At 27.9% G+C, this 115343-nt stretch carries 117 protein-coding genes and 1 riboswitch (2 of these 118 cut by a window edge); of the genes, 17 read left to right on the top strand and 100 right to left on the bottom strand.

Annotated elements, in window-relative coordinates; translation table 11 throughout:
• A protein-coding gene (locus tag INR60_RS03985; protein ID WP_194190179.1) for a DNA-3-methyladenine glycosylase crosses the window boundary here: on the top strand, positions 1-47 show its 3' end. 577 nt of this gene lie to the left of the window's left edge; 47 of the gene's 624 nt are visible here — the last part of the coding sequence; its start codon lies beyond the left edge, outside the window; it ends in the stop codon at positions 45-47.
• Between the two features lie 128 nt (positions 48-175).
• Here INR60_RS03985 and INR60_RS03980 read toward each other — a convergent pair whose 3' ends face one another.
• The 15 genes from INR60_RS03980 to INR60_RS03910 are packed head-to-tail and all read right to left on the bottom strand — an operon-like array spanning position 176 to position 11223.
• Positions 176-607: a hypothetical protein gene (locus INR60_RS03980; protein ID WP_194190178.1), complete on the bottom strand. Its 432-nt coding sequence runs from the start codon at positions 605-607 to the stop codon at positions 176-178.
• A gap of 47 nt (positions 608-654) precedes the next feature.
• On the bottom strand, positions 655-1347 hold the full coding sequence (locus INR60_RS03975; protein WP_194190177.1) for a CbiQ family ECF transporter T component: 693 nt from the start codon (positions 1345-1347) through the stop codon (positions 655-657).
• Complete coding sequence (locus INR60_RS03970; RefSeq protein ID WP_194190176.1) at positions 1319-1609, bottom strand: energy-coupling factor ABC transporter substrate-binding protein; 291 nt, start codon at positions 1607-1609, stop codon at positions 1319-1321. Before INR60_RS03970 ends, INR60_RS03975 begins: the two co-directional genes overlap by 29 nt.
• Positions 1610-2332, bottom strand: a complete 723-nt coding sequence (locus tag INR60_RS03965; RefSeq protein ID WP_194190175.1) for an energy-coupling factor ABC transporter permease — start codon at positions 2330-2332, stop codon at positions 1610-1612.
• A gap of 10 nt (positions 2333-2342) precedes the next feature.
• The gene (locus INR60_RS03960; RefSeq protein WP_194190174.1) at positions 2343-3098 is read right to left on the bottom strand and encodes a cobalt-precorrin-6A reductase; all 756 of its coding nucleotides are present in this window, start codon (positions 3096-3098) and stop codon (positions 2343-2345) included.
• A complete protein-coding gene (gene cobJ / locus INR60_RS03955; RefSeq protein WP_194190173.1) occupies positions 3095-3811 on the bottom strand; it encodes a precorrin-3B C(17)-methyltransferase in 717 nt (238 codons plus the stop codon). Before cobJ ends, INR60_RS03960 begins: the two co-directional genes overlap by 4 nt.
• The gene (cbiG, locus tag INR60_RS03950) at positions 3808-4788 is read right to left on the bottom strand and encodes a cobalt-precorrin 5A hydrolase (protein WP_194190172.1); all 981 of its coding nucleotides are present in this window, start codon (positions 4786-4788) and stop codon (positions 3808-3810) included. The genes cobJ and cbiG overlap by 4 nt, the downstream gene beginning before the upstream one ends.
• 2 nt (positions 4789-4790) lie before the next feature.
• Positions 4791-5534 carry a precorrin-4 C(11)-methyltransferase gene (gene cobM / locus INR60_RS03945; protein WP_194190171.1) on the bottom strand — a complete coding sequence of 248 codons (744 nt, stop codon included), beginning with the start codon at positions 5532-5534 and terminating at the stop codon, positions 4791-4793.
• 4 nt (positions 5535-5538) lie between these two features.
• On the bottom strand, positions 5539-6207 hold the full coding sequence (locus INR60_RS03940; RefSeq protein ID WP_194190170.1) for a cobalt-factor II C(20)-methyltransferase: 669 nt from the start codon (positions 6205-6207) through the stop codon (positions 5539-5541).
• Positions 6208-6209: 2 nt separating this feature from the next.
• Positions 6210-6788, bottom strand: coding sequence for a precorrin-6Y C5,15-methyltransferase (decarboxylating) subunit CbiT (gene cbiT, locus INR60_RS03935; protein ID WP_194190169.1), 579 nt, complete (start codon positions 6786-6788; stop codon positions 6210-6212).
• Between the two features lie 7 nt (positions 6789-6795).
• Positions 6796-7395, bottom strand: coding sequence for a precorrin-6y C5,15-methyltransferase (decarboxylating) subunit CbiE (gene cbiE, locus INR60_RS03930; protein ID WP_194190168.1), 600 nt, complete (start codon positions 7393-7395; stop codon positions 6796-6798).
• Complete coding sequence (gene cbiD, locus INR60_RS03925) at positions 7392-8477, bottom strand: cobalt-precorrin-5B (C(1))-methyltransferase CbiD (protein ID WP_194190966.1); 1086 nt, start codon at positions 8475-8477, stop codon at positions 7392-7394. The genes cbiE and cbiD overlap by 4 nt, the downstream gene beginning before the upstream one ends.
• Before the next feature lie 4 nt (positions 8478-8481).
• Entirely contained in the window at positions 8482-9105 is a 624-nt protein-coding gene (locus INR60_RS03920; RefSeq protein WP_194190167.1) for a precorrin-8X methylmutase, read from the bottom strand.
• Positions 9105-10403 (bottom strand): cobyrinic acid a,c-diamide synthase CobB, encoded by a 1299-nt coding sequence (locus INR60_RS03915; RefSeq protein WP_194190166.1) that lies wholly within the window; start codon positions 10401-10403, stop codon positions 9105-9107. The genes INR60_RS03920 and INR60_RS03915 overlap by 1 nt, the downstream gene beginning before the upstream one ends.
• A complete protein-coding gene (locus INR60_RS03910; protein WP_194190165.1) occupies positions 10372-11223 on the bottom strand; it encodes a sirohydrochlorin cobaltochelatase in 852 nt (283 codons plus the stop codon). Before INR60_RS03910 ends, INR60_RS03915 begins: the two co-directional genes overlap by 32 nt.
• A 228-nt stretch (positions 11224-11451) precedes the next feature.
• Positions 11452-11642, bottom strand: a riboswitch (cobalamin riboswitch).
• A gap of 122 nt (positions 11643-11764) precedes the next feature.
• Here INR60_RS03910 and INR60_RS03905 point away from each other — a divergent pair.
• Positions 11765-12397, top strand: a complete 633-nt coding sequence (locus INR60_RS03905) for a hypothetical protein (protein ID WP_194190164.1) — start codon at positions 11765-11767, stop codon at positions 12395-12397.
• A 98-nt stretch (positions 12398-12495) separates the two neighbouring features.
• Positions 12496-12987, top strand: coding sequence for a CarD family transcriptional regulator (locus INR60_RS03900; protein WP_194190163.1), 492 nt, complete (start codon positions 12496-12498; stop codon positions 12985-12987).
• Between the two features lie 48 nt (positions 12988-13035).
• On the opposite strand, the gene INR60_RS03895 is transcribed toward INR60_RS03900, so the two are convergent.
• The 11 genes from INR60_RS03895 to INR60_RS03845 all read right to left on the bottom strand — a co-directional run bounded on the left by INR60_RS03895 (position 13036) and on the right by INR60_RS03845 (position 23895).
• Positions 13036-13611, bottom strand: a complete 576-nt coding sequence (locus tag INR60_RS03895; RefSeq protein WP_194190162.1) for a hypothetical protein — start codon at positions 13609-13611, stop codon at positions 13036-13038.
• A 58-nt stretch (positions 13612-13669) separates the two neighbouring features.
• Positions 13670-14005 (bottom strand): hypothetical protein, encoded by a 336-nt coding sequence (locus INR60_RS03890; RefSeq protein WP_194190161.1) that lies wholly within the window; start codon positions 14003-14005, stop codon positions 13670-13672.
• Between the two features lie 11 nt (positions 14006-14016).
• Complete coding sequence (gene msrB / locus INR60_RS03885; protein WP_194190160.1) at positions 14017-14460, bottom strand: peptide-methionine (R)-S-oxide reductase MsrB; 444 nt, start codon at positions 14458-14460, stop codon at positions 14017-14019.
• A 91-nt stretch (positions 14461-14551) separates the two neighbouring features.
• Positions 14552-16564 carry a penicillin-binding transpeptidase domain-containing protein gene (locus INR60_RS03880; protein ID WP_194190159.1) on the bottom strand — a complete coding sequence of 671 codons (2013 nt, stop codon included), beginning with the start codon at positions 16562-16564 and terminating at the stop codon, positions 14552-14554.
• Positions 16565-16652: 88 nt separating this feature from the next.
• Positions 16653-18719, bottom strand: coding sequence for a YgiQ family radical SAM protein (locus tag INR60_RS03875; protein ID WP_194190158.1), 2067 nt, complete (start codon positions 18717-18719; stop codon positions 16653-16655).
• A 112-nt stretch (positions 18720-18831) separates the two neighbouring features.
• Positions 18832-20046, bottom strand: a complete 1215-nt coding sequence (locus tag INR60_RS03870; RefSeq protein WP_194190157.1) for a BaiN/RdsA family NAD(P)/FAD-dependent oxidoreductase — start codon at positions 20044-20046, stop codon at positions 18832-18834.
• Between the two features lie 112 nt (positions 20047-20158).
• Complete coding sequence (locus INR60_RS03865) at positions 20159-21049, bottom strand: patatin-like phospholipase family protein (RefSeq protein ID WP_194190156.1); 891 nt, start codon at positions 21047-21049, stop codon at positions 20159-20161.
• 112 nt (positions 21050-21161) lie between these two features.
• Positions 21162-21923, bottom strand: a complete 762-nt coding sequence (locus INR60_RS03860) for a nitroreductase family protein (protein ID WP_194190155.1) — start codon at positions 21921-21923, stop codon at positions 21162-21164.
• A gap of 18 nt (positions 21924-21941) precedes the next feature.
• Complete coding sequence (locus INR60_RS03855) at positions 21942-22745, bottom strand: RelA/SpoT domain-containing protein (protein ID WP_194190154.1); 804 nt, start codon at positions 22743-22745, stop codon at positions 21942-21944.
• A 76-nt stretch (positions 22746-22821) separates the two neighbouring features.
• Complete coding sequence (locus INR60_RS03850; protein WP_194190153.1) at positions 22822-23328, bottom strand: CpsB/CapC family capsule biosynthesis tyrosine phosphatase; 507 nt, start codon at positions 23326-23328, stop codon at positions 22822-22824.
• A 66-nt stretch (positions 23329-23394) separates the two neighbouring features.
• A complete protein-coding gene (locus INR60_RS03845) occupies positions 23395-23895 on the bottom strand; it encodes a CpsB/CapC family capsule biosynthesis tyrosine phosphatase (RefSeq protein ID WP_194190152.1) in 501 nt (166 codons plus the stop codon).
• A gap of 251 nt (positions 23896-24146) precedes the next feature.
• Here INR60_RS03845 and INR60_RS03840 point away from each other — a divergent pair, with 251 nt between their 5' ends.
• Positions 24147-24353, top strand: a complete 207-nt coding sequence (locus INR60_RS03840) for a ferredoxin (RefSeq protein ID WP_194190151.1) — start codon at positions 24147-24149, stop codon at positions 24351-24353.
• Between the two features lie 28 nt (positions 24354-24381).
• Here the strand turns inward: INR60_RS03840 and INR60_RS03835 are convergent, their stop codons facing one another.
• The 3 genes from INR60_RS03835 to INR60_RS03825 form a co-directional block, all read right to left on the bottom strand.
• Complete coding sequence (locus INR60_RS03835) at positions 24382-25326, bottom strand: TRM11 family SAM-dependent methyltransferase (RefSeq protein ID WP_194190150.1); 945 nt, start codon at positions 25324-25326, stop codon at positions 24382-24384.
• A gap of 110 nt (positions 25327-25436) precedes the next feature.
• Positions 25437-26663 carry a peptidase T gene (pepT, locus tag INR60_RS03830; RefSeq protein WP_194190149.1) on the bottom strand — a complete coding sequence of 409 codons (1227 nt, stop codon included), beginning with the start codon at positions 26661-26663 and terminating at the stop codon, positions 25437-25439.
• A 93-nt stretch (positions 26664-26756) separates the two neighbouring features.
• Positions 26757-27239, bottom strand: coding sequence for a CD3072 family TudS-related putative desulfidase (locus INR60_RS03825; RefSeq protein ID WP_194190148.1), 483 nt, complete (start codon positions 27237-27239; stop codon positions 26757-26759).
• Between the two features lie 92 nt (positions 27240-27331).
• Between INR60_RS03825 and INR60_RS03820 the strand changes: the two genes are divergently transcribed.
• Positions 27332-27886: a CD3073 family putative ECF transporter S component gene (locus INR60_RS03820; RefSeq protein ID WP_194190147.1), complete on the top strand. Its 555-nt coding sequence runs from the start codon at positions 27332-27334 to the stop codon at positions 27884-27886.
• A 103-nt stretch (positions 27887-27989) separates the two neighbouring features.
• Here INR60_RS03820 and bioB read toward each other — a convergent pair whose 3' ends face one another.
• The 14 genes from bioB to INR60_RS03750 form a co-directional block, all read right to left on the bottom strand.
• Positions 27990-28955: a biotin synthase BioB gene (bioB, locus tag INR60_RS03815; RefSeq protein WP_194190146.1), complete on the bottom strand. Its 966-nt coding sequence runs from the start codon at positions 28953-28955 to the stop codon at positions 27990-27992.
• Positions 28956-28964: 9 nt separating this feature from the next.
• Entirely contained in the window at positions 28965-29519 is a 555-nt protein-coding gene (locus INR60_RS03810; protein WP_194190145.1) for a biotin transporter BioY, read from the bottom strand.
• A 138-nt stretch (positions 29520-29657) separates the two neighbouring features.
• Positions 29658-29885 (bottom strand): TIGR04540 family protein, encoded by a 228-nt coding sequence (locus tag INR60_RS03805; protein ID WP_194190144.1) that lies wholly within the window; start codon positions 29883-29885, stop codon positions 29658-29660.
• A gap of 119 nt (positions 29886-30004) precedes the next feature.
• Positions 30005-30484 (bottom strand): QueT transporter family protein, encoded by a 480-nt coding sequence (locus INR60_RS03800; protein ID WP_194190143.1) that lies wholly within the window; start codon positions 30482-30484, stop codon positions 30005-30007.
• Positions 30477-31178, bottom strand: coding sequence for a radical SAM protein (locus INR60_RS03795; RefSeq protein ID WP_194190965.1), 702 nt, complete (start codon positions 31176-31178; stop codon positions 30477-30479). Before INR60_RS03795 ends, INR60_RS03800 begins: the two co-directional genes overlap by 8 nt.
• A gap of 165 nt (positions 31179-31343) precedes the next feature.
• A complete protein-coding gene (locus INR60_RS03790; protein WP_194190142.1) occupies positions 31344-33620 on the bottom strand; it encodes a xanthine dehydrogenase family protein molybdopterin-binding subunit in 2277 nt (758 codons plus the stop codon).
• Position 33621: 1 nt separating this feature from the next.
• Positions 33622-34080 carry a (2Fe-2S)-binding protein gene (locus INR60_RS03785; protein WP_194190141.1) on the bottom strand — a complete coding sequence of 153 codons (459 nt, stop codon included), beginning with the start codon at positions 34078-34080 and terminating at the stop codon, positions 33622-33624.
• Positions 34055-34876: an FAD binding domain-containing protein gene (locus INR60_RS03780; RefSeq protein ID WP_194190140.1), complete on the bottom strand. Its 822-nt coding sequence runs from the start codon at positions 34874-34876 to the stop codon at positions 34055-34057. Before INR60_RS03780 ends, INR60_RS03785 begins: the two co-directional genes overlap by 26 nt.
• A gap of 111 nt (positions 34877-34987) precedes the next feature.
• Positions 34988-36685: a bifunctional diguanylate cyclase/phosphohydrolase gene (locus INR60_RS03775; protein ID WP_194190139.1), complete on the bottom strand. Its 1698-nt coding sequence runs from the start codon at positions 36683-36685 to the stop codon at positions 34988-34990.
• Positions 36686-36736: 51 nt separating this feature from the next.
• The gene (locus INR60_RS03770) at positions 36737-36844 is read right to left on the bottom strand and encodes a cyclic lactone autoinducer peptide (protein ID WP_420797482.1); all 108 of its coding nucleotides are present in this window, start codon (positions 36842-36844) and stop codon (positions 36737-36739) included.
• A 7-nt stretch (positions 36845-36851) separates the two neighbouring features.
• A complete protein-coding gene (locus INR60_RS03765; protein ID WP_194190137.1) occupies positions 36852-37511 on the bottom strand; it encodes an accessory gene regulator ArgB-like protein in 660 nt (219 codons plus the stop codon).
• A complete protein-coding gene (locus INR60_RS03760) occupies positions 37483-37968 on the bottom strand; it encodes a hypothetical protein (protein WP_194190136.1) in 486 nt (161 codons plus the stop codon). Before INR60_RS03760 ends, INR60_RS03765 begins: the two co-directional genes overlap by 29 nt.
• Positions 37962-38525: a DUF5317 family protein gene (locus tag INR60_RS03755; RefSeq protein ID WP_194190135.1), complete on the bottom strand. Its 564-nt coding sequence runs from the start codon at positions 38523-38525 to the stop codon at positions 37962-37964. Before INR60_RS03755 ends, INR60_RS03760 begins: the two co-directional genes overlap by 7 nt.
• Positions 38526-38687: 162 nt before the next feature.
• Complete coding sequence (locus INR60_RS03750; RefSeq protein ID WP_194190134.1) at positions 38688-39116, bottom strand: UDP-N-acetylglucosamine pyrophosphorylase; 429 nt, start codon at positions 39114-39116, stop codon at positions 38688-38690.
• A gap of 325 nt (positions 39117-39441) precedes the next feature.
• Here INR60_RS03750 and pflB point away from each other — a divergent pair, with 325 nt between their 5' ends.
• Together pflB and INR60_RS03740 are read left to right on the top strand one after the other, a co-directional pair.
• Positions 39442-41673 (top strand): formate C-acetyltransferase, encoded by a 2232-nt coding sequence (pflB, locus tag INR60_RS03745; RefSeq protein WP_194190133.1) that lies wholly within the window; start codon positions 39442-39444, stop codon positions 41671-41673.
• A 128-nt stretch (positions 41674-41801) separates the two neighbouring features.
• A complete protein-coding gene (locus INR60_RS03740; RefSeq protein WP_194190132.1) occupies positions 41802-42536 on the top strand; it encodes a hypothetical protein in 735 nt (244 codons plus the stop codon).
• A 25-nt stretch (positions 42537-42561) separates the two neighbouring features.
• On the opposite strand, the gene INR60_RS03735 is transcribed toward INR60_RS03740, so the two are convergent.
• Positions 42562-43281: an SDR family oxidoreductase gene (locus tag INR60_RS03735; RefSeq protein ID WP_194190131.1), complete on the bottom strand. Its 720-nt coding sequence runs from the start codon at positions 43279-43281 to the stop codon at positions 42562-42564.
• Between the two features lie 125 nt (positions 43282-43406).
• On the opposite strand from INR60_RS03735, the gene INR60_RS03730 reads away from it, so the two are divergent.
• Positions 43407-43748, top strand: a complete 342-nt coding sequence (locus tag INR60_RS03730; RefSeq protein ID WP_194190130.1) for a winged helix-turn-helix transcriptional regulator — start codon at positions 43407-43409, stop codon at positions 43746-43748.
• 49 nt (positions 43749-43797) lie between these two features.
• On the opposite strand, the gene INR60_RS03725 is transcribed toward INR60_RS03730, so the two are convergent.
• The 4 genes from INR60_RS03725 to INR60_RS03710 all read right to left on the bottom strand — a co-directional run bounded on the left by INR60_RS03725 (position 43798) and on the right by INR60_RS03710 (position 48632).
• On the bottom strand, positions 43798-44631 hold the full coding sequence (locus tag INR60_RS03725; RefSeq protein ID WP_194190129.1) for a deoxyribonuclease IV: 834 nt from the start codon (positions 44629-44631) through the stop codon (positions 43798-43800).
• Between the two features lie 83 nt (positions 44632-44714).
• Positions 44715-45878 carry a class I SAM-dependent methyltransferase gene (locus INR60_RS03720; protein WP_194190128.1) on the bottom strand — a complete coding sequence of 388 codons (1164 nt, stop codon included), beginning with the start codon at positions 45876-45878 and terminating at the stop codon, positions 44715-44717.
• Between the two features lie 72 nt (positions 45879-45950).
• Complete coding sequence (locus tag INR60_RS03715; protein WP_194190127.1) at positions 45951-47327, bottom strand: L,D-transpeptidase family protein; 1377 nt, start codon at positions 47325-47327, stop codon at positions 45951-45953.
• Positions 47328-47462: 135 nt separating this feature from the next.
• Positions 47463-48632, bottom strand: a complete 1170-nt coding sequence (locus INR60_RS03710) for an AI-2E family transporter (RefSeq protein ID WP_194190126.1) — start codon at positions 48630-48632, stop codon at positions 47463-47465.
• A 190-nt stretch (positions 48633-48822) separates the two neighbouring features.
• On the opposite strand from INR60_RS03710, the gene INR60_RS03705 reads away from it, so the two are divergent.
• Positions 48823-50544 carry an FUSC family protein gene (locus INR60_RS03705; protein ID WP_194190125.1) on the top strand — a complete coding sequence of 574 codons (1722 nt, stop codon included), beginning with the start codon at positions 48823-48825 and terminating at the stop codon, positions 50542-50544.
• 26 nt (positions 50545-50570) lie between these two features.
• On the opposite strand, the gene INR60_RS03700 is transcribed toward INR60_RS03705, so the two are convergent.
• The 5 genes from INR60_RS03700 to dltD form a co-directional block, all read right to left on the bottom strand.
• The gene (locus tag INR60_RS03700) at positions 50571-51059 is read right to left on the bottom strand and encodes a thioredoxin family protein (RefSeq protein WP_194190124.1); all 489 of its coding nucleotides are present in this window, start codon (positions 51057-51059) and stop codon (positions 50571-50573) included.
• Positions 51060-51178: 119 nt separating this feature from the next.
• Positions 51179-51406 carry a D-alanine--poly(phosphoribitol) ligase subunit DltC gene (dltC, locus tag INR60_RS03695; RefSeq protein ID WP_194190123.1) on the bottom strand — a complete coding sequence of 76 codons (228 nt, stop codon included), beginning with the start codon at positions 51404-51406 and terminating at the stop codon, positions 51179-51181.
• Positions 51407-51434: 28 nt separating this feature from the next.
• The gene (dltB, locus tag INR60_RS03690; RefSeq protein ID WP_194190122.1) at positions 51435-52616 is read right to left on the bottom strand and encodes a D-alanyl-lipoteichoic acid biosynthesis protein DltB; all 1182 of its coding nucleotides are present in this window, start codon (positions 52614-52616) and stop codon (positions 51435-51437) included.
• Positions 52616-54127 carry a D-alanine--poly(phosphoribitol) ligase subunit DltA gene (gene dltA, locus INR60_RS03685; RefSeq protein WP_194190121.1) on the bottom strand — a complete coding sequence of 504 codons (1512 nt, stop codon included), beginning with the start codon at positions 54125-54127 and terminating at the stop codon, positions 52616-52618. Before dltA ends, dltB begins: the two co-directional genes overlap by 1 nt.
• Before the next feature lie 108 nt (positions 54128-54235).
• On the bottom strand, positions 54236-55447 hold the full coding sequence (dltD, locus tag INR60_RS03680) for a D-alanyl-lipoteichoic acid biosynthesis protein DltD (RefSeq protein WP_194190120.1): 1212 nt from the start codon (positions 55445-55447) through the stop codon (positions 54236-54238).
• Between the two features lie 658 nt (positions 55448-56105).
• Here dltD and INR60_RS03675 point away from each other — a divergent pair.
• Positions 56106-56909: an IS1/IS1595 family N-terminal zinc-binding domain-containing protein gene (locus tag INR60_RS03675; RefSeq protein WP_194190119.1), complete on the top strand. Its 804-nt coding sequence runs from the start codon at positions 56106-56108 to the stop codon at positions 56907-56909.
• A 287-nt stretch (positions 56910-57196) separates the two neighbouring features.
• Here the strand turns inward: INR60_RS03675 and deoD are convergent, their stop codons facing one another.
• The 18 genes from deoD to INR60_RS03585 form a co-directional block, all read right to left on the bottom strand.
• Positions 57197-57913: a purine-nucleoside phosphorylase gene (gene deoD / locus INR60_RS03670; RefSeq protein ID WP_194190118.1), complete on the bottom strand. Its 717-nt coding sequence runs from the start codon at positions 57911-57913 to the stop codon at positions 57197-57199.
• Positions 57914-58127: 214 nt separating this feature from the next.
• The gene (gene trmB / locus INR60_RS03665) at positions 58128-58787 is read right to left on the bottom strand and encodes a tRNA (guanosine(46)-N7)-methyltransferase TrmB (protein ID WP_194190117.1); all 660 of its coding nucleotides are present in this window, start codon (positions 58785-58787) and stop codon (positions 58128-58130) included.
• Between the two features lie 71 nt (positions 58788-58858).
• Positions 58859-59635, bottom strand: coding sequence for a putative ABC transporter permease (locus tag INR60_RS03660; protein ID WP_194190116.1), 777 nt, complete (start codon positions 59633-59635; stop codon positions 58859-58861).
• A gap of 72 nt (positions 59636-59707) precedes the next feature.
• A complete protein-coding gene (locus tag INR60_RS03655; RefSeq protein ID WP_194190115.1) occupies positions 59708-60508 on the bottom strand; it encodes a putative ABC transporter permease in 801 nt (266 codons plus the stop codon).
• Positions 60509-60675: 167 nt separating this feature from the next.
• Positions 60676-61524 (bottom strand): DegV family protein, encoded by an 849-nt coding sequence (locus tag INR60_RS03650; RefSeq protein WP_194190114.1) that lies wholly within the window; start codon positions 61522-61524, stop codon positions 60676-60678.
• Between the two features lie 155 nt (positions 61525-61679).
• The gene (locus INR60_RS03645) at positions 61680-62732 is read right to left on the bottom strand and encodes a hypothetical protein (RefSeq protein ID WP_194190113.1); all 1053 of its coding nucleotides are present in this window, start codon (positions 62730-62732) and stop codon (positions 61680-61682) included.
• A gap of 11 nt (positions 62733-62743) precedes the next feature.
• Positions 62744-64030, bottom strand: a complete 1287-nt coding sequence (locus tag INR60_RS03640) for a PulJ/GspJ family protein (RefSeq protein ID WP_194190112.1) — start codon at positions 64028-64030, stop codon at positions 62744-62746.
• A 10-nt stretch (positions 64031-64040) separates the two neighbouring features.
• Positions 64041-64610, bottom strand: a complete 570-nt coding sequence (locus INR60_RS03635) for a type II secretion system protein (protein WP_194190111.1) — start codon at positions 64608-64610, stop codon at positions 64041-64043.
• Complete coding sequence (locus INR60_RS03630; RefSeq protein ID WP_194190110.1) at positions 64585-65322, bottom strand: hypothetical protein; 738 nt, start codon at positions 65320-65322, stop codon at positions 64585-64587. Before INR60_RS03630 ends, INR60_RS03635 begins: the two co-directional genes overlap by 26 nt.
• A gap of 3 nt (positions 65323-65325) precedes the next feature.
• On the bottom strand, positions 65326-67047 hold the full coding sequence (gene pilM / locus INR60_RS03625; RefSeq protein ID WP_194190109.1) for a pilus assembly protein PilM: 1722 nt from the start codon (positions 67045-67047) through the stop codon (positions 65326-65328).
• Positions 67048-67059: 12 nt separating this feature from the next.
• On the bottom strand, positions 67060-67818 hold the full coding sequence (locus INR60_RS03620) for a prepilin peptidase (protein ID WP_194190108.1): 759 nt from the start codon (positions 67816-67818) through the stop codon (positions 67060-67062).
• A 12-nt stretch (positions 67819-67830) separates the two neighbouring features.
• A complete protein-coding gene (locus tag INR60_RS17495; protein ID WP_194190107.1) occupies positions 67831-68316 on the bottom strand; it encodes a prepilin-type N-terminal cleavage/methylation domain-containing protein in 486 nt (161 codons plus the stop codon).
• A gap of 60 nt (positions 68317-68376) precedes the next feature.
• Positions 68377-68850, bottom strand: a complete 474-nt coding sequence (locus INR60_RS03610; RefSeq protein WP_194190106.1) for a prepilin-type N-terminal cleavage/methylation domain-containing protein — start codon at positions 68848-68850, stop codon at positions 68377-68379.
• A gap of 53 nt (positions 68851-68903) precedes the next feature.
• Positions 68904-70109 carry a type II secretion system F family protein gene (locus INR60_RS03605; protein ID WP_194190105.1) on the bottom strand — a complete coding sequence of 402 codons (1206 nt, stop codon included), beginning with the start codon at positions 70107-70109 and terminating at the stop codon, positions 68904-68906.
• Positions 70110-70125: 16 nt separating this feature from the next.
• On the bottom strand, positions 70126-71802 hold the full coding sequence (locus INR60_RS03600) for a GspE/PulE family protein (protein ID WP_194190104.1): 1677 nt from the start codon (positions 71800-71802) through the stop codon (positions 70126-70128).
• 265 nt (positions 71803-72067) lie between these two features.
• A complete protein-coding gene (locus INR60_RS03595) occupies positions 72068-72937 on the bottom strand; it encodes a methionyl aminopeptidase (protein WP_194190103.1) in 870 nt (289 codons plus the stop codon).
• Positions 72938-73049: 112 nt separating this feature from the next.
• Entirely contained in the window at positions 73050-73196 is a 147-nt protein-coding gene (locus INR60_RS03590; RefSeq protein ID WP_194190102.1) for a hypothetical protein, read from the bottom strand.
• A gap of 263 nt (positions 73197-73459) precedes the next feature.
• Entirely contained in the window at positions 73460-73843 is a 384-nt protein-coding gene (locus tag INR60_RS03585) for a hypothetical protein (RefSeq protein WP_194190101.1), read from the bottom strand.
• A gap of 310 nt (positions 73844-74153) precedes the next feature.
• On the opposite strand from INR60_RS03585, the gene INR60_RS03580 reads away from it, so the two are divergent.
• On the top strand, positions 74154-74969 hold the full coding sequence (locus INR60_RS03580; protein WP_194190100.1) for an IS1/IS1595 family N-terminal zinc-binding domain-containing protein: 816 nt from the start codon (positions 74154-74156) through the stop codon (positions 74967-74969).
• Between the two features lie 381 nt (positions 74970-75350).
• Here the strand turns inward: INR60_RS03580 and purD are convergent, their stop codons facing one another.
• From purD to INR60_RS03540, 8 genes are read right to left on the bottom strand one after another with little or no spacing between them, the layout of a single operon-like run.
• Entirely contained in the window at positions 75351-76601 is a 1251-nt protein-coding gene (gene purD / locus INR60_RS03575; protein WP_194190099.1) for a phosphoribosylamine--glycine ligase, read from the bottom strand.
• Between the two features lie 17 nt (positions 76602-76618).
• On the bottom strand, positions 76619-78121 hold the full coding sequence (gene purH, locus INR60_RS03570) for a bifunctional phosphoribosylaminoimidazolecarboxamide formyltransferase/IMP cyclohydrolase (protein ID WP_194190098.1): 1503 nt from the start codon (positions 78119-78121) through the stop codon (positions 76619-76621).
• A 14-nt stretch (positions 78122-78135) separates the two neighbouring features.
• Positions 78136-78729, bottom strand: a complete 594-nt coding sequence (gene purN, locus INR60_RS03565) for a phosphoribosylglycinamide formyltransferase (protein WP_194190097.1) — start codon at positions 78727-78729, stop codon at positions 78136-78138.
• Positions 78717-79718 carry a phosphoribosylformylglycinamidine cyclo-ligase gene (purM, locus tag INR60_RS03560; protein ID WP_194190964.1) on the bottom strand — a complete coding sequence of 334 codons (1002 nt, stop codon included), beginning with the start codon at positions 79716-79718 and terminating at the stop codon, positions 78717-78719. Before purM ends, purN begins: the two co-directional genes overlap by 13 nt.
• Positions 79719-79728: 10 nt before the next feature.
• Positions 79729-81165 (bottom strand): amidophosphoribosyltransferase, encoded by a 1437-nt coding sequence (gene purF / locus INR60_RS03555; RefSeq protein ID WP_194190096.1) that lies wholly within the window; start codon positions 81163-81165, stop codon positions 79729-79731.
• A gap of 23 nt (positions 81166-81188) precedes the next feature.
• Complete coding sequence (purC, locus tag INR60_RS03550; protein WP_194190095.1) at positions 81189-81899, bottom strand: phosphoribosylaminoimidazolesuccinocarboxamide synthase; 711 nt, start codon at positions 81897-81899, stop codon at positions 81189-81191.
• On the bottom strand, positions 81899-82378 hold the full coding sequence (purE, locus tag INR60_RS03545) for a 5-(carboxyamino)imidazole ribonucleotide mutase (protein WP_194190094.1): 480 nt from the start codon (positions 82376-82378) through the stop codon (positions 81899-81901). The genes purC and purE overlap by 1 nt, the downstream gene beginning before the upstream one ends.
• Before the next feature lie 18 nt (positions 82379-82396).
• Entirely contained in the window at positions 82397-86155 is a 3759-nt protein-coding gene (locus tag INR60_RS03540; protein WP_194190093.1) for a phosphoribosylformylglycinamidine synthase, read from the bottom strand.
• Between the two features lie 381 nt (positions 86156-86536).
• On the opposite strand from INR60_RS03540, the gene INR60_RS03535 reads away from it, so the two are divergent.
• The 4 genes from INR60_RS03535 (at position 86537) to INR60_RS03520 (ending at position 89994) form a co-directional block, all read left to right on the top strand.
• Positions 86537-87352, top strand: coding sequence for an IS1/IS1595 family N-terminal zinc-binding domain-containing protein (locus tag INR60_RS03535; protein WP_194190092.1), 816 nt, complete (start codon positions 86537-86539; stop codon positions 87350-87352).
• A gap of 611 nt (positions 87353-87963) precedes the next feature.
• A complete protein-coding gene (locus INR60_RS03530) occupies positions 87964-88869 on the top strand; it encodes a DUF5685 family protein (protein ID WP_194190091.1) in 906 nt (301 codons plus the stop codon).
• 4 nt (positions 88870-88873) lie between these two features.
• Positions 88874-89479, top strand: coding sequence for a J domain-containing protein (locus tag INR60_RS03525; protein ID WP_194190963.1), 606 nt, complete (start codon positions 88874-88876; stop codon positions 89477-89479).
• Between the two features lie 14 nt (positions 89480-89493).
• Positions 89494-89994, top strand: a complete 501-nt coding sequence (locus INR60_RS03520) for a hypothetical protein (RefSeq protein ID WP_194190090.1) — start codon at positions 89494-89496, stop codon at positions 89992-89994.
• 118 nt (positions 89995-90112) lie between these two features.
• On the opposite strand, the gene INR60_RS03515 is transcribed toward INR60_RS03520, so the two are convergent.
• Positions 90113-90682 carry a hypothetical protein gene (locus INR60_RS03515; RefSeq protein WP_194190089.1) on the bottom strand — a complete coding sequence of 190 codons (570 nt, stop codon included), beginning with the start codon at positions 90680-90682 and terminating at the stop codon, positions 90113-90115.
• A 222-nt stretch (positions 90683-90904) separates the two neighbouring features.
• Here INR60_RS03515 and INR60_RS03510 point away from each other — a divergent pair, with 222 nt between their 5' ends.
• On the top strand, positions 90905-91999 hold the full coding sequence (locus tag INR60_RS03510; RefSeq protein WP_194190088.1) for a putative manganese transporter: 1095 nt from the start codon (positions 90905-90907) through the stop codon (positions 91997-91999).
• A 121-nt stretch (positions 92000-92120) separates the two neighbouring features.
• Here the strand turns inward: INR60_RS03510 and INR60_RS03505 are convergent, their stop codons facing one another.
• The 20 genes from INR60_RS03505 to INR60_RS03410 form a co-directional block, all read right to left on the bottom strand.
• Positions 92121-92642, bottom strand: coding sequence for an A24 family peptidase (locus INR60_RS03505; RefSeq protein ID WP_194190087.1), 522 nt, complete (start codon positions 92640-92642; stop codon positions 92121-92123).
• Positions 92639-93307, bottom strand: a complete 669-nt coding sequence (locus INR60_RS03500) for a hypothetical protein (protein WP_194190086.1) — start codon at positions 93305-93307, stop codon at positions 92639-92641. Before INR60_RS03500 ends, INR60_RS03505 begins: the two co-directional genes overlap by 4 nt.
• Before the next feature lie 11 nt (positions 93308-93318).
• Positions 93319-93930 (bottom strand): prepilin peptidase, encoded by a 612-nt coding sequence (locus tag INR60_RS03495; RefSeq protein ID WP_194190085.1) that lies wholly within the window; start codon positions 93928-93930, stop codon positions 93319-93321.
• 28 nt (positions 93931-93958) lie between these two features.
• Positions 93959-94702: a TadE/TadG family type IV pilus assembly protein gene (locus INR60_RS03490; RefSeq protein ID WP_194190084.1), complete on the bottom strand. Its 744-nt coding sequence runs from the start codon at positions 94700-94702 to the stop codon at positions 93959-93961.
• A 101-nt stretch (positions 94703-94803) separates the two neighbouring features.
• Positions 94804-95508: a hypothetical protein gene (locus INR60_RS03485; protein ID WP_194190083.1), complete on the bottom strand. Its 705-nt coding sequence runs from the start codon at positions 95506-95508 to the stop codon at positions 94804-94806.
• A gap of 217 nt (positions 95509-95725) precedes the next feature.
• Positions 95726-96430, bottom strand: a complete 705-nt coding sequence (locus INR60_RS03480; protein WP_194190082.1) for a hypothetical protein — start codon at positions 96428-96430, stop codon at positions 95726-95728.
• A gap of 275 nt (positions 96431-96705) precedes the next feature.
• Complete coding sequence (locus INR60_RS03475; protein WP_194190081.1) at positions 96706-97410, bottom strand: hypothetical protein; 705 nt, start codon at positions 97408-97410, stop codon at positions 96706-96708.
• Between the two features lie 12 nt (positions 97411-97422).
• Positions 97423-97626 (bottom strand): hypothetical protein, encoded by a 204-nt coding sequence (locus INR60_RS03470; RefSeq protein WP_194190080.1) that lies wholly within the window; start codon positions 97624-97626, stop codon positions 97423-97425.
• A 150-nt stretch (positions 97627-97776) separates the two neighbouring features.
• On the bottom strand, positions 97777-98484 hold the full coding sequence (locus INR60_RS03465; RefSeq protein ID WP_194190079.1) for a hypothetical protein: 708 nt from the start codon (positions 98482-98484) through the stop codon (positions 97777-97779).
• A 12-nt stretch (positions 98485-98496) separates the two neighbouring features.
• Complete coding sequence (locus INR60_RS03460; protein ID WP_194190078.1) at positions 98497-101508, bottom strand: DUF5702 domain-containing protein; 3012 nt, start codon at positions 101506-101508, stop codon at positions 98497-98499.
• Positions 101486-102145 carry a pilus assembly protein gene (locus tag INR60_RS03455; RefSeq protein WP_194190077.1) on the bottom strand — a complete coding sequence of 220 codons (660 nt, stop codon included), beginning with the start codon at positions 102143-102145 and terminating at the stop codon, positions 101486-101488. Before INR60_RS03455 ends, INR60_RS03460 begins: the two co-directional genes overlap by 23 nt.
• A gap of 90 nt (positions 102146-102235) precedes the next feature.
• Positions 102236-102421 carry a Flp1 family type IVb pilin gene (locus INR60_RS03450; RefSeq protein WP_194190076.1) on the bottom strand — a complete coding sequence of 62 codons (186 nt, stop codon included), beginning with the start codon at positions 102419-102421 and terminating at the stop codon, positions 102236-102238.
• Between the two features lie 45 nt (positions 102422-102466).
• A complete protein-coding gene (locus INR60_RS03445; protein WP_194190075.1) occupies positions 102467-103333 on the bottom strand; it encodes a type II secretion system F family protein in 867 nt (288 codons plus the stop codon).
• A 3-nt stretch (positions 103334-103336) separates the two neighbouring features.
• Positions 103337-104311: a type II secretion system F family protein gene (locus tag INR60_RS03440; protein ID WP_194190074.1), complete on the bottom strand. Its 975-nt coding sequence runs from the start codon at positions 104309-104311 to the stop codon at positions 103337-103339.
• 10 nt (positions 104312-104321) lie between these two features.
• Positions 104322-105557, bottom strand: coding sequence for a TadA family conjugal transfer-associated ATPase (locus INR60_RS03435; protein ID WP_207729524.1), 1236 nt, complete (start codon positions 105555-105557; stop codon positions 104322-104324).
• 15 nt (positions 105558-105572) lie between these two features.
• A complete protein-coding gene (locus INR60_RS03430) occupies positions 105573-106661 on the bottom strand; it encodes an AAA family ATPase (protein ID WP_194190073.1) in 1089 nt (362 codons plus the stop codon).
• A 10-nt stretch (positions 106662-106671) separates the two neighbouring features.
• The gene (locus tag INR60_RS03425; protein WP_194190072.1) at positions 106672-106914 is read right to left on the bottom strand and encodes a hypothetical protein; all 243 of its coding nucleotides are present in this window, start codon (positions 106912-106914) and stop codon (positions 106672-106674) included.
• A 14-nt stretch (positions 106915-106928) separates the two neighbouring features.
• Complete coding sequence (locus INR60_RS03420; RefSeq protein WP_194190071.1) at positions 106929-108806, bottom strand: serine/threonine-protein kinase; 1878 nt, start codon at positions 108804-108806, stop codon at positions 106929-106931.
• Positions 108807-108817: 11 nt separating this feature from the next.
• The gene (locus INR60_RS03415; protein ID WP_194190070.1) at positions 108818-109636 is read right to left on the bottom strand and encodes a PP2C family protein-serine/threonine phosphatase; all 819 of its coding nucleotides are present in this window, start codon (positions 109634-109636) and stop codon (positions 108818-108820) included.
• 10 nt (positions 109637-109646) lie between these two features.
• Entirely contained in the window at positions 109647-111221 is a 1575-nt protein-coding gene (locus INR60_RS03410; protein WP_194190069.1) for a DUF6382 domain-containing protein, read from the bottom strand.
• Between the two features lie 137 nt (positions 111222-111358).
• Here INR60_RS03410 and INR60_RS03405 point away from each other — a divergent pair, with 137 nt between their 5' ends.
• A protein-coding gene (locus INR60_RS03405) for a hypothetical protein (protein WP_194190068.1) crosses the window boundary here: on the top strand, positions 111359-115343 show its 5' end (the start). Its footprint extends 5078 nt past the window's final position; the window shows 3985 of its 9063 coding nt (coding positions 1-3985); its start codon is at positions 111359-111361; the stop codon falls past the right edge of the window.

The following is a 115343-nucleotide window of genomic DNA, read 5'->3' as shown; positions in this document are numbered from 1 at the left end:
TATGGCGATATTATATTAAAAACAATCCATATATATCAAAAAAATAAGCTATTATTATAGCTTATTTTTTTGATATATATGAACCTAATTCAACTTATACCTTAAAACTCTACATAATATATGTTATATAAAGTAATACTTTCATTTTTAAAGAAAATTAATAATGTAAAGGCGATTATTCGCGCTTCATATTATTTAAAATATTAGTTTTCACCTTTTCTAAATCCTCTATAAATTCTTTACCTATTTCTTTATTTACGTAGATTAGTACGGATGATTCTTTAAACTTTTCACTTAATTTAGTCCCTATTCTAAAGTGATCTTCAAGTTCTTGTACTTCAAATTTATAATTTAAATCTAAATGAATTAAATCTCCGTTTAATAAAAGGTCTATTTTTTCCGAGTCTATAGTTAAAATCGCATCTTTTATAGTTTCACCTTTTGATATATTATTAAACTTAGTATATTTGTAAGAATACCCCTTATAATCAAACCTTGAACTTTTTTCAATATTTTCTATAATAAATTCACCAGATTCTTCTCTTTTAAAATCATCTATTTCATAAAAATAGTATTTTGAAAAATAGTCTATTTTATAATCTTTCATAGTAACTACCTCCATAAACCTAGTATCTCCTACACGCGAAATATTAATCATATTATCTTTAATATAAATAATATTACATATATAAAAATAAATAAGAACATACTTTTACTTAGTTTGTTTTCGCACCTATAATAAAACCTTCCTCTATAGCACCTGTTTTGAGAAGATACCTTTATTTCTTTTAATCTATTAAACATATTTTTAAATAATGAACCTAAACATTTACCAATATCTTTAATGCTACTTTTAAAATCTCTAAAGCCATATCTTGATTTTATAGATATAAAAATTTTCCTATAATCTTCTTCTATTATTATTAAAAACCTCTCGGTTAATATTAATAAGTCAGAAATATCTCTTAAAATATCAAATCTGCTTAAAATCTTTGCAATACTTGTAATTGGAGTAGTTAGTGCTAAAAACCCTATACTTAATGCACCACTTAAACTCCTAAGATTAATTAAAATAATTTCACTTATACTTATTTTATTTATAAATAATCCTAAAGATGAAAAAACACTAAAAGTTAAACTTATTAAAACAATTTTCAATATAACTTTTAAAGGATTTTTATAAATATAATTTATTAAAATAAATATAATACAATTTAAAAGAATCATATTGATATCTTTGCTCATCCCTGCATATATCAAAGATAAAAAAACTAAAATAATTTTTTGAAGTGCAGATATATCTTTAAATTTACTTAAATTACTGTATAGATTTATTTCTTGGAACATTTTTGCCTTTTTTATAACCTACAAAGTAACCAATAAATCCTGCACCTATTGCAGCTTGTGCTGCAAATAAAAAACTTTCGACTTCTGCTGATGGTGGTTCCCACAAAGATTTAGCCCAAGGCGTATATGATGGGTCTAATTCTTGAATTGTATTATTAGCCTCATCATCTGACCCTTCAAATGCACCGTTTGAATTAATTACAAAGGGAACTATTAAAAATAAAGCTACTAGTATTATTATTAAGATATTTTTCTTTTTCATTTATAATCCTCCATTTATTTCTTTTAATTCACCTTTGCAGTGTTTTATAACATAATCATATATAACTACAGAAACTAACCCTTCAACTATAGCTAAAGGAACCTGAGAAACTGCAAAGATTCCAGCAAACTTTATAAAAGAGCTTAAGAAACCATTTACTGAATCTGGGTAAGCTAAAGCTAGTTGTATAGATGTTACAACATATGTTGCAAGATCTCCTAAAGCACACCCTAAAAATACTGCAAGAGTTCTATTTTTATTTTTTAATAATTTAAAAATTCCATAAGATACTATAGGCCCTACTATCCCCATAGATAATGTATTAGCACCTAGTGTAGTTAATCCACCATGTGCTAAAAGTAGCGCTTGGAAGAGTAAGACTATTACTGATAATAATGGTATTTTAAAAGGCCCAAATAAAATAGCACCTAAGCCTGTACCTGTTGGATGTGAAGAACTTCCTGTAACAGATGGTAATTTCAAAGCTGACATTAAGAAAATAAACGCAGCCATAAGCGCAAGTAGCATTTTTACATCAATATTATTTTTTAAAACTTCTCTAACTTCTTTAAAGCTTATAACTACAAATGGCAATGATACTGCATAATAAAAAAGACACCAATTTAAAGAAATTGCCCCTTCTGAAATATGCATAGCGTAAGCATTCATTGGAATAGTTAAAGCAATTATAATTCCATAAAATAAAACAAATAATTTTTTCATTTTTTCACCTCTATAACCTTAATTTTTCTATTAATTCTTCTATTTCATATATTTTATTTACATAACTTATATTAGGTTTATTAATTACAATAACTTTTACGTTACTTTGAAGTGCAGCTTCAATTTTTTCTTTAGTTCCCCCGATTAAACCGCTATCTTTTGTAATTAATGCCTTAATATCATATTCTTTTATAATTCCGTCATTTATAAAAAATCCAAAAGGACCTTTCATCCCTATAATATTTTCATATTTAATTCCATTTTCTAATAAATTATTTATTATCTTTGGGCTTGGAAGTATTCTATGAATTATCCTATTTTCTAAATTTAAACTTTCAATTTTTGATATATTATTGCTTCCAGTTGTATTTAAAACATTTCCTTTTATTTCATTTAAAGCCCATTTAAGTTCATCATAACTATCGATAAACATAATATTTTCATCATTATAATTTTCTAAAATCCCTTTTCTCTCAAACCTAAAATACTTTAAATTCATATCTTTTGCTACTTCCATAAGGGTTATAGAAACATCCTTAGCATAGGGGTGAGTCGCATCTATTATAGTGTCACAATCTTTTTCTTTAATTAAATCTTTAAACCCATCTTTATCTAAAGGGCTCGTATTTAATTTTTGAAACTTAGTATCTTTTAAAAGCTCTCCTCCATATTTTGTAGAAGTAGAAATAACAATATCTTCTCTAAATTCATTTATCTTCTTTACTATTTCTTTTCCTTCTTTCGTCCCAAGAACTAATAAAATCATACTGTGTAACCTCTTTTAGTAATCATCTTATCTTTTTCAATATAAGTGCTATTATTACCAACTATTACAATAGACATCATATCAACTATACTAGGGTCGAAATCTTTAAGGGTTGTTATAGTAACTTTTTCACCTTCTCTAAGGGCGTTTTTTACAATCCCTACAGGAGTGTTTTCATTTTTATGCTTTTTCATAATATCTATACATTCTTTTAAGTAATGAGGTCTACCATTACTTCTTGGATTATATAAAGATATTATAAAGTCAGCTTCTGAAGCTTTTTCTACTCTCTTTTTTATTAATTCATATGGAGTCATTAAATCACTTAAACTTATATTGCAATTATCATGCATTAAAGGTGCCCCTAGAACTGATGCAGCTGCGCTAGATGCTGTAATTCCTGGTATTATCTCTACATTTTCATCTTTTTTAAGTTGAAGTATAAGTCCAGCCATACCATAAATACCAGAATCCCCAGTACTAACTATAGAAACATTTTTTTCTCTTGAAAGTTCTAAGGCTTTAATGCATCTTTCCTCTTCCCCTCTCATTCCAGTTTTAAATACTTCTTTATCTTTTATTAAAGCTTCTATCATTTGTAAGTATTTCGTATATCCTACCACTATATCAGAGTCTTCTATTGCTTTAAGCGCCTTTACTGATAAATGATCAATCCCCCCTGGACCTATTCCAACTACATAAAGTTTTTTCATAAACTTTCACTCCTTAATCTTCCTATACTTAAAGTTATGCCTTCAAATATTAATTTTTCTTCAAGTATTTCTCCATTTAATAGTTTTACTGAAGGTCCGCTTACAGCTTTTACCCCTGTAATTTTTCTAACAAATTCACTTCCTATAAACTCATCTTGGACCTTTTCAATTTCTTCTTTTTTAAAGAAATATAAATCTACCTTTAATTCATTTGCAAGTAATTTTATACACTCTTCATCTTTTTTTATATCAATACTTCCTATACTTTTAATACTTCTTAAATCGATATTTCTTAGATTTAATTCCCTATAAACAAATTCTTTTATTTTTTTAAAGCTTGTCCCTTTTTTGCACCCTATTCCAAGGATTATATCTCTTCTTAAAAGAATTAAAACACCTTTATCCTTTAAAACTTTATTAGTTATAACTACTGTATTTTCTTTTATTTTAGTTGTGTTTAAGTAGCCTTTTGGAGCTTTTATAATATTTCTATCATCAAAAAAATATACCTTTTTGTTATTTACAAGTCTACTTGCAATTCTTTTAGCCATATTAAAATCATCAATTATTAAATCATTTTCTTTTGCTAAAATATCTGGTGCTTTTATTTTAAGGTTATCAGTAGCTGTTGTTATAACAGGAGTATTATTTAAAATTTTAGATATTTTTTCTGTCATATAATTTGCACCACCAAGGTGTCCTGAAATAAGGCTTATAGTAAAGTTATTACAAACATCAACAACAATAACTCCAGGGTCTACCTTTTTATCTTTTATAAACTTTGAAATAGCGCGAACTGCTATTCCAGTTGAACTTATAAATATAATAAATTTACTTTCTTTAAAGCATTTTTCTGTTATATTTTCTAAATTAGACTCTTTAAAAATACTAGAATTTATAACTTTACACTCTATATTTTCTTTAATTAAATAGGCTAAGAAATCGCCTTTTTTAGTGACACTTATTACAGAAATCAAAGCTATATTCCTTTTCTATACATATGGGTAAAGGTTTTATCGTATAATTTACTTTTTTCATAATCGCAATTTATAAAATCACCTACAAGTATTTGAGCACATTTTTCTATGCCTTCTTCTTTAACCTTTTCTGCTATTGTATCTAATGTCCCGTATACTATTTTTTGATCTTCCCAAGATGCTCTATAAACTACAGCTACTTTTACATCTCTTCCATACCCTTTTTTTAGTTTTTTACAAACTTTATCTATCATACCTACTGATAAGAAGATAGCCATAGATGCTCCTATTTTTGCTAAATTTTCTAAATCCTCTGACTCTGGAACTTTAGTTCTTCCTTCAACTCTTGTTAATATAACTGTTTGAGTTATACTAGGCAAAGTGAATTCTTTTTTTATAGCTGCTGCTGATGCAACAAAAGAACTTACTCCAGGAATTACTTCAAAGTCTATATTTAACTTTTCAAGTTCATCCATTTGTTCTTTTATAGCTCCATATATTGAAGGGTCCCCTGTATGAAGCCTTACAATTTCTTTAGATTTATTTTCCTTAAATACTTCTACAACTTGGTCTAATGTCATATTTGCAGAATTATATATCTTAGTACCTTCTTTTAAACACATTAAATGTTCTTTAGATACTAAAGATCCTGCATAAATTACAACATCACAACTTTCTAATATTCTTCTTCCTTTAACAGTAATTAAATCTGGATCTCCAGGACCTGCTCCTATAAAATAAATCATATTCTTACTCCTTACTTGCTAAAATTAATGACATATACTCATTAGAATTTATTATTTCTTCTCTAGTTTTTAATATTTTTTCACCATCTCTACCGCATTTACTAACTAAAACGTAATCAGTAAATCCTTTATCTTCTAGAGTTTCTATTACTTCTTTTTCTTTTTTATAAACCTTCATTATAACTACAAACTTTTCATCCTTTATAGTGTTAACTTTATTAGATGGAACTATAAGAAGGCTTTCATCTCCTATTACTAATGGTCTTTCAACTAAACTTGCTGAAGCGCAAAAAGATGGAACTCCAGGTATAGTCTTAACTTTAAAGTTTTGTTCTTTTATGTGTCTTAATAGGTATATGTATGTACTGTAAATATACGGGTCTCCAATTGTTAAAAATCCTACATTCTTTCCTTCGTTTAACTTTTCTAGAATAAAGTCATATGCTGTTTTAGATTTTATCTCTCTATCTTTTTTACCCATAGGAAAATGCATAACTTTAACTATAGTTTTATCTTCTATATAGTCACTTACTGTATTTAAAGCTATACTTTCTCCTCCTTCTTTAGCTGAAGGTGCAACTAAAATATCACAGTTTTTGATTGCATTTAATCCTTTTATAGTTAATAATTCCTTATCTCCAGGGCCTACACCAATTCCATAAAATATTGCCATTTTTAATTTTCTCCTTTATTGCATTCAATTATAAATATAGGATTTTCAGAAATCATCATCATAGATTCCCCCTTGCACCTACTTATATTTACTGATATTATTTCAGGTTTTATATTTAAACCTTTTAGCTTTTCTAAACATATATTTAAATTTTTTAATGTTATAAAATTTAATACTAGTTTTCCATTATCTTTTAAAAGATCAAAAGATAAATCTATTATTTCTTCTAATTCTCCAAGAGAACCTCCAACAAATATTGAATCAACCTTTATTTTTTTAAGGTTCATTTCTTTTAAAGCACTTAAAGCATTACCTTTAATTTGTTTAACATTTTCTAAGTTAAATTTATTTATATTTATCTTTGTTGTATTAAAAGCATCTTCATCCTTTTCTATTGAATATACAATTCCATCTTTAGCTATTATGGAAGCTTGTACTGTTATTGTCCCTGTGCCACTTCCAACATCAATAACTTTAGAAGATTTACTTAATCCCATCTTAGAAATAGATAAAGCCCTCACTTCTTCTTTTGTCATAGGACAGTTACCGCGTATAAATTCTTCGTCTTTTAAATATCTCATAATTTTTTTACCTCTCTATAACTAAAATAGATAATGAAGAAAATCTATTATTTCTTATTTCTTCTAAAGATCCAGAAATAATTCTTTCATTTTCATAACTTAAATTTTCACCAACGTAAACTCTGCATTTAATATTATTTTGTAGTAATTTAAAGCATAATTTATCTGGAGTATTTTCCTTATCACAAAGCCATATACTTATTTCATTTTCCTTAACTAATTTTATAAATTCCTCTTTTCTTCCATGCATAGACCCGCTATAAGCTTTTGACCAAGATTTGTTTATTTTACTCATTAAATACTGAAAAGAAGTAATGCCAGGAATTATTATAAGATTTTCTTTTATTTTTAAATTTAGATAATTAGATATCCCATAAAAGTTTGGATCTCCAGAAGCTATAATTCCTATATCTTTGTTTTTATTTTCTAATATTATGCTTTCAATACTCGTTAGCTTTTCTATTATTATTTTTTCTTTTTCTATAAAATCTATTGATTCTATTGCTCTTTTAAACCCTAAAATAACATCACACTTTTTTAAGGTATCTATAGCTTTTTTTAACATATAGTCCTTGTTACCTGGACCTATTCCAATTAAATAAATCATAATTTTTTCTCCAAAGAATTATATAAAATTTTAAAATCACTATATCCAAAATACATTACTATATCGCTTTTTAATTCCTTATAGCAATATGCATTTATTTGGTCTAAGATTTTAAATCCTATGTTTTCATAAAGGTCATAATGACCATCCCCTAAAAGTTTTACAGCACCTTCTGTAGTCTTTTCTTCTAAAACTTTTTTAACTAAATCAATTGGATAATTTAAAAGTGCGAGTTCTAAAGCTAAAACTTCAAGTCTTACTCCACTTACCCTACTGTGCGTATTAAAGCACCCATAAGCGATTTTACTCATCTTTCCGATATGCCCTACTAAAACTACTTCTTCAACACATTCTAAAACACAAGTTTCTAAAGAAAATCCAACATAGTTTGAAATAATAACTATCTCATCTTCCTTAAATCCTAAAGATTTACAAACATTTTCACCAATATTACCAAATGTTAATACTAGCCTTTTCCTTCTTTTTTGCTTTATTTCAACTTCTATAGTCTCTTTTAAAGCTTCTTCTGACATTGGATAAACTATTCCGCTTGTCCCTATAATTGAAATTCCACCTACTATTCCAAGCCTACTATTAAAGGTCTTTTTTGAAATTTCTTCTCCCTTTGGTACCCTAAGAGTTATTTTTACCCCTACTCCCTTTGGAAGAATCTTATTAATTTCTTTTTTAATCATCTTTAAAGGAGTAGGATTTATAGCAGGTTTTAAAACTTCTACACTTAATCCACCTTTTGTAACTTTTCCGATTCCCTCTTTAGCTTCTATTACTATTCCTTCTTTAATAAACTCTGCTTTAGCAAAAATTTCTATTCCATCAGTTACATCAAAATCATCACCTGCGTCTTTAAGTGCACTAACTTCAACAAAATTTTCCTCTATATTTATACTATTTAGTTCTATTTCTAAATCTATCCCTTTTGGGGTTTCTATATTAATTTTGTCTATCTTTTTTTTATCTAATAATATTTTAGTTGCAGCTTTGGAAACTGCTGTTGCCGTTGACCCTGTAGTATACCCGCACCTTAAAATTTTACTTCCACTTCTAACAAACATGTCCATCATAGTTTTATCTTGCATTGCACATATACATAAGCGCATTTACGATTGATGCAGCTACTGTGCTTCCACCTTTTCTTCCTCTTACAGTTATATAAGGTATATTTAACTCTTCTAGTCCCTCTTTACTTTCCTTTGCTCCAACAAACCCTACAGGAACTGCAATTATTAAATCAGGTTTAACTAGGTCTTTTAAAATCATCTCTCTTAACTTAAATAGTGCTGTAGGTGCGTTTCCAAAAACATAAATATTTACTCCATCTTTTGATGCTTTTTCTACAGCTGCCATTGACCTTGTAATCTCTTTTTCCTTTGCGATTTTATATACCTCTTCTAAGCTAACAAAACACTCAACAGAACCATTTAGCTTTTCTAAAGCTTTTTTATTAATTCCCTGTTTTGCCATGTTAGTATCTGTATATAAAAGAGGTGAATTTTTTAATACCTCTTTTGCTTTATCTATAAAGTCTTCACTCATCTCTAAAAGATTTGCGTATTCAAAGTCAGCAGTAGTATGAATAACTCTTTTTACTATTTTTAATTCTTCTTCGTTAAATGAATGATCTCCCATTTCAATTTCTATTATTTCAAAGCTTTTTTCTTCTATCATTCCTGGATTTTTTATATAAGTCATTATTTTTCACCTTCTAAATCTAAAATATTATTTAAAAAATCTAAATTTTTATAAAAATGTATATGAGGATATTGAGCTATAGTATTATTCTTTTTATATCCGCACTTCCAATTAATTTTGTTTCCTAAAACATCTGTTTTTTCTATATCAAAAATATTTTCTCTATTTCCTATACATTTTGATTTATGAAATTCATGTATATTTATATCATTTTTAAATCCTTTTAAAACTGCATAACCAAAGTTTTGAAGAGAGTTTGTCATAACAACTTCTGAGTTAAAAAAGTTTACCATATCAAACCCTTCTATGCTTTTATTTAAATACATAAATCCACCACACTCAGCATAGCATTTAAGCCCATTATTTAAACCCTCTCTAATGCTTTTAAGCATAGATTTATTATTTGATAATTCATTTTTAAAGACTTCAGGGTAGCCTCCACCTATATATAAAAAATCTATATCTTTAGGTAGTTCTTTATCATTTAAAGGACTAAAGTAAACTACTTCCCCTATACTTTCTAAAATCTCTAAATTTTCTTTATAATAGAAGTTAAATGCTTTATCATAAGCAACAGCTATCTTTATATCTCTTTTCTTTATCTCTAATTTTTTATTTTCTATACTTATATCCTTTGCATAATCTATAATTTTTTCTAAGTTTATATATTTATTTACTAAATCACTACATTTATCTAAAACGTCTGAAATTTTTTCTGTCTCTATACTTTGGACTAATCCTAAGTGTCTTGATTTAAGGCTAATAGATTCATCTTTAGGAATATAACCTAAAACATCAACATCACAATTTTTATTAACTAATTCTTTTAAAAGGTTATAATATTTTTCTGATACTTTATTAAAAATTACCCCTTTAATGTTTGCACCCTTAAAGTTTTTAAGGCCATTTATCTCAGCGCAAATAGTTAAGCTTTGCGCCTTTGGAGTCATAACTAAAATAATTGGAATATTGTTAAATTCTTTAGAAAGATGGTATGTTGAAAATTCTTCATCTAATCCTTTTCCATCATAAAGCCCCATAACCCCTTCTATAATGCTTATATCGCCGCATCCCTTACTTAAAGAATAGGAAACTCCTGATTTTCCCATAAGGAACATATCTAAATTTCTTGAATCTATCCCAGTTGCAATTTTGTGAAATTCTTTATCAATATAATCTGGACCTACTTTGTATCCCTGTATCTTTAAGCCTTTTTTTGTTAATGCTTTCATTATCCCTAAAGTAACAGTAGTTTTTCCACCACCACTACAGTTTGATGAGATTATTATTCTTTTCATTTTTCATACCTTTCTTTGTTTTTCCAACATTTAAATATCTATCATTAATACAATCTTTAATTCTATCAATATATAATTTTCTAAAGCCTTCTATTTCCCCAAGTCCTTTTAAAAATAAACTGACATTAAATCCTTCATTTTCCAATATAGTCTTCCATGAATCTTCTTCATCAGATGCCATATCGTTTAAAACGTGATCTCCGCAAACAACCATAAGAGGGAGTAACATTACATCTTTAACATTATCCTTTTTTACTCTGTTTATTACATTTTCTAAACTAGGATATCCTTCCACTGTACCAACGTATACGTTATCTAAGCCTTCGTCTTGTAATACAGCTTGTATACATCCGTAAGCAGCTGTAGCATAATGGGATGTTCCATGTCCAAATAGAATCGTATTTTTATCCTTTATTATGCCTTTTATAGAATTTATAAATAATGAATAATCATCAGGTGCTTCTTTCGTTCCTTGAAAATATAAAATTGGTCTTCCAACCTTTATATCTGAAAATTTATCTTTAAATCTATCTTTTACATTAACTATGTAGTCATACTCTTCTCCTGGTATTATATGAAGTGGTTGCATAATCACCTCTTTATAGCCCATTTTATGTATTTCTGCTAACGCTTCTTCTGGAGTTAAAACCTCTTCTCCTCTTCCTCTTAACTTCTTAATAATCATATGTGATGTAAAGGCTCTAAAAACATCATATTCTTTAAAAGAATCTTTTATATCTTCTTCTATTCTTTCTATTGAATTTTCTAATGCATTCTTATAACTTGTCCCAAAACTTACAACTAATATTGCTTTTTTCATTAAAATCTCCCTTATAAACTTTTAATTTACTTTTTATAATAAAGTGGCTTCAGCTATGCTATCTAATAAGCTGTACTTTTAAATTTTATTTTTAATATATAGTTTAATTTATAATTTCTATACGTAAAAAAAGCACCCTTACTCTGTAAGGATGCTATAAGTACAACAAAAAAACTTTAAAAGAAAACTTCTTTTAAAGACACTTTTCGTTTAGCTTCCCACCGAAACTTATGAAAATTAATATAGGCAGGTCTCCTGACTTAAGCTTCATTCTCCTCTTACACCTTCCCAAAGTAAAACTTCAGTGGCATATTATAAGACTTGTCTGCTATTACAGTAGCGGGGGCTGTAGTGGATTCAAACCACTTTCCCTTTTAATCTAAAATAAGATTTTAGAACCGTATATTAAAAATATTCGTTTTTTCTAAGTGATTATATATTAAAAATTTATTAAAGTCAACATTACTTTTTTAATAAGTTATAGTCTTATTTTAATTTTTAATATAAAATATATTAATACGAGTAATTAAGGAGGAAAAAAATGAAAACGAAAAAAATACTTATAGGTATTACTATAGTTATATTAGCTTTAATAATACTTGGAGTTTATAATTTTTCTTTTAAACCAAAGGAACCTGTAGACTCTATTGATAAAACTGTAACAATTGACCCTATTAAATTATCACAGAAATTTTTACCTAAGGATATAAACTTAAACCTAGAAGAGTTAACAGCAGAATCTAATACAAAATTTAACTCAAATGAACTTACTGACTTGTTTATAGAAGCTATAAATGAGATGAATGATTTAAAAAATTCTTTAAGTGGCATAAAAGTATCTTTAGATAATAATTTAATAAACGTATACGCTAATATAAACTACTATAATATTCCATTTCAACTTAAATTAGTTTTTTCAGCAAAGGCAGTAGACGGAAAAGGTATATTACATTACCAAAGCGGAAAGTTAGGATTTATAAGCATTTCCAAAGATACAATATTTAACAATTTAGAAAATAATTCATTAATAAGTTTTGATAAAAATTCAGGAGATATAATACTATCTTTAGAAGGTTTAGACAACATAGACATAAAAGATATGAAGATAGAAGATGGTGATTTAGTAATCAATTTCAGAGGAACAATAAAATTTTGGGATTGGCTTAAAAAATAATATTGACACTGTTAAAATCCTGTGATAAAATAAAACTTTTGTATTTTTAATAGATATGTGTTATAATAAAAAAAGAACTTAATAAGGAGGCGTTTACTTTGTTCAATATTGGTGATAAAGTTGTCTACCCTAGTCAGGGAGTTGGCACTATAGAAAACATAGAACAAAAAGATTTTCTTGGAAATAAACAAGATTATTATTATATTACTTTAACTAATAATCTTAAAGTAATGTTACCTACTTCAAGATCTGAAATAGTTAATTTAAGAAGCATTACTTCAGAACAAGAATTAAATCAAAAACTTACAAACCTTAATTTTTTAAACGACACAGTTGATATTATTTCTAGTAAAAACAGCAAAGAGAGATTTGATATAAATTCTACAAAAATCAAATCTGGTTCTTTTTCTGATTATTTAGAAGTTGTTTCTTCTTTACACAAAACTAAAGAAGGTCACAACCTAAATTCTAGCGAAAAGCAAATGCTACATAATACAAAAAAGATTTTAATTGCTGAGATCAGTGCAGCAAAAAATGTTAGCGTTACAGAAGCCACATCATTTTTAGAAAATTCACTTAATACAATTTAATAAAAAAAAGGCAAACAAATTTCTTTTAATAAATCTGTTTGCCTTTTTTTATCCTTTTAAAACCCTTAAAACATAATCTTTATACTGATTAAATGTCATTTTTTCGATTGTAGCTCCTTTATTTACCTTTAAAGAAGCAAAATCATATAGACAAGATCCATAATTAAATCCAACACTAGTTACTACTATCTTTTCATCAATAACTCTGTAGTTTCCTTTACTTTTTAAAATATCTAAACAAAACTCTAGCATTTCTACTTCATCTTTAATTTTATCTTCTTTAATTAAATGAACTATAAAATTAAATAAATCAAACCTTCCAACTAAAGGAATCATATTTCCATCTTTTAAGTAGAAAGTTTTATCTGTTCTATAAAAATATTTCATATTACCATATTCTAAAGTAAAATAATCATTATTTATAATTAATTTTGAATCACTTATGTCCTTAAGGTCTTCTATTATATCTTCGAATGATTTAGAGTTTAGTATATCTTGATTTTTTATAGTATTTCTAAATCCGTTTATTGCATCATCTATATTATTTTCTTTTTTTATTTCATTACCATTTATTTTTAAAGTATATTCATTATCTTGAAAGATTAATTCAATTCTGTTATTCATAATTTTCTCCTTAATAACTAATAATAATTATTATATCATACATAATATCTTTTATCAATTATCTTAAACCCTTTTTAAATTCTAAAACTAACTTTTTATCAACCTTTACATCCTCTAAATCTATAGTCTTAGGATTAGTAGTTAATGAATAATCTTTAATCCAAAGGTTACCTTCATATATGTGAGGCTCTACCTTAACGCTTGGGTCCTCATCATTTACTTCTTCTAAATCTTTATATGGAGTTAAAACTACAATTCTTCTACAGTACTCATCTTCTTCACCATAAATATTATAAAAAGCATTATAATTTTCAAATGATTTAGTTGACGTTACAACCTTTAAATAAACTCCTAGTTCCTTTGCTACTTCTTTTGCATTAATATATTCTGACATAGTATCTACTCCTATCTTACGTACTTTTTAAAATCTTCATAACCTTCTTTATCCATATCTTCATAGGGAATAAATTTAAGAGATGCTGAATTTATGCAGTATCTAAGTCCTCCTTTTTCTGTAGGTCCATCATTAAATACATGACCTAAGTGAGAATCTGAATTTTTTGATCTTACTTCAATTCTTTCCATACCAAAACTTGAATCTCTCTTTTCATTTATTAAAACTCTATCTAAAGGCTTAGAAAAGGCTGGCCAACCGCAACCTGAATTAAATTTATCGCTTGAAGAAAATAGTGGTTCTAAAGTTGTTATATCAACATAAATTCCTTTTTTATAATTTTCATTATATTCGTTTATAAAAGGTCTTTCTGTTGCATTTTCTTGAGTCACTTCATATTGCTCTTTTGTTAAAGTTTTTTTAAGTTCCTCTTTTGATTTTTTCTTCCATCTCATAATTATCACCTCACTAAAATAAAAACCTTACAGTAATATTTTATCATTAACTGTAAGGTTTTTTCATTAATTTAAACTTAATTATAAAATTTTATTTTAAATAAGCTTCCATTACATTTTTAACTTTAGGAACTACGTAGTGTGAGCCACCTTTATTTTTTACATCCTCAACCATCATTGAAATTGCAATTTTTGAATCGTCTGTATTAACTGCAACAAACCATCCATTTTCAGTTCCATTTTTATCGTCTTGAGTTTTCTTAATTTCTGCTGTTCCTGTTTTACCTGCTATTTTATGACCAGCGATTTTAGCTGCATGTCCAGTTCCATCTGGTGAATCAACAACAGCTTCAAAGGCTTCTGTTAGAGGCTTAACATATTCTTTTTTAATAGCATCAGTTTTCCAAACTTCTGGCTTTTTATCATCCATAATTAATCTTGGATGCATTATAGAACCATTATTTCCAAGTGAGCTATAAGCTAGTGCTATATTTAAAGGAGTTACCATTACTTGACCTTGTCCATATCCTGTATCACCAAGTAATATATCATTATCAATTTTACCTGAATTTGATATTTTTGACTCTTCTATAGGATACCCAAAATCTAAGTTTTCACCTATTCCAAAGTTTTTAGCTCCTTCAATGTATTTATCCGCTCCAACTCCTATAGCAACTTTTGCCATATAGATATTATCAGAGTATTTAATCGCATCTAGAAGGTCTACAGGCTTTCCAGGGTCTTTAACTCTAGTTACGCTATATCCACCCCAAGATGAATCTTTTTGCCAGTTTAACCCTTTAATATCCATCTTTTCGCTAGGTGTTATTACTCCGTTATTAAGTCCTATAGCACCTGTAATTAGTTTCATTGTAGAACCTGGTGAATATAGTTTATTAAATCTATTTTCTTGCATTGCGTAATTAGTTTTTTCAAGTTCTTCTTTTTGAGACTTTGTAGTATATGTTGTAAACATATTAGAGTTATATGATGGTGCACTAACTAAAGCTAAAACTTCTCCAGTTTTAGGATTTACAGCAGTAGCTGCCCCCTTATCACCTTTTAACTCCTTATATGAGTTCTTTTGAACATTACTATCTATAGTAAGCTTTACATTCTTTCCTTGAACTGCATCTGTTTTTAATAAGGTTTTATTTGAATCACCGCTTGCTATTAAGATTTCATAACCGTCTTTTGCTTTTAAAGTATCTTCATATACTTGCTCTATCCCAGCTTTACCTATTATACTTGTTTCTGTATAACCTTTGTCCTTATTTTTATCTAATTCTTCTTTTGTTATAGGTCCAACATAACCTATAAGTCTTCCGAAAGCTTCATCGTTTATATAAGTTCTTCCAACCTTTTCATTTAACATTATTCCAGGATTTTTCATATCTATAATCTTGTCCACTTTAGGATCTTTAACCAAAATATCAACTATAGGTACAAAATAGTCTGGTTCTTTATTTGCTTCTAATTTTTTAGTTATAGTATCTTCACTAATAACTAAGATACTAGCTAACTGTTTCATATCAGAATCAATAGTTTTAGGGTTTAATTTTGCAGGATGTAACCCTACTGTGTAAAGTTTACCATCTTTAGCTAGAGCATTATTTTCTCTATCTAAGATTCCCCCTCTATTTCCTCTTAATTTATTAACTTTAATTTTATCTCCATCTTTCATTTGTGGGAAAATTAAATTTTCATACCAGCGTATTTTGTATGAATCCTTATCTTTTACCACAGTTAGTTTATAGTCGTTAACATCTAACTTTCCGGATACCGTATCCATACTACCTTTAAAAGGTATAGTAAATTCATCATTATTTTCTGTTATATCACCGCTAGTTTCAAATGACATATTTTTAGCATCAATACCATTAAATATGTTAGTATATCTTTTTATAAATTCCTCTTCAGAGATTCTCCCTTTAGATTCCTCGCTTAAAAGTTCATACATACCTTTGTAGTCGTTTGCTATCCATTTATCTTTGTAGCTTTCAAATACATCTTTTGCTTTTCCTTTAGCCGAGCAGCCTACAAAAACAAAGGAAATAATAGCTATTGTGATAATAAGTCCTAGTATTTTCTTTTTGTTTTTCATCTAAAACCCTCCTTAATATTTTTATTTTACCATAAAATTACTAGAATTAATAATAAAGGGATAGTATTTTTGATACTATCCCTTTAATCTATCTTCTTTTTTTGCCTTTTCCTTTGGCTTTCATTCTTTCTTTTACGCTACCTCTACTCTTTTTACCTTTGTACATTCTAACATTTTCTTCATTTTTAGAGTTTTTACCGTTTCTGTCATCACCATGTCTACTTTTTTTAGTTTTTCCGTATCCTTTTTTTGATGACTTCTCTTCAGTAGCACCTGATTTTGGCTTTTTGTTTTTACCTTGATATCCCTTTTTGCTTCCTTGTGATTTTCCTCTAAGGCTAGCTAAATATCTAGTTTCAGGAGTTTGAATTAAGCACTTTGGTCCGTTACCAATTAAATCTTCTCTTCCAGATTTAATTAAAGCATCATAAACTATGTTATAGTTTTTAGGATTTTTGTATTGAAGTAGAGCTCTTTGCATTGCTTTTTCTTCTTTTGTTCTTGGAATATAAACATCTTCCATAGTTAAAGGATCTTTACCTGTATAGAACATTGTTGTAGATAATGTTCCTGGAGTTGGGTAAAAGTCTTGAACTTGTTCTGGTTGATATTTAGTATCTCTTAAATATTCAGCAAGTTCTATAGCCTCTTTAAGTCCACTACCTGGATGACTTGACATAAGGTATGGAATTAAGTATTGCTCTTTACCTAGTTGTCTATTTATTTTAAAGTACTTTTCTCTAAACTTATTATAAGTATCACCAGCTGGTTTACCCATATATTTTAGTGCATTTTTAGCTACGTGTTCTGGTGCTACTTTTAATTGTCCACTTACGTGATGTTCAACTAATTCTCTAAAGAATGTATCGTTTTTATCTGCCATAATATAATCATATCTAAGTCCAGATCTTATAAACGCCTTTTTAACTTTAGGAATTTTTCTAATTTCTCTTAAAAGATGTAAATATTCTGAGTGATCAACTATCATATTTTTACAAGGTTTTGGAGTTAAACATTGCTTATGTTTACAAGCCCCTATAGTAAGTTGAGTTTTACACGCCGGTTTTCTAAAGTTTGCAGTTGGCCCTCCAACGTCATGAATATATCCTTTAAAATCAGGCATTTCTGTCATTTCTCTAGCTTCTTTTAAGATAGATTCTTCACTTCTACTTTGAACTGCTCTTCCTTGGTGGAAAGTTATAGCGCAAAATGAACAGTTACCAAAACATCCTCTTGAACTTACTATAGAGAATTTAACTTCGTTTATAGCAGGAATTCCACCTTTTTCTTCGTACATTGGGTGGTAATTTTTAGTATAAGGCAACCCGTAAACTCTATCTAATTCTTCCCTATTTAGAGGCATCTCTGGTTTATTAATAACAACGTATTTTTTTCCATGTTTTTGAATTATTTGTTTACCACGAACAGGGTCTTGTTCTTGATATTGAACTTTAAATGCTTTAAGGTACGCACTCTTATCTTCTTTTACCTCTTCTGAAGATGGTATTACTATATAATCTCCATAAACTTCATCTAAAGAATCAATAGTATAGCAAGTTCCATTTACGTGTCTTACATATTTAGCATCAAACCCATCATTTAAAGCATTAGCTACTTCAACTATTTGTTTTTCACTCATACCATAAACTAAAAGGTCAGCACCACTATCTATAAGGATAGAGTTTCTTACGTTATTTCCCCAATAATCGTAGTGGGCAAATCTTCTTAAACTTGCTTCAACTCCCCCTATTACTATATCAACGTCTCTATATGCTTCTCTTATTTTATTACAGTAAACTATAGTCGCTCTATCTGGTCTTTTTCCCATTTCTCCACCTGGAGTATAAAGGTCTTTTTCTCTTCTTCTCTTACTTACTGTATAGTGGTTTACCATAGAATCCATGTTACCACCGTTTACTAAGAATCCTAATCTAGGTTTTCCAAGTTTTTTAAATTCCTCTACATTATGCCAGTCAGGTTGTGCTATAATTCCAACTTTGTAACCTGCATCTTCTAATACTCTAGAAATTACCGCTGTACCAAAGCTATGGTGGTCAACGTATGCATCACCTGTAACTATTATAAAGTCACATTGTTCCCAGCCTCTTTCTTCCATATCCTTTTTAGAAACTGGTAAAAATTTATTTTCTAACATCATTAGTATCACCTACTTAAATTAATCATTTTTCTTAAAATTTTCGTTCTTCTTAAAAAGCCACATTTTCTTATTATAATACCTTATAATATTTAAAGCTATATTTTTTTTATTAAAAATCACTTCCAGCTAGGTATCCTGTAGAAAATGCTAATTGAAGATTGTATCCGCCAGTTTCTGCATCTATATCTAAAACCTCTCCTGAAAAATATAAATTTTTAATAATTTTAGATTCCATAGTAGACGCATCTACTTCTTTAATATTAACTCCACCTGATGTAACCATTGCAGCTTTAATAGTTAAAGTATCACAAATAGTTAGTTCCATCTCTTTTATTAAATTAATAAGTTTAGATGCATCTTCTTTTTTAAGGTCTGATGCTTTAGTCTCTTCAAGGGCTACTAAACTTATTAAAGCTTTAGTAAAATTTTGAGGTAATATCCCTTTTAAATTATTTAAAATAGTTTTATTTGGATTACTTCTTATTATATTAGTTAATTCTTCTTTTGAAGTATTTTTTAAAAAGTCTAATTTTAAAGTAATATCACCATTTTCTAGTTCCTTATTAATATAAGAAGAAATTTTTAAAACAGCTGGTCCTGAAATTCCAAAATGCGTAAATATCATATCACCAATTTGTTCTATCTTCTTCTTTTTTATCTTAGTACTTATTACTACATCTTTCATAGAAACACCTTGAAGACCTTTTACAAAATCCTCTTTAGTAACTAATGGTATAAGTGCTGGATAAAAAGGTTTTATGCTGTGACCATATTTTTTTAATATATCGAACATAAATCCGTCTGAACCGGTATTTGGGTGACTCTTCCCCCCTGTAGATATAATGACTTTATCACCATATATCTTTTTAGAGTTTTCATCTATTACACCTTTGATTTCACCATTTTCTACTATTAAATCAGATACTTTTGTGTTATATAATATTTTTACAGAGCTATCTTTTAAGTCATTTAAAAACAACTCTATAACATCATCTGATTTATCACTTTTAGTATATACTTTATCATCATTTTCATATTCAACCTTATATTCTAACCCTTTTTGGTCAAAGTAATCTAAAAGACTATAATTTGAAAATGTATATAATGCACTATATAAAAACTTTTTGTTTGTAACTATTTTATCAAAAAACTCATCTATACTTCTGTTATTTGTAATATTACATCTTCCCCCACCAGTAAGCTTAAGTTTTTTACCTATCTCATTATTTCTCTCAAGAAGTATAACTTCATTACCATTTTTAGCACTTGTCAAAGCTGCCATTATACCACTTGGCCCTGCTCCAACAACTATAACCTTTGCCATAACTTGTCTCCTTTAATAATTTTATATCTGTAGCTTAAATAATATCAATTATTTATATATATAGCAAATACATTAATATTTCAGTATTTTAATAAAAAATGAAAGCTACCAATCACGATAGCTTTTTTAAAATATTATATACTTTAAATAATTTAGGATGTTTTCTCTTTTCTTCTTCAATAACTTTTGCTTTAGCCATAAGCATTATAGGCTCTAATTCTGCCATTGTATCATTATAACCTTCTGCAATCCTCATCTTCTTAGATTCAGAATCTAAATTTAAAGTACCTTTTATAGTACTTTCATCAAGATTCTTAGGAGATAATTCTATTATTCTAGTGTTTGGATACAAATCCCGATCAACTCTAGAGTCTTTTGAAAGTAGGACAACTATTATTAAATCACAACCTTCTCCATAAACCGGTTGAATAGGTGTATTATCTACTACTCCACCATCTATATATTTACTTCCTAAAACTTCATGACTATCATAAATTAAAGGAAGTGTAGAAGAAGCTAAAATCATATTTTTTGCTAATTCTTCTTCGTAGTCATTGATTTTAAAATAAGTCGCTGTAAAGTCTGGTAATTTAGTACAAGCTACATAGCATGTCTTATTATTTTCTTTGACTTTATTTACGTCTAAGTATTTATCTATAAAACTTTTAGCACCGTCTTTTGGATATCCTCCACTTTCAAGCTTTTGAGTCATATATTTTTTTGCTATATTTAAATATCTTGAGCCAATAGCAAGTTCTACTCCCTTTTTAATTAAATCAAGTTTACTCATAGTAACTAATTTTTCCATAGTTACTTCTTTCCACAATTCTTCTGCAGCTCTCATATCATCTTGTGCAAATAATATTGCGTTAAATGCCCCAATAGAAGTACCAGAAAATACGTCTATATATTTATCTACTTCTAATTCTTTTAAAGCTTTCCAAACACCAAGTTCGTATGCACCTTTTCCTCCGCCACCTGATAAAACTAAACCTATCTTCATTTTTTCCATCCCCAATTCTTTTTAATACATAACATTATACGTATTTTAAATAAAGATATCTATTTATACATAGTATATTTAATTTATTTTTAAAGATTTATTAAATTAATCTTCAACTATTCCATTCTTTAATCATACTTCTTACAGAACGTCCCATTTCTTTGGAAAAATTTACACCCGTTTTCCTAGCATAGTTAAACTGTCCGAAATTTTTAGCACCATAAATATTATTTTCACTTATATTTTTATCTTTGAACATATCTTTTAACTCTTTATCATCTAATCTTTTATATTCTTCATTAAAAACTATATATTCTTTTTTAAATCTCGGTTTAATTATCCTTTTATCATTTTCATATTTTCCAATGCAAAGCATACAAACTGGTGCAGTCCACTTTGGAAGATTAAAAAGTTCTTTATGAGTCTCATAGTTTTCAATAATATCCCCTATATAACAGGAACCTATATTTAAGCTTTCACAAACTATAGCTAATGTTTGAGCGGATATTATTGCATCTTGGGTTGAAAGTAAAAAATCTCCTTCATCTGGAGTTTTATATTCTATTTCTTTTTCCCTGCAAAACTCTTCTACATTAGAAAACTTATAAAAATCATACCATCTTCTAAGATCTGCTAAAAATATCAATATAGTATCTGCATGTTTTATAAATGGTTGATTATCGCAGGTTTTACTTAGAACTTCTTTCTTTTTTTCATCTCTTACTACAATAATTGAATATAACATCATATTTCCTGCAGTTGGTGCTCTTAATGTGCTCTCTAAAATTAACTCTAATTCTTCTTCAGTAATTTTTTCATCACTATATTTTCTAAGTGACATTCTATTTTTTAATAACTTAATAACCTCATTCATTTTTATAGCCCCCTAAACTTATTTATTTAATAATTTTCTTAAATTCATTATCTCCTCATCCTTTTCTCTTAAAAGATTTTTATAACCAATTTCTTTATCTGACCATTCTTTACTTAAATCATTAATAAGTGATGCCATTTCATCTGCACTTCCTACTATCCTATTAAAAAGTAATAAATTAGATTTTAATATCTCTGGTATTTCTCTATGCGAATATCTAAGCCTATGATCAATCTCCCCATATCCTTCTTCAAATATTGTTCTAACTTGTATTTCTGCTATGACTTTTCTATTAGTTGGATAAAACTCTACTAAATAATGAACTGATCTATAGCCAGATTGCCTGCTTCTAACTTCAATTCCAAGTTCATTAAAGACTTCTGTGTTATCTCCATCACGGACATTTGCAGTTATCTCTATAACTTTCCACGTTTTAATAATTTCATCATGAATTTCTTTCCATTGATCTTTGAAAATATGTATAACTCTAATTCCAATTAAATCATTTATTTCTTCTTTGTAATTATCCTTTGTGAATTTAAAATCTTCACCATACTTTTCTTTTCTATCTCTTGTTTTTCTAATTATCTTTTCAATTAATCTATCTTCATCTTTAATTCTTGATTTCACCGAATGAACATTATCGCTTGATCTAAAAATATTTGCTATAAAATCTGCTTGATTTTGATAAGTCTCTTTTACTTCTATGTAATCGTCAAAAATTTCTTTTAAATCCTTTATATCTATATTTTCGTTTTTTATTATTTCTTTAGTATACTGAAAATCTAAATAAAAACTGTCTATATTAAAGTTCTTTTTCATAAATTTATCTCCTTTTATTTTTGTAATTATTATACACTTACCTTAATAAAAAAACACCCTAAAAAGGGTGCTTAATTTATAAAAATCTCCATAATCTTTTATAACTCGTTTTAACTCCTAAAAAATCTATATTCTCATTTTTTATAAGTTTTTCAAAACTTTCTTTAAAAATATCTTTAGAATTATTATAATTTTCAAAGATATTTTTATATGAAGAGTCATCTTCTTCATAACTTATAAAATTATAAAGGTTATGCTTTAAAAATCCATTTGCAATTCTTTTAGTTGTTGCACCAAGCCTTCCGTTTATGCTTTTAACATCAAGAAGAAATAAACAATTAGAATCAATGAAATGATTAATAATATTAGGATTATTTTTGATTTCTTTAATTTTTTCAGGATATTTTATTATTGGTATAAACCCATTTAATTGAATATCATATAACTTCTTAAATATACTTCTATCCCATAATGTTATTTCAACTATTTTATAACTAGATGAAGTTATTACCTCTTCATATTTATTTATGTTCTCACCTTCATAATAAATCTTTTCTTCTAATATATCGTGAATATCTAACACTTTTAAAAAACAGCCTCCTAACTTATAATTTATAGGCTATTTATATGCTTAAGTGTTTACAAATATCTATAATCCAAAGAAACTTTTTTTAATTTTCCTACCATGAAAGTCAACTTGCTCACCATTATAAAGCGAATTTGCACTATTTATTGATATCTCTTCAAGTTCACTACATTTATCAATAATGCTTTTTACATTTCTATTTGAAGTATTATTTGTATAAACAAAATTATATATATTATTTTTTATTAGTTTTTTAGCTACTTTTTTTGCCTCAGTCCCGTTTTTACCCTTTAAACTATCTATATTTAAAATAAATAAACAATTATAATCTATTAAATCATTTACAAACTCAATATCCTTAGAGATCCCCTTAATTCTCTCAGGACTATCAATAATAATACTTATTCCTTCAAGCCCAAGTCCATATATTTTTTTTAAAATGCTTCTGTCTGTATTATTAAGCTCTAACACTTTATAACTTATTAGCTTTTCATCTATTGTGTTTTCTATATTTTTTTCATCTGTACCATATAAATTGCAATCAAATACACTTTTAACTATCATATTTTACCCTCCCCATATAATTTAATCCCCTTATAGTAATAAATTATATCACCAGAAAATACATTAAAAATTTCTTTTTTATGTATTTTAATTAATATTAAATAGCTTTATAAAAATATAATAGTGAATTAAATTGTAATATAATTTATAGATAAAATTCTTCCAATTTTACATTTTTTTTATTTTGCACTTGAAAATTCCGACTATTTCGCTCATAATTAAATTAAAGATTTTTATAGGAGGTTTTATTAATGAGAGTTACAGTTGACCACGAATCATGCATAGGTTGTGAGTTTTGTCACAGTGCATGTAAAAAGGTTTTTAAAATAGTAGAAATTGCGCCAGATGTAGAAAAATCTGTTCCTATGGAAGGTGAAATACCAGCTCAATATGAAGAGGCAGTAAGATACGCTGAAGAAAACTGTCCTACTTCATCTATATATATAGAAGAAGACTAAAAAAGTAGAACATTTCGTTCTACTTTTTTTATATACATACACTTATATATCTTATAAAGTTCCCTTTAGAAAAAGATGCGCTATCCTCTACTTTAAACCCTGCCTGATGCAGCATCTCATCCATATTTTCAAAAGATATTAATATTAATTTTTTAGATATTTTTCTTGCACTATTTATAATTAGTTCTTGTTCTTCTTTTGTTGTAGGTGTAAATACTCCATAAGGTATATCTATAATTGAAACATCATAGACTTTTTCAATATCTTTTATATTTCCTTTTGTAATAACATCTTTATAATTAAAAAATTCTAAATTTCTTTTGCAATCACTTGCTATTTGAGGTTTGATCTCAACCCCTTCGATATCTACCCCCATAAAAAGACCTTCAAGTATAACAGTTCCAACTCCGCAGCAAGGGTCAATAACTTTTAAACTCCTATCTCTTCCAATTCCAATATTAATAAGTGATTTTGCTACTCTAAAGCTTAAAGAATTTGAATAAGACTTTGGCTTTTTATCGTGAATATGCCAAAGGCAATTGTTTTTATCAAATTCTCCAAAGATCCAATAGTTTTGAACCTTTACAAGTCCTAAAGTAATACTTGGGTTTTTAATATTTGCTATGCCATTTACAGCAGTACCTACTTTATAAACACTATCTAGTCTTTCTTTATACGATATATCACAGTCTTCAAGTCTTAGATAAATAACTTTAAAATTTTCATAAGATATATTTTTTTCTTTTATTTCTTCTATAACTTCTTCTAAAGAATTTTTAAATACTTTAATTCTTAAAGCACTTTTAATAAAAGGGCTATTTGAAGCATCGAAATTATAATTTGAAAATAGGTATTTCCCCTTTGCTTCTTTATTAAATAAAACTCTACACTCTAAAGCACAAAGTTCTTCTTCATTTTCAGGATAATTTAATATATATAAATTTTCCTCTTTATTGTATTTATTAAATATCATTTATTTTTCTCCTAGATTTATTATATAAACAAGTATACTACATATTTAATTAAAATGATTTTTAATTTTGTATATAAAAAAAGAGTAAGCTTATCGCTTACTCTATAAAACTATTTATCTGCATAAATTTTTATTATATTAAGTATTGTTTCTACAGCTTTTTCCATAGATTCTATTACAACATATTCGTATCTACCGTGGAAGTTTTCCCCACCTGTAAAAATATTTGGAGTAGGTAAGCCCATAAATGAAAGCCTTGCACCATCAGTACCACCTCTTATAGGTTTAATAGTAGCATTTACCCCTGCCATTTCCATAGCTTTTTCTGCTGTTTTAACTATATGAATTACAGGTTCAACCATTTCTTTCATATTTCTGTATTGTTCTGTTATTTCAACTATAACTGTTCCTTCTCCATAAATTCTATTTAATTCATTTTTAGCATTTATGAATTGTTCTTTCTTTTCATCAAATTTGTCACTAAAGAAATCTCTAATTATAAATTCCATTTTAGTTTCTTCAACTGTTCCAGTTATTCCAACTAAATGATTAAATCCTTCATACTTTTCAGTTTTTTCAGGTACTTCATCTTTTGGAAGTAAATCAATAAATTCATTTGCAACCATCATAGAATTAATCATTTTATTTTTAGCACTACCTGGATGAACGTTTCTTCCTTTTATAGTTATTTTTGCACCTGCTGCATTAAAGTTTTCATATTCAAGTTCTCCTATAGTTCCACCATCTAAAGTGTAAGCAAAGTCTGCTCCAAACTTTTTAACATCGAAAAAGTCAGCACCTCTTCCTATTTCTTCATCTGGAGTGAATCCAACCTTAATATCACCGTGCTTTATTTCAGGGTGGTTTATTAAGTATTCCATAGCTGTAATTATTTCAGAAACACCCGCTTTATCATCAGCCCCTAAAAGAGTTGTCCCATCAGTAGTTATTAATGTTTTTCCTATATAGTCTTTTAATTCAGGGAATTCTTTAGGATTTAATTGGATATTTAAATCTTTATTTAAAACTATAGTATTTCCGTCATAGTTTTTAATGATTTGCGGTTTAATATCTTTTCCGCTCATATCTGGTGCTGTATCCATATGTGATATAAACCCGATCTTTGGAACATCCTTCTCTATATTTCCTTTAAGGCTTGCATAAACATATCCCTTATCGTCAATAGAAACTTCTGTCATTCCTATTTCTAAAAGTTCCTTAACTAATATTTTCCCAAGTTCTAATTGTCCTGTAGTACTAGGAACAGTTTGACTGTCTTCGTTAGATTTAGTATCTATTTTTACATACTCTAAAAATCTTTCATCTACTTTTTTCATAAAAATTCCTCCTAAACGTTAACACTTTACATATATTATACACCAACTAAAAATAATTTACCCTTCATCTTAAGTTAACTTTTTTTAAATTAACTAAGAGAGCATCTTATTTAAATTATCTATTACTTCTTTATCCTCATTTTCCTCTTCATAAGATGTAGAGACTTCTAAAAATTTAAGTTCTATGTTATTTTCACTAAAATAATTAAATACCTCTTCCATAAGGATTCCTCTATTCCCTGTAATGCTACAAGTTGGACTTTCATTTATTCCTATAATTCCTTTAATTTTATATCCGTGCTTTATATATGTTAAAGCCTCAGCTAAAATATCTTTTGCTATACTTTTACATATTTCTCTATATTCTTTAGTATCATATTCCTCTTTTGTCATGCCCTCTCTAGAAAGGCCAAGAAAATTAAATTCTGGGCATTTAAGTTGTATTATCCCAACCCCACTATCTATTATTTCTTTAACAAAAGGGAATGCCCCTCTACTTCTTGCAAGAGGAAGCACAACACTATTTTGGTTTAATATACAATGACTTACAATTACTAATTCTTTTTCTCTTTTCACAAAATCACCTATTCCATATTTTAATTATTATTTCCAATTTTATAGCATTACTGGTATAATTTCAAATGACATTATTATATGGAGGTTTATTTATGAAAACTAATAAAACAAGAATAATCGTACTTTCTGCAATAGCTATAGCTTTAAATATAGTTCTTGGAACTATAACTAGTACCTTAAAGCTACCATTTTATTTAGACGTACTTGGGACAATCTTTATAGCAGTTTATTATGGTCCTTTATATGGTGCTATGGTTGGAGGTTTAACAAACATAGTAACAGGTATTTTAATAAATCCAAAAGATGTACCCTTTATGATTGTAAGCATAGCTGTTGGATTAATCGTAGGATTTATAGCAAAGAAATTCAAATTTACTTTTGTAAGTGCATTAATTACAGGATTAATTTTAAGTATAGTTTGTCCGCTTATAGGAACTCCAATTGGAATTTGGGTTTACGGAGGATTAACAGGAACTGGACTTGATTTCGTATTCCTTTGGCTTAGGGAAACAGGTAACAGCTTATTTTTATCATCATTTTTACCAAAGGTTTTTAATAATTTAATCGATAAAATTGGTTCATGCTTAATTGTTTATTTCTTAATAAAAAGCTTGCCTAAAAAGTACAAACCAGATTTAAATGATTAACTTTATTTACATTCTAAAATAAATATATTATAATTTTATTTCAGTGTTAAGTTACGTCTATATAGATGTAATTAAGGTGCTAGTATTTTGTACTAGCACCTTTTCATAATTTTTCTACCCTTAATCCCAATTTTTCAATTAGCTTAATATCATCTTTAATTTTATTTCCACAAGTAGTTAGTAGATTTCCTGTAATAGTTGCACTTGCGCCACTTTTAAAGGCTTCTTCTCCATAGTTTTTTAATCTATTTCTTCCACCTGCGAGTCTTATAGATGCCTTAGGATTTATAAATCTAAATAAAGCTATAGTTCTTAAAATATCCTCTTCACTTATGTCTTTAATACTTATAAGTGGAGTTCCTTTTATTTTCATAAGAATATTTATAGGTATGGATTTTATTTCTAAATCCCTTAAGGTAAATGCTAAATCTATCCTATCTAAATACGTTTCTCCAAGTCCTATTATCCCTCCAGAGCAAACTTCAAGTCCTGCTTCTTTTGCTAATTTTATAGTTTCTAATCTTTCCTCAAAAGAATGTGTTATGCAGATATTTTTAAAGTAGTCTTTTGAAGTTTCTAAATTATGATGATACCTTTTAACTCCAACCTTTTTTAACATTTTTAAAGATTCTTTATCTATAATTCCATGAGATGCACAAAGTTCTAAATTTCCTAGACTTTTTAACTTTTTATAGTAATCTAAGATAGTATTAAACTCTTCTCCTTTTAACCCTCTTCCAGATGTAACTATAGAAAATCTATTTACTCCTTGGGATTCGTTACTTTTAAATTCTTTTAATACCTCTTTAAAAGGTAGCATTTGATATTCTTTTGCACCTGTTTTAAAAAATATAGATTGAGCGCAAAAGCTACAATTTTCTTTGCATTTACCACTTTTACCATTAACTATAGAACACAAATTTATAGAATTCCCTAAAAATTTATCTCGTATTATATTTGCAGAATTCTTTAAATCCTCTAAATCTTCAAAGTAAAGTTTTTTAGCTTCTTCTTTACTAATCTTTTCACCTTTTAAAACTTTATCTCTAATTTTAAAAACAAATTTCATATATTTCTCCTAAGCTATATTTAAAACCTTTAATCTACTATATATTTTAGAACCAACTAAAGAAATAATTATAGTTGAAACTAAATCACTAGGCATACATGCAATAGCGCCTATACTAACAGCTGCAATAGGTGACATAGCTTGTCCTAAATATATATTATAAATAAGATACATATAACTTACACCAAATATATATATAACTAAAAGTCCTAAAATGCCTGCTAAAAATATAGTTTTAGGATTTACACTTTTAACATTTTCAATAATCTTTCCGATTATAAATGCTCCAAATATAAATCCTATTAAATATCCAAATGTAGGTTGAAATACATAAGAAGGTCCTCCCCCTTGTGTAAAGACAGGAATTCCAATTAGCCCTATAAAAACATATAATATTTGTGCTAAAGCACCTCTTTTACTTCCAAGTAAAATCGCACCTAAAGAACAGAAAAAGTACTGAAGCGTAAATGGAACTATAGGAATTGGAATTCTTATAAATGCTCCAATTGCAGTTAAAGCTGCAAAAATTGATATTAATATTAAATCTCTCGTTTTTAATTTCATATTATTTCTCCTTTAAATACTTTGATTATCAAACTTTATTTTATAATATATTATATATTTTTAATTGTCAACTATATTATTTTTTAAGGTGACAATTAAATTTAAAAAAAGGTGACAAAACTGCCACCTAAAAATAGATTATATCTCTAACATTCTATTTAATTCTTCTGTTCTCTCTTCCCCAAGGACAGTAGCTATCTTATAAGATACTTTTCCTTCGTTAAAAACAGTTTCCTTATTAGCTTCTGCGATTGCTTGAACTTTACCTTGTGCCTTTTCAAATGTCATTATTCCATCTAGTGATAAATCAACTAAGTCCTTTAGGCAAGTTGCAAGTTCTTTAGGGTTTTTGTATTTCTTTCTCATAACTTTCTCCTTTAGAAATTCGAATATTTACATAATTTAATGTCTTTTTTTATATTCTAACACAGTGATTTAAACTTTTTCAACAAATAATAAACTTAATTATAAGTTTTTATATAATTTTACGAATTTAACGCAATTTTCTTCATAAAAATCTCTTTATTACTTAAAATTTTAGCTAGAGGATATCCAATTAAAGTAACTGAAATAAACTCCCCTACCATAAACCCAAATAAATATATAAAAAATGGTAGTCCAACTATTAAGTGAAGTAATAAAACTACAGGAAGGCAAAATATAGTTGGCCAAAAGGTAGCTAACAATAAACTTTTAGTTTTACTAATAGCTACAGCAGAAATATAAGTTCCAAGACTTCCAACTACTACATCTACTATACCTAAAGGGCTTAAAAGGTTTGCTATAATGCATCCTATAGTTAAACTGTATACATATCTTTTATCATAAAAAGCTAAAAGAATTAAGACTTCTGAAAACCTAACTTGTATAGGTCCATAACTTATAGGGGCAATAGCTATAGTTAAAACTACATATAAAGCTGCAACTAGTGCTAATTTAACTAAAATATTAACTCTCTTATTCATCTAGATCACTCCCCACACCTAGATCTGTATTATGAATTAAGACTTCAATGTCTTTATTTTTTTCTAAGTATTTATATTCTTTAATAAACCAATCACATAGCGCGTCATCTCTTTTTATATCTGTTGTATTATTAACATAAACATTAATGCAGCCTTTTTTAAAGTGTTTTAGTAGTATATCTACATCTCTTTTAATCATATCTTTAGTTTGTCCAACCATCCCAACTAAAAGGCAAATTGAATCAAAATATTTATTTACCTCTTCAAAAGATCTAAAAGCTGCACCTTTTTTCAAAACATTATTTCTAAAATCATTGTCAAACGTCTCTACTCCACATCTAAAAATAACAGGAATTTCAAATAGATCTCTAATTTCATCTAATCTATTCCTATAAATCCAATGACATTCAACAAATATTTTTTCTATACCTTTTTCATCTATTATCTTTTTTATTTCTTTAAGGTTTTCCTCTGGCACTTCAAATATACTTCCAGAATTTATTACATCTAAAACCTTTAACTCTCCTGTGATATTTTTTAAGATTTCACGATTAAATTTAATCATTTCCTCTTCTTTTGTAGAGTTATCTTCTGTGTAATCGCAAAAAGCACATCTTCCCCACTTACAAGGAAACCCTTTAAGCATTACCATTTCTCTTTCGTTTTTTCCAAAAATCTTACTATACCTTTGCATATCCATTTAATCTAACACTCCTTAGTTTAATGGCACAAATAAAAAAAAGGACGACAAAAAAGCCATCCCTAATTCCTTAGTTATGCCTTAGTTTTGTTTAAAGACAGGAGGCTTACGAACTGTCCAAAATAAATTATAAAATAATTTTATATAATTTACAAGTAATTACTTTTTATTCATTTCCATAAAGATCTTTTCAGGAGTTATAGGTAACGATCTAATATTTACAGAAACTGCATTATAAATAGCATTTGCAATCGCTGGGGCTGGAGTATTAATAACAACTTCTCCTATAGACTTTGCACCAAATGGTCCTGTTTTTTCAAAACTCTCTTCAAAATCTACTATAATGTTTGGTACGTCGAGTCTTGATGGAATCTTGTATTGCATAAATGAATTGTTTATCATTTTTCCTCTTTTATCATAATTAATATCTTCAAAAAGTGCCATTCCGATTCCTTGTGCTATTCCACCCTCTGTTTGAACTTTAGCTAAATTTTTATTAATAACTGTTCCACAATCTACTACGCCTACATAGTTAATAAGTTCTACTGTTCCTAGTTCTTTATCTACTTCAACTTCTGCAAATCCTACCATAAAAGGTGGCGGTGATACTTTACTTGAGTGAGAGTTTTTAGCACCTAAAGGCCTTCCCTCTCCAACTAAAGAATCATTTGCTAAATCTTTTAAGCTAATTTCTTTTAAATTATCATAGCTTTTAACTTTGTCACCTAAAAATTCTAGTTCTTCTTTATTACATTTAAGCACTCTTGAAGCTTCATCTAAAATTATATCTTTTAAGCTTTCACAAGTTTTTATAGCTGCCATTCCTGTTACGTATGTTGTACTTGACGCGTAAGAACCTGTGTCATAAGGTGAAGTGTCAGTATCAACTCCATGCACTGAAATTTTTTCTATATCGCAATCCATACATTCTGCTACCATTTGAGCTAAAATTGTATCTGAACCTGTTCCCATATCTGTGCTTCCAACTAATAATAAATAATTACCATCATCTATTAATTTAACTTCCACTGAAGCTGTATCTATGCTTGAAATACCAGACCCTTGCATAGTCATAGCACAACCTACTGCTCTAACTTTTTTTGAATCTATAGAAACCCTTGGATACTTTTCATCCCATTTAATTAATTCTCTTCCCTTTAATAAACATTTATCTAATGTGCAACTATTTAAAGTTTCACCGTAGTATGCATCCATAACTTCACCTTGACTTACCATATTTTTAAGTCTAAGTTCAGTTGGGTCCATATTTAATTTTGCAGCTAGTTCATTTACAGCCGATTCAATTGCAAATGTTCCTTGAGTTGCTCCAAACCCTCTAAAAGCTCCCGCTGCCATTGTGTTTGTATATACTACATCAAAATCAAATTTTAATGCCTTTGCTCTATTATATAAAGGCATAGTTTTATATCCTGATAGTTCTACAGTTACAGCGCCATGTTCTCCATAGGCTCCTGTATTTGATAGTGTATATATTTGTATTGCCTTAATCTCGCCGTCCTTTGTTGCACCTATTTTTACTTTTATCTCCATTTGATGCCTTGAAGAACTTCCTGTAAAGGCCTCTTCTCTAGTAAAAATATATTTAGCACTTTTTCCTGTAACCATAGTTACAAGGCTTGGAAATATTTCAGTAGCTAGAGTTTGCTTTGCGCCAAAGCCTCCCCCTATTCTAGGTTTAATTACACGAACCTTTGATTTATCTATATCTAATGCAGTTGCAACTATCCTTCTTACATGAAATGGAATTTGAGTTGAACTTACTATATTTAACCTTCCAAAACAATCAAGACTTGTAAATGTTCTATGAGTCTCCATCATAGCTTGTGCATTAGCTTTAGTGTTATAAGTCTCTTCAACTATCACGTCGCAGTTTTTAAATTCCTCTAAAACATTCCCTTTAGTAAAGCCTCCGCTAGAGCAGATATTTCTCATTCTATCTATTCCTAAATCTAATTTATAAGTGTAATCATCTTCATCGTGAATTATTACTTTATTATCTTTAGCATCCCTAAAATCTATTATTGAATCTAAAACATCATATTTAACTTTTATTAGTTTTAAAGCTTTATCTACAGCTTTTTCATTACTTCCTGCGATAATGCAAACAGGGTCTCCAACGTATCTTACCTTTTTATCTAAAATTAGCCTATCATAAGGACTAGTCTCAGGATAAGACTGACCTGCAATAGTAAATCTTTTTTTAGGTACATCTTCATAAGTTAATATGCACTCTATGTTTGGAACCTTTAGTGCTATATCTTTATTTATTTCTTTAATTATTGCATGAGCATAAGGGCTTCTTAACACTTTAACAATTAAAGCATTTTCTTCTGCTAAATCCTCAGTGTATAATGGTTTTCCTTTAAGAATCGCTTCTGAATCTAATTTATTTATACTTTTGTTAACATATTTCATCTTAAAGTTCCCCCTTTAATTTAAGGTATTTTTTTATAGCTCTAAGTTGTCCCATATAGCCAGTACACCTACAAAGATTACCCGAAAGATATTCTTTTATATTTTCTTCACTAAAATCATCTAATTCTTTTACCATAGCTAAAACATTCATCACAAAGCCTGGACTACAAAACCCGCATTGTTCTGCACCTTCCTTAGCTAGGAAATCTGTAAATTCTTTAGCTTCATTTTCTAAACCTTCAATAGTTAAAACCCTCTTATTATTAGCTCTTATTGCTAATACAGAACAAGAAAGAACTGGCTTTTCAGCAAGCCAAACTGTGCAAAGACCACAATTAGAAGTTTCACAACCCCTCTTTACACTTTTATATCCCTTAGCCCTTATATAATCAATTAGTAGAGTATCATCTTCTATAACATCTTCAAATAACTTATTATTTATCCATACCTTTATTTTCATAGCTATCCTCCATAATTTTCAAAATACATCTTTTAACTAATATTTTACTAGATTCTTCCCTATATTCTTTAGAGCCTCTCATATTCTTTCCGAAGTCTAATTCACTAGAAATTAAATCTAAACCTTTATCTAAATTATTGTAATTTTCAGAAATTATTTCACTAGCTTTAACTGCCCTTTTAGAAAGATTTGGCCTAGCTCCAACTACAATATTATACTTTTTAGACTTTTCATCATAAGAAACTGCTACATTTATTAAAGGTAGATCAGTTTTTGAAAGCCTAAGACTTTCATACTCTGCTTTTAAATTTTCATTTTTATAGATAATAATATTTACTAAGATATCTTTATTCAATTTCATTTTATTAAATTCTTCTAGTGAAACTATCCCCCCACGGAATAATTCAACATATGTATCTAATCCTAAAAGCCCTGTAGAAATATCTGAAAATCCGAACTTTGAATAAACACTTCCACCTATAGTTGCAGTATTTCTAAACTGAGTACCAACTATACTTTTTAAGAATTTTTTAAAGTATCCTCGAAATTCTAAGTTAAGCTCTTTAGAATTTTCAATATCCCTTAAACTTGTCATAGAACCTATTATAAATTTATCTTCCTCTTCTTTAATATAATTTAAATTCAAATTAGATAAATCTATCCCTTTGTTTATGGCTCTATCGCTCATCTTAAGCCACATTCCTCCACCTATCACACAATTGTTTTTAGAACTAACTAAAGTGTCGTATGCATCATTTAAATCTTTTGCTATATAAAGCTCTTTTAAATTAAACAAACCCTTTCCTCCTTAAAAAAAACCTCTCATTTTGATGAGAGGTTAATTTCTATTATATAGAAATTAATCTATATATTTATATTATCATAATTACGAACAATAATAAACATATTAAATAGTTTGTTCGACAATATTTTTATTTTTAGTTAATACTCTTCCAAAAGCATCTACAATATCCGGGTCGAATTGTTTTCCTTTTTGTTCAATCAGTTCTAATAATGCTTCTTTGTAATCCTTTCTTTTATTGTAAGGTCTGTTAGACGTCATAGCATCAAAACTATCAACTACAGTTAAAACCCTCGCTAAATATGGTATTTCTTTTCCTTTAAGTCCATTAGGGTAGCCACACCCATCATACCTTTCATGATGATGAAGGATTATAGGTTCTACCTTTTTTAAGGATTTAATTGGCCTTACTATATCTGCACCGTTTTGGGGGTGAGTTTTTAATATTTCCCACTCTAAATTGTTTAGTGGCATTTTTTTAATTAATATTTCTTTTTGAATATTGATTTTACCTATATCATGCATATAAGCACCGTAAGTTAAATCTTTCTTTTCTCTTTCATTTAAATTTAATTCTTCACTTAATAGTCTACTAAAATAAACTACTCGTTCTGAATGACTATATGTATATTTATCTTTTGCATTAATTACACTTATTAAAGTCTTAATAGATGTAACTAATTCAACATCTCTTTCATCTATATCTCTTTTAATTTCATCTAAAATAGAAACATAACTTTCAACTCTATTTTTACAGAAAAATTTTGCTCTATATAAAGCATCATCAGCACTTTTTATTAAATCCATATCATTTTGTGCTTTTTCAGGGTAAGAGGAAACTCCAATAGATACAGTTAAATTGCCATTTGGTTGATCTTCTTGTCCGAAGAAGATCTCTTTTTCTATGCTCCTTCTAATTCTTTCAGCTATAATTTCCCCTTCTTTTAATGAAGTGTTTGGAAGTATAACAGAAAATTCTTCTCCCCCATATCTAGCTACAGTATGATTATCATCTGCATGAAACTTTAATAAACTTCCTATCTTTTTTAAAGCTTCATCCCCAGCTTGGTGTCCATTTAAATCATTGTAATGTTTAAAATAATCTATATCTAAAAATAAAACTGATATATCTTCGCCTGTCTCTTTAGCTTCTGTAATCCGTCTATTTAATTCTTCATAAAAGTATCTGTGGTTATAAACATCAGTTAAACCGTCTTTATTAACTAAATCTTCTAAGCTTAAAATATAATTTTTTTCTATTTTTACATAATACCCTAATGTCCAAGCTGTTAGAATGAATACCCCTGATAATATTATATCATTTTCAAAATTATTGTTTATAAACTCATTTGGCATATACACCAAATCTATTGTAAGTATTATCATTGTTGAAATAAAAGCATTTTTCACTCCAGCCCTTAAACCACTTCTTATTGTTGTAGTTATAATAAGAAATAAAAAAATAAATTTGCACTCACTTTTATTTGCACCGGAAATTATTACAGAAAACGTAAATAAAATCAAATAAAGTACATCTTCAATTTTATGCGACAACAAAACATTACTTGTTTTTATGTTATTCTTTAAGAAAAATTTCCAACCCGCATATATAATTAATAATATCCCTGTCATAATAAAAATACTTATAGACCCAACCTCAATAGATTTATTTTCATATAAATCTATTCCTAATGTATTGATTTTTTGTAAAATAATCATACCTATAAACAGTAAAGATGTTAAATTTACAATTGCTAAAATGTCATTAACTTTTTTAGATTTATTAATTTCTATGTCCCTCATCGCATTCTCCATATACTAAAAGCCGGCAATAAAAATTACCGACTCTTTTTACTACTCTTCTCTTAATGATTTAGGTTCTTCTGGTTGATAAAATGACCAGTAACATGCTGATGTAGCTACTAAAGAAGCGGCAGCAGTTGCAACTGTTGCAAGTATCATTAATATTTTATTGTTCTTTTTCAAGTTTATTTTCCCCCTTCAAAATATATTTATTTAAAAAGAAGTCTATAAATCCCATAATCTTCTCTCCGCTTTTTGTAAGAGAAAATGCTTGCCATAACATACCTAAACTCATAGAATTTGCATACCAAATAAAGTTAACTTTACTTCTTTGATAACCGAAATAAAAAAGTAATGAGCTTAAGCTTATTATGATTACAGTAATTAAAATAGATTTCTTCTTTAACCTTATTCTCTTTTTATTGCTAATCGGTTTATTCTTAGATTGCACCGGCGATTTACTTATAATCAAAATAAAGCTTATGATATTTAAGAATTCCATAAATAAATAACTTCCACTATATTTTGTAGAAATTTCTCCAATAATTATTGTAATTATCGTCCCTACAATCAAACATATTTCAGGTGTACTTGCATGCACTCCACCTGAACTTTTTCTAAGTATCGCAATAGAAAAACTAGCTATTATAGCCTCTATTACCACTCCAAATATAAGACCCAAAATAAACACTAATATAATTGATAACATCATCTGTATTAATGCAAATAGACCATATTTAATAATTTCAATTTCTTCTTTTGATTTATTTGTACTAACATTTATTTTACTACCTATTTTATCTATAATTTTTTCTATAATACCCATATTTTTGCTTCCTTTTACTACCCCAGTATAAAATCAATAAAGCTACCCCAAAGAATATAATTGAAGGAAACCCTATGATCATCCTATATAAAGGCTCCTTAAACATATTATTTATTTGTGATACACTAAAAAATATCTTTAAAACAAGTAAATTTGCACCTTCAGAAATCAACAACAGTATAGTTGTAAATATAACCGATTTAATAGCTATATCAATTTCTATGTGGTTAATAAGATTAAACAAAATAACTAATATAACCAAATTTAATAAAGTATGAATCCCGTAACTAATTGGAAACATTCTTATTATAGCAACTGATATAGATAAAATAAGAACAGATTTAAAGTAATTTCTTACTTCAATTTTCTTTGTAGAAATAATATAAGGTACTAAAACAAACAGTAAACTTTCGGGTATAGTTCTTAAAATTATTTCGAGAAAAGATAACTTTAACATGTCTTTTCATCTCCTACTACTGAATTATTATTTAGTTTCTTTATAGATGAATAGATTATGATTACGACAAAGATTCTAATTAAAATATCACCAATACTTAAAACAGAATATCCTAAGTCAAAAACATCACTTAAATACCAAAGTTTACTTCCATTCCCTAAGAGTATATGTATATCGTTAACCTTTTCAAAAGCCCCAACTTTATAATACCCTGTGATTTTCGATAGGGTTGGATAAACCGGCATAAAGCCATTATTTGCTTTAATAGCAATATTATTAAAGGTCCCTCCTAGAAAAATAAAGCCTGACCCTATTAAAGCTTCTTTATAAATAGAAACTTTATATATTAAAGGTAGATATGATAATAAATATACACACTTAAAAATTCCAGCGTACTGTATAACCCAGTAGTTTTCTCTATAGATATTAAATTGTACATATAGAACTAAAAGCTCCATAAAAAGTATTAAGTAAAACTCTTTTATTTTAAATAGCCTTTCAATTTTAAACCCTTTTATTTTTGCAATTATTATCGCAATTACTATTGATTCTGCCACAAACTTCACCGTCTTTTACATTTTTTCTATTTATACTAATATTATGTAAACCATGTATATTATAATTTAATTAGGATTATTTTTCTAGTTTTTATGAATTATTTTAAATTTTCTTAATAAAATTAAAAAGACATTTCATATTTGAAATGTCTTTAAAGTAGCTTATAATAAAGTCTCTATTATACTTTTAACCGTTTCTTTATTATCTTTTATTTTTATTATTATATCTTCATCTATTCTTAACTTTGTTTCCTCTTTATTAACTTTTATTGCGTTTAAAGTTAATTTTTGAGGTGCAAGTTCTTTAAATCTAGTTGAATCTACACCTAAGTTAAACTTTTTATCCTTTGCGCCTGTAATTTTAAAAGTTAATCCTTCTTTTTCTTCTTCTTTTATTATAAATTCAAGTATATTGCTTCCTTTACTTTTACATCCTGATCCTTCTTTAGGAAGTTTTTTAACTTTCAAATTACCAACTACAGTTAACCATCCACCACTTAGTGATATCTTAGTCATAAACTCTAAATCATATTTCTTTTCTAGTTCACTTAGTATTTCTCCTAATTTATATATATCTACTTCAAATTTCATAATTTAACTCCTCTTTTTTTAAAATTTAAGTTTGATTATATTTTAATATTTAAAAACAATTTTTTCAAGTAATATTTATTATTACTTAATATCTTTTGACCTGTTATTTTAATTGATATTGATTATCTTTTATAGTATTTTCTCAACAATAGCCCAACCACGCCATTTATATAAGTTTTTTGAATTGTCTGAATATTACTTTTTTTGTTATTTTATTGATTTTATGTTTCTAAAATGTTAATCTTATCTTGACAATGATTTTTGTTAAAAATGATTATCAACAGAAATTTTTGTTAATCTTAATGTAATGAGAGGTAGATTGATTATGCAAAACGCATGGGAAAACTTCAAAAGTGGCTTATGGAATAAAGAAATAAATGTTAGAGATTTTATTCAAACTAACTACAAACCTTATGAAGGAGACGACAAATTCTTAGCTGGTGCTACTTCAAACACTACTAAGCTTTGGGACGAAGTTAGTGAATTATTAAAGAAAGAAAACGCAAATGGTGGCGTTTTAGATGTTGATACTGATACAATTTCAGGAATCAATGCATACAAGCCTGGTTATATAGATCAAGCTATAGAAAAAATAGTTGGTGTTCAAACTGATGCTCCACTTAAAAGAGCTGTTATGCCTGAAGGTGGAATAAGAATGGCGGAAACTTCTGCTAAATCTTATGGATATGAAATAAATCCTAAAATATCAGAAATTTACAGTAAATATAGAAAAACTCATAACCAAGGTGTTTTTGATGTTTATACAGATGATATCAGAGCTGCAAGAAGAGCTGGTATAGTTACTGGTCTTCCAGATGCTTACGGTAGAGGAAGAATAATAGGTGACTATAGAAGAGTTGCTCTTTACGGTGTAAATAGATTAATAGAAGATAAAATAAATCAAAAGAAAAGCTTAGAAGTTAAAAACTTAGATGAAGATACTTTAAGATTAAGAGAAGAGATTTCAGATCAAATAGTTGCTCTTAAAGAATTAATCCAACTTGGACAAACTTATGGTTTTGACTTATCAAGACCAGCTGAAAATGCTAAAGAAGCAGTTCAATGGTTATACTTTGGATATTTAGCAGCTATAAAACAACAAAACGGTGCTGCAATGTCACTTGGAAGAACTTCTACTTTCTTAGATATTTTTATAGAAAGAGATTTAGAAAATGGAACATTAACTGAAGAGGAAGCTCAAGAATTAATGGACCACTTCGTAATGAAGTTAAGATTAGTTAAATTCTTAAGAACTCCAGAATACAACGATCTTTTCTCAGGAGATCCAACTTGGGTAACTGAATCAATCGGTGGTAACGGTATAGATGGAAGAACTTTAGTTACTAAAAACTCTTTCAGAATGCTTAACACATTATACACTTTAGGACCATCACCAGAACCAAACCTAACTGTATTATGGTCACCAAATTTACCACAAAACTTTAAAGATTTCTGTTCTAAAGTATCAATAGATACAAGTTCAGTTCAATATGAAAATGATGATTTAATGAAAGAATACTGGGGAGATGATTATGCTATAGCTTGTTGTGTATCTGCAATGAGAGTTGGTAAGCAAATGCAATTCTTCGGTGCTAGAGTTAACTTAGCTAAAACACTTCTTTACACTATAAACGGTGGAAAAGATGAAAAATCTGGGGCTCAAGTAGGTCCTATGATAGCTCCAATCACTAGCGAATACTTAAGCTATGACGAAGTTATGACTAAGTTTGATGCTATGACAGATTGGTTAGCTAACGTATATGTAAATGCACTTAACTGCATCCACTACATGCACGATAAATATGCTTACGAATCATTACAAATGGCTCTACACGATAGAGATGTATTTAGAACAATGGCTTGTGGTATAGCAGGTCTTTCAGTTTGTGCTGACTCACTTTCAGCTATAAAATATGCTAAAGTTAAGCCAATAAGAAACGAAGAAGGAATCGCAATAGACTTCGAAGTTGAAGGTGACTTCCCTAAATTTGGTAATGATGATGATAGAGTAGATGAAATAGCTAAATTCTTAGTTGAAAACATGATGACTAAAATTAAGCAAAATAAAACTTACAGAAACGCATACCACACTCAATCAGTATTAACTATAACTTCAAACGTTGTTTATGGTAAGAAAACTGGTACTACTCCATGTGGTAGAAAAGCCGGAGAACCATTTGCACCAGGTGCTAACCCAATGCACGGAAGAGATAATAGTGGTTCACTTGCATCATTAAACTCTGTTGCAAAATTACCATACGAGCACTCACAAGATGGTATTTCAAATACTTTCTCAATAATACCAGGAGCTCTTGGAAAAGATGAAAGTCAAAGAGTTTCAAACCTAAGCACATTAATGGATGGTTACTTCTCACAAGGAGCTCACCACTTAAATGTTAACGTGTTTGATAGAGAAACTTTATTAGATGCTATGGAGCAACCAGAAAAATATCCTCAATTAACTATCAGAGTTTCAGGATATGCTGTTAACTTCATAAAATTAACTAGAGAACAACAATTAGACGTTATAAATAGAACATTCCACGAAAAAATGTAATTTATAACTTTTAGAGGCAGCTTTTAGTTGCCTCTTTTTATTTTTATCTTCCATTTAAATAAATTTGTTACCGCTATAATCCAAAATAAGTATATAATAATTTTATAACAATATAGGAGGAAGAATTTATGAAAAGAACTTTAATTTTAGGATTAATTTTATGTAGTTCTCTTTTCTTTGTTTCTTGTGGTACTGATCAAAACAAAACAGCTGATAGCAATTCAAACACTGAATCTACAGAAACTGTAACCCCTGATACTAGTTCAGGTGATACTTCTGATCAAACACAAACCGAAGCTAAAAAAGACGATAAAACTACAGATAGCACTGATGAGGCTAAAAAAGATAATTCTAATGATACTAACACTACAAAAAAAGATACAGAAACTAAAGCCCCAAGTAAAACTGAAAATTCATCTAATAAGGATAAAACTAACGCTCCTTCAAAAGATAATTCAAGTTCTGCAAACAAGGATAATGAATCTGATACAAATAGTAACGTATCAAAATATTTTGGAACTTGGAAGATTTCAAAAGTTATAGGTAAAACAGCTATAAGTACAAATAATGAGGCACCAGTTGGAAAAACATTAGTTTTAGGAAAAGACTCTTATAAAAATAATGCAACTGGAATTACTATAGATAAACCTAGTTATTTAGAATCTAGTTTAAAAAGTACTGCCTTTGCAAAAGGTTTTAATATGAAAGATTTAAATGGTACTGGTTTAAAAGGCGATATTATTAATGTTATTGATATTACAAGCAGTACAAATCCTAATAGTGCTTTTGATGAAATACTTATCCAAGATGGGTATATTGTATATCTACAAGACGGAGTATTTTTTAAATGTACTAAGATGTAAAAAAAGACACCGATTTTGGTGTCTTTTAATCTTCTTGCTTAGTTTTTGCAATAACTATTTCTCTTACGCAAACATCTTGAGGCATATTGTATGCAAATTCTACACACTCTACGATTCTTTTCGTATCTAATCCACCCTCAATAGTTTCCTTCCAAGTATTATAGTCTCCCTTTATTCCTTCATCACTAGTGTGTGATAATAAAGGTGTTTCAACTACTCCTGGTGCTATAGTTATCATTCTAACGCTGCTGTTTGATACTTCTTTTCTTATGCTCTCAGTAATCGCATGAACTGCGTATTTTGTTCCACAATAAACTGCATGATTATCAAAAGTCTTTCTTCCAGCAATTGAACTTATATTGATTATTGTTCCTTCATTACGCTCTACCATATCCTTCAAAACCACGTTAGTTCCTGTAAGTATACCTTTGATATTAACATCTATCATGTTGTTCCACTCAGCAAAATCTTGATTTTTAGAATCTCCTAAAAGCATAACTCCAGCGCAGTTTATAAGTAAATCAACTTTACCGAACTTTTCTTCTCCTTCTTTTATAGCTTTTTTTACAGACTCTAAATCTGAAACATCTACTGATTTACACATTGAATTTTCTAAATTCATTTCCTCCATAAGATTAGCTCTTCTAGCTAATAATAAAACAGGATATCCGTTTTTAGAAAAGCTTTCTGCAATACTTTTCCCAATCCCTGAACTTGCACCTGTAATTACAACTAATTTTTTCATATCCTACTCTCCTTTTGTTTATCAATCTATTGATTAGTATACACAAGTTATTTTATAATTATAAGTACGCACTTTTTTGTTACATAGTAACCTTAAGGTAACACTAATCACTTTGGAGGCTTTTTATGAAAGATTTAACATGTGAAATTGAAGTAACTTTACAGGCTATAGGCGGTAAATGGAAACCGATTATATTATACTTATTAATTGAAGATGGAGTTAAAAGGTTTAGTGAAATAAAATCTTTTATTATACATACTTCTCAAAAAACTTTAACAAATCAGCTTAGAGAATTAGAATCTGATGGTTTAATAGATAGAACTGTATACCCTACTGTTCCTCCTAAAGTTGAATATTCAATAACTGAAAAAGGTAAAACTTTATATCCAGTTCTTGAAGCTATGTGTGACTGGGGATATAAAAACTCTGATGAATCTATACATTTTAAAAAGAAAATGTGTGAATAAAAAAAGATAGGATTAAATTCCTATCTTTTTAACTATATAAAATATGATATTAATCTCTATATACACTTTTTAATAATTCAATTTCTTTTTTGTAGCCATCTAATTCGTTTGGAGTTTCAAGGAAAAATGGAATTCCTTTAAGTTTTGGGTGATTTATAATTTTAGTTATAGCATCTAACCCTAAATATCCCTCTCCGATTTTCTCGTGTCTATCTTTGTGGCTTTTAAATGGGTTTTTAGTATCGTTTAGATGAATAGCTTTAAGTCTATCTAAGCCTATTATTTTATCAAACTCAGATAATACTGAATCTAAGTCGTTAGCTAAATCGTATCCTGCATCAAATACATGGCAAGTATCTAAACAAACTCCCATTTTATCTTTAAGTTCCACTCTATTTATTATTTCTGCAATCTCTTCAAAGTTTCTTCCAACTTCAGTACCCTTACCTGCCATAGTTTCTAATAAAACTGTAGTTGTTTGTTCTTCGAACATAACTTCATTTAACATTTTTACTATTAAGTCTATTCCAACTTCTACCCCTTGTTTAACGTGACTTCCTGGGTGGAAATTATAAAGGTTTCCTTTAAGGTATTCCATTCTTAAAAGATCATCTCTCATCATTTCAACAGCAAATTTTCTAGTATCTTCGTTTGCTGAACACGCATTTAGAGTGTATGGAGCATGGGCTAATATTTTAGAAAAATTATTTTCTTCCATTATTTTAATTAGTCCTTCTACATCTTTTTCATCTATATCTTTAGCTTTACCACCTCTAGGATTTCTAGTAAAAAACTGAAAAGTGTTAGCACCTATGCTAAGTGCTTCTTTTCCCATATTAGTAAATCCTTTAGAAGTAGATAAGTGACATCCTATATTTAACATTCGTTTCCTCCACAATCAAATTTATAATTTAATTATACAGTATATTGTATCTTTTATCAACTAATAATATTTATTATTTAATACTATAAAAACTTATCTTCCTTTAGTAGTTTGTAAAGTGTTGAATCTAAGTTAAACTCTTTGCTTAAATTATCAACTTCTTTTATTAGTTTCTCTTTCTTTTCTTTGCTTACCTTTCCTTTAGTAGCTCTAATTAAAATATTTTTAGGAGAGTGTGCTATGTCTATAAATTCAAGTATTTGAGTTTTATAACCTACAGCTTCTAATAGATTTCCTCTTACAGAGTCTGTCATAAGTGCCGCTATTCTCTCTTTAATTATTCCGTATCTTCCGATTATATTAAAATCTCCACTCTTTAGCTGAGAGTTAAATTCATGCTGGCAGCAAGGAACAGAGAATATCATTTTAGTGTTCCATTTTATTGCATTATAAAGAGCATAATCTGTAGCTGTATCGCAAGCGTGAAGAGTTATAACCATATCAACTTTATCTGTATACTTATACCCGTTAATATCCCCTAATTCAAATTTTAAATTCTCATAACCGTACTCTTTTGAAATTTTATTGCATTTTTCAATTACATCTTTTTTTAAATCTAATCCTATCATATTAACTTTAATTTTTTTAATATTTACAAAATAATGATATAAAACAAAAGTTAAGTATGACTTTCCACAACCAAAATCTAATATAGTTAATTCCTTAAAATCAGATTTTTTTATTTCATCATCTATTATTTCTAAGAATCTATTAATTTGTTTATATTTATCATATTTAGATTTTACTACTTTACCTTCTTTAGTGAATACACCTAGGTCTATAAGAGGTTTTATAAACTCTCCTTCTTTTAAAATATAATTTTTTTCTTTGTTATGATTTTTAGGTTTTAACTCTATATTTCCATTTGGTTTTTTCCCTAAAAATACTTTTCCTTTTTTGGATATTCTTAAATCGTATGTATTGTTTTTTGCAATTACTGTTGCTTGCTTATAATTTCCAGCTACTTCTTTAATGAAAGATTCTTTTATTTTTTCTAAACTTATGTTTTCATGAAAAACTTGCTTTTCTGTAAATCTTTCTATTTGATAAAGTTCCTTTTTATTTATCTCTTTTTTCTCAATTACTACTTTTTTATATTCTATTTCTTTATTTAATTTATTACTTAATACTATTTTAAAAACTTCATCTGAAGTTATTTCATCTATAGCTTTTATTAATTCTTCCATCTTCATCACCTATACTTTAATATTTTACAAAGAAAAACCATGTTAAAAAATTCTAACATGGTTTTCTTTTAATTAATTATAACATACAACAGGAGTTCCAGCTGAAATATTATTAAATATTGTTTCAGCTACCGGAGGTGGTAAGTTTACGCAACCATGTGATCCATTAGTTTTATAAATGTCTCCACCAAATTTATTTCTCCAATTTGCATCATGAAGGCCTATTCCACCATTAAAAGGCATCCAGAACTTAACTGGAGTTGAATAATTTTCACCTTTTAAAGTAGCATTTCTTTCTCTGTAATTAAGTCTAAATAACCCAGGAGGTGTTGAGAATTTCTTTGATTCGTTACCTGTAACTATATCACTTTCTACAACTAATGCTCCATCTTTATAATACCAAAGATGTTGCTTTCCTAAATCAATCTCAACGTAAGTATTTCCAATTTCGTTTGAACCTTGTACTATTCCCTTAAAAGCATATACAGGCTCTCTAGTAACATCTTTTCCTTCTTTAATATCTGAAATAAGCTTTTCTGTTTCACCTGAATTACTTATTTGCCAACCAAAGTTACCACCTGGTACTGTTACCATTCTTCCATCAGTTGCCTTAAACATAATTCCTTGTCCAATTGTATTATGAGCTCTTCCAAGTCCAGATACAAAAGCACTGACCTTATTATAGTCAATTTGAGGATTTAAATTTTCATCAACGTAAAGCCACTTGTTTATTTCAGAACCATCAACTACTTGAGTTTTATCTCCAAAAGTATAAGTTACTTTTGTTTTTACATATTTATCTAAAGTATCTTTTGTTTTATTTACTTTAGATGATTCAGTAGTATATTTAGGATCTATATAAGCCTTAGATTCTTCTAAGTTTAAAGAAGGCTTGTCATTAGCTATAGCATCTTTTATAGCATTTACAGTAGCTTCTTTGTTTAATTTGTTACCCATAACTTCTTTTTCCACTTCGTAGTTTCCATCTTTATAAATAAACTGTGGATTTTTAGGGCTTGTAATCTTGTCTTTTTTGAAGCAATCTAAATTATTTATAACCTTTGTAAGTTTTTCTTTATCATAAGTTACATAGTCATTTAGATTAGTTTCTTTTTTACTTAAAACACCACTAGGCCACTTAAAAGCCTCTTGATTTTCTTTAAGATTTGCTATCTGATTTGTATCATTGAATTTTAAGTCTATATCTTTTCCTGATATATTAGCTTTAAATCCATCTCTACCTTCTATTTCTAGATTGTATGAATCTATTTCTTCTTTTACTTTATCTTTAGCTGCTTGTATAGTTTTTCCACCTATATTTATACCATTTACTTTTGTTCCAAAGTAAAATCTGTTCATAAAGAACACGCTTAAGATTAAGTAGATTCCCAAAATGACACTAACAGATATGATTCCAATTTTTAATATTTTTTTCTTTTTTTCATCCATTTGCGAATCCCCCAATTTAAAATCAATAACTAAAACATCGCACTTCTATATATATGCATAGAAGTGCAATTAGTACACAGCAATATGCTTTAATAATTATACTTTTTATAATTTCCAAATGCAAATATCTGTATTTTACAAATAACTTTTAGTATCCTGGTCTAATCCCTTTTTTCTAAGTTTTTCTTCTACTATTTCTTTGATTACTGAATAAATAACTGCAAAAAGTGGAACTCCTATAATCATCCCAACTAATCCAAGTAATTTCCCTGTAACTAAAATTGAAAATAGTATCCAAAAAGCAGATATTCCTATTGAATCTCCAAGTATTTTAGGGCCTATAATATTTCCATCCAACTGTTGAATTATAAATATTATAATAACTAATAATAATGCTTTTTGTGGAGAAACAAATAATACAATAATAACAGCCGGAACTGCACCTATAAAAGGTCCAAAGAAAGGAATTATGTTTGTTATTCCAATAATGACTGATATTAATACTGTATATGGCATTTTTACAATTGTTAAAATTACAAATGTAATTACCCAAATAATAAATGAATCTAATATTTTACCGCTTAAAAACTTTCCAAACGTATTGTTACTTCTATCTGTAAGTTCAAGAATTCTCTTTGCTATACTTTCGCTAAAAACAGCATAAGTCACTTTTTTACCAAGTGCAAAAAACTTTTCTTTTTCTATTAAAAGATATATTGAAACTATTAAACCTAAAACTACATTCCAGACACTAGATAAAAGTCCTGTTATAAGGTTTCCTATCATAGGAATAAGATTAGCTGAAGCCTTAATTAAAAATTCGACTAAATCATTTATCTTTTCTGAAATCATAGTCATATAGTATGGATCTAGATTTAATCCATTTATAGTTTCATTTATGAATTTAGTTGCACTCTCTACGTAAGCTGGTACATCATTTACTAATCCAAAGATACTATCTACAAGTTGTGGTAGTACAAACTGAATAAATAAAAAGACACAAGCTAAAGCTGTTAAATATGTAAAAACTAAGCCAAGTCCCCTTTTGCAATTAAACTTTTTTAAAAAGTTTTTAAAGGGTTTATAAGAAAATACCTTTATTTCATAAAATCTTAAAATAAAATCTAGCAAATATGCAATTGTAAATCCTATTATAAACGGCATCATTATAGATATGAATCCATTTAGTTTAGTTTTAACTGAATCTATTCCTGTAATAAAATTGTAAAATAAGATTATAGCTGATACCACTAAAAAGGCATAAACTGAAATTGTATTATATTTCTTATTCCAATCAATCTTCATAAATTCCCCCTTATCATATCTTAAATAACGTACATCTGAAATTATACCATATATTTTATTCTAACAGTAACAAATATCAACTTTGTTTTATTTATTTAATAATAATGAAATAATTTTTTAAGAAATCTCTATAGGTATATTTTATGTATAAATTATAGGCATAATTTAAAAACTAATATTGGTGATAAATATGATTAATGACTTCTTAAATAAAATTAACTTAAACGTAAATTCAATGATTAAATACGGAAGTATAGCCTTTTTTTCTATGCTTTTTATAGTACTACTTTTTGGTGAAAACTATGCTATGCTTGCTTTCCCTATAACCTTAACATCTATTGCTCTTTCTTTTGAAAATTTAAACGTTAAACCTTTTAAAAAATATATATCTTTAATAATATTAGACATTTTAATAATATCCCTATCCTTTTTAGCCTCTTTAAATATTTACTTTGGGGTTTTTATAAACTTTAGTTCTATATTTTTAATTGCATACTTTTTTACAGCAAGGTTTAATCCTAAGATTTATAAACCCTTTATAATGCTTTATGTTTTTACTTCCTTTTACCCAAAAGATTTTGATAGTTTAAAGCTTAGGTATCTTTCTGTTATATTTTGTGTAACACTCATTTTTTTATATTTGAAACTATATGAATCTAAAACTAAGGTTTCTTTCTTAAAAGAAGTATTAGTTAGTTCTCTTAAGATATTATCATCTCAAGCAAACTCTTTACTTATAAGTACATTTGATAATTCACTATATAAAAATCACATTAATATTACATCTTCAAATATCTACAAAGTATACAAAACTAAATCAAAAAAACATACAGTAACTGTACTTGGGAATATACGATATGAAATTGCATTATCCCTTGAAATTATCAATATATTTTTAAAAGAGAATCATTTTCTAATTCGATCTATAGACCCTAAACTTCTTTACGACCTTAAAAATACTTTTATTGAGATATTAAAATCTTTAAATACTAAAAAGGACTTAAATTATATAATTTCAATATTAGAATTATTTATATCTAGATATAAGAGTGCTAACTATAAAACACTAACAGAATCTTTAACTATTATAAAATCAAATATCTTGACCTTAAGAAATTTAGATTATTCATTATTAAAGCTCGAATATTCTGAATGGAAAACTTCTGAAATGTTTTCTTTAAAGTTTTATACAAAAGAAAATCTTAAACTTTCAAATATTCGTTTCAATTTTGCACTTAGAATAGGTTTAACTCTAACTCTTACTCTTTTTTTATCTAACATAGTTTCCTTTTACAAATTTTTATGGACATCTATTACTATTATGTCAGTTATGCAGCCTTATTATGAAGATACATTAGTTAAGGGAAAGGAACGAGCTTTAAGTAATATTATAGGTATACTAATAATATTAATTCTACTAACTTTATTCCAAAACAAGATTTTCACTATATTTATTCTTATAATTTCCTTATTTTTAGCTTACGGATTCAAAGAATATAACAAACTTTCCTTTTTTACAGCTATTTCATCTTTATCAATTGCATCTTTAAATACAAACCTAAAACTAATTACTGTAAATAGACTTATCTTTGTTATCCTTGGAATAGTAATTGTTTATATCAGTAACAAGTTTCTATTTCCATATAATCTTTTTAAAGGAATAAAATCTTTAACTTTAAAAATATTAAACTATGATTTAACAATTTTAAATGAAATATCTAATATAGACGAAAACTTTTCAAAAGTTAGAAACTATATTTTATATAACTTACTTTCTTTAGAAAAATTAACACAAAGGGCTACCTCCTACAAAATGAATAACTTAAATACCTTTGTAACACTAAATAAGGAATTAATGCATAAAATAGGCTTTAAATCTATCACCCTTAAATATAAGTCAAAAAATCTTTGAATATAAAAAATGAAAAGAAGCTTAACTTAATAAGCTTCTTTTTTAATTAAATCTATGAATTCATTTTCGATTATTTTGCTGTAAATCCCACTTCTAAACTCTGTAACTAATTTTTCTTTATTAGAATCATTTATCTTTTTGTTAACAGACTCTGGGAACTCTATGTAATTTCCTAAAACATTTCCGTCTTTATCGACCCTAAGAATTGTTGGAATCTTTGCCTTTCCTATCAAATTTATAATTTTTTCTTTATTTTCCTCTAAACTAAAAAACTCTAATTTTATTTTAGGATTTATTTTGCTCATTTCTAGTAGAATCGGTAATGCTGTTGCTGCATCCTTGCACCTAGTTTCTGAATACACTTTTAAGACTATATCCTCACTAACGTTTCTAGCCTCATAGATCCCCTCACCACTAATAACAGATAACTCCTCTTGTTCTTTTATCATATCTAAATGCTCATTTGTAGCTTTCTTTAGATACTCTTCATAACTTAAACCCTTAAACTCTTCCACTTAAGTTTACCTCCACAAATTTTATGTCTTTATTATTATTCGACAATCATTTTATTTTATCCTTCAAGAAATAAAAAAGTGGTATAAAAAAAAAGAGAGGCTTTATATGCCTCTCTTAATTATCTGCTCTCTAAGAATGAAACTAAGTTATTTACAGTTGCCATATCTGTTCTTTCAAGATCAGTTGGTTGTAATTTAATTCCTAATTTCTCTTCAATTTGTAATAATACCTCTATTATTGCTAATGAGTCTAAAAGTCCTGCTTCAAATAGATCTAACTCTAAATCATCTCTTATCTCGTCGCATCCTGTTACTTCTTCAAAAATTTCTATTACTTTTTCTTGCATTTTAAAAATCTCCTTTTTTTATATTAAATTACTTTAGTAGTGCGAAATATCCTGAGAATAAAAGCATACCAAAGCCTGCTATATGCCATGTTATAAATATTTGTACATAACTAAACCAACGGGCTTTTTTATGTGATTTATAGAATTTAGATTTCTTTTGATATATATCTGTTAAAACTAAAACTAAACCTTCATATACCCCGTATAGTATATAATACCATGTAACTCCATGCCAAAATCCCATTGTAATCATTGTTATCATTTGAGCAACATGTGCTGCTGTAGTTCTCTTTTTGAATCTTTTCTTTCTCATAGAACTAATAACAAATCTTGAGAATATATAATCACCAAACCATCTTGAAAGTGATATGTGCCATCTAGTCCAGAATTCTTTCATATCTTTACTTAAAAATGGTTTATCAAAGTTATCTGGTGCTTTTATACCAAATATATAACTTGTACCTACCGCAAATAAACTGTATCCTCCAAAATCAAAGAATAAGTATAAAGTAAATGAAATCATATATTGGTATGCTCTCATAAATGTGAAATGGTCTGTTGGTATTTTTGAATACCAAAGCGTATTAATTAACAGTGCTATTACAAACTTGTATAAAACACCTTGGAATATTTTAAATAAACCTGGCATTAAATAATCATTTATGTAATCACTTCTTGAAATTTCAGTATCTAAGTCCTTTTCAAATCTTCTAGATCTATCAATGGGACCTGAACTTAATGTTGGGAAGAATAATACAAAGTATAAAAATGTACTCATTTTTATTTCTTTTATTGCACCGTCAAATATTTCTATAACTATTTGTATAACCCTAAAGTTAAAGTAAGATATCCCTATAAAACCTATTACTGTTAATTTAGTTTCAGGAATTATATAATTGAAAAATGGTGATATCTTATTTAAAATTACAGGTAACATTGATCCAAATAGAAATAATCTATATATTATTATGTTATCTGTCTTCTTTCTAACGTATAAGTAACCGTAAACTATAATAAGTTCCCAAATTACAAATATACATAAGAATTTAAATTGTACATTGATTCCTACTATGATTAAAATCATAAAAAGAGTAGCAATCATTCCGTAATATTTAATCTTTTTCTCACAAATACCAAGAATTATTGCTGGTATTGAAGTTAATAAAAGTATATAAAGATACAGATAATCTCCATATTGTGAAAAAGTCATTACATTTCCTCCATTAGTTTCTTTCTATCAATTTTACCATTAGTGTTAATAGGGAAATCTTCAACAATCTTTATACTTCTAGGTACCATGTAAGATTGAATTAATTTTTCTAATTCCTTCTTAATTAGCATTCCATTTTTTAAATTGCTTAAATCATTCTTTTCTTTTAATTCTACTACACCTTGTAAGTATGCAATCTTTTCGTCTTTGTAAACTGGAAGAACAACTGCATTTCTTACATTTGGAACTCTACATAAGTTATTTTCAATATCCTCTATTTCTATTCTAAACCCATTTAGCTTTATTTGGAAATCTTTTCTACCGCAGTAGTATATCTTTCCGTCTATTCTGTATCCAATATCCCCAGCTCTATAAGCTCTTTCGTTATCTTTTGTAGTATAGAATACTTCGTTAGTCTTTTCTGGATTATTAAAATATCCTTTTGAAACCGACTTACCAATCATTATGATTTCGCCTTTTTCTCCATCTTCAACTTCGTTTCCATCTTTATCAACTATTTTTATTTCTATACCATCCATTGCATATCCTATTGGAATACTTTTTTCATCTTCTAAAATTTCATCATCTACATCAATTGCAGTAACTGCAACTGTAGCTTCTGTAGGACCGTACCCGTTCATCATTCTCATTTTAGGGAATCTTCCCATAACTTCTTTAGTTAAATTCTTTGATAAAACTTCTCCTAAAACAATCATAGAATCTAATTCTTTCATCATGTTTTCATTAAAGCTATCTTCATTTAAACATATTCCTACAAATGATGGAGTTGATATCCAAAGGTTTATATTTGAATTACTGAATTGTTCAAATAACTCTTTGAAATTTCCCATAGTTTCTTTTGATAGAGAAAATAATGTTGCACCATTAATTAATCCACCATATAAAGCTATAACCGATACATCAAATGAATAAGAAACTTGATTCATTACAGTCATACCGCTATCATCTATTTTTAAGTAGTCGATTATCCATTTATTAAAGTTATCTAAGTTATTGCTGCTTATTTGAACTCCTTTTGGCTTTCCTGTACTTCCAGAAGTAAATAATATATATGCGTTTTCATCTTCTTTAACATATTTATCACAAGTAATTTCGATGCCTTTATAATCATTTATTATCTTTTTAAGATCTTCTTTATTAATTACTTTTATATCTGTATTAAACTCTTCATTATCTTTATCTGAAAGATTTACTATTACTTTAGGATGAACCTCATCTGAAACTGTTAATACTCTCTCTACTGGGAAAGTAACATCTAAAGGAATATACGCTCTTCCTGATTTTAATGCACCTATCATACAAGGAACTATTAAATTATCTTTATTTCCGTAAATAATTATTGGTGTTTTATCATTATTTATTTCTAAAAGGTAAGCTGCGATAGCTTCTGAAAAATCTTCAAGTTCTTTATAAGATAAATCTTCTCCATCACATTTTAGTGCTATTCTATCAGTATTTGCATATTTTTTTATACTCTTAATAATTTCCATAATTAATACCCTCCAAATTAAAACTCATTATAAATAAATGGTATTTGTTTAAATGGTGTAAAAGTAACTATTATAATTGCAGTTATTATTGCAATTGTCATAATTATACTACCTATTATAAACTTGTCCTTCATTATATTGCTTATAAAGTTTTTCACTGACATCTAACCATCCTCTCGTACCTAAATGCATAACATCTCTTAAATAGTAATCTTCAGTTTCTTTATCTCTTAAATCCATTACTTTAAATCCTTTTTCTTTTGCAAGTTTACCCATAACGTCGTAGAATTCGAATCTTTGTTTTTGTGAAATTCCAGCATAATCGTAATACCAAGGGAAACATGGCATTAATACTACTGTTAAATCAGCACCTTGCTCTTTACAAATATCTAGGAAATATTTATAATCGTCCATCTCTTTAGATTCTAATAAATTTACTCCTTTGTATTTGTTTTTAAGTTTTTTAAGGTTTGGTTTTAAAGTTTTGTTGTAGTAATCTTTATCTAATTTTAAAGGTGCATCCTTAACTCTTTTCTTTGCATCTTTAATAGCTTGTTCTTGTTCTTTCTTCCAGTTAAATGGTTTCTTAAGTTCACTATCTTTAGGTGTTTTATTTTTTAACTTTTTAAGTCTTAAATATAATCTCCCTTTTTCTTTAAGTAAAACTTCTTTTTCTCTTAAGTAAAAATAAGGTTTTAATAATACCTTTTTAACTTTAGCTATTGCAGAATTATCATTATAAAGTTCTGCATATATTTTTTCACTTTTAAACTCACTACTTCCTTCAAGAAGTGTATTTACTCTTTTACATAAAAATTCTTTGCTCTCTTTTGAAATATCTTTATTATCTAAGAAAGTATAAAATTGAATTGGTGAAAATCTACCTTGGAAGTCTCTTGGTGCAACACCTTCTGGGTGAACAAACCATTGTAATGATTCTAAAAGGACAACTTTCTTACCTTTTATATCAGGATTTGTACTACCTAATGTTATTGCATCTTGTAATTGTTGCGTAAATGGTCTACCAATTGTAAATACTTTATCTTTACTTCTATTCGTATTGAAATAACGCGTTGGATGTTGTTTTGTTGCTTTTCTTAAGTCTGAAGCTCCAAGCATCATTATTGAATCTTCTGATAAAAATTTATTATTTATAATAACACCTTTTCCTTTAATGTCTGTTGCATACTCACTCATAAGTGGCACTAAATTTTTATCATTCATCATTTTATTATTTTGATAATCTAAAAATTTATTTAAGCCAAAAGCAAAAGCAATCCCTATTACTATCGGTATTATAAAACATAATATTTTTTTCATACCTTCCTCCTCCCTGAGTCTTAACCTATTAAAATTCCCTTTAAATAATATTACTAATCTTTCCTATAATCAATCAGTATTTTTGTGTATTTTTTAACAAAAAGTAAATAACACCTTAAAAAAACCTAAACTTTATTAAGAATTAGTTTATATAGGCACTAAAAGAGCCTTTTTACCTTGAGAATGATATACCTATTTGTAACTTTTAACGTGAATAATTTACTATTTGTTCATTTTATATTTTAAGAAATTTTGGATTTATTTAATAATTTTTATGTTATATCATTTTTTGCTACTTTTTTCTTCTTTAGCCTTTATTTTTCCATTTAATTACTACATATAGATTATAGTTATCTTGCATGATATTTTCTACTATTCTTACGTTATTGTTATTATTATTAAAATTTGTTTACAAAGTTTGTGTATTTTTGTAATAAATATCTTTAAATAAGCTCTAGATTTATTTTTTCTAGTATGATTTAGTATAATATTTTCTTATATTCCTCTACCTTTATATTAATATATAATAATTCTTACTTTTCCTACAGCATTGTTTTGCTTCTTTGTTGGTATTTTACTAAAATCACATGAATAAAGTCACTTTTTTATGTCCATAATCAAAATAACTAAAAATTTTAGAATTTTTCGAGGTGAGATTATGGTACATACACAGGTTTGTCCCCATTGCGATTCAAAACATTTTATTAAATACGGTAAATATAGGACTGTCCAAAGGTATCAATGTAAAGATTGTCTTAAGACTTTTAATGAAGGAACAGGACTTGTTTGGCATAATACTAGAAAGAGTGTTGAGCTTTGGGATAAATACACTCGTCTTATGCTATCTGGTGCTACTATAAGAGATTGTGCAGGTATATTAAATATCTGCATAGAAACATCTTTTAGATGGAGACATAAGATACTAAAGCATATTGGAACTTATACTGATTCTAGAAGAACCCACATAGTTACAGCTATGAGACATACTAAGTTTTTAGAAAACTTTAAGGGTCAAAAGACTCCCAAAGTTTCCACTATTTCTAGAAGAAAAAATATCTTTGTAGCTACAACTCTTAATAAAAACAATTACTCTCTAGCTAAGATATCTTTTGACTCTATGAGTCCTACAAAAGAATCCATAGATAGCTTATTAGATTCATTTAATCCTTATTTCCTGCCAGGAAAAGATAGATTTTCTTATCTTATATCAAAGAAATTAAACTATGTTCTTCATAAAAAGAAAGAATTAAAAATTTCTAAAGAAGAAAGTGAAATTTTACTTAGTCACTGCTCTGATTTTATTTTATATTTAAGAAGATGGCTTAGAAAATTTAGAAGTGTCGCTACAAAATATCTTCAAGTTTATTTGAATTGGTTTGTTTATATTTACGAAAGTTCTTTTGAAAAACATACTATTTTATCTAATTTAATAAGTTCTATTTTTTGTGTAAAAGTAATTTAAATTCTAATCCTAATATAGGTATCTTTTTATAGCTTGTCCTTTCATAATTTACTTGTCTACTTTTATCTTTTTAGATAGCTTGTCTTCATAATTCTTACTTGTCCAAAACATTAAAAATTTACCCTAGTATAGTGAAAATCCGTTGTACCAATAATATCTCGTAACAATGTTGTAGTTTTTTTAAAAATATAATTTATATATTTAACACCATTACTATTATTTTTAAGATCTTTTATCTTAAAACAAAAAAAAGAACTGATTCAAATCAGTCCTTTTATTTGTATATACTATGCTAATTCTAAAGCAACTTTCATCATGTTTGTGAAAGCTAATTGTCTCTCTTCTGCAGTTGTTAATTCTCCAGTGAAAGGACAATCTGAAATTGTAAGTATGCAAAGTGCATTAACTCCTGCTCTTGCAGCATTCATGTAAAGACCTGCTGATTCCATTTCAACAGCTAGTACACCCATCTTTTGCCATGCTTTTAATCCATCTAGTCCGCTTTCTCCGTAGAATACGTCACTTGATAAGATGTTACCAACTTTAACGTTTACTCCTAAATCTCTAGCTGAGTTAACTGCTTTTTCTACTAAATCGTAGCTTGCTATAGGAGCAAAAGTTCCTGGTAAGTTATATTGACTTGCAAAGTTTGAATCAGTACAAGATCCCATTCCAATTACTACATCGTGTAATTTTAAAGTAGGGTCTATAGCTCCAGCTGATCCTATTCTGATAAGATTTTTAACTCCGTAAAAATGTATTAATTCATATGAGTAAATTCCTATTGATGGAATTCCCATTCCTGTTCCTTGAACTGAGATTCTTTTACCTTTATATGTTCCTGTATATCCAAGCATTCCTCTAACAGTGTTATATTGAACAGGATTTTCTAAGAAAGTTTCAGCTATAAATTTAGCTCTTAGTGGATCTCCTGGTAATAAGACTGTTTCAGCAATGTCACCTTTCTTCGCGTTGTTGTGTGGTGTTGGTGTTAAATTTTTCATAATATAATTCCTCCTTTGTGGTATGCCTTATTATAACATATCCTCAAATTTAATGTAAAGGGTTTCTGAATATCTATCATATCATTTTCATAATAAAAATTTATGTTTTCATAGATTTACGTCCTATTTTCTTTAAAATTCTTTCATATTCTTAAAACTAAAATTATTTAAGCTAAACCTTATTTTCAAAGAAAAAAAGGTGATAAATCACCTTTTAAACATTTTTAGCTATTAAGAACTTTGTCTTTATACCTTTTTTAGTGAACATTTCTTCGTGTTCTGTAGTTACATTTCCTTCATAATCACTATTATGAAGATCATATGTAATATAAGTTAACTCAAAGCCTTCTTCTTTAAAATACTCTAAAGATTCCTCGAATAATTCGTCATCATCAGTTTTAAAGTATATCTCTCCACCTGACTTTAAAAACTTTTTATAGTTTTTTAGTTGTCTATTATGAGTTAATCTTCTTTTTTTATGTCTATCTTTTGGCCAAGGATTACAGAAGTTTATATAAATTCTACTTATTTCATCTTCTTCCCCTAACATATTTTCAATAAGGGCAATTTCTTGTGCCATAAGCTTAATATTATCTATTTCTTCTCTGTTTCTTTCTTTGAAACCTTCTTCAATATTTCTCTTTGCAAGTACTAATACTTCGTCTTTAATATCTATAGCCATATAGTTTATATCTTTATTTTCTGAAGCATGCACAGCCATAAATGTCCCTTTACCACAACCAAGTTCTAAGTAAATTGGATTTTTTCTTTTAAAACTATCATTCCATTTACCTTTATACTCATTAGTGTTAGAAACAAAAAAATCACATGACTCTAGTTCTGGTCTAGCCCATGGCTTTTTTCTCATTCTCATATAGTTCACTCCGTTTTCTAAATATTCTATATTATTATAACTATTAAGATTATTTTTAACAACTAAATTCGCTATTTTTTAAGTGATTCTTTTAAATCTTGTAATCCCTTATTATCAAATTTATGTTTTGAATGAGAAAATGTTTGTAATAATCTTTTATACTTATAACTATCATTTAAATTATCCTTTAATTTTAGCATATTCTTTTTAGCTTCTGCACTTTTAACTTCATTTTGAATTTTAATTAATTCTTCATTTGCATAACTCTTAATTGAAACACCTAACTTTTCTAGTTCTAATCTTACATCTTTTAAAGATTTTAATTTTTCTTTTAAGTTTAATAAATGAATAATAGTAAGAGTACCATCTATAACAAATATAATAAAAATTCCATTTGATAATTTTAATTGTAAATATGAAGGAATAATATTTATAAGTTCTATAACTTTCGGATTTATTACTTCTAAAAGTACAACTGATAATAATCCAAAAAGAGTTGAGTTAAGTAAACAAACTCTACCATTTAAATTGAATTTATAAGTAGAATAATCCCACCATTTCATATGAAATGCCTTTTCTAAAACAAATGAAGTTATATATTCTAATATGGATGTTAAAAGCATTCCCATTATAAAGACTAAAAATATATTGTTTTCAAAATAACTTAGAGAAAAAATTACAATTAAAGCACCAGTTCCATATATAGGACAAACGGGCCCATATAAGAATCCTCTATATGTAAACTTCTTATCGATAATAAAACAATATATAGTTTCAGCTAACCACCCTAAAAAACTATATATTGTAAAATATAAAATAATATTGTTATGATTATAAATTTCTAACAACAAAACACCTCCTAAAATAATGTACAACTTTAATTATACTATTTAGGAGGTTTCATTTTTTTTAGTTTTCTGTTAATTTTTGTTTTTCCAATAATCTTGAATACTTTCTTTCATCTTTTTAAATTGATCTGAATACTCTTTTGATTTTAAATCTGGGAAAGCTTTTATTATTCTGTTTTGTATACTTGATTTTAATCTAAAATCCTTAAAATTATTATATCCGTCTTCTATTTTTGATTTTATATTTATAAAATCTTTAAAACTAGATACCTTAATAAAAGCTCTGTTAAATTCAATGTCATTAAGTTTTTCAACATTTATTCCAAACCTTTTAAACTCTTTAAACATACCGTTAATCTTGCTTAACATATCATTCATATCAATTAAAGATATAATAGTTAAAACTAAATCTACTATAAATATTATAACTATAATTACTGATAATATAGTTTTTAACTCTAAGCTTAAAAGATCAACCTTTGCTACTATAAATGGATTTAATATTTCTATTAAGAATAATGAAAGAAACCCAAAAATAACTGAGTTTAAAACACATATTCTTCCTTTATAATTCAGTTTATAATTTGAATAATCCCACCACTTCAAATTAAAAGCTTTTTCTAGGATAACCGCTGTTAAGTATTCTAACGCTGTAGTTAATACTATAGAAGAAATAAACAGTTCAATATAATGACCTTTTAAGTTCCCTAAAATAAGTATTACAAACATAGATCCAAATCCATACACAGGACATACAGGACCATTTAAAAATCCTCTATTTACCCAAACTTTATCTATTGCAGCACAATAAATACATTCGCATATCCATCCTAGTATGCTGTATATAGTAAAATATAATATTACTTCTTGCATTTTTATCTCCCCATACTTTATCTTTATAACTTAATAATACACTCTTTTAAAATTATTTTCAAAAAATTTATATTTAACTATTCAAATTATGTTTTTAAAAGATATATGCTTATCCTTATTTGAAATTTAAATTGTTTTAATTTCCTATACGAAAAAAGAAAGCGAAATTATTCGCTCTCTTCATATATACATAATCCTAAAGCACCTGGTCCTGTGTGAATACCCATAGCCGGACCTATACTTTCAATTGAAATTTCAGTTATATTGTTATAATCCTTTACACTTTCATAAAAGCTTTCTACTTCACTTCTACAGTGTCCATCTAAAACCCAGACTCTGCACTTACCTTTATCTAAATACGAAGTTAAAATATCCTTCATTTTAGATATAGCTTTCTTTCTTCCTCTAGCCTTTTTGTAGTTGTAAAGTTCTCCGTCATCATCAGATGATACTATAGGTTTAAGGTGCAATATTTCTCCAATAGTTCCAGCAACCTTTCCTATTCTTCCACCTTTTGTTAAAAACTCAAGTGTATCAAATGTTATATACCCGTGAGTTCTTTTTCTTATATCTTCCATAGAATTTAAAATATATTCTAAATCTTTTCCTGAATTAATTAGCTTAGCTATTTCTAAAACTATTACCCCTTGAGGATAACCTAATGTTCTAGTATCAAAAAAGTGATAATCTAATTCTGGATGAGACTCACAAACAAGCCTTACACTATTATATGTTCCAGATAACTTACTTGAAACTGTAGCTACTATTACGTCTGTATATCCTTCACTTTTTAATCTTTCTATTACTTTTTCTGTGTTGTGTAAATCAGGTAATGAAGTTGTAGGAACTTCAACTTTTAAACTTTCAAACATCTCCGAAGAAGATAATGTAATCTTGTCCAAAAATTCTTTATCCTTATATACTATCCTAAGTGGTAACATCTCTATATTGTATTCTTCAATTGTTTTTAAATCTAAATCACAACTACTATCAGTCATTATTGCAATTTTTTTCAAAACCCAACCCCTCCATTTCTGTGATTAAACTATATCACACAATTATTCATATAACAACATATTTTTACAATTTAACATATTGTTAAATGTATGTATATTCTTTATATTTGATATGAATTATCCGTATACATTTTAATTTTATTAAATAAATTTTATTAAATAAATTTTTTTAAATATTCTTTTACTTCGTCATAATAAGCGTTATCGAAATAAGTATTGTAATTTAGATTTCCATTTATTATCATTCCATTATCTGTTATCATATTTGATTTATGAAATTCTCCATTTGAAGTATCACTTATAATAAATTTGTTTTTTGCATAAATAAAGCATTCTGAAAATAGCTTTGTTCTATTTAGATTTATATTACCATTTGAGAGTATAAGTCTTCTATCTCCACTAAGCTTTACTATAGCGCCACAATTTTCTTTTAAGTCTTCTTTTGTTATATCTCCTATATCTTTAAAATTCAGATCATCATCTCCATTTAATAGTGCTACTGTGCCTTTTCTATAATTTCTTATATATAAATAGCTATCCTCAAACTCACTATCACTCCCTGAAATATTAATATCTCCCTTCTTTAATTTTAGGTTTAATCCCTTAGACCTCTCTTCACCTTCTTTATTTAAATTTTTATTATTATAAGTAAAATTCCCATTCCCCTTTAAATAAGAATCTGCATCCCCATAATAGTTTGCTATATTTATAGTTGTTCCTGTAATTGCAACTGGTGCTCTATAATTAAATTCTACTTTTCCATTATTCAGTATTGAAATACCAGCTGCGCTTTTCATAAATAAATCTATATCATTTTCATTATTAGACTCATTTTTCTTAACATTTATAAATGTAGTTTCTTTTGCTTCATAACCAGTTTCTTTAAATTTAGATATCGCTTCAATTTTATATTTAGTATCTGTTTCTTTACCTATCTTTATATCTAAAGAAAAGCCGTCTAATTTATCATTTAAGGAATTTAAAACCCTCTTTGATATATCTTCTTCCTTTGTATTTCCTTTTATATATTCAAATTCTGCCTCATTTATAGCTGATTTTGCTAAAGCCTCTGTTTTAATTTTATTTATAGCGATATTATTAGTTTTACTCGTGCCTTTAACATAAGTAAATACTGCTATTGCTGTAATTGATAACGCAAAAAGAATTCCAAGCACCACTACTAAAGTAGAACCCTTCTTTTTTTTCAAAGATACCACCTCTAATCGTCTTTGAACTTAGCAAAATCGTTTATAGCTTTTTTTGTTAAGTCCTTATTTATATAATAATCTAAATCATAATTGTTACTTCCTAAAATATACACTCCTCTTGAATAATTATTTATACTTATCCCATTGTTAGCTATAACTTCGAAAATTCCATTAGTAGCTCTTATTGCACAATTATTAAAATTAACACTTCCATCACTTACTATAACTATATTCTGAAGATTTAGTGTATTTTTAGCATCAACACCATAAAACCCACCAATATAATCACCATATGAAACTATATTTAAATCTCCACCTACTATAATTATTATGTTATCATAATTTAATTTTCTTACTATCCCTACAACATTCTCCTTTTCTACTCCATTTAAACTTTGCCTAAATTGAGCATATCCATTTCTGTTTATAATATAAATATCTTCATTATAAAGACTATTTCTAACGTAATTTAAACTTTTAGCATCAATAGTTGTAGTTTTTTCTATATTTAAATTTGGTATAGGATTGTATGAGTTACTTTTATTTAAAGTTAAATCATCACTATTATGGTAATGAATATTTATACTTCTATACAATTCCCTCTCACTTAAATTGTTTACTGTAAAGGTAGATTCGAAAATATCACCATAAGATCTAAAATTAATATCACTACTATCTAAAATATTAAAATTACTCATTTTTATATTTTGAGGATTCCAGCTATCTTCATCCTCTTCTTCCCCATCTACATTTAAAGTTATCTCACTTTTGTTGTTTACATCTATTGTAAAATCATAACTTTTTCCTTCTTTTCCTTTTTTGAATGAAACATTGCAAGCTAAATATTCGCTACTACTAACTTCTTTTTTTAGCTTTTTAATAGTTATCTCTACTATATCTTTAGATATTGTACTTTTTTCACTTATAGTTAGTTTCAAAGGCTCTTCATTTGTTATACTATTTATTTTTGCCTTAATTAGGTTATAGGTATCTCCTGACTTTTCTTTATAAATAATAAATTTACCATCGTTATTTTTATATATAAGAAGGGAATTTACATTACCTTCACCTTCTATATTAACTTCTTTTTTATAAATCTTAACTTTTTCAGAGTCTTTTAAAGACCTTTTTAGACCATCAAAAGTTCTTCTGTATTCATTTTGTATGTCTGCTTTATCTTTAGTTTGATTTGCAGTCTTTACTCCACTTACATAGATTCCTCCTATCATAAGTAAAATGGTAGAAGTTATTGCAAGTACTGCTATTAATTCAACTAAAGTAAATCCTTTCTTTTTCATATCTCCCCTCCTAACTATTAGGACGTAAGATTATATAATCTTCATCGATTATTTTTTCTTTATCGTTTGATAAATCTATATTGTTATTAGTATCACCATTATAGTAAAACTCTAAAGGTTTCTTTAAGACTACTACTTTAACAAATGCTTTGTATAAGATATTATTTGAATTTTTAGAATCTTCTTCTAACCTTTTTATTTTTATATTAATAATATATTTTATTTTATTTTTTTCAGATTGATTTTTAGTGTAATATCTATTGCCTGAAGTATAAATTGCATATGGTTCTTTTAAACCATTTAAAATCATTTCAGTAATATCGTTACTGCTAGTACACTCTAATGTTATATCCTTATTTAAAAACATATCTATTCCTTTGTTATCTAAACTAAATAAAATATTATTAACATCATTTAATACAGTTGCATTAGTTATCTTCATATTAGTGTTATCTTCGCTTTTTTTAGATGTTATTATAATTTGAGTTACAGCTACAAGTAATATTGAAATTATTGCAAGTGATGCAACAACTTCAACTAAAGAATATCCCTTTTTAATTGAAATAATCTTTTTTACCATATGTACCTTTATTAAAATCATACTTTTCATTTTTAAAATAACTCAAATTATAATATTCTAAATTTATAATTGCATTTATGCTATTAACATTTTTCATTCCGTCATCATTTTTATTTATTTGAACATTTATTATATTCATAAGCCTCTTATCTTCTTCTAAGTAATTAATAAACTTTAATAAATTCTCATAGCTACAATTAAGAGTTAAATTTACACTATTTGTAACTATATTTTCTTCTGAATTTTCTTTTTTAGGCTCACTTTGCACCTTCGTATTTTCTAAAAGTAAATCATCGTCTGTGTTTTCTTTATTTTCTAAACTTTTTCCATCACTAAAGTTAACTGTAGTAAGTGTAACTCCAGATGCATCTGAATAATCAATATAATCTTTTATTATTTCTGCTTGTTTTTCAGTTTTTGGAAAGCTTACTAGTTTTTTATTGTATTCTATATTTACTCTATTTAGTTCCTTTTGTAAGTTTTCTTTATTTATAATAGTATTACTTACTTTTCTTTTTTCAGATGTTAATTTCTTAACCTCACTTACATAACCATCATTTTTTTTAGATAAAGGCATAATAAGTACTTCTTCAAAAATTATAAAGGTAAAAATTAAAACACTAATAAAAAGAAGGTATTTTTCTCTTTTATTTAACTTTTTCAAGTAATTAAAAAACTTATTTTCTTTTTTAATTTTTTCTTCTTTTTTCATGTCCTACTCCTTTATATTAATGATAAATTCTATTTTTTCTATAGTCTTTGGTGCACTTGCTTCTTTTATAGCTTTTTTAACTTCTTCTTTTTTAGTAGAGTCATCTTTTTTATCCTTACTTTCTTCTTTATCTTTGCTATTATCTTTTTCTTTAATTTTTTCTGAATCTTCTGGTGCTTTAACTTCTGAATTTTCTGTTTCTTCCACAGTATTTATAGATAAAACCTCAGCGTTTTTATACTCTTTACTCATTTGTAAATTTGCTAAAAATACAGCTACATCTTCTTTTGTTTTTGCGTATCCATTTAAAGTTATAAGTGCTTTATTATAAGTTGCTGACTCCACAGTTATACCTTGCGGAACATATTTTGAAATATTACCTATATAATCTTTAAAATCAAATTTACTTTCAAGAGCTGAAACTTTATCTATAAATTGCTTTTTACTATCTATCTGATCTTTTATTTCTGTAAATCCTTCGCTTTGCTCTTTCAAATTAGAGATTTGTTCTTTTAAATTACTGCTCTCATCTCGTAAAGATACATTATCAAAATAAAGTGTTCCTGCATTAATTATTAAAACTAATATAACTGCAATATATATAACTAAAAGATTCCTACTTTCTTTATCTTTTAAACTTTCTTCAATAACTTTTGGGTTTAGGTTTAATCTTTTTTTATTTTTATGTCTTTTTAAAAATAATCCATATAAAGGCATAAATCTTCCATATTTATTATCAGAATTTTTTATCTTTATTCCTATATCGCTAGGATTTCTAACTAAAAGAGTTTCTATATCAAAATAACGGCTAATATATTTTATTTCAGATTCACTTAAATCAAGAGTTGAAAAAATAACCATTTTGTTTACTACTTTCTCACCCTTACCAGAACTATAAAACTTTATAGTTTTATTTACTATAGATAGAAATTGATTGAAAGTCTCTTCAAGCTTTGGATACATCTTAAAAAGTATATCTACATTATTTCCTTCTATCCTTAAGTCCCTACTGTAAAACTCTAAATTTTCCTTACTATCAATCCCCGCCTCTTCTCTATATTTTTGAATATCTTTAATTATGTTTTTAAAACCAAAAGGAATATTTCTATCTAATTTAAAGATTCCCTTATCAGTTATAGATACATTACAAAAAGTGTATCCAAAATAAAATGTAGCTATAGTCTCTTCTTCTAAGTTTAAATTACTCTTTTGAATAACCTTATTTATAGTATTTGTTAAAATATCAATAGCTGCTACCTTTTTAGATAACATATTAGAAAGTTCAATCATCTTATCTATCTTTGCTTTAGTACAAGCTGCTACTAGAACATCTAATACCTTAGTTTTTTCAACTTTTTTTTCATTAATTACTTCATAATCTATATAATAATCTTCTTCATTTACAAGAAGTTCCTTTAATTCAAATTCAACAGTTTTTCTAAGAGATAAATTTTTCATCTTTGGAATCTCTAGATATCTTGATACAACATCGCTTCCAAAAACAACAAAAGAAATCTCCTTTTCTTTTATATCGTGTTCTCCAAAATATTTAAGTAAAATATCTGAAATTTTTAAAGTATCTAATATGATTCCGTCTTCGCACAAGCCTTTTTCTAAAGGTATAGTGTCTTTTAATTTAATTTTTCTAGTATTTCCGACTATTATATCTATAAAATCATCCTTCAAGCATAAAACTATGCTCGATTCGTTTCCTAGCTTAATCATTTTGCCCCTCCTCTATAGTATTAAGTTTAAGTAAAGCTGTATAATTTGATTTCCAAAAATAATTGCAGTAAAAACCCCAAAGGCTATAAATGGTACGAAAGGAATATGCATTTTTCTCTTCCCTAAAAGCATTAAAATAATTGCTAAAACTCCACCATATATTATTGAAAGAAAAATACTAAGTAATATAAGTTTCGGACTTAAATAAAGAGCAGAAAATAAATAAACTTCTAAATCACCTAGTCCAAACCCATCATACTTTTTAGATACTATATAAACTAATCCCATAATTAAAAGAGGTATTAAAATAGATAAAACCTTAACCTTTAAATCAGATCCCTTTAAAATATCTAAAACGCTAAATATTATCCCCCCAACAAAGCCTGCCATAGAGACTTTAAAGTATACTTCCATAGTGTTTATATCAATCATCGAAGAAATAATTAATATAGAACAAAGAAAAATATATTTTAAACTCTCTACAGAAAATCCAAACCTTAAAAATATAATTAAATATACTATTCCAGTTAAAAGTTCCACAAACGGATATATAGGACTTATCTTTTCCTTGCACCCTCTACACTTTCCCCCTTGGAAAATATAACTTAAAATCGGTACTAATTCATATGGCTTTAATACTCTGCCACAATTTGTGCAATGTGATGCAGGATACGTTATGCTTTCCTCTCTTGGTATTCTATAAATACAAACATTAAAGAAACTCCCAAACACTATTCCTAATATAAATATTAAAGCCATAATAATTATCATTTTCTAATTCTCCTAACTCATATAATCCTGCCAGTACTTATAAACATCATCACTTGATTTTTCTGTTATAATTCCATCTGAATCTACTTTAATAAGTTCAGCAGGTGCTTGTACAACTGCCTCTATTCTTCCAAAGCTTCCTAATCTTTTAGTGAGATTTTCTATATCGTTATCTGGTTTAATTAACTTATCCTTGATTAGTAAATCTAAAATTTTTTCTGAATTTACATATTGTAATGCAACCCAATCGGTATATTTTCTATCTTTGTCTTGAGATTCTAATTGTTTTTTTATCGGATCTATAAGGTCGCTTAACTTTCCATCATTATATGCAGCTTGTGTTGCGTCATAAATAATTTTACAATTTGTTTTAACCGCTACTTCTTTAGATTTAGTTACATATGTAATTACCTTTGGAACTGCAACTGCTGCTAGTATTGCAAGTATTGCAACTACAGCTATAAGTTCTATAAGAGTAAAACCTTTCTTTTTTTTCATAAATTTCTCCCCCTATAAAAAGGCTGCCTAAAAGACAGCCTTATTAAATTTTATGAGATTTTATTTGCCTGCATTATTAGTACTAGGAGTAGTTTTACTTGTTGTAGCCACTTCTAAGCCTTGATATACTCCTTGGCTGTCTACTTGAATTCTAGATTGGTCAGCATCTACTACATCTTGTAATTTTTGCATTGTATCATTTGCTAAAGTTCCTAATTTACTTGTATCAACATTATTTAGTAACTTATCATTTTTTAATTCTGTTATTACTGTATTAACGTTAGCAGCCTCAAAAGCTTTTTCCTTTTCAGCTCCTGTTCCTTTTACAGCATCTAAAGTTCCATCATTATAAGCTGCCTCTGCTGCGTTATATATTGTTGAAGCTGTAGTTTGGACAGCTACTCTTTTTGATTTATTTACATATTCTATAACTCTTGGAACTGCAACTGCTGCTAGTATTGCAAGTATTGCAACTACTGCTATAAGTTCAATTAATGTAAATCCTTTTTTCTTTCTCTTTTTAAGTGTATTCATTTTAATTCCTCCTAATTGTTTTTATTTATGTTAAGGTTAAAAATCCTTAATATCTAGTTTATAGCGTCATACATTGAGAACATTGGAAGTATAAGCGATAAAACTATAAATCCAACGACGCCTGCTAAGATTATTATCATAGTTGGCTCGATTAACGCTGTAATTCTCTCTAAAGCAAAATTCGCTTCAGAATCGTAAAAGTCTGATGCTTTTTTTAAGATTTTATCAATGCTTCCTGACTCTTCTCCAACCTTTATAGATTGAATTAGCATACTTGGAAAACATCTTTCTGAATCTAGTGCATCTCCTATTGTTGAACCATTATTTATTAATTTTTTTGCATCTAAAAGCTTGTCCTTTAAATAAACATTACCAATTACATTAGATGTTATATCTAAGGCACTAATTACGCTTATCCCTCCTCCATACAAAATAGAAAAAGTCCTTGCAAACCTTGCTGTCATTATCTGCATTGAAATTTTTCCAACAAACTTTGATTTAACAATAAACTTATCTCTTAGTAGCTTATATGCTGAGCTTTTATTTATAAAAACCTTTTTTAATATTGCAATTAGAATTATTATTCCTAAAATATATATCCCATAATTTTTAATTACATTGCTTAAAGTAATTACTATTTTAGTTGGAATAGGTAATTCTCCGTTTGCACTTAAAAGGTTATTTACAAAAATCGGAACAACATAAGCTACTAAAATTGATACTATAACTAAAGAAAAAATTATCAAAAACTTTGGATAAATTAATGCGTTAGCTATCTTTCTTCCTTGTTTGTATTGCTTGTCATAATAATCTGAAAGCTCGTTCATAATTTCATCTAAACTTCCTGTAGTTTCGCCGACTTCTATCATATAAATAAAAAGGTCTGGCATCTCATTAGTTTTTTTAAATGCGTCTGATAAAAGGCTTCCCCCTTCAACGTCTTCATAAACTCTTTCAGTTACCCATCTTAACTTTTTATTTTCAAGCTGGTCTTTTACTATCTTCAAAGCTTCCATTATTGAAATCCCAGAAGATAGTGAAAAATATATTTCTCTACAAAATACTGATAAATCTTTTTCTGGAATTTTTTTAAACATCGCTAAGTCTAAATCAAGTTTTCCAGAAGCTTCACTGCATTCTTTTAAGAAGAACCCTTTCTTTCTTAAAGTTCTCATTAAATCTTCTTCATTATCAGCACTTAGTTTCCCCTTAATAACATTTCCATTAATATTTGCTGCTTCATAAGTATATAAAGGCATTTTTATCTATTCTCCTTTATTCTTTTATAAGAGTTACTCTCATAAGTTCTTCTACACTTGTAATTCCTTTTAATACATCCTCTTTTGCTGATTCAAATAATGTATCCATTCCAGAATTTTTTGCTTCTTTTCTTATCTCTATAATGCTGTTTTTGTTAGATATCATATCCCTTATATTGTCTGTAATATCCATTATTTCAAAGATAGCCTTCCTTCCCTTATAGCCTACCCCATTACATTTAGGACAACCTACAGGCTTATAAAGTTTTAGTTCTTCAGAATCTTTAATCCCAAGTGCCTCTCTATCTGTTTTAGAGGCATTATATTCTTCTTTGCAAGATGGACATAATGTTCTAACTAACCTTTGTGCTATAACTCCTGTTAAGGATGATGCTATTAAATATGCTGGTATATTCATATCTAGTAGCCTAATAATTGCAGAAGGCGCATCATTTGTATGAAGTGTACTTAGTACGCTATGTCCTGTAATTGCAGCTCTAATTGCCATAGTTGCAGTTTCTTCGTCTCTTATTTCTCCAACCATAATCACATCGGGGTCTTGCCTTAAAATACTTCTAAGACCACTTGCAAAGGTTAGACCTGCTTTATTATTTACATTTACTTGGACTATTTCATCCATACTGTATTCAACAGGGTCTTCTATAGTAATTACGTTGTTTTCTTCGTTATTTATATCCTTTAATATTGAATAAAGTGTTGAAGTTTTACCACTTCCTGTAGGCCCTGTAACTAAAAGCATCCCATAAGGTTTATCTAATATTTTATTTACAGTTTCTAGTCCCCTCTTTGTAAATCCTAAGTCCTCTTTCGAAAAAGAAAATGCACTCTTATCAAGTATTCTAATTACAAGATTTTCTCCTGTAATAGAAGGTAAAATAGAAAGCCTTAAGTCTATTTCTTTTCCTTCTATATTTGTTATTATCTTTCCATCTTGAGGTAGTCTTTTTTCTGATATATCCATTCCGCCTAAAATCTTAATTCTTGTAATCATAGAATTAAAAGGTTCCTTCGGTGCTTCAAATTGCTTCCTAAGTCTTCCGTCAATCCTATACCTTATAATAACCTTATCTTTTTGAGGCTCTATGTGAATATCACTAACTTTATTTCTTACAGCGTTTTCAATAATACTATCTATAAGTTTTACAGCTGGCGAATTATTTTCATCCTTAATAATAGAACTTTGTTCATTCTTCTTATTTTCTTCTGCCGTTTTCATCTCTTTAGCAGCTTTATCCATATATTCTCTTGAATAATACTTTGAAATAGCTGTAATTATCTCATCTTTAGATGCAATCCCAATATTTAATTCATATCCTGAAGAAAGAGATACATCTTCTTCTGCAAATATATTTAAAGGGTCTGCCATAGCAACTGTTAATTTCCCCTTACTAAAACATATAGGAATAAGGGTATACCTCCTAGCTAATGCTTCACCTATTGTACTTACTGCATTCATATCAACTTCTGTTGACTCTAAATCTAGCCTTGGAATTCCAAGTTGAACTTCTAAAATATTTAGTAAGTTTTCTTCTGTTATAAGCCCACTTTCAACAAATATTTCGCCAAGCCTTTTTCCTGTTAATTTTTGAATTTTTATAGCTTCTTGTACATCTTCTTCTTTAATGTAACCAAGATCTACCAATATATCTCCAAGTCTTTTCTTTCTTTCCATATAATCACCATTTCTTGCAATATTACTATAATCAAGTATATACCAACCAAATTCCTCTTTAAATAAATTCGTCCTTTATTTTACATTATTTATATTTAATTAATATTGTTTCATTTTAAGTAACTTTAATGAACCTTGATTTACTTTTTTATCAAAATTATTCAGAGTAAATATTATTTCTATTAAATTTATAATTAAATTTCTTACTTATTTTATTAAATTGCAAAAAAATAAAGCATAGTAAAAACTATGCTTTATAAAAAAACTAATAAGTTAATATCTCTATTCCGTCTTCCGTTACTAAAAGTGTGTGTTCCCACTGAGCTGAAAGTGAATAATCTTCTGTAATTGCAGTCCAATCATTGTCTGCATCTACAAATACTTCGTACCCGCCTTGATTGATCATAGGTTCTATAGTAAATACCATACCCGGCATTATTACAGGTCCTGTTCCTTTTTCACCAACGTGTGCTACAAAAGGATCTTCATGGAATTGAATTCCAAGTCCGTGCCCTCCAAAGTCTCTAACTACAGAAAAACCGTTCTTTTCAGCGTGTTCTTGAACTGCAGCTCCTATATCTCCAAAGAATCCCCAAGGTTTAACAGCTTCAATCCCTTTAATTAAACATTCCCTTGAAACTTCAACTAATCTTTTCGCTTCTTCTGAAACTTCACCTATCATAAACATTCTTGATGCATCTGAAAAATAACCATTTAATATAGTAGAAACATCAGTGTTTATAATATCTCCTGATTTTAATTTTATTTTAGAATCTGGAATTCCGTGACATACTTCTTCGTTTATTGAAGTACAAAGGCTCTTTGGGAAACCTCCATAATTTAAAGGAGCTGGAATTGCACCTTTACTTACAGTATATTCGTGAACTAAAGTGTTAATTTCTTCTGTGCTCATTCCTTCATGAATTTTTTCAGAAATTAAATCTAACACTTCAGTGTTTATTTTTGCACTTTCTTTTATCCCTTTAATTTGCTCTTCATTTTTAACAACAGTTCTAGGTAACATCATATGACCTTGTCTTTTCATTTCTTCATACTTTTCATCAAATGACATATGACACTTTTTATATTTTTTCCCACTTCCACACCAACAGTCATCGTTTCTGTTTATCTTCATAATATTACCTCTTTCTTTATCTTATCTTAATTAACTTCTATTATATATCTATAAGCAAAATTTATCAAAGTTTATAAAAATAAAAAAGCAGCTTTTAAACTGCTTTTTCATTTTATTCGAATTCTTCTACGCCTCTTCTAGAAAAAACTTGGTTTTGGTCGATCTCAAGTGCTGCACAAGCCTCTTCAAAGTTGCATCCATTTTCATCCATATATTTAGCTACATAGCTATCTAAGTTTGGTATTGAATTGTAATCCATCTTTATCCCTCCAAAATCATTCTAAAAATTATTCTTGCCATTAAAACTTTATCTATCCGTAGAAATCTTTTACATTTATCATCATATGCTTACTAAAAACGTTTAATTCATAGGTTAAAAATATATAAAAAAAATGCCTAAGAACCTTCATTCTTAAACATCATCTTTAGTATAAAAACATTATATACTAAATATTCTGAATAATCAAACACTTTAAAATAAAAAAATGCAGAAATAAGTTTTTGTATTTCTGCATTTGAAAATCATATTTTTTTCTTGAATTTTTCATACCAACCAATAACAGTCGCCTTTTCTCCAAAGTTTACTCTCTTATATATAATATTTATAGGTAAAACTTTAAATCCATTTATATCAATAAATATTTCTTTTAATTCACTTTCTTCCCATTCTCCACCAATATTTTTACTTATTACTTCTCCTAGATATCCGCCAAACATCATAGAAATATCTATAATATTGTCACTATTTAGATGGCTTTCATTTTTAGCTTTATGAAACATTTCTAATATCTCATCTACTAAAAATAAGCTTTCTTCTGAGAAATCTAATCTTAAGTCTAAATTTTTTTTAGAGTATATAACTGCTCTAAGAGATGCTTCTTTAAAAATACGAGATAATCTATCCAAAATTTCACCTCTTTTTAATTTATAACTCCTAATATTAGTCTATTCAAAAATAAGTTAATTGTGTTTAAATAAAATAATTCTATAAGCCTTTAGTTAACTATAAAAATTGGAATTGATATAATTTTCCCTATATCGACTTCCTATTTATTCCAACACCATACCTTCTGAACATTTTTTATAAATTCTCACTTCCACTACAACATTGTTTTGCTTCTTTGTTGGTATTTTAATCTGATTGACTGAATAAAGCCTATATTTTATGTCCATAATCAAAATAATTAAAAAATTTCAAAATTTTCGAGGTGATTTTATGGTACATACATCTGATTGTCCCCATTGCAGTTCAAAACATTTTATTAAATACGGTAAATACAGGAATGTCCAAAGGTATCAATGCAAGGATTGTCTTAAGACTTTTAACGAAGGAACTGGACTCATCTGGCATAATACTAGAAAGAGTGTTGATCTTTGGGAGAAATATACTCGTCTTATGTTATCTGGTGCTACTATAAGAGATTGCGCAGGTAGATTAAACATATGTATCGAGACATCTTTTAGGTGGAGACATAAAATTCTCAAACATATTGAAACTTACACAGACTCTAGAAGAACTCACATAATTACAGCTATGAGACATACTAAGTTTTTAGAAAGCTTTAAAGGGCAAAAGACTCCTCCAGTTTGCACTATTTCTAAAAGAAAAAACATATTCGTAGCCACAACCATTAACAAAAACAATTATTCTCTAGCTAAGATATCCTTTGATTCTATGAGCCCTACAAAAGAATCTATAGAGAATTTATTATATGAGTTCAACCCAGTATTTAATACTTACTTTTTACCAGGAAAAGATAGATTTTCTTACATTGTATCAAAGAAGTTAAATTATTCTCTTCATAAAAAGAAAGAATTAAAAATTTCTAGGCAAGAAAGTGAAATTTTACTTAATAACTGTTCTGATTTTATACTAAATTTAAGAAGATGGTTTAGAAAATTTAGAAGTGTTGCTACAAAGTATCTGCAAGTTTATTTAAATTGGTTTGTTTATATTTACGAAGGATCTTATGAAAAACATACTATTTTATCTAATTTAATAAGCTCTATTTTTTGTGTAAAAGTACTTTAGTTTTACTTTTACTTTAATCCTAATATAAGTATGTTTAGATAGCTTGTCCTTAGCGTAACTACTTGTCTATCTAAATTAATTCTATATAGCATGTCTTAATATTTTTACTTGTCCAAAACATCAAAAATTTAACCCTATATAGCGAAAATCCCTTGTACCAATAATATTTCGTAACAATGGTGTAGTTTTTTTTAATATATTATTTATATCATAAAACTAAGGCCTATTACTAAAAAATGGATGAATTCTCTTAACTAATATCACTATATTTATATTTTGAATCCCTTTTATAAATTACTCCTCAAAATTCAAAAATTTCATATATACATAAAAAGAAGCCTAAAATACTATTTTTAAGCCTCTTTTAAATTTAATCTATATTTATTTTGCTTTTCCTATATCTTTTCTATAATAAGCCCCATCAAAGTCAACATCTTTAACTAGATTATATACATTTTCTCTAGCTTTTTCTAATGTTTCGCCTATTCCTACTACTGATAAAACCCTTCCTCCTGATGTTTTTAGAGTCTCTCCCTCTAAATTCGCACCAGCTATAAAGATATTTTCTCTAGACTCTTTCTTTATAGTTATTTTATCGCCTTTTCTAGGCTTTTTAGGGTAACCCTTAGCTGATAAAACAACATTTAAAGCATATCCTTTTTTCCAAGATAACTTAACATTTTCTAAATCTTCATCTAAAGCTTTTAAAATTACATCTAAGAAGTCATTTTCCATTAAATATAATATAGATTGAGTTTCAGGGTCCCCCATCCTTACATTATATTCTAAAAGTTTTACTCCTTCTTTAGTTATCATTATTCCAAAAAATATTATTCCTTTAAAATCAAAACCTTCTTCTTTTATTCCTTTTAAAGTTTTATCCATAATATTTTTCTTAAAATCTTCTAAAACTTCATCTGTAACATAAGGATTTGGAGCAACTACACCCATCCCCCCTGTATTTGGTCCTTTATTATCATCGTAGATTTGCTTATGATCTTTTGCTGATAGAAATGGAAGAATAGTTTTTCCATCGCAAATAGATAAAATAGATGCTTCTATTCCTTCTAAAAATTCTTCAATTACTATCTTTTTCCCGGCCCCTTTAAAAATATCCTCTAACATAAATTCCTTTAAAGTATCTATTGCTTCATCTTTATCTTTAGCAATTACTACTCCCTTACCAGCTGCTAGCCCGTCAGCCTTTATAACAAGAGGGTACTTTGAAATTTCTAAATATTCTTTTGCCTTTTCGTAATCATAAAAAACTTCATAACCTGCAGTTTTCACATCATATTTTTTCATAAAATCTTTAGAAAAGCTCTTACTTCCTTCAAGCATAGCTGAAGCTTTATCAGGTCCAAATATTTTTAAGTTTTCTTTCTTAAACTTATTAACTATTCCTTTTATAAGAGGCTCTTCAGGCCCAACTATAGTTAAATCTATCTTTTCTTTTTTTGCAAAATCTAAAAGTTTATCTATATCAGTAATATTTATATTTTCACATTTTCTTTCTCTCTCTGTTCCACCATTACCTGGTGCAACAAAAATTTTAGAAACCCTATCACTTTTAGATAACTTCCTAGAGATAGCGTGCTCTCTTCCGCCAGACCCTATTAAAAGTATTCTCATAAATACATACCACCTTTTTAATGTTTAAAATGCCTTACACCAGTAAATACCATAGATATACCGTGTTCGTTACAAGCTTTTATAGATTCTTCATCTCTTATAGAACCACCAGGTTGAATTATCCCTTTAATTCCAGACTTATTAGCCTCATCTACACAATCTCTAAATGGGAAGAATGCATCTGATGCTAAGATAGTAGCACCTTTTCCTCTTTCTAAAGCTTCACTAGTTGCCCAAATCCTATTAACTTGTCCGCCTCCAATTCCTACAGCAACACCGTCTTTAACAGCAACTATAGCATTAGATTTTACGTATTTTACTACCTTCATTCCAAATATCATATCTTTTAATTCTTGTTCTGAAGGCTTGTTTTCTGTAACTACATTTAATTCTTCTAAAGATTTTGTATCTTCATCTTGAACTAATATTCCTCCATCTATTGAAACCATATATTTTTTAGAACTTGGCATTACATTACACTTTAAAACTCTTAAATTCTTTTTAGCTTTTAAGATTTCTAAAGCATCATCATCATATTCTGGTGCTATAATAACTTCTAAGAAAATTTTACTCATTTCACTTGCAGTTTCTTTAGTTACTTTTCTATTTAATGCAACTATTCCACCAAATATAGAAGTAGGATCAGCGTCGTGAGCCTTTTTATATACTTCAAAATCATTTTCTCCAACTGCAACTCCACAAGGAGTATTATGTTTAAGAGCGCAACAAGCTGGCTCTTTAAATTCATTACAAACTTTCCAAGCTATATCAACATCTTTTAAGTTGTTATAAGATAATGCTTTTCCATTTAATACTTCAAAACTATTCATACTTCCAGAATGTTCAAGAGATTTATAATAAGTTGCCCTTTGGTGTGGATTTTCTCCATATCTTAAATCTTCTGCTTTTTCATAAGATACTGATAAATATTTTGGATTATCTATATCTTCTAATAAGAAGTTTGAAATTGCAGCATCATATGCACTCATCAAATTAAATACCTTTCCAGCTAGCTCTTTTCTTAATCCTAAAGATACATCATTTGATTCATCAATCTCTTTAATAACCCTTTTATAATCAGAAATATCAGATAAAACTACTACATCTTTAAAATTCTTAGCAGCAGCTCTTAGCATAGTAGGTCCGCCTATATCTATAAATTCAACCTTTTCATCAAAGCTTAAATCCTCGCGTACCTTTAAGAAAAATGGGTAAAGGTTAACTACAACGTAATCTATAGTATTAATATTATGATTTTTTATTGTTTCCATATGTTCTTTATTATCTCTTATTGCTAAAATACCAGCATGTATAAATGGGTGAAGCGTTTTAACTCTACCATCTAGCATTTCAGGGAAATCTGTTATACTGTTTACTTCAGTAACTGAAACGCCATTTTCTTTAAGGTATTTAAAAGTTCCTCCAGTTGATATAATTTCTACATCCTTACTTTCTAAAAACTTTGCTAAATCTAAAACTCCCTCTTTATCATAAACACTAATTAATGCTCTCTTTTTCATCTATACATATCCTCCTAGTCTTCTTTTATCAAAACTTTATTATCAATAATTTTAACCTTGTTCTCACTAATATATTTAATAGCTTGAGGTAATAATTTATGTTCTCTAATCAATACCCTTTTTTGAAGAATCTCTTTAGTATCATTAAAATAAACTGGAACTACATCTTGCATAATAATAGCGCCACCATCTACTTCATTATTTACAAAATGAACTGTACACCCAGTATATTTAACCCCCTTATTTATAGCAGCTTCATGAACCTTTAATCCGTACATCTTACTTCCACAAAAGGCAGGTATTAAAGATGGATGAATATTAATTATTTTATCTTTAAATACTTCTAATATTTCTCCTTTAAGTATTGATAAATAGCCAGCTAAAACTATTAAATCAACCTTTCCTTTAAGCCTTTTTAATATTTCATCTGAATCTTTTATAACTTCTGCATCTATGCCATGTTTTCTAGCTCTACTTAAAGCGTATATTCCTTCTTTACTTCCAATTACAACTTCTATTTCACAGTCTAAATTATTATTTTCTATTTCATCTATTATAGATTGAAGGTTTGATCCACTTCCTGAAGCTAAAACTGCTATTCTAAACAAACACCTTCACCTCCACAAGTCACATACCCTATTTCAAATGCCTCTTCACCTAAATTTATTAATTCATTTAAAACATCATTTGATATTTCTTTGTCTACACATAAAACAAATCCTATTCCCATATTAAATGTGTTATACATATCTTCTTTATTTGCACCAAGTTCTACTAATTTATTAAATATCTCTGGAACTTCATAGCTATCTTTTAAAACTACAGCAGTTAAGTTATCTTCTTTAAACATCCTTGGAATATTTTCATAAAAACCACCACCAGTAATATGAGCCATTCCATTAATCTTGAATTTTTCTAATATCTTAAGGATTGGTTTTACATATATTTTTGTTGGAGTTAATAAAGTTTTATATACAGCTTCTCCCTTATACTCCATATCTAAATCTTTAAATAATTTTCTAACAAGAGAAAAACCATTTGAATGAATCCCTGAAGATTTTAATCCTATAAGCTTGTCTCCTTCTTTTATATCTTTTCCAGTAATAATCTTATCTTTATCAACTATTCCTACTGCAAAACCTGCAATATCATAATCTCCTTCTTTATAAAACCCTGGCATTTCAGCAGTTTCTCCACCTATAAGTGAACAATCTGATTCTATGCAGCCGTCAGATACACCTTTAACTAAATCAGCTGAAACCCTAGAGTCTAACTTTCCACAAGCTATATAGTCTAAGAAAAATAAAGGTTTTGCACCATGACATAAGATATCATTTACGCACATAGCAACGCAATCTACCCCGACTGTATCATACTTTTCTTTTTTACAAGCTATTTCAAGCTTAGTTCCAACTCCATCTGTTCCTGAAACTAATACTGGTTTTTTATATCCCTCTGGAAGTTCAACCATACCAGCAAATGAACCTAGTCCATTTAATACATATTCACTCATAGTTTTTTTTGCATATTCTTGTATAAGTTTAACTGACCTATATCCTTCTTCTATATTTACACCTGAATCTTTATAAGTTAACAAAACAAAATCACTACCTTTCAAGATTATCTTCTAAATCTTCCATAGGGGCTGAAACTGGATATACTCCGTTAAAGCAACCTACACAAAAATCCTTTTTACCACCTAAACTACTATAAACTCCATTTAAACTTAGATACCCTAAACTATCGCACCCTATCTCTTCTCTTATTTCTTCTAAGCTTTTATTAGCCCCTATAAGCTCACTTCTATAAGGTGTGTCTATTCCAAAGTAACAAGGGAATTTAACAATAGGTGATGCAACTAAAAAGTGAACCTCTTTAGCTCCTGCTCTTCTAAGTGATTCTATTAAATGCTTTGATGTAGTTCCTCTTACTATAGAATCATCTATCATAATTACTCTTTTATCTTTAACGTTACTTTTAAGTGGGTTTAATTTTACAGCAACAGCTCTCTCTCTTAATTTTTGAGAAGGAGATATAAATGTTCTTCCAACATATCTGTTTTTAACAAACCCTACTTCATAAGGAATTCCTGATGCTTTAGAGTAGCCCATAGCAGCTGGAATTCCTGAGTCTGGAACTGCAATTACTATATCAGCTTCTATAGGGTGTTCTTCAAATAACATTTTACCTTGGATTTTTCTAGTTTCTTCTACAGAAAAGCCATCCATAAAAGAATCTGGTCTTGCAAAATATATATATTCAAATGAACAAGTTTGACAAGTTGTATTTTCAGAATACTTTATAGACTCAATTCCCTTTTCATCTATAACAACTATCTCTCCAGCCTTTACGTCCCTTATAAATTCCCCACCAATTGAATCTATAGCGCAGCTTTCTGAAGCTAGGATATATCCTTCTTCAATTTTACCTATACATAAAGGTCTAATTCCGTGTGGGTCTCTAACTCCTATAAGTTTATTTTCACTCATAATAACAATTGCAAAAGATCCTCTTACAGTTGAAACTGCATCTACTACTGATTTTTTAAGTCCCTTTTTAGCTCCTCTTGCAATAAGGCTTGTTATAACTTCTGAATCTACCGATGTATGGAAGGCATGCCCCGCGTCTTCTAATAATTCACGTATTACATCTCCATTAACTAGATTGCCGTTGTGGGCTGTTGCTATTTTTCCAAGCTTTGATGTACTAACTAAAGGCTGTGAGTTTTCAATAGTTTTAGAACCTGCAGTTGAATACCTTACATGACCTATTGAAATATTCCCATTAAACCCTCTTAATCTATCTAAACTTTCTTTATCAAAAGCTTCTGTAATTATTCCAAGCCCCTTATGAACATTTATATCTTCACCGTTACTTACTGCAATACCTGTACTTTCTTGGCCTCTATGCTGAAGCGCATAAAGACCATAGTAAGTTACAGATGCTACATCTATAGGTTTAGTTGCATAAATCCCAAATACTCCACATTCATCTTTAAACTTATCGTTTTGTGGGTCCACTAACATTAAAGATGTATCCATCATTTGACCATTCCCCTCACTTTAAATTATTTATTCGATATTCTACTTAATATTTCTTTATAAGCTTCTTCTACATTTCCCATATCTCTTCTAAATCTATCTTTATCTAATTTTTCTTTAGTTGTCTTATCCCAGAATCTGCAAGTGTCTGGTGAAATCTCATCAGCTAAAAGAACTCTTCCCTCTTCATCTCTTCCAAACTCGATTTTAAAATCTATTAAATCTATGTTTTGTTTACTAAAAAATTCTTTTAAAACGTCATTTATTTTAGCTGTCATACTATAAATTTCATCTAGTTCTTCAAAAGTTGTTGCCCCTATAGCTACTGCGTGGTAGTCATTTATTAAAGGGTCTCCTAGTTCGTCATCTTTATATGATAATTCAAAAACAGTAGTTTTTAATTTAAATCCTTCTTCTATTCCTAACCTCTTTGCCATACTTCCAGCTGCAACATTTCTAACTATAACTTCTAAAGGAACTATCTCTACCTTTTTGCAAAGCTGGTCTCTATCGTTTAATTTTTTTATAAAATGAGTTTTAACTCCTTCTTTTTCAAGCATCTCAAAGATCATTGAAGTTATTGCATTATTTAAAACACCTTTGTTTCCGATTTGTGCTTTCTTTTCTCCATTAAATGCAGTTGCATCGTCTTTATAATGTACTATTACCTCGTTTGGTTTTTCTGTTTTGAATATTTTTTTTGCTTTTCCCTCATATAACATTTCTAAATTTTCCATTATAATTCAACTCCCTCTCCATTTTCTTCAATAAATTTCTTTTTCATATTTATTCTAAAGTTTATTAACTTTTCTTTTATCTCTGGATATTTAATGCTAAGAATTTGAACAGCCAGCATACCAGCGTTATAACTATTATTTATTCCAACAGTTGCAACTGGTATAGATTTTGGCATTTGAACTATAGATAATAAAGCATCTAATCCTTCTATTTGAGCTTTAACTGGAACTCCAATTACAGGTAAAACAGTTTTTGATGCTATAACTCCTGGAAGGTGCGCTGCAAGTCCAGCACCTGCAATAATAACTTCAAAACCTTCTTTTTCGATTTCTTCTAAAGTTTCTTCTAACTTTTCAGGAACTCTATGTGCAGATAGTATATAAGCTTTATAATCTATATTAAATTCCTTTAAAGCATTTGCAGCCCCTCTCATCACTTCTATATCTGATTTACTTCCAAAAAATATTGCGACTTTCATAAAACACTCTCCTTAAATCTATCTTTTTCTAAAATAATCTACACCTGATTTAAAAATACTTTGATCAAAGTTTCCATAAATGTTTTTGTATAAATCTTCCCCTGTTCTTTCTGAGTGAGCCATCTTTCCAAGCACTCTACCATCAAAGGAAGTCATACCTTCAATTCCGTATAAAGATCCATTTGGGTTAAACGGCATATCCATAGATATTTCACCATTTAGATCAACATACTGAGTTGCAATTTGACCTGAATCAATTAATTTTTCTATTAATTCCTTACTACCTACAATCTTACCTTCGCCGTGAGAAATAGGAACTGTGTGAATATCTCCTAAATTTACTCTCTTAAACCAAGGTGAAAGATTTGATGTTACCTTTGTTCTTACCATAGTAGACATATGCCTATTTATATCGTTATAAGTTAAAGTAAGCATTTCTTCTTCTAAATCTATTATTTTTCCATAAGGTACAAGTCCTAATTTTATAAGTGCTTGGAAGCCGTTACATATTCCAAGTACTAACCCTTCTCTATTTTCTAATAAATCATTTACTGCATTTTTTATTTTTTCATTTCTAAATACAGTAGCTATAAATTTTGCAGAACCATCTGGCTCATCCCCTGCTGAAAATCCTCCAGGAAGCATAATTATCTGAGCTTTTGATATTTCTTCTCTTAAAGTTTCTATAGATTCTTCTAAAGATTCTTTATCTGTATTTCTAATTAAAACTTCAGAAACCTTTGCACCTGCTCTTAAAAATGCTTTTTTAGAATCATACTCACAGTTTGTCCCAGGGAAAACTGGAATTACAACAAGTGGATTTTCAATTGGCTCTTTACTATATTTAATCATTTCTCTATCTATAAGCTTTTCTTTTATCTTTTCTCCACATTTTGGAAGTTTTGCTTTAAATACATTTTGAAGTTTTTCTTCATGTATCTCTTCTAAACTATGAAGCTTAAAATATATATCAAATGATTTTGATATAATAACTGCATTTCCAATAGTTTCACCGATGATTTTATGATTTAATCCATTTAACTCATCTTCTATATTTATATCCTTTGGAATTTCTAAAATCATAGTTCCATAATCTAAATCAAAAAGCTCTGACGTGCTTAAATTAAATAGATTTGCACCGATTTTATTCCCAAAACACATCTTTGTAATACCTTCAGCTACTCCCCCACTTTTAAGTGAATATGCAGATATTATTTTCTTTTCTCCAATTAGTTTATAAACCTTATTAAAGTTTTCTTTAAGCTTTTCTATATCTATTGTCATATCTGGATTTTTATCTGTTTTTAATAAAACTATTTTTGAATCCACCCTTTTAAATTCTGGTGATATTATTCTTTCTGAATCCTCTGTAGTTACTGCAAATGACACTAAACTTGGAGGAACATCAATCTCTCCAAAGCTTCCGCTCATAGAATCTTTCCCTCCTATAGCTGGAATGTTAAAATCTATTTGAGCTTTGTATGCACCAAGTAGCGCACTAAATGGTTTTCCCCATCTTTCTTTATCATTTCCTAGTTTTTCAAAATATTCTTGAAGAGATAATCTTATCTTTTTATAATCTCCTCCCATAGCTACTATTTTAGTAACTGATTCTATTACTGAATAATAAGCCATATGGAATGGGCTCCAAACTCCAAGTGCTGGATTAAAACCATATGTCATAAGTGATGCACTTTTGCTTTCAGAATCCATTACTGGTATTTTAAAAGCTAACCCTTCTGCTGGAGTCTTTTGATATAATCCTCCTACAGGCATTAATACAGTATTTCCTCCTATAGTTGAGTCAAATCTTTCTATTAAGCCTTTCTTACTACAGCAATTTAAATCTTTAATAACTTCAAGCCATTTTTCTTTAACATTTACATTTTGTACTTTAAAAGGATATTCTTTAGGAGAAGCTACCTTTATATCAATCTCTTCTCTATATCCATTAGTATCTAAAAACTCTCTTTTTATATTAACTATTTCTTTATCTTTCCAAATCATTTTAAGCCTATCTGTATTTGTGATATCAGAAACTATAACTGCCTCTAAGTTTTCTTCTCTTGAAAGTTCTATAAACCTTTTAGCATCTTCTGCTCTAACTACAACTGCCATACGCTCTTGTGATTCAGAAACCGCAAGTTCAGTTCCATCTAATCCTTCATACTTTTTAGGAACTTTATCTAAATAAATATCTAACCCTCTACTTAACTCGCCTATTGCAACAGATACGCCTCCAGCTCCAAAGTCATTACATCTTTTAATAAGTCTGCTTGCTTCTTTATTCCTAAATAACCTTTGAATTTTTCTCTCTACAACAGGATTTCCTTTTTGAACTTCTGCTCCGCATTCATTTATTGAATCCACTGTATGTTCTTTTGAAGAACCAGTAGCACCACCTACCCCGTCTCTTCCAGTTCTACCTCCAAGAAGGATAACTACGTCCCCTTTAGTTGGCTCTTCTCTTACTACATTTTCTTTAGGTACAGCTGCAATAACAGCTCCAACTTCCATCCTTTTAGCAACATAATTATCATGGTAAACTTCATCAACTTGTCCTGTTGCAAGTCCTATTTGATTACCATAAGAGCTATAGCCCTTAGCTGCATCTATAGTAATAGTTCTTTGAGGAAGTTTTCCTTTTAATGTAGTTGAAACCTTAGCTGTAGGATCACCTGAACCTGTAACTCTCATAGCGCCATAAACATAAGCTCTTCCAGATAAAGGATCTCTTATAGCTCCTCCAAGACAAGTAGCTGCGCCTCCAAATGGTTCTATTTCTGTAGGGTGATTGTGAGTTTCGTTTTTAAACATTAAAAGATATTCTTTAATTCCTTTATCTGTTTTTACATCCACATTTATAGAACAAGCGTTTATCTCTTCTGAGATATCTAAGTCCTTAACTTCACCTTTTTTAAGAAGCTCCTTTGTAACAATACAAGCTATATCCATAAGCTTTACTTCTTTTGAAGTTTCTTTTCCATATACAAATTCTCTTGATTTTAAATATGCTTCATATGCTTTTTTTACAGGATCATTAAATTTATTTTCTTCTATTTGGATTTCTTTTATAGATGTTTCAAATGTTGTATGCCTACAATGATCTGACCAATAAGTATCTATAACTTTTATCTCAGTTATACTAGGGTCTCTTTTTTCATCATTTTCAAAGTAGTCTTTTATCATAGATAGGTCATTTAAGCTCATGCAAAGCCCAAATTCCTTGTGAAATTTTTCAAGATCTTCTTTACTTAAAGAAGTAAATCCATTTAGTATTTCTACCTCTTCTGGATTTTTATATGTTTCATTAATATCATTACTATAAATATCAGTTTCTCTAGAGTCTACTGGATTTATATAATAATTCTTTATTTTTTCTATTTCTTTTTGATTTAAATTTCCTTTTAGAATTAAAACTCTTTCTGATTTTACCTTTCCGTCATGTTTCCCAGTTAATAACATAAGGCACTCTTCAGCTGAATCTTTTCTCATATCGTATTGACCTGGTAGATATTCCACTGAAAAAGCTATTTCTCCTTCTTCTATGGAAATCTCATCTAAATATAAATTGTCTACAGGTTTTTCTGAAAATATAGTATATAATGCCTTATTAAAATATTCTTCTTCTAAATTAGAAATTATATATTTATTTACTACACGAACCCTCTCTAAGTTTAAAATATTTAAGTTTTCCTTAAAATCCTTTAATAAAATCTTTCCTTGGACATCAAAGCCACTCTTTTTTTCCACGAATATAATTTTATTATTAATCATTTTAACCCTCCAAATCCCAATTATACACGAACATTTTTATTTTTTTATTAAATTTCATTTGTTAGTTAAAGATTACCACTCCGTTTTAAAATAGTCAATATTAAAAACATATTTTGGTTTATTATTCGTATATAAGCGAATTATTTTTTATATTTCATTTAAGTATATTCGTCATATTGTAAATTATGTATTTTTCTTGTACTCTATTTTCCTATTTATTCCATGATAGCTGCGTATATATTTTTATAAAAATTTTAATTTCACTACAACATTGTTTTGCTTCTTTGTTGGTATTTTAATCTGATTGACTGAATAAAGCCTATATTTTATGTCCATAATCAAAATAATTAAAAAAACTTCAAATTTTTCCGAGGTGAGATTATGGTACATACGTCTACTTGTCCCCATTGCAATTCAAAACATTTTATTAAATACGGTAAATATAGATGCGTCCAAAGATATCAATGTAAGGATTGTCTTAAGACTTTTAACGAAGGAACAGGGCTTGTCTGGCATAATACTAGAAAGAGCGTTGAACTTTGGGATAAATATACTCGTCTTATGTTATCAGGTTCTACTATTCGAGATTGTGCTAGTAGATTAAACATATGTATTGAGACATCTTTTAGGTGGCGACATAAAATCTTAAAACATATTGAAACTTACACAGATTCTAGGAGAACTCATGTAGTTACAGCCATGAGACATACTAAATTTTTAGAAAACTTTAAGGGGCAAAAGACTCCTCCCGTTTGCACTATTTCTAAAAGAAAAAATATATTCGTAGCTACCACTGTAAATAAAAATAATTACTCTCTAGCTAAGATATCCTTTGATTCTATGAGCCCTACAAAAGAATCTATAGAGAATTTATTAAATGAGTTTAATCCAGTATTTAACACATACTTCTTACCAGGAAAAGATAGATTTTCTTATCTTGTATCAAAAAGATTAAACTATTCTCTTCATAAAAAGAAAGAATTAGAAATCTCTAGAGAAGAAAGTGAAATTTTACTTAATAACTGTTCTAATTTTATATTGAATTTAAGAAGATGGCTTAGAAAATTTAGAAGCGTTGCTACAAAATATCTGCAAGCTTATTTGAATTGGTTTGTTTATATTTATGAGGGATCTTATGAAAAACATACTATTTTATCTAATTTAATAAGCTCAATTTTTTGTGTGAAAGTACTTTAATTTCTGTTATATATTAATCCTAATATACTTATATTTTGATAGCTTGTCCTTAGCTATACTAGTTGTCCACATTTAATCATTTTATAAAGCATGTCTTAATAATTTTCACTTGTCCAAAATATCAAAAATTTATATGAATATAGCGAAAATCCCTTGTACCAATAATATCTCGTAACAATGTTGTAGTTTTTTCTAAATTTTTATTATTAGTTATAACTTCATCCTACATTCCACTGATTACCAATTATCACACTCCCCAAACACTATTCACCTCTTAAAAGATAATTTCTAATTACTACTTTTAGCCAAAACACTTTTTAAATCTACCAACTTACAAGTAATATCTTATATTCTTCTCCGTTTACTTCAATAAATATATTTCAAAAATACAATTTAATTTATGATAACTATATTTTTATAAATTCATATACTAAAAAAGCTAGCGAAAAATCGCTAGCAATTTTAAAAACCTACGTAACCCTCTAAATGAAGGTGTTAATATTTTTTCCACTTTTACACATTTTATTCTTTCTTCTATATATTAAGGTACTGTTTTTGTTATTTAAAGTATTGTATAATAATTTTATACTTAAAATAGAAGGAGACTTTAAATGTTTGGATATATAACTCCGATGAAACCTGAAATGAAAGTAAAAGACTATGAACTATTTAGAAGCTATTATTGCGGAGTTTGTATGAGTATAAAAAAGAATTATGGAAATTTACCTAGATTAGGTTTGAATTATGATATGACTTTTTTAGCTATTTTATTAGATAGCTTAGAGGATACAAGTTTAGATTTAAAATCTAAAAGATGCATAGCTCACCCTAATTTAAAAAAGCAAATGATTTTTAATAATAGAGCTATTGATTATGCAGCTAGTATGAATGTATCTTTAGTTTACTTCAAATTGCTTGATGACAAATTAGACGATAATACTGTTAAAAGTAAATTATCTCTTTTTGCTTTAAGCCCTTATAGAAGAAAGTTTTCTAAAGATATAGAAAAAGTAAATAATGTTATTAAAGAAAATTTATTAAACTTAGAAAAACTTGAAAAATCTAAAGATTTTACTTCTATAGATGAAATCTGTCACCCTTTTAGTGTGATTGTAGGTTCAATACTTAAAAAATACCCCTATAGATTTAAAAATGATTCATTTACCCTTAGAGAAAATCTTTATGACTTAGGTTACTCTTTAGGAAAGTGGATCTATCTTATAGACGCTTTAGACGATTTAAAAGAAGATATGGAAAAAGATAAATTTAATCCTATAAATTATCTTTTTAATAAAGAAAACTTAGACTATACTTCATTTAAAGAAAAAATAAAAGAAAGAATTGAATTTAACATTTTATCTTGCGGTTCTACTTTAAATGAAAACTTTCAAAAGTTAGATACTTTTAAAAATAAAGATATCATTCAAAATGTAATATCGCTTGGAATGATGGATAAACTAACAAAAATACTAAATGACTGCAACTGTAAAGAATGCAAAAAAGAAAGGAATGTTTAATATAATGAATCCATACGAAATTTTAGGAGTAAGAGAAGGCGCAACTCCAGAAGAAATAAAAAAAGCTTACAGACAAATGGTAAAAAAATATCACCCAGACCAATACGAGGATAACCCGTTAAAAGAGCTTGCAACTGAAAAACTAGCTGAAGTTAATAAAGCTTATGATATTTTAATTAAAAACCCTTCATCAGCTAACGGAAATAGTTATTCAAATGCTAATAGTTCTACAGGCAGTTCATCATCTGATTCTTACGCTTTTCAAGAAGTTAGAAGTCTTCTTCAAAGAAGAGCAACAGACTCAGCCGAAGCTAAGCTTAATACTATAAGTAACAGAACTGCTGAATGGTACTTTTTAATGGGAATTTGTAATTTTAATAAGGGTTGGTTCGATTCAGCTAAAACTAATTTAGAAACTGCTGTAAGTATGGACCCTAACAACTTTGAATATAGACAAACTTTAAATAGTTTAAATATGAGAAACAGAAATTACGGAAACACTTACAGACAAACAAATGTTGGTGCAAGCCCTTGTGACTGCTGCTGTCAGTTAGTTTGTTTAGATTCAATGTGTGAGTGTTGTGGAGGAGATTTAATTAGCTGCTGCTAATTAAATCTAGCTTTATGAATAGCAAAGCTAAAAACATCTCTACAGGTGGTATACTAGTTGCGCTTACTATTATTGTTTTATATCTTTCTTTAATTATAAGGATAAATACTTTAGCGCTTCTTACCTTATCATCGATTTTTGTTCCTATAGCAATAATTAGAAGCAACCTAAAAACAGGAGTCTTTGTATATATAGCCTCCTCTATTATTGCATTATTTCTAATTCCTATAGATACTTCTATACTTTATATTTTGTATTTTGGTAATTTTGGAATTATAAAATTCTTTATAGAAAAACTTAATAATAAACCTTTTGAAATAATATTAAAATTAGCCTTTTCAAACATAATATTTTTTATAATCTATATGTTTTTTAAGCACGCTATTTTAAATTTCACCTTAGCTTTTCCGCTTTGGATATTTGTGGTTTTAGCACAAGTTTTTATATTGCTATATGATTTTGCAATTACTTTATTAATCACTTACTATTTTAGAAGGTTTCACAACAGATTTTAAATACCTACAGTAAAATACTATAGGTATTTTTTTTTTTGCTATTTTTTAAACAAAGTACAAAAGTGGACAAATTCTTGTCCACTTCCCTTTAATCAAAATATTTTAATTATACTAACTATTATATTGGCTTACATATTAATTTTATAAATACATTTAATTTATTATCAGAAATTATACTATCTAATTCTTCATTTGATAATTGTCCTAATTTATCCACAGGTGCACAGTGTCCATTATCATTAGCATGAAATAAGTATACTTCATCGCCTATGTTTATTTTTATATCACCGTCAAAATAATAGTTTGTTAGTTTAGATATATCCTCTTCTATATCTAAATTGCTATATAGCCCATCAGACAATGCTCTTATTTTATTTCCTTCTATACCTATCGCTATGTTTCTGTCTTCAACTTTCTCCATCGTAGGACCATATCCCATTCCAATAATATTTTCTTCTAATATTTTTTTATTATCTTTATAGACTTCATATACAATCTTTAATTCATATCTTTCATCTTTAGGTAAGTTTTTCAAATCAAATTTAAAGGCTTTATTTCCTGTAAGTGCTAATACTTCATTTTGTTCCTCTGTAAACTCCCTAGACTTAATCATAAAACCTTTGTCTTGGCTACAACCACCAATAATTAAAACCCCTAAAATTGTGATTAATAATATTATTCTTCTCATTTCCCCCTCCTACTAAATAATATCCCTATCTTTTTTGATCTAAATAATTGTACCTCTGTTATTTGTATTACTAATATAATTACTTAAGATCTTATATTAGTATTATACATAATTAATGGAATATGATTCCAGTATTTTCACGAACAAAATAATTTAATTCACCCATTGATAATCATTATCATTTATGTTATCATAAGATAAATTCATAAAGGAGGTTATTTTATGATTATATTTGAATTATTATTTAAAAGCGCAGTAGACTCATTTTTACAAGTTGGTGTATTCGTCGCTATTGTACTTTTTGCCTTTGGTTTTATAAATTATAAATATGATAATATATTTTTACGATTTTTAATAAATAATAAAAAGTTTCAACCACTTATAGGTGCATTACTTGGACTAAGTCCTGGGTGTGGAGGTGCTATATTAGTTATGCCTCTCTTTGTTAAAGGACATATTTCCTTTGGTACAGTAATCGCTACCTTAATCGCTACAATGGGAGATTCAGCCTTTGTTTTAATATCACATTCTTTATTAGACTTTTTTAAAGTGTCAGCTATATCTTTTTTAGTAGCACTTGTAGTTGGCTACTTATGCGATTATTTTAATATTTCAAAAAAGCTAAAGTTAACTCATACTCCTAAAGAGGAGTGCCTTAATAAACCTCAGGACTTTAAAGGTCCTAATATAGATTCTATTCCTTATAAACTAACTCATGGTTTTTTATATAAACTTTTTATAATTCTATCTATTACAGGTTTTATAATTGGAGTAACATTACTTACTGGAATAGAAATAAAAAACCCTTTTATAAACTCTATATTTAATTTAGTAGGATTTTTAGGGACAATCCTTTCTATAATATATATGTTTATAGATAAAAAATTACTTATTAACGATACTGAAGAATTAGAAGTCCATAAGTCCTCTTCTTTAAAAGAAACATTAATCCATAACGTATCAGAAACTGCCTTTGTTATATCATTAGTCTTTGTTGCATACTTTTTATATGAATTAGTTGTATATTTTATAGGTGGCGAAGATGTTTTAACAAACTATTTAACTTATTCTGGTTTGATATCTGTCTTTGGAGGTGCGATTATCGGGCTTATCCCAGGATGTGGCCCTCAAATCATATTTGTAACATTATATACTAAAGGAATAATTCCTTTTGGGGCATTAATCTCTAATGCTATTTCCCAAGATGGAGATGCTCTATTTCCTTTAATAGCTATGGATAAAAAGTCTGCATTCTTAGCAACAGTTATAACCACTATCCCCGCTATAATAATTGGACTCGCTTTTTATTTATTATAAAATCATATAAAATACTAAGAGGATGTTGTAAAAACTTATATACAACATCCGATTATAATAAATTACTTGAATATCTTCGTATATAAAATTCCACATTATAGAAATTATTGATTAATGTTCCTTAAATAATTTCTACTTTAGATATAACTTGTACTATTGTTCCTATAAATATTGCAACTGCAAATGGAATACCCTTTTTGTCCTTCGGTGATATGGAATCTGTAATAGTTCTAGATAGAAACATATTGAAAATTGATAAAACAAAATTTTTTAGTCTTTTAAGGGTATTTTTATCGATCATTGAAGATAAAATTATCATTAAGAACCCAATAAATACACTAAATATAAAATTATTAATTACAAAATCAATCCCCATAATAGCACCTATTGCGCAGATAAGTTTTATGTCACCTGCGCCAAAAGCACGAATAGCAAAAAGTATAAACAGTACTATAAATGGTATAATCACACCAATAGCTGAGCTTATCAAACCTTGAATCCCATTTTCAATTAAATTTAATGATATTCCTACTATAATCGAAATTGCTACAACTTTATTTTTAACAATTCGATATTTTAAATCTGTATATGCACATATAAATACAGTTAAAATCAAGAAAATAAATTTTAGTATTTCTATCATAACTCCTCCTTGAATTTTATGCCTTCAGTTTTCTGTGCCTTTTCTAAAACTCTATACTCAATCATGTTTTCATAAATTATAATCTTTTCTTGTCCCTTTTCATTCTCATATTCTATTGTTTCTGATATATTTTTGCTTTTAGAGTTTAAAATAGAATTTATCTTTTCTATATCTCTATCGATCTTCCCTATAATTTTATCCCCGTACTCTAATATAGACATCTTACTTATGTCATTTCCTTTATTTTTATCAAACTTATATTTAACTACAACTTGATTTCTCGTTGTTTCATTTTTAAAATTGGGAATTATTTTATATAACAAAAAAATATGTCCTTCATTTTTTTTATTATCCTTATCAGTTTCATCGTATATAAACCAATCATTACCCTCTATTTGAGGTGAATAATCAGCTGGAGTAAATTCAATTTTATTTTTATCATTTAAAACATTATATTCTTCTAATATGCTATTCATATTTTTCCTTACTTCATCAGATTCTAACTTTTTTTCCTCTTTATTATTAGTTTCTTTCTTGTCCCTTTTCCAAAAAAAACCTGATTCTTCACTTCCTATTTTAATTCCATCATTAAAACATCCATATGTAATTAATATTCCTGCTACTAATGACAAACACCCACATAAATATAATATCTTCTTATTCATAGATTCCCCTTTTAATTATTTAAATATATTAAGCTAACTAATGCTAACAATAAAAATGGTACAAATGGTATAGTTCTATTTCGTCTACTTTTTATAAGTAACCCTATACTAAATAAAAATACTGCAAAACTAGATACTAATAACACTCCTAATAATCCTTCATACCCTAATGCAAATCCTAATATCCCTATTATTTTAGCATCCCCCATTCCAAATCCACCTTTAGTTACTTTAGAAATACCAAAAAGCACAAAAAATGATACTACCGAAGTAATTATGGAATTCATAATATTTATGCCCATTACAAATGGAAACCATAAACTTACAATTACTAAAAGTAAAAGTAACTTTCTATTTACTAGTTTCGTTTTTATATCAATTATTGCAACTTTATATAAAATTAAAACCATAAAATAATACAAGTAAAATTCCCTTGTGTTTTTCAATAAGCTATATAATATAATGGAAATGAATATTATTATGCAATTTTCCACTACAAACATTTTATTATTCTTTAAATCCATTAGCCTTTCTTTTATCTTATATTCCTTTAATACTATAGAATCTATGGAAACACTAATTAAAATAGTTATTATAAAAATTAAAACACTTCCTATTATCATTATTATTCTCCCTTACCTAATATATTTTTTAAGCCCCAACCCATAATTTTAATGCTACCCTTTGCTTAATTGGTAAACTTTTATTTTTACCAAAAATGGTAGGAAGCTTTAACCTATAAGAAACTACTATCTCTACCTCATCATTTTCTCCAAGTTCTAATTTTGTCCCTTCTAAATCAAAGTATTTACCAGATGACATCTTAACGAATCCATATTTATCTAAATTGTCATCAAATTCGCATTCTAAATAACCTTCTGAAACATTTTGTATAAATTTTGTCATAGTATCTTGAGCTGCACTATTTGCCCCACCTGAAACATTCCATCCTATAACGCTTTCCATAAAAGTAAATGCTACTTGAGCAAAAAAAGTATTTCTATTTTCTTTAAATCTACTTTTCAAAAATTCCTTATTAGAATTATTTGCTATATCCCTTTCAACCAATCTATCTTTTGCAGTTGAAAAATTTGGATCTACTAATTCTGCAACTCCAAATGTTTCTAAACTCGTATCAAGTAATTTCTTTTCATTCATACTTGGATCATGTTGTTGCAATTTTGTTAATATATTATCTAACCCAATATCTCCTAATATAAATGTACTTTTTGAGACAATCCTAGCAACATCATTAACACTAGTTTGTACCCTATCATATATTCTTAGATAGCCTAAAAATTGCAGCATTCCAAATAAAGCAAATATAAAAATAGGTGTTATTAGCGCAGCTTCAATAGTTAATGATCCTTTATTCCTCTCTTTTATTATTCTCATTTTTAAATCCTCCAAAAAAAATTGTAACTCTCTCCAAATTCCCCTTTCCAAAATATATATTATGTATTAGTAAGGAGCTAAGCTCCTTACTCATTTCAATTTTATTTGTAAATATATTGTGGTGATATTACATTCATAATTATTTCTTCATCGTAAGCAGCTATACTTATTGTACTTCCATCCTTTTCTTCATATAATAAGTCCTCTACTTCAAATTCTTCATCTTCTTTTACTTCTTCTCTATATTTTTCATTTAACTTTTTATTTAATTCATCATAGTTTAGTTTGAAATCTTCAAGTAAAACAGAGCCATATTTTTCAAAAGGTGTCTTTCTTAAATCAAAATCCTTTCCTTCTTTAATTGCTTTATCATCAAGCTTATATCCAACTTTAATACCGAAACATCCTGCATTATTAGATTCAGAAAAATCCAGTTCTACATGCTCAACCATATCTTTGCCTTTTTTCATCTTTGCACATTCATCACCAACATAATCAATTCCTACTACTCCAGATTTGTATTTATTTACTTCACCAATCGGATATCCATCTTCTTTTAATAATTTTTTCATTTCTTCTGAATATTTATCTGCAAGCTGTACTATCTCTTCCTTTGTAATTTTTCTTTGTCCACTATCAAGATTTTCTTTTGATTCATCATTAGAGTCATCTTTATTTTCGTCACTTTCTTCTGATGATACTTGAGTGCTGCTTCCTTCTCCCTCTGATTTTTCACTTCCCCCGCAACCAACTAGTGAAAATATCATTATCCCTGCTATTAAACTTCCTATTAATCCTTTTTTCATTTCTTTTCCTCCCTATCTATAACTTCTTTTTCTCTTTACTGCATTAAAATTATGCTTTTCCTTATCTTCACTTCCCTTAAAAACAGAATTTCCAAACCATTTTCCCATTCCGACCTCAGCTTCAATTGAAGCCTCTGAAGCGTACTATCTATAATTTTAATCTATTTAATTTTTGTTATGTATTAGTAAGGAGCAAAGCTCCTTACTCCTTTTTATTTTATTTATATATATATTGTGGTGATATTACATCAATATGAACTTCCCCATCATAAGCAGCTATACTTATTGTACTTCCATCCTTTTCTTCATATAATAAGTCCTCTACTTCAAATTCTTCATCTTCTTTTACTTCTTCTCTATATTTCTCATTTAACTTTTTATTTAATTCATCATAGTTTAATTTGAGATCCTTAAGTAAAACAGAGCCATATTTTTCAAAAGGTGTCTTTCTTAAATCAAAATCCTTTCCTTCTTTAATTGCTTTATCATCAATGTTATACTTTACATTAATACCGAAACATCCTGCATTATCAGACTCTGCAAAGTCAAGCTCTACATGTTTTACCATATCCTTACCTTTTTTCATCTTTGCACATTCATCACCAACATAATCATTTTTAACTACTCCAGATTTATATTTATCCCATTCACTAATCGGATATCCATCTTCTTTCATTAATTTTTTCATTTCTTCTGAATATTTATCTGCAAGCTGCACTATCTCTTCCTTTGTAATTTTTCTTTGTCCACTATCAAGATTTTCTTTTGATTCATCATTAGAGTCATCTTTATTTTCATCACTTTCTTCTGATGATACTTTCGTGCTGCTTCCTTCCCCCTCTGATTTTTCACTTCCCCCACAGCCTACTAGTGAAAATATCATTATCCCTGCTATTAAACTTCCTATTAATCTTTTTTTCATTTCTTTTCCTCCCTATCTATAACTTCTTTTTCTCTTTACTGCATTAAAATTATGCTTTTCCTTATCTTCACTTCCCTTAAAAACGGAATTTCCAAACCATTTCCCCATTCCGACCTCAGCTTCTATTGAAGCCTCTGAAGCATAATCTCTGTAATTAAAAGTTCCATTACTATTTCCTAAATTTAAATCTATTAAATTATTTAATCTTGATTTTTATGCTATTAAATTTTCTAGTATGTACTAGTAAGGAGCAAAGCTCCTTACTCCTTTTTATTTTATTTATATATATATTGTGGTGATATTACATCAAGATGAACTTCCCCATCATAAGCTACCACCTTTATTACGTTTCCGTCTTTTTCTTCATATAATAAGTCCTCTACTTCAAATTCTTCATCTTCTTTTACTTCTTCTCTATATTTCTCATTTAACTTTTTATTTAATTCATCATAGTTTAATTTGAAATCCTTAAGTAAAACAGAGCCATATTTTTCAAAAGGTGTCTTTCTTAAATCAAAATCTTTTCCTTTTTTTATTGCTTTATCATCAAGCTTATATACAATATTAATACCGAAACATCCAGCATTATTAGATTCAGAAAAATCCAGTTCTACATGCTCAACCATATCTTTGCCTTTTTTCATCTTTGCACATTCATCACCAACATAATCATTTTTAACTACTCCTGATTTATATTTATCCCATTCACTAATCGGATATCCATCTTCTTTCATTAACTTTTTCATTTCTTCTGAATGTTTGTCTGCAAGCTGTACTATCTCTTCTTTTGTAATTTTTCTTTGTCCACTATCAAGATTTTCTTTTGATTCATCATTAGAGTCATCTTTATTTTCATCACTTTCTTCTGATGATACTTGCGTGCTACTTCCTTCCCCCTCTGATTTTTCACTTCCCCCGCAGCCTACTATTGAAAATATCATTATCCCTGCTATTAAACTTCCTATTAATCTTTTTTTCATTTCTTTTCCTCCCTATCTATAACTTCTTTTTCTCTTTACTGCATTAAATTTATGTTTTTCCTTATCTTCACTTCCTTTAAAAACGGAATTTCCAAACCATTTTCCCATTCCGACCTCAGCTTCTATTGAAGCCTCTGAAGCGTACTCCCTATAATTAAAAGTTCCATTACTATTCCCTAAATTTAAAGCTATTAAATCTTGAGTCCTATCTATCATATGACCTTCATCAAGTAAAAATAATCTAAACCTTAAAAAGTCAGTATAAGTAAACTTTAATAAACTGAAACTTTGATCATTGTGTTCTTTATATCTTTATAATTTTTGTTATGTATTAGTAAGGAGCAAAGCTCCTTACTCCTTTTTATTTTATTTGTAAATATATTGTGGTGAAACTATTGTTAATGCTACTTCTTCATCGTACTTACCTCCAACTACATCAACTTTTATTACATTTCCATCCTTTTCTTCATATAATACATTTTCAACACTGAAATCATTGTCTGATTCTTTGCAAACTTCATTTATCTTTTTATTTAATTCATCATAGTTAAGTTTAAAATCCTTAATTAAAACAGAACCATATTTTTCAAAAGGAGTTTTTCTTATATCAAATTCTTTCCCATCTTTAATATCTTTAAAAGCTATACTATATTCAACTGTAAGTGCAAAACTTCCTGCATTATTCGATTCAGAAAAGTCTAAACTAATATGATCAATTTTATCCTTTCCTTTTTTCATCTTTGCACACTCATCACCGACATAATCATTTTTAACTACTCCAGATTTATATTTATCCCATTCACTAATCGGATATCCATCTTCGTTCATTAACTTTTTCATTTCTTCTGAATGTTTATCTGCAAGCTGTACTATCTCTTCTTTTGTAATTTTTCTTTGTCTACTTTCTAATTTTTTTTGAGTATCTTCTTTTGCATCCTCTTTATTTTCATCACTTTCTTCTGATGATACTTGCGTGCTACTTCCTTCTCCCTCTGATTTTTCACTTCCCCCGCAGCCTACTAGTGAAAATATCATTATCCCTGCTATTAAACTTCCTATTAATCTTTTTTTCATTTCTTTTCCTCCCTATCTATAACTTCTTTTTCTCTTTACTGCATTAAATTTATGTTTTTCCTTATCTTCACTTCCCTTAAAAACGGAATTTCCAAACCATTTTCCCATTCCGACCTCAGCTTCTATTGAAGCCTCTGAAGCGTACTCCCTATAATTAAAAGTTCCATTGCTATTTCCTAAATTTAAAGCTATTAAATCTTGAGTCCTATCTATCATATGACCTTCATCAAGTAAAAATAATCTAAACCTTAAAAAATCAGTATACGTAAACTTTAATAAACTGAAACTTTGATTATTATTAGGTTCCTCTGTTTTTTCTTCAACTTTAAGAACCTTATCTGATCCTTCAGCCTCTATTTCTCCTTCAAGTCTATCTAATTCTTCACTTGTGATACCTGTTGTAGATTCAGGTAATGATGTTATACTATTGTTTAACTTAATTATCCATGTATCAAAATTCTTTATTAACGGAACCTTATATCCATTTAACAAATCAATAACATCAAGTCTACTCTCCATATAAATCCAAGCCATCTTTATAACTGTAGAAATCCACCTTGGATTTAAAACTACTGTTCCTAAAGTCATAAATGAAATCCCTAAAGATATACTTGTTCCTATAATATCTGCTGTGTCATTCATTTTTCTGTCACTAAAGAAGTACACTCCATTTAAAGCAACTCTCATAAGTAGTAAATCTGATGTGATTCCCCATTTGTTTTGAAAATCATTATATTCAGGTGCTCCTCCTGATAGCATTGATTCAATTTCGTATTCTAATACTGAAGGAGATGAATTTTCAGTTGGAACCCTTCCTTCATCAACCATACTTTTAAAATATGTCATTACATATTCCATCATAAATAGCTTGTCTGCAAAAGAACCTGCAAGACCGTTAAAGCTCCAATCATCAGGAATTTCAAGCTTTAATAATCGCTCCATAAAAGATTCAAGTTTAAATCCACCCTCTCCCTTTACTAAATGTAAATCATCTGGATGAACAATCTCAGGATTTGCTTTTGCATAGATTATATCTATATTTTTCCCATTTCTATCTCTTATAGTTGCGGTGCTTTTCCCCGTAAACTTACTGGTTTGATGTGGTAAATTATTTATTTGGCTTTGAGTTGCAAAGTTTTTTGAAGGATATTTGTTAACAAGCTTATCTAAAACTCCTCCATTTTTTTTAAGCATATCTTTAAAAGAATTATAAGCATCTCTAAAAATACTACTATTAGCATCAGGTAATAAAATTAAATTATCTACAATCATCCAAGTTCCAACTTTTGCTGATACTTCCTTAAATATCTTTGTGTTATCAGCTAACTTTTCTTTTATAGAACTTTTATAACTTTTATACCAACTTGAATCATATTTTATTATGGAATTTTTATTTCCTTTAACTAGGTCTTTAGTCTTATTTTCAATGTTAGCTTTAGTTGTGTTGTTTGAATCTACTATAGTATTAATAAAATTTTGAACCTCAGTTTTAGCTGTACCAGTTAACTTATTGCTGTTGTTATTATCTATAGTTGTTGCAATTTCATCGATTTGATCTGATTTTTCTCCTAATTTACTTAAAAAATTAGCTTGCATAGTTTTAGCTGCACCAAAATATGTTTTATACGATGCTAGGTTTTTAGTTTCTGTTTTTCTTAGTAATTCTTTTTTTAAATCTTCATCTCCGCCTTCCATCCCTTTTACATGTTTTGCTAAAGCTTGTGCATCTTTTGATTTTTCATTCATAAGAGAATTTGTAGCTGTGATTCCTTTATCAATAGCTCCCATAAATTCATTCATACTATTAGTATAGGCATCTAAACTTTTTGAAGCTTCCGCACTTAAACACCCTATTGAAATATCTATTACAGATATTTTTTTGTCTATATCTTTGTTATTTTTATTTAATTCCTTTACTTTATTAGATGCTGAGCTTTTATCCTTAGATAATTTATCAATTTCATTTTTAAGCTTTAAAACTTCTTTTTCTACCTCTTTAATTTCCTTTTCTATACTTTCCACTTCTGTTTCTTTTGCATCTTTTAATTTATCCTTTAGTTCTTTTAATTTTTTATCTTTCTCTTTTTTTTGATCTTTCTTGGCTGATAAATTAGTATTTATATTACTTATTTCACTATTATTTGAGTCTATTTCCTTTTGATTGTCCTTTTTATCTTCTTCTAGTATATTTTTATACCCGATAAATACCATTCTAGTATTTTGGTAAGCTGAAACCTTTGGGTAGTCTACACTAGGCTCTACTATATTAGATATTTTTTTAATAGCTTTCCCAACATTCTTATCAACTCCAGAAGCCCACTTTTCTACAGCTTTACCGTCCCCTACTCTGTCTTTGTAATAACCAAATTCAGTAAAATGATATCCATTTATCGCTAAACTATGAACTAGCTTATACATAGCTAAATCAGCAGCATCTATTTTTTCTGCTTCTTTTTCTATAGTTTCCATAAGAGAATTTAAACTATTCATTTTATCAACAGCAATAATTTCATCTTTAGAGTTAATCATAGTTTTTAACTTTTCTAATATTCCTGTATCATTTAAAATTTCCTGAAAGAAATTCTTAACTGCATAATATCTAGTAGCATTACACATTTGTTCTTTCATAACTTTATTATCGATAAATGGATTTTTCCCAAATAATATTTCAGAGTTTAAAGAATTCAGATTTAATAAATCAACATATCCTGAAGCTCCGACATCATCAGTTGGGGTAATATTTTTTTTAAAAACCTCTTCAATAGTACCTTTACTTGCATTATTACTTGGCATAGCAAAAACACCATAACTATTGTAAAGATCTCTTGAAAAACCTCCCATTCCAGATTCAAGTGCATTATCAGCAGCGTTTACAATTTGGTTTTTCGCAACATTTATTCTAGAAACATCTATTAAAGTGAAGAAAAAGCATATAATTACCATAAATATTATTGATACATATATAGTAATTACACCACTTTCTTTATCCACTTTATTTTTCTTAGACAAAATTATTGAATGCATCTTTTATTCCTCCAATAATCTCTTTAAATTTAGTTACAAGATCTTCACCTGCAAATAATTCAACTATTTCAACTAACATTTTTTTTGTAAATGTATATGTTCTTGTATTATTTTCACTACTAGAAATACTAATACTTCTCTCAATTACCTCTTGTACATTTCCCTTTTCATCCCCCACTTGGAATATTCCAAATACGCCTTTCATTGGTAATCTGTATTTACATACAACCTTCACCTGAACATTATCTAAAATAACAGCCGAATTCCTATTAGTCGTTACTTCTACGTTAACTTTCATCGGACTACCTTTTTCAATTTTGTTTTTAATATCTTTTTTTAGTGCATTTAATTTACTTTCTACTGACCTACTCGTATTTATTCCAGCTAGTACATAACCTAAACTTTCAGAACCCTTAACTGGATTCCCGTATTCATCAGTATTAGCAATTTCGTCCTCTACACCATACCAAGATGCACTTGCCCTAGAAATTGAATTGTTTACAGCAACTGATGCATAAAATTTAGAATACAATAATATTCCCATAAAAATAATTAATATTAATATGCAAGTTATCATAGGTACAATAAAAGCTGCTTCTACTGTTATACTTCCTTTACTTTTATTCTTAAACTTCATATTTTCTCCTTGATAATTGCTTTTTAACTTTTACATTAATGGGATAAATATCCCATTAATGTATTTTACTTATCTCTAGATATTAAAAATTTAGTTTCCACCCATATCTGTGTTTAAAATATCTTCTGAACCACTAGTTATTTTGTTCATTATTCTTTGAAAGAATGCTTTAATTGTATCTTTGAAAATTACAACTAATCCTATTAAAATAACTAAAATCAAAACAATCTCTAACGTGGCTAGACCTTCCTCTTCTTTAAAAAATCTCTTTAACACTTAATTTCCCCCTTTACAAAATATATATTTAAACAAATAATAAGTTTAAGTACTCATCATCTGCATAAAAGCTGGTATTAAAACTATTATGAAAATAGCAACTAAAATTATCATCATTGGAAATAATAGTTTTGTTGAAGCTACCTCACCCTTTTCCTTTGCTAACAACTTTCTCTCGTTCCAACATTCATCGGATAAGTTATTTAACATTAATATCATATCTCCTGAACCTTTATTTACATTTTGAATTATCACAGATGCAAACTTAGTTATTTGATTAATCCTACATCTTCTTGATAAATTAGTTAAACTAGTCTCTCTTGGAACTCCATTTTTTATATCCATATAAGTTCTTCTCATCTCCTTATATAAAGGAGAGTTTGATGTACTTTTATCTACTATTTTCCCCCAAGCATTCTCGAGAGTTAGCCCTGCCCCAACTAATAAAACTAACTTACTTAAAAACTCCGGGAATTCGTATTTTATATCTTTTGCTCTCTCTTGAACTTTGTTTGTAATTGTTGTATCTGCTAAGAAAAAAGAACCTACAGCTGCACCTATTGATATAAATGTGAATATTAAAGAAAATTCTCCATTAGCAGCCTGTATAAAATTTATCAAAACTAAAAACAACACAGAATATACAAATTTATTTGCAACATATATTCTATACATTGCTGAAGTTTCATTTCCATAAATTATAAGCATCTTTTGATATGCATCCTCATTAACTCTTCTTATTTCACCTTCCCCAATTTTGTCATATAAAAATAATCCAATTGGCATAATATCAGCTAAGGGATACTCTTTTTTATCAATACTTTTTAAAGTATCTGAATAATCTATTTTTTTACTAATTAATATCAAAGTTAATAATATTGCTATACTAATAACAAACGGTACAAATGCCATCTCTTACACCTCTATATCTGTAATTTTTCTAGCCATTAAAACACCAACCCCTATAAGTGCTAATCCAAAGCTTGCAACAAATCTTCCTGGTAATGTGAATAATGGGTTTAAAAATTCTGGTGCTGTATATTTCATAAAAAGAACTATCCCAAAAGGAATAAATGTTAATACTGTTGCCTCGAATTTTTTTGCTGATATTAAAGTTTTTATTTCCTGTTTTATATCGATTTTATCTCCAATCATCCTAGATGAGTTTTGAAGTACTATTCTTAAATTACCACCAGCTCTAGTGCATTCACAAAAAATATCTGAAAATGTTTCTATATCTTCAAGCCCGCTTCTTGTTGCAAAATTTTCTAAAGCATCTTCAATAGTTTCATTCATTTGAATTTTCCTGTTTATATATAGTAATTCATCTAATATATAAGCATCCTTATTGCTTAAATAAATTAACTGTAAATCTTCATATGCATCTTTAAAGGCAGTTTCAGCTGCCTTTCCTGCGCTTAGGGACGAAGATATTGAATACATAGCTTCTTTAAATTGTGATAGTAACACATCTTTTCTATCCTTAATAATACTTTTATTTTTTATCTTAATATAATAAATTCCACTAAGTGAAAATATTCCAGATAAAATAATGCTTTCATAAAATATATAAGCGCATGTAAACATAACTATAATGCCTGCACCACCATATATAAGTTTTTCTTTTTTACTCATGTGGTACACATTATAATTTATTAAATCACCATCGTTTTCAACTTTTTCCTCATCCTTTTCTTTTTTATTTTTGAAATTAAAGCTAATTTCTTTTTTTATCTTCTTTTCCTTTTCTTTCTTCTCTTTTGTTACTATGTCTTCATCGATAACTTCGTATTTGCTGTTGCTATTTTTTATAAATAATATTATTCCAGCTATTACAGCTAAAATAATTACTATAGCTACTCCTAAAATAATGAGAACTTTTATATTCATCTACTCCCCCCTATATTTGAACTTTAATTCCAGCCATTTGTAGCTTCATTTTATTTTGAAGTTCATTTTCTGTCCTTCTTAAAGTTGAGACAACCTTTTTGTTTGTAGATTCCTCTTCCTCTTCAAAAACAAATAGGGGATTTAAAATAATCTCTCCATTTTCATATCCTATTACTTCAGTAATCTCTAATACTTTTCTTGATTTATCTCTTAATCTTCCTAATTGAATAATTATATCTACAGCTGAAGCGATTTGTTTTCTTATTGCTTCAATCGGAAAGTTTGCACCAGTTAATACCATAGTTTCAAGCCTACTTAACATATCATCTGTTGAGTTTGCATGTCCTGTTGATAATGACCCATCATGTCCTGTATTCATAGCTTGAAGCATATCTAAAGCTTCAGCTCCCCTAACTTCTCCGACAACTATTCTATCTGGCCTCATCCTTAAAGATGATTTTATAAGATCCCTTATTGTAACTTGTCCTTTTCCCTCTGTATTTGCATTCCTTGTTTCAAGCCTAACTATATTTTCTATTTCTACTATTTGAAGCTCTGCTGAATCCTCTATAGTTATTACCCTTTCATCTTTTGGAATGAAATTTGAAAGTGCATTTAAGAAGGTTGTCTTACCTGACCCAGTTCCACCACTTATTAATATGTTGTATTTCGCCTGAACTAAAGCTTCTAAAATATCTGCAATTTCCCTTGTAATAGAACCAAATTTTATTAATTGCTTTACTGTCATTGGAGTGTCTGGAAATTTTCTTATAGTTACTATCGGCCCATTTAAAGCAATTGGTGGCAAAACTATATTTACCCTTGAACCGTCTTGTAGCCTTGCATCAACTATAGGGCTTGACTCATTAACAACTCTATTAACTTCTGAAACTATCTTTTGGATTAAGTTTTCTAATATCCTCTTATTTTCAAAATTTATATTTAGCTTAGTTACCTTTCCTCCATTTTCAATAAATATATTTTCAGGCCCATTTATCATTATTTCTGTAATATCTTTATCATCTATTAAGGGTTGAAGGATATCTAATTTTTTTAAAGCATTATATACCTTATCTACTAATTCTTTTTTTGCAGCTACATTAAGCCTTTGGTCTTTAACACGTGTAAATATTTCACTTTTTATAATTTCACGCATTTCTTTATCTTCTATATCTCTTTGAATATACTTATCATCTTGCAAAATGCCTTTTACTTCTTCTATAATTTTTTGTTCATCTTCTAACATAATAAAACTCCTTTCTTAAAGAGCTAATGCATTAATTATTGTGCATACTCCGTTATAAATTGAGCTTGAATTTAAAATTCCTATTCCCTCTTCAAAATTTAGGTTATTATCAACTGGAATTTGAATCCTAATATCAATATTTTCCCTATCTAATTTATCGCTAAGTTCAGAATCTAACTCTAATGAAAGATTGCTTTTGTTATATAAAAATAAACTTCCTTGTAAATCTCCTGTATTCTCAGCATAGCTAACTATTTTTTCTAAACTATTTCTATCTTTTAAAACTGGAATAACATTATAAGAAGATGAATTTAGTATTACGTTATAAACTGAATTATATTTTGATGAAGTATCTATAATTACATACTTAAACATATTCATATTGTATAATTCCTTTATAAACCAAGTTATATCTTCAACCGTTATATCTTCAATATCTAAAATACTTTCTGTACTATTAAAAAATAATACGTTTGTAACCTTATCTCGTATTATTGCTTGACTAAATTTCTCTTTAAAATCTTCATCCTTTTCTTTAACGAAATAGATAAGGTCTGACAAGGTGTAATCACTTGCTCCCTTAAAATAAACTTTAGTAGTTTGAATATCTTCTAAATTCAAATAAAGAATATCATCTCCACCTCTTGCAAGTGCCATTGCAGTTCCAGAAGCCAATATACTTTTCCCACTCCCCCCAACAGGTGAGTAAAAACTTATAATCTTTGTATCTGAATAGTTATTTGTAACTCTTTCAATGTTTTTAGGATTATATTCTGAATAAACCCTTAAGATTTCTTTACAGATATCTGCACCTGTTTGATATTTTTTAATTACAGGGTATTCATATTTGTCCTCTGATAAACTTCCTGAATTTAGTATTAATACAGACCTAATCCCTAAGTTTTCAATAGTATTAACGTAAAAACTATCTCCAACTACTAATACATCTTTCTTTCTAAGCTTTTTTAATTCTTCAATAAATAACTCCTTATCTGTTAAACAAATAATATTAAACTTATCATTATAATTATTTAATATATAATTTGATAAGCCTTGGATGTAATTTTTATCTTTATCGGCTAATATTAAGTTTAGTTTTGCCATTTCTCTCCCCCTAATCTAATAATTCTGTGTCATACTCCTCTTGGTCTAATAATTCTGTATCATAATTCTCTTCATCTATTTCTATATGATCATTTTTAGACTCCTCTTTTGGATGTATAACTTTTTCTGATTTAAATTCTTTATAATCTCCCTTAAGAATAAAATTATTCTTTTTCATATATTTAACTAAAACAACTAAAGAAGCTATCATTCCTATTATTCCAGCTGTTATTAAGATTATCCCTTTAACCAAGTCATCACCTTCTTTTAACCTTTGCCTTTTATATCTTCAATTAAGATCTCAAGCCTTGATATCTCGTTATTATTTTCTAATGTGTTAAACTTCTTTGCTAAATTATAGTTTTTTATTGCCTCTTTGTAGTTTCTTGTACTAATATTTAAAAATGCTAATTCAACGTAGCCTTTAAAATCTTTTGGATATTTCTCAATTAAAATATTAAAAGTTTCTTTTGCTTTATTTACCTTACCTAAATGTTTATAAATAACTCCTATATTTCTATATACACTTGAGGTTTCATACCCTGTTTTTAGTAAAATATCATAGTTATCTAATGCTTTATTTAAATATTTATTTGCACTATCATCTCCTAGCAAAGGAAGAGCCTTAAGATAGTATGCCTGAGCTAATCTTTCATAAAGAATAGTATTATTTTTATTTGTTGATTGAGAAATTGCTTTTTCTAAAATATTAATTTGCATATCTTCACTATTTTCAAAAACCATAGAGTTATCTCTGTATATATCAGCAAGCATAAGATATCCCCTTGTTTTAAACTCCTCGTCATCGCTTCTTTCTAAATCTTGTTTTAGGTTTTCCATCATATTTGTTACTTCGTCATTTTTCTTAAGCCCTTCTGGTTTGCTTAAAGTTTCAGATATTGCTTTATAAAATTCATACTCTGGAAACTTACTACCATCAATTTCTGAAAATTCTTCTAGGGCTCCAATATAATCACTTTTTGCAAATAAACAAACTCCTAAAAGATATTTGTATTCTTCATTTTTTCTTATATCTTTGTTTTTATTTAAAGATTCTATTTGAAGAAGTGACAAGGCATCGTCGTATTGCAAATTATTAATATAAGTTTTTGCTAAAGCTAAATACGCCTCATCTCTTCTTGGAAACATCTCTGTAGTTTCTAAAAATACAGGTTTTGCTTTTTCCATTCCTACATTCTTCTCTGTATCTACTGCAATTTCTACCTTTTCTAAATATTCTTTGATTTTATAATTTCTAATAGATAAAACTCCCAAAACAACTAAAGACGCAGAAAAAACAAAGGTTAAACCTAAAACCCCTACTCTTATTTTTATTTTTCTTTGATTTGATTTATATTGATTACTTAATTTATCAATATTATCTAAGTCATAATACATTTCTTTAACAGACATATATCTTTGATTTGGATTTTGTTTTGTTGCTTTTAAAATAATATGTTCTATACCTTCTGAGAAATTTTTATCTATTTCTCTAACTGGAAGTATCTCAAAAGGGGGATCGTTTGGTCCCTTTCCTGTTAATAAGTGATATAAAGTTACCCCTAAACTATAAATATCTGTTCTTTCATCAGTTTGATGAGAACCATATTGCTCTGGTGCTGCATATCCTTTAGTTCCAATTATCACAGTATCTGTAGATACTTCCTTTTTAAATTCTCTTGCTATTCCAAAGTCAACTAATTTTATATCTCCTTTTTTTGATAGCATTATATTCCCTGGTTTCATATCCCTATATATGATTGGATTCGGAGTTTGGCTATGAAGATATTCTAAAACCTTACAAAGTTCTTTTGCCCATTTTATTACCCTCTCTTCTGGAAATTTATCTACTTGGTTTAATAAATTCTCAAGTGAAGTTCCATCTATAAAGTCTTCTACAATATAGTAATAATCTTTTGTTTCGATAATATCTACTATCCTTGGAAGGGAAACATGTTGTAAGTTTTTTAAAATATTAGGCTCGATTAACAAATCAAATTTATCTTTGTTACTTTTACTTATCTCCTTAATAGCCCACTCTGTTCCAAGATTTATATTTATCCCTTTATAAACAGTGCTTGTACCGCCTTTGCCTGCTAATGCTATAATCTTATATTTTCCATCTAGCAAACTATTTATTTCCATAGTTTTCTCCTTTAATATTTAAAAATCTTTCTTAAAAATGAATCATTTTTTATATTATTTTGTGATAAGCTAACCATTATCACAGAGATGTTATCTCTTTCCTTACGTTCTTTAACTTTTTCAAAGAAGCCATCAAGTAATACTTTAGAAGATAAAGCTTTTGTAGCTCTCCAATTATTTAACCCTATTTCTAGTTCGTAATCTGTTAACTTGTTATAAAAGCCATCGCTACAAAGCAAAAATATATCGTCTTTTTGAATTTTTCCCTTTTCTAAAAATATCTCTATATTTTCTTTTACTCCAACACATTGCATAAGTAAATTTTTCTTATTGCTAGCTTTAGCTTCTTCTTTAGTCATCCGCCCAGCCCTAACTTCCATAGCTACATACGAATGATCTTCTGTAAGCTGTTTTAACCTTCTTCTAAATCTATATATCCTTGAATCTCCAACATGAACTATATAATAGAAGTTTTTTAAAATTAAAATTGCAGATATCGTAGTACCAACCCTTTGACCTATTTTGTTGCTATAGTCTATTATTTCAACATTTGCCTCTTTAACTGTATTTACTAAAGAGTTTAATATTTCGTCACTTTCTTTTTTTACATAATTGCAAACTTCTTTTGACCACCAAGCCTTAAACTTCTTAACAGCTATAACAGATGCAACTTCTCCAAAGGCCAACCCTCCAAGGCCATCGCAAACCATAAATAATCCAAAGTCACTGCCTGCATGGTCTCCTATTTGAATCAAAATATTATCTTGATTACTTTCTTTTACTAATCCCTTATCACTTATAGCTGCTACTTCTATCTTGTAACTATCCATAACTCACCTATTAATCAATTTTGAAAGTCATATTTATATTTGCTAATGTTATATTGTCATCAACTGATAATTCTACTAATTGATTACTTTCAATTTTTACAGAATTAATGAAGCTTCCATTTTTAGAATCTAAATCCTCTATATAATATTGTGAATTGTTTTTTATAATTTGAGCGTGTACTTTTCCTATAGCTTTGCTATTTAAGGTATAGTCACACTGACTAGATAACCTTCCTATTTTGTATATATCTTTATTTATATATATCTTTTCTGCAACTCCCCCATTACTTAATAACAAATATGGAGTATCATTATCTAAAACTTCCGTATCATAAGCCAGTTGAGAAATAATTTCCTTTTTAGATAAATTTACACTAGGGCTTGAAGTTTCATTTATCTCAATATCTTCGCCCTTGTTTTTTTTGTTCTTTCTTTTAGAAGTTTTTTCTTTTTTAGCTTTCACTTTTTTACCTTTAGAAGATCCATCCGCTTTTAGTTTACCTTTTGAAACCTTTACCTTAATTTTTTTATCTTTATCAAGGAGTATTCTTAAAACTAATACATCAAGTACAACTAACATTACGGCTCCAACAATTTTCTTAGTTAAATCCATTCCATCAATTAATAATGCTAAAATAATTATAGGAATAAATATAAATTGGATAAGAGCTGCACCTATTTTTCTAGAAGGCTTATAAATCTCTTTTATTAAAGCTTCTTCTTCTGTTTCCTGACTTTGATTTATTTTATTTTTTATATTATTTGAACCCTTTGAAACATTTGCTGTATCCACTCTACTAATGCTTCTATTTTCTATAGGCTTCTCACTTATTCTTTGAATGTTATTTATGTTTTTATCTAATTGATTGTGATTTTCTGTAGAATTTTTTATATTTATGTTATTTCTGCTTACTTCATTTTGAATTATATTAACTTTAGGTGTGCTATTTGAAGTCCTATTTAAATTGCTACCTCTTTTTGATACTTTACTTACTTCTTCTCTTTTATTTATAAAATTTTCTTCTTTTATATCTTGTAATGTTTTTAAAAATTTTCTAATAGTTATCTCTTGCATTTTGCTTTGATTTAAAATTATTTGCATAAAATTATCTTTTAAATCCATATCATCTAAAACTGCTAAATCTATTACTATTTTTTTTAGTAACTCTCTAAATGATTTGTTTATATCATCATTAATCGATTCTTCTACTGGTATATATATCATAGTTACTTTTAAATCCTCTAAACTTAAGAAAATTTGCTTCTCATTTAGTAAAAAATTGTCTGAATTTAAAAAATACTCATTTGATTTAGTGATTATATCCCCAATATCAATAAGTATTTTCAATAATTTTGCCTTTGTTGTTCTATTTTTAATAAAATATTCTTCTAAGTTTATTAAACCACTCACATCGTAGTTTAATAATAAAGTTTCGTTAAATATTACTTTTTCAATATTTGCAGCTCTTATCGAACTGTTTTGATTAATCATCTCTAACTGGTAATCTAATAAATTTAAATTATCAATCGGTAATTCTAAATATTTCTTAAAATTATTGTTTTTTTCTAGACTTATTAATTCCATCCCAAAACCCCTTACATAATTTATCTTAATTTCATTATATTACCTTTAATGAATTTTTACAATAATTTTTCAAAATATTTACTTTTTTCCAAATTTCGTGTTATATTAAAGGTGAAAGGAGGTTTTATAGAAATATTATGAAGAAAAGAAAATTTATTTCATTTCTTACTTTGGTTTTTTTCCTAATCACTAATTATTCACCTATAGTAACCGAAGCAGTAACTTTAAATTCAAATAAAAATCTTTTAAATTCCTTTATGACTGAGTTTAAAAAATTAACTTTTGATAATTTTACTTTTAATCGCGTTACTCCAGACTCAGTTGAAGAAACTTCACCTGAAGAACCTTCAGCTAAGCTAAGTGAAAATATTGATGTAGGAACTTTATTAACTAAAGTAGGCTTAACAAATGATATAAATTCTTCTGATAATTACAGTTTTATTGATGCTGATCTTAGCAATCAAGAGCTTTATTTACCAAGCCTTCAAAACAATAATGTTTTTGAAGGAAAAAATTTAATATTCAAAACTAAATCTAAAAGTTTAGATGGATTGAAAATCTATATTACAAATGTAGATGGTACTAATAAAGCATATTCTTTTGCTAAATTAGCCCCAAATACAAACTACCTTATTGAAGGATTAGATCTAAAAAACGGAGATAATATTAGATTTCTTTTAAAAGATTCATCTGATACTATCTTAGACTTTAGTCTTAAAGTTACAGATAAACCTAACAAAGAGTTTACAGCACCTGAAATTAATTCATCATTTATAAAATACGATGAACAAAAAGGCAAATACACTCTAAATATAAATTATAAAGAGCATGAAAATTCTATGCCTTTTAACCTTTATAAGTCTTGTAAACTCATGTTAGATAGCTCAGATTTTAGTATTGGTGATATAACTATTACTAAAGATTCAACAAATTATAATTTAGTAGCAGACCTAAATCTAAACTCTAGGAAAACTCTTACTAAAAATGCAATAAGCATTAATTATAGTTTGTATTCAGTAGGACTTGACGGTACAGTTCTAGAAAAAAAGGATGTTTCAGAGGGACCTGTATTTAACAAACCCGAACTAAACTTAGGAGGTATTAATTTAGAGGATAATACTCTTACTCCAAATGATAAGTTCTCGCTTTTTGTTAACTCTGATACACCATTAAATTTTTCTTGCGATGGAGATCTTAACGAATTAGAAACTTTAGAAAATAATAAGTTATATTTATCACTTATTAACTCTGACACAAATAAAAGAATATCTAATATAGATCTTAAACCTTTAGAAAATACAGATAATATAAGTAACCCTAATTCAAAAAAGTTTGCCTACAGTCTTAGCTTTACACCTTTATTTACTTCAATTGAACGTAATACTATAGAGGGTACAGCTCTTCCTTTAGGTAACTATAAATTAGATTTACTACTTGTAGGTTCAAATAAAGAGGATCCTATAAGAAAGTCAGTAAATATATCTGTAATTCCTAAGGAAGCATATTTAGAAACAGATATGGAAGGTAAAATTTATAATGACTCGACTTTAGGTATTAATTTTGCTCTAAATAGCTTTGGAAAATACACTAACTTAGAGGAAAATTATATTAACTTAAATTTAGTCCATAATCCTAAGGATTCTATTACTAAATTTACTTACAAAATATCTGGACCCGAAGGGTTTGAAAAAATAGTTTCTGAAAAAGATTTAAGTAAAAATAATTCAGTTAAATTTGACTTTACTAAAACTGGTAAGTATAAAATTGAGTTAATTGAATTAGAAGAAAATAATCAAAAGGTAGATTTGCCTAAAAATAATATTTTTGAAGTAAATTTCGACTCAATCAAACCGAAATTTACTACAGCTAAATTTATCAAAAAGGATGGGAATTTTGTAATAGACAACGATTTATCGTTGATTGGTGTAGACGAAATACCTGTTTTTGAAATTACAGACTCAAACGAGTATGAATTTAGCTCACCAAAAATTGAATATTCACCTGATGGAAGTGATACCTTTGAAGTTATAGATAATTTAGAATTTATAAAAGATAAAAATTCTAATTATCACTACTTAACTTCTAAAAGTAAAAATGATACAAATCACCTTAAAAATGGTTCATATCGTATAACTATTGAAAACATAAAAGACTTAGCAGGTAACTCTTTAGAAACTCAAAACTTTGAGTTTAAAGTAGCTACATCTATACCAAAAGATCAAATTTCTTATAGTATTAAATATTTAGATAACAAGGAACTATCTAAATATAATGATATTTACTACTTCAATAACGATTTGAATGTAGAATTTAAAATTCCTGAACTTGCAGCTGGTTATGAAAATATCAGCTTAATTTTAAATCAAGAAAATCTTATGACTTTAGAATTAACTCCTTCAAAGGATAATACCTTCTTAATTGAAAAAGGAAAATTATTGACTTCAAGGTTTAATCTAAATTCAAAAATAAAAGCTACTTTAAATTTAAAAACTAATACTGGTGTCGTAAACAAAGATATAAGTTTTGACTTACAGTTTGATGATTCACTTTTAAAACCTAGCTTTTTAAATCCTGAATCTCTTGATTACGTAAACTATGATTCAGATTATATTTCTACAAAAGGTGATTCTTTAAAATTAAAGTTCAACGAAGAATTAAACTTCTCGAAGGAAGATTCATATATTACTCTAGATGGTAAGTCAATTTTAGAGGATTATAAAAATTCTTCTGAGTATTTAATTCAAAATAATAACGATAAAAATCAGATTTTAAAATTTAAAGTTTATGATTATGCACTTAATGTTATAGAAATGGAACTTAAGATCAACTTTGATTCAAAAGCGCCATCTATTTCTACTAACTTTAGTTCAAATAACTTAAATGACCTCCAAAGAGCAGTTTATAATTCAAATAAGGTCAATTTAAATATAAACTTTAATAATGACAAACCTATAACATCAAATCCAAATGATTTTATCGTAAATATAGAAGAAGAAAATATCTCAAGCTTTACTATTAAAAGTAGTAAAGTAACTTCTAAAGAAGATTTAAATTCAGAATATGATTCAAAAGGTGAAGAAGTTTTTAATGGTATTTATGATACTAAAAAAGAAATCACTTTTGAAGAAAATTCAATTTATAAATTATCTATTTTAGCTAGAGATGTTCATGGAAAAGAGACTAAAATAGTACGTTTTATTTATATCGATACTTTAGAACCAACAGTTAATCTTATTTGTTCTTTAGACGATTTTGAAACTTATAAACCAATCAGTACGCTAGATATAAAAGCTGATACAACTATAGAGCAAATTAAAAAATTCGCTTATGCAAACTCTAACAAGAATTTAAAACTTGGTTTGATAGTAGATGATTTAACTCTTAATTTTGATAATTTTATAAATGTTACTAAAATCCCTTATCTTGTAGGTGATAAAGAATATAAATTATCTTATGAAAAAGAAGCTGTTAAAGATACTGCAGGTCTTAATAAGTCTGTAATTTTAAAACTTGATACTTCTACTTTTCAAAATCAAACTCTTGATGGAACGCATAAATTAAACTTAGATATAAGTGATGGCTTAAATTCCACTACTATTTCTAAAGGTTTTTATTTAGATAATACTCTTCCTAATTTTGATTACAATTTCAGAGCAAGTGATAAAGATGAAAATTCTCTTCTAGCTTTCGATAAAGATAATCATAGACTAGGAACTAATGGTAAGTTTATTACAGAAATTAATCTTCTAAATTCAGAAACTTACTATAATCGGATTGAAGTTTTTATAAACAAACAGATAAACTTTAAACCTGATATAGTAAAACCTTTATTTGATAAAGATATATCTAACGGTAAAATTGAATTTGAAGTTAATCTTTTAGAACACCTAAGTAGTATTAAACCTGATAAAAATGAAATTACTTTTAAAGTTTACAAAAATACGGGTAAATATGAATCAAAAACTATAACAACTTATTTTGATTCAAAAGTACCTGTTGTAAATATGTATTTAGATGATACAGAGGTTAAAGCTGATAAAGCTTCTTATGAAAATACATTTAACTATAAAGAAAACTTTAATCCTCTAAAGCTTACTTTATCCGATTCCACGCTTTTAGAAG

Origin of the sequence: Clostridium chrysemydis (assembly GCF_015234215.1) — a bacterium.
Taxonomy (GTDB): domain Bacteria; phylum Bacillota; class Clostridia; order Clostridiales; family Clostridiaceae; genus Clostridium; species Clostridium chrysemydis.
This window is presented reverse-complemented; position numbering and strand designations above follow the sequence as displayed.

Excerpts from the sequence above, each read along its gene's own strand:
- INR60_RS03980 (WP_194190178.1), bottom strand. The coding sequence starts at position 607 with ATGAAAGATTATAAAATAGACTATTTTTCAAAATACTATTTTTATGAA.
- INR60_RS03975 (WP_194190177.1), bottom strand. The coding sequence starts at position 1,347 with ATGTTCCAAGAAATAAATCTATACAGTAATTTAAGTAAATTTAAAGAT.
- INR60_RS03970 (WP_194190176.1), bottom strand. The coding sequence starts at position 1,609 with ATGAAAAAGAAAAATATCTTAATAATAATACTAGTAGCTTTATTTTTA.
- INR60_RS03965 (WP_194190175.1), bottom strand. The coding sequence starts at position 2,332 with ATGAAAAAATTATTTGTTTTATTTTATGGAATTATAATTGCTTTAACT.
- INR60_RS03960 (WP_194190174.1), bottom strand. The coding sequence starts at position 3,098 with ATGATTTTATTAGTTCTTGGGACGAAAGAAGGAAAAGAAATAGTAAAG.
- cobJ (WP_194190173.1), bottom strand. The coding sequence starts at position 3,811 with ATGAAAAAACTTTATGTAGTTGGAATAGGTCCAGGGGGGATTGATCAT.
- cobM (WP_194190171.1), bottom strand. The coding sequence starts at position 5,534 with ATGATTTATTTTATAGGAGCAGGTCCTGGAGATCCAGATTTAATTACT.
- INR60_RS03940 (WP_194190170.1), bottom strand. The coding sequence starts at position 6,207 with ATGGCAATATTTTATGGAATTGGTGTAGGCCCTGGAGATAAGGAATTA.
- cbiT (WP_194190169.1), bottom strand. The coding sequence starts at position 6,788 with ATGAGATATTTAAAAGACGAAGAATTTATACGCGGTAACTGTCCTATG.
- cbiE (WP_194190168.1), bottom strand. The coding sequence starts at position 7,395 with ATGATTTATTTAATTGGAATAGGTCCAGGTAACAAGGACTATATGTTA.
- cbiD (WP_194190966.1), bottom strand. The coding sequence starts at position 8,477 with ATGATGGACATGTTTGTTAGAAGTGGAAGTAAAATTTTAAGGTGCGGG.
- INR60_RS03920 (WP_194190167.1), bottom strand. The coding sequence starts at position 9,105 with ATGACTTATATAAAAAATCCAGGAATGATAGAAGAAAAAAGCTTTGAA.
- INR60_RS03915 (WP_194190166.1), bottom strand. The coding sequence starts at position 10,403 with ATGAAAAGAATAATAATCTCATCAAACTGTAGTGGTGGTGGAAAAACT.
- INR60_RS03910 (WP_194190165.1), bottom strand. The coding sequence starts at position 11,223 with ATGAAAAAAGCAATATTAGTTGTAAGTTTTGGGACAAGTTATAAGAAT.
- INR60_RS03905 (WP_194190164.1), top strand. The coding sequence starts at position 11,765 with ATGAAAACGAAAAAAATACTTATAGGTATTACTATAGTTATATTAGCT.
- INR60_RS03895 (WP_194190162.1), bottom strand. The coding sequence starts at position 13,611 with ATGAATAACAGAATTGAATTAATCTTTCAAGATAATGAATATACTTTA.
- INR60_RS03890 (WP_194190161.1), bottom strand. The coding sequence starts at position 14,005 with ATGTCAGAATATATTAATGCAAAAGAAGTAGCAAAGGAACTAGGAGTT.
- msrB (WP_194190160.1), bottom strand. The coding sequence starts at position 14,460 with ATGAGATGGAAGAAAAAATCAAAAGAGGAACTTAAAAAAACTTTAACA.
- INR60_RS03880 (WP_194190159.1), bottom strand. The coding sequence starts at position 16,564 with ATGAAAAACAAAAAGAAAATACTAGGACTTATTATCACAATAGCTATT.
- INR60_RS03875 (WP_194190158.1), bottom strand. The coding sequence starts at position 18,719 with ATGTTAGAAAATAAATTTTTACCAGTTTCTAAAAAGGATATGGAAGAA.
- INR60_RS03870 (WP_194190157.1), bottom strand. The coding sequence starts at position 20,046 with ATGGCAAAGGTTATAGTTGTTGGAGCAGGGCCAAGTGGTATAATGGCA.
- INR60_RS03865 (WP_194190156.1), bottom strand. The coding sequence starts at position 21,049 with ATGAAGATAGGTTTAGTTTTATCAGGTGGCGGAGGAAAAGGTGCATAC.
- INR60_RS03860 (WP_194190155.1), bottom strand. The coding sequence starts at position 21,923 with ATGAATGAGGTTATTAAGTTATTAAAAAATAGAATGTCACTTAGAAAA.
- INR60_RS03855 (WP_194190154.1), bottom strand. The coding sequence starts at position 22,745 with ATGAAAAAGAACTTTAATATAGACAGTTTTTATTTAGATTTTCAGTAT.
- INR60_RS03845 (WP_194190152.1), bottom strand. The coding sequence starts at position 23,895 with ATGATAGTTAAAAGTGTATTTGATTGCAATTTATATGGTACAGATGAA.
- INR60_RS03840 (WP_194190151.1), top strand. The coding sequence starts at position 24,147 with ATGAGAGTTACAGTTGACCACGAATCATGCATAGGTTGTGAGTTTTGT.
- INR60_RS03835 (WP_194190150.1), bottom strand. The coding sequence starts at position 25,326 with ATGATATTTAATAAATACAATAAAGAGGAAAATTTATATATATTAAAT.
- pepT (WP_194190149.1), bottom strand. The coding sequence starts at position 26,663 with ATGAAAAAAGTAGATGAAAGATTTTTAGAGTATGTAAAAATAGATACT.
- INR60_RS03820 (WP_194190147.1), top strand. The coding sequence starts at position 27,332 with ATGAAAACTAATAAAACAAGAATAATCGTACTTTCTGCAATAGCTATA.
- bioB (WP_194190146.1), bottom strand. The coding sequence starts at position 28,955 with ATGAAATTTGTTTTTAAAATTAGAGATAAAGTTTTAAAAGGTGAAAAG.
- INR60_RS03810 (WP_194190145.1), bottom strand. The coding sequence starts at position 29,519 with ATGAAATTAAAAACGAGAGATTTAATATTAATATCAATTTTTGCAGCT.
- INR60_RS03805 (WP_194190144.1), bottom strand. The coding sequence starts at position 29,885 with ATGAGAAAGAAATACAAAAACCCTAAAGAACTTGCAACTTGCCTAAAG.
- INR60_RS03800 (WP_194190143.1), bottom strand. The coding sequence starts at position 30,484 with ATGAATAAGAGAGTTAATATTTTAGTTAAATTAGCACTAGTTGCAGCT.
- INR60_RS03795 (WP_194190965.1), bottom strand. The coding sequence starts at position 31,178 with ATGCAAAGGTATAGTAAGATTTTTGGAAAAAACGAAAGAGAAATGGTA.
- INR60_RS03790 (WP_194190142.1), bottom strand. The coding sequence starts at position 33,620 with ATGAAATATGTTAACAAAAGTATAAATAAATTAGATTCAGAAGCGATT.
- INR60_RS03785 (WP_194190141.1), bottom strand. The coding sequence starts at position 34,080 with ATGAAAATAAAGGTATGGATAAATAATAAGTTATTTGAAGATGTTATA.
- INR60_RS03775 (WP_194190139.1), bottom strand. The coding sequence starts at position 36,685 with ATGAGGGACATAGAAATTAATAAATCTAAAAAAGTTAATGACATTTTA.
- INR60_RS03770 (WP_420797482.1), bottom strand. The coding sequence starts at position 36,844 with ATGATACTTGCAACAGTTGCAACTGCTGCCGCTTCTTTAGTAGCTACA.
- INR60_RS03765 (WP_194190137.1), bottom strand. The coding sequence starts at position 37,511 with ATGGGTATTATAGAAAAAATTATAGATAAAATAGGTAGTAAAATAAAT.
- INR60_RS03760 (WP_194190136.1), bottom strand. The coding sequence starts at position 37,968 with ATGTTAAAGTTATCTTTTCTCGAAATAATTTTAAGAACTATACCCGAA.
- INR60_RS03750 (WP_194190134.1), bottom strand. The coding sequence starts at position 39,116 with ATGAAATTTGAAGTAGATATATATAAATTAGGAGAAATACTAAGTGAA.
- pflB (WP_194190133.1), top strand. The coding sequence starts at position 39,442 with ATGCAAAACGCATGGGAAAACTTCAAAAGTGGCTTATGGAATAAAGAA.
- INR60_RS03740 (WP_194190132.1), top strand. The coding sequence starts at position 41,802 with ATGAAAAGAACTTTAATTTTAGGATTAATTTTATGTAGTTCTCTTTTC.
- INR60_RS03735 (WP_194190131.1), bottom strand. The coding sequence starts at position 43,281 with ATGAAAAAATTAGTTGTAATTACAGGTGCAAGTTCAGGGATTGGGAAA.
- INR60_RS03730 (WP_194190130.1), top strand. The coding sequence starts at position 43,407 with ATGAAAGATTTAACATGTGAAATTGAAGTAACTTTACAGGCTATAGGC.
- INR60_RS03725 (WP_194190129.1), bottom strand. The coding sequence starts at position 44,631 with ATGTTAAATATAGGATGTCACTTATCTACTTCTAAAGGATTTACTAAT.
- INR60_RS03720 (WP_194190128.1), bottom strand. The coding sequence starts at position 45,878 with ATGGAAGAATTAATAAAAGCTATAGATGAAATAACTTCAGATGAAGTT.
- INR60_RS03715 (WP_194190127.1), bottom strand. The coding sequence starts at position 47,327 with ATGGATGAAAAAAAGAAAAAAATATTAAAAATTGGAATCATATCTGTT.
- INR60_RS03710 (WP_194190126.1), bottom strand. The coding sequence starts at position 48,632 with ATGAAGATTGATTGGAATAAGAAATATAATACAATTTCAGTTTATGCC.
- INR60_RS03705 (WP_194190125.1), top strand. The coding sequence starts at position 48,823 with ATGATTAATGACTTCTTAAATAAAATTAACTTAAACGTAAATTCAATG.
- dltC (WP_194190123.1), bottom strand. The coding sequence starts at position 51,406 with ATGCAAGAAAAAGTAATAGAAATTTTTGAAGAAGTAACAGGATGCGAC.
- dltB (WP_194190122.1), bottom strand. The coding sequence starts at position 52,616 with ATGACTTTTTCACAATATGGAGATTATCTGTATCTTTATATACTTTTA.
- dltA (WP_194190121.1), bottom strand. The coding sequence starts at position 54,127 with ATGGAAATTATTAAGAGTATAAAAAAATATGCAAATACTGATAGAATA.
- dltD (WP_194190120.1), bottom strand. The coding sequence starts at position 55,447 with ATGAAAAAAATATTATGTTTTATAATACCGATAGTAATAGGGATTGCT.
- INR60_RS03675 (WP_194190119.1), top strand. The coding sequence starts at position 56,106 with ATGGTACATACACAGGTTTGTCCCCATTGCGATTCAAAACATTTTATT.
- deoD (WP_194190118.1), bottom strand. The coding sequence starts at position 57,913 with ATGAAAAATTTAACACCAACACCACACAACAACGCGAAGAAAGGTGAC.
- trmB (WP_194190117.1), bottom strand. The coding sequence starts at position 58,787 with ATGAGAATGAGAAAAAAGCCATGGGCTAGACCAGAACTAGAGTCATGT.
- INR60_RS03655 (WP_194190115.1), bottom strand. The coding sequence starts at position 60,508 with ATGCAAGAAGTAATATTATATTTTACTATATACAGCATACTAGGATGG.
- INR60_RS03640 (WP_194190112.1), bottom strand. The coding sequence starts at position 64,030 with ATGAAAAAGAAAGGATTTACTTTAGTTGAATTAATAGCAGTACTTGCA.
- INR60_RS03635 (WP_194190111.1), bottom strand. The coding sequence starts at position 64,610 with ATGGTAAAAAAGATTATTTCAATTAAAAAGGGATATTCTTTAGTTGAA.
- INR60_RS03630 (WP_194190110.1), bottom strand. The coding sequence starts at position 65,322 with ATGAAAAAAGAAGAAAAAATTAAAAAAGAAAATAAGTTTTTTAATTAC.
- pilM (WP_194190109.1), bottom strand. The coding sequence starts at position 67,047 with ATGATTAAGCTAGGAAACGAATCGAGCATAGTTTTATGCTTGAAGGAT.
- INR60_RS03620 (WP_194190108.1), bottom strand. The coding sequence starts at position 67,818 with ATGATAATTATTATGGCTTTAATATTTATATTAGGAATAGTGTTTGGG.
- INR60_RS17495 (WP_194190107.1), bottom strand. The coding sequence starts at position 68,316 with ATGAAAAAAAAGAAAGGTTTTACTCTTATAGAACTTATAGCTGTAGTT.
- INR60_RS03610 (WP_194190106.1), bottom strand. The coding sequence starts at position 68,850 with ATGAATACACTTAAAAAGAGAAAGAAAAAAGGATTTACATTAATTGAA.
- INR60_RS03605 (WP_194190105.1), bottom strand. The coding sequence starts at position 70,109 with ATGCCTTTATATACTTATGAAGCAGCAAATATTAATGGAAATGTTATT.
- INR60_RS03600 (WP_194190104.1), bottom strand. The coding sequence starts at position 71,802 with ATGGAAAGAAAGAAAAGACTTGGAGATATATTGGTAGATCTTGGTTAC.
- INR60_RS03595 (WP_194190103.1), bottom strand. The coding sequence starts at position 72,937 with ATGAAGATAAACAGAAACGATGACTGTTGGTGTGGAAGTGGGAAAAAA.
- INR60_RS03590 (WP_194190102.1), bottom strand. The coding sequence starts at position 73,196 with ATGGATTACAATTCAATACCAAACTTAGATAGCTATGTAGCTAAATAT.
- INR60_RS03580 (WP_194190100.1), top strand. The coding sequence starts at position 74,154 with ATGGTACATACATCTGATTGTCCCCATTGCAGTTCAAAACATTTTATT.
- purD (WP_194190099.1), bottom strand. The coding sequence starts at position 76,601 with ATGAGAATACTTTTAATAGGGTCTGGCGGAAGAGAGCACGCTATCTCT.
- purH (WP_194190098.1), bottom strand. The coding sequence starts at position 78,121 with ATGAAAAAGAGAGCATTAATTAGTGTTTATGATAAAGAGGGAGTTTTA.
- purF (WP_194190096.1), bottom strand. The coding sequence starts at position 81,165 with ATGATGGATACATCTTTAATGTTAGTGGACCCACAAAACGATAAGTTT.
- purC (WP_194190095.1), bottom strand. The coding sequence starts at position 81,899 with ATGGAAAATTTAGAAATGTTATATGAGGGAAAAGCAAAAAAAATATTC.
- purE (WP_194190094.1), bottom strand. The coding sequence starts at position 82,378 with ATGAAAGTCGCAATATTTTTTGGAAGTAAATCAGATATAGAAGTGATG.
- INR60_RS03540 (WP_194190093.1), bottom strand. The coding sequence starts at position 86,155 with ATGATTAATAATAAAATTATATTCGTGGAAAAAAAGAGTGGCTTTGAT.
- INR60_RS03535 (WP_194190092.1), top strand. The coding sequence starts at position 86,537 with ATGGTACATACGTCTACTTGTCCCCATTGCAATTCAAAACATTTTATT.
- INR60_RS03530 (WP_194190091.1), top strand. The coding sequence starts at position 87,964 with ATGTTTGGATATATAACTCCGATGAAACCTGAAATGAAAGTAAAAGAC.
- INR60_RS03525 (WP_194190963.1), top strand. The coding sequence starts at position 88,874 with ATGAATCCATACGAAATTTTAGGAGTAAGAGAAGGCGCAACTCCAGAA.
- INR60_RS03520 (WP_194190090.1), top strand. The coding sequence starts at position 89,494 with ATGAATAGCAAAGCTAAAAACATCTCTACAGGTGGTATACTAGTTGCG.
- INR60_RS03515 (WP_194190089.1), bottom strand. The coding sequence starts at position 90,682 with ATGAGAAGAATAATATTATTAATCACAATTTTAGGGGTTTTAATTATT.
- INR60_RS03510 (WP_194190088.1), top strand. The coding sequence starts at position 90,905 with ATGATTATATTTGAATTATTATTTAAAAGCGCAGTAGACTCATTTTTA.
- INR60_RS03505 (WP_194190087.1), bottom strand. The coding sequence starts at position 92,642 with ATGATAGAAATACTAAAATTTATTTTCTTGATTTTAACTGTATTTATA.
- INR60_RS03500 (WP_194190086.1), bottom strand. The coding sequence starts at position 93,307 with ATGAATAAGAAGATATTATATTTATGTGGGTGTTTGTCATTAGTAGCA.
- INR60_RS03495 (WP_194190085.1), bottom strand. The coding sequence starts at position 93,930 with ATGATAATAGGAAGTGTTTTAATTTTTATAATAACTATTTTAATTAGT.
- INR60_RS03490 (WP_194190084.1), bottom strand. The coding sequence starts at position 94,702 with ATGAGAATAATAAAAGAGAGGAATAAAGGATCATTAACTATTGAAGCT.
- INR60_RS03485 (WP_194190083.1), bottom strand. The coding sequence starts at position 95,508 with ATGAAAAAAGGATTAATAGGAAGTTTAATAGCAGGGATAATGATATTT.
- INR60_RS03480 (WP_194190082.1), bottom strand. The coding sequence starts at position 96,430 with ATGAAAAAAAGATTAATAGGAAGTTTAATAGCAGGGATAATGATATTT.
- INR60_RS03475 (WP_194190081.1), bottom strand. The coding sequence starts at position 97,410 with ATGAAAAAAAGATTAATAGGAAGTTTAATAGCAGGGATAATGATATTT.
- INR60_RS03470 (WP_194190080.1), bottom strand. The coding sequence starts at position 97,626 with ATGATAGATAGGACTCAAGATTTAATAGCTTTAAATTTAGGGAATAGT.
- INR60_RS03465 (WP_194190079.1), bottom strand. The coding sequence starts at position 98,484 with ATGAAAAAAAGATTAATAGGAAGTTTAATAGCAGGGATAATGATATTT.
- INR60_RS03460 (WP_194190078.1), bottom strand. The coding sequence starts at position 101,508 with ATGCATTCAATAATTTTGTCTAAGAAAAATAAAGTGGATAAAGAAAGT.
- INR60_RS03455 (WP_194190077.1), bottom strand. The coding sequence starts at position 102,145 with ATGAAGTTTAAGAATAAAAGTAAAGGAAGTATAACAGTAGAAGCAGCT.
- INR60_RS03445 (WP_194190075.1), bottom strand. The coding sequence starts at position 103,333 with ATGGCATTTGTACCGTTTGTTATTAGTATAGCAATATTATTAACTTTG.
- INR60_RS03440 (WP_194190074.1), bottom strand. The coding sequence starts at position 104,311 with ATGAATATAAAAGTTCTCATTATTTTAGGAGTAGCTATAGTAATTATT.
- INR60_RS03435 (WP_207729524.1), bottom strand. The coding sequence starts at position 105,557 with ATGTTAGAAGATGAACAAAAAATTATAGAAGAAGTAAAAGGCATTTTG.
- INR60_RS03430 (WP_194190073.1), bottom strand. The coding sequence starts at position 106,661 with ATGGCAAAACTAAACTTAATATTAGCCGATAAAGATAAAAATTACATC.
- INR60_RS03420 (WP_194190071.1), bottom strand. The coding sequence starts at position 108,806 with ATGGAAATAAATAGTTTGCTAGATGGAAAATATAAGATTATAGCATTA.
- INR60_RS03415 (WP_194190070.1), bottom strand. The coding sequence starts at position 109,636 with ATGGATAGTTACAAGATAGAAGTAGCAGCTATAAGTGATAAGGGATTA.
- INR60_RS03410 (WP_194190069.1), bottom strand. The coding sequence starts at position 111,221 with ATGGAATTAATAAGTCTAGAAAAAAACAATAATTTTAAGAAATATTTA.